Source organism: Streptomyces sp. NBC_00557 (assembly GCF_036345995.1).
Taxonomy (GTDB): domain Bacteria; phylum Actinomycetota; class Actinomycetes; order Streptomycetales; family Streptomycetaceae; genus Streptomyces.
This window is the reverse complement of the sequence record NZ_CP107796.1, coordinates 400,789-516,131: the sequence shown is the minus strand read 5'-3', so window position 1 is coordinate 516,131 and position 115,343 is coordinate 400,789. Positions and strand designations below refer to the sequence as shown.

General features: G+C 74.7%; 17 protein-coding genes and 1 pseudogene (2 of these 18 only partly in view). 14 read left to right on the top strand and 4 right to left on the bottom strand.

Features of this window, described 5'->3' with window-relative positions; translation table 11 throughout:
- On the bottom strand, positions 1 to 779 hold the 5' portion of the coding sequence (locus OG956_RS01800) for an ABC transporter ATP-binding protein (protein WP_330336131.1). The gene continues 142 nt to the left of window position 1, outside the view; only the first 779 of its 921 coding nucleotides appear in the window; its start codon is at positions 777 to 779; its stop codon lies off the left edge, out of view.
- 797 nt (positions 780 to 1,576) lie between these two features.
- Here OG956_RS01800 and OG956_RS01795 point away from each other — a divergent pair.
- The gene (locus tag OG956_RS01795) at positions 1,577 to 3,154 is read left to right on the top strand and encodes an ArnT family glycosyltransferase (RefSeq protein ID WP_330336130.1); all 1,578 of its coding nucleotides are present in this window, start codon (positions 1,577 to 1,579) and stop codon (positions 3,152 to 3,154) included.
- Between the two features lie 80 nt (positions 3,155 to 3,234).
- Here OG956_RS01795 and OG956_RS01790 read toward each other — a convergent pair whose 3' ends face one another.
- Positions 3,235 to 4,449 carry a cytochrome P450 gene (locus tag OG956_RS01790; protein WP_330336129.1) on the bottom strand — a complete coding sequence of 405 codons (1,215 nt, stop codon included), beginning with the start codon at positions 4,447 to 4,449 and terminating at the stop codon, positions 3,235 to 3,237.
- A gap of 46 nt (positions 4,450 to 4,495) precedes the next feature.
- Entirely contained in the window at positions 4,496 to 5,704 is a 1,209-nt protein-coding gene (locus OG956_RS01785) for a cytochrome P450 (RefSeq protein ID WP_330336128.1), read from the bottom strand.
- A gap of 361 nt (positions 5,705 to 6,065) precedes the next feature.
- Here OG956_RS01785 and OG956_RS01780 point away from each other — a divergent pair, with 361 nt between their 5' ends.
- The 10 genes and pseudogenes from OG956_RS01780 to OG956_RS01735 all read left to right on the top strand — a co-directional run bounded on the left by OG956_RS01780 (position 6,066) and on the right by OG956_RS01735 (position 88,422).
- Positions 6,066 to 17,933: an SDR family NAD(P)-dependent oxidoreductase gene (locus OG956_RS01780; protein ID WP_330336127.1), complete on the top strand. Its 11,868-nt coding sequence runs from the start codon at positions 6,066 to 6,068 to the stop codon at positions 17,931 to 17,933.
- An 82-nt stretch (positions 17,934 to 18,015) separates the two neighbouring features.
- A complete protein-coding gene (locus tag OG956_RS01775; protein ID WP_330336126.1) occupies positions 18,016 to 32,139 on the top strand; it encodes a type I polyketide synthase in 14,124 nt (4,707 codons plus the stop codon).
- 67 nt (positions 32,140 to 32,206) lie between these two features.
- Positions 32,207 to 56,755 (top strand): type I polyketide synthase, encoded by a 24,549-nt coding sequence (locus tag OG956_RS01770; RefSeq protein ID WP_330336125.1) that lies wholly within the window; start codon positions 32,207 to 32,209, stop codon positions 56,753 to 56,755.
- A gap of 45 nt (positions 56,756 to 56,800) precedes the next feature.
- Positions 56,801 to 72,538: a type I polyketide synthase gene (locus OG956_RS01765; protein ID WP_330336124.1), complete on the top strand. Its 15,738-nt coding sequence runs from the start codon at positions 56,801 to 56,803 to the stop codon at positions 72,536 to 72,538.
- A gap of 121 nt (positions 72,539 to 72,659) precedes the next feature.
- Positions 72,660 to 83,585: pseudogene (locus OG956_RS01760) on the top strand (type I polyketide synthase); the annotation flags it as partial.
- Positions 83,582 to 84,832: an activator-dependent family glycosyltransferase gene (locus OG956_RS01755; RefSeq protein WP_330336122.1), complete on the top strand. Its 1,251-nt coding sequence runs from the start codon at positions 83,582 to 83,584 to the stop codon at positions 84,830 to 84,832. The pseudogene OG956_RS01760 and the gene OG956_RS01755, both read left to right, overlap by 4 nt.
- Before the next feature lie 64 nt (positions 84,833 to 84,896).
- Positions 84,897 to 85,091 (top strand): ferredoxin, encoded by a 195-nt coding sequence (locus tag OG956_RS01750; protein WP_330336121.1) that lies wholly within the window; start codon positions 84,897 to 84,899, stop codon positions 85,089 to 85,091.
- A 42-nt stretch (positions 85,092 to 85,133) separates the two neighbouring features.
- Positions 85,134 to 86,201 carry a glucose-1-phosphate thymidylyltransferase gene (locus OG956_RS01745; RefSeq protein WP_330336120.1) on the top strand — a complete coding sequence of 356 codons (1,068 nt, stop codon included), beginning with the start codon at positions 85,134 to 85,136 and terminating at the stop codon, positions 86,199 to 86,201.
- Positions 86,198 to 87,187 carry a dTDP-glucose 4,6-dehydratase gene (rfbB, locus tag OG956_RS01740; protein ID WP_330336119.1) on the top strand — a complete coding sequence of 330 codons (990 nt, stop codon included), beginning with the start codon at positions 86,198 to 86,200 and terminating at the stop codon, positions 87,185 to 87,187. Before OG956_RS01745 ends, rfbB begins: the two co-directional genes overlap by 4 nt.
- Entirely contained in the window at positions 87,184 to 88,422 is a 1,239-nt protein-coding gene (locus OG956_RS01735) for an NAD(P)/FAD-dependent oxidoreductase (protein WP_330336118.1), read from the top strand. Before rfbB ends, OG956_RS01735 begins: the two co-directional genes overlap by 4 nt.
- A 319-nt stretch (positions 88,423 to 88,741) precedes the next feature.
- On the opposite strand, the gene OG956_RS01730 is transcribed toward OG956_RS01735, so the two are convergent.
- Positions 88,742 to 89,521, bottom strand: coding sequence for a VC0807 family protein (locus OG956_RS01730; protein WP_330336117.1), 780 nt, complete (start codon positions 89,519 to 89,521; stop codon positions 88,742 to 88,744).
- Between the two features lie 321 nt (positions 89,522 to 89,842).
- On the opposite strand from OG956_RS01730, the gene OG956_RS01725 reads away from it, so the two are divergent.
- The 3 genes from OG956_RS01725 to OG956_RS01715 all read left to right on the top strand — a co-directional run.
- Positions 89,843 to 91,294 (top strand): cytochrome P450, encoded by a 1,452-nt coding sequence (locus OG956_RS01725; protein ID WP_330336116.1) that lies wholly within the window; start codon positions 89,843 to 89,845, stop codon positions 91,292 to 91,294.
- 356 nt (positions 91,295 to 91,650) lie between these two features.
- Positions 91,651 to 113,961, top strand: coding sequence for an SDR family NAD(P)-dependent oxidoreductase (locus OG956_RS01720; RefSeq protein WP_443065660.1), 22,311 nt, complete (start codon positions 91,651 to 91,653; stop codon positions 113,959 to 113,961).
- A gap of 75 nt (positions 113,962 to 114,036) precedes the next feature.
- Positions 114,037 to 115,343 carry the start of a type I polyketide synthase gene (locus OG956_RS01715; protein ID WP_330336114.1) on the top strand. 15,325 nt of this gene lie beyond the right edge of the window, so the window shows 1,307 of its 16,632 coding nt (coding positions 1-1,307); it begins with the start codon at positions 114,037 to 114,039; its stop codon lies off the right edge, out of view.

Below are 115,343 nucleotides of genomic sequence, written 5' to 3'. Positions count from 1 at the left end.
ACCCCGTCGTCCTCCACCGTCGCGTCGGCCACCCCTGCGGTCTTCAGCAGATCCCGCAGCGCGTCCGGCGTGACGAGCCCGGATTCCACGCTCACCCGCACCATGTTGTCGAGTTCACGGACGAGCGCCGCCGGGGCGCCGGTCCGGAGCACCTTGCCGCGCTCCATCACGGACACGCGGTCGCACAGGACCTCCGCCTCGTCGAGGTAGTGCGTGGTGAGGACCACCGTGCGGCCCTCCTCGTTGACGTCCCGCAGCAGGTCCCACAGATTGCGGCGGGCCTGCGGGTCCAGGCCGGCGGTCGGCTCGTCCAGGAAGACGATCTCCGGGTCGTGCACCAGACCGCAGGCGATCGACAGACGCTGCGCCTGCCCGCCCGACAGCTTGTCCGCGGGCACCTTGCCGAACTCGGTCAGCCCGACCCGCTCCAGCATCGCGTCGGCCTGCCGCGCGCCGACCCGGTAGAACGACGCGAACAGCCGGATCGTCTCCCGCGTCGTCAGCTTGTCGAGGAACGACGACGCCTGGAACTGCACGCCGATCCGCGTCAGCAGATCCAGGTTGCGCGGCCAGGGGCTCTGCCCGAAGAGCTCGATCCGGCCCTCGTCGGGCTCGCGGACGCCCTCCAGGATCTCGAGCGTGGTCGTCTTGCCGGCTCCGTTGGGGCCGAGGATGCCGTAGAACTCGCCCGTCTCGATGCGCAGGGAGACCCCGTCGACGGCCTGGATGTCCCCGTACCGCTTGCGTACGCCGTCCGCGACGATCGCCGGCGCCGTCATGACGCGTCCTGCCTGGGCCGGCGAAGCCGCGTGCCGGCTCCGCCGCACATGAACTGATGGTCCATCACTCGACTGTCGTCTTTCCGTGATCGGGTTGGGGGGATCGGTTGTGGGGAGGCTGGGAGCCGGGCCGGGGGGCCGGGCCGGGAGGGTGTCGGCCCGGCCCTCGCGTCCGCCCCCGCCGGTTGCGCGAGGCGGCCGGGCAGGGACGGCGGCAGGTACCGCATCTCGGGCGGTGCGGTGCGCAGCCCAGCCCAGCACAGGCCGCGCCGGAGAGGCCATCGATGCCGCCGAAGACTAGGGAATCGCCCGTACTCCGGCCCGCGGAAACGGGAACGCTCCGTTCTCGCACCCGCCGCCTTCCGTACGTTCGTCCCGTGCACGCCCGCGACCGGCCTCCGGCGGTGAACGACGGGACTGCGGCCGGCCGGGACCGTCACGGTCACCGCGAGCGCCGGGGCCCGTGCGGCACCCGCCGTCACAGCGAACGCACGGGCTCCGTGCGGCTTGCGCCGTCACCCCGGCGCCGACCGCGAGCGTCGCCGTCACCGCGACGGCGTCGAGCGCGCCGGAGCCCGTGCGCTCGCGCCGCCACGCGACGGCGGCCGTCTCCCCGGCTTCGGCCGGAACGGCCGCTGTGCGGGGGCCCGGACCGCTGTCACGGTGGTTTCGGGCCGGGACGGCCGGCGCGCGAGGGCCGCTGATGCCGCGGCTCGGATCCCGGCCGTCGCGGCGCGTGGACGACAGCCCACCCCCCAAACCCCCCACAACCACCGCACAGGATCGAGGACTTCACGATGCCCCTCACCGACCGGGACCGGGCCGTTCCTCCCGACGGCGGGCCCGGCCGTTCCGGGACCGCCGCTCGGACTCCGGCCCCCCGCACCCCACCGGAACGCCTGCCCCCGTTCGCCCTGGCGCCGGTGAGCTGCGTCGCCGGCGTGACCGCCGCGCTGCTGCTGCTCACCGCGCGCCGGTTCGGGTACTTCAGCGACGAGCTGTACTTTCTCGCCGCCGGCCGGCACCCCGCCTGGGGGTACGCCGACCAGCCGCCGCTGCTGCCCCTGCTCGCCCACGCCATCGACAGCATCGCGCCGGGCTCGTTGCTGTGGCTGCGTGCGCCGGCCGCCGCCGCGACCGCGGGGGGCGTGGTGTTCACCGCCCTCCTCACCCGGGAACTGGGCGGCCGGCGGGCCGCCCAGACGGCCGCCGCGGGCGCGTACGCCGTCTCGCCGGTGATGCTGCAGATGGGCCACCTGCTCATCACCGCCACGCCGGACATCTTCCTGACGACCGTCAGCACCTGGCTGCTGGTGCGCTGGGTCCGCACCCGGCGCGACCGGCTGCTGCCGCTCCTCGGCCTGACCGCCGCCGTGTCCCTGCAGGTGAAGTTCCTCAGCGCCGGCTTCTGGGCGGTCCTCGCGGTGGCGCTGCTGCTCGCCGGCCCGCGCGCCCTGCTGCTACGGCCCCTGCTGTGGGCGTCGGCGGCCGGCGCGCTGCTCACCGCGGTGCCCGGGCTGCTGTGGCAGCACCGCCACGGCTGGCCGCAGCTGGCCATGGCCTCCGTGATCTCGCGGGAGGTCGCCGCCGACGAGGGCGGGCGGTCGCAGTTCCTGCCCACGGTCCTGTCGGCCGCCGGACTCGCCGGAGCCGTACTGCTCTGTGCGGGACTGCTGCGGCTGCTGTTCGCCCGGGAGGCCCGCCCCCACCGCTTCCTCGGGCTGACCTTCGCCGGCCTGTGCGCCTGCTACCTGTACGTCGACGGACGGCCGTACTACGTCGCCGGGCTCTTCCCCGTCCTGTGGGCGGCCGGCGCCACCGCCCTGCAAGGGCTGCGCGCCACCCGGCCGCGCCGGTGGGCGACCGGCCTCGCCTACGTGCTGTCCGCGGCGCTCGCCGTACAGGTCCTGCCGGTGTACCCGGTGCACCGCCTCACCGCGCCCTCCGCCGACCGGCTGGCCCGCGAGAGCGTCGGCTGGCCCGACCTCGCCGCCTCCGTGGCCCGCGTCCACCGCGCCCTGCCGCCCGATGTGCGCCGACGCGCCCTGATCATCACCGACCGCTACGACCAGGCGGGCGCCCTCGACCGGTACGGCCCCGCACTCGGCCTGCCCCGGCCCTACAGCGGCCACCGCGGCTACGCGGACCTGGGCCGCCCCACCGACGACTCCGCGCCCGTCGTGTTCGTCGGCGCCGACGCCCGCTACCTGCGCCGCTTCTTCACCCACGTGGCGCGGCGCGGCACCGTCACCAACGCCGAGGACGTCCACAACCTCAACTGGGGCGCCCCGATCTGGCTCTGCGAGGGCAAGCGCGCACCGTGGCGCACCCTGTGGCCCAGGCTCTCCCACCTGGACGACCACGCGGCCGGATAGCGCACCCTACGGGACCGGGGGCGGCCCCTTGCGGGACCGCCCCCGGGTGTGCACGGGGCCGGCGTGCCCGTGCACGCATGTCAGCCCCAGGTCACGGGCAGCGCGTACACGCCGTAGTGCATCGCCTTGTCGCGCAGCGGGATCTCGTGCGGCTCGACCGCCAGCCGCAGGTCCGGGAAGCGATCGAACAGCTTCTGGTAGCCCAGGCGCAGCGTCGCCCGCGCCAGGTGCTGGCCCAGGCACTGGTGGATGCCGAAACCGAACGCCAGGTGCCGGCGCGAGGGCCGGGTGACGTCGAAGACCTCCGGGTTCTCGAACTGCTCGGGGTCCCGGTTGGCGGCCGGCAGCGACAGCACCACCGTCTGCCCGGCCTCGATCTTCCTGCCGCCGATCTCCACGTCCTCCAACGCCACCCGGCTCGCACCCATGTGAGAGATCGTCAGGTAACGGAGCAGCTCCTCCACCGCCCGCTCCATCAGCTCGGGCCGCTTGCGGATCTTCTCCAGCTGCTCCGGGTGCTCCAGCAGCGCGAACGTGCCGAGGCCCAGCATGTTCGGGGTGGTGTCCAGGGCGCCGCCGATGGTGATCCAGGCGATGTTCGCCAGCTCCTCCTCGGTCAGCTCCCCGGTCTTCACCAGCTTGCCCAGCAGCTTGTCGTTGGGCTCGGCGAACAGCTCCTTCACGATCCGGGCCAGCGTCTGGTCCAGGGCCGTGTTGTGCTCGACGAACTCCTCCAGCGTGTAGTCGATCCGCATGATCGCCGAGAAGTGCCTGTCGAGCTCGGCGATGTCCTCCTCCGGGACGCCCATCACCGAGTGCACCGACCGGTACACGACCTTCTGCACGAACGCCGGCAGCAGGTCCACCGGCGGCTCCAGCCCGGCCATCTCGTCGAGCACGCCGTCGATGATCCCGGCGAGCGTCGGCTCGTACTCCTGGATCTTGCGGACCGTGAAGAAGCCCGTCAGCAGACGCCGGTACCGGGTGTGGTCGGGCGCGTCCATGCGGACGAAGGAACCCGGCGGCGACGGCTTCGGGTCGTAGTTCTCCACCTCGAACGGCGGCGACGCCACCAGCGCCAGCAGCTCGGCGCGGTGGCTGAACCGCGGGTCGGTCATGATGGCCCGCACATGTTCGTGCCGGGTCACGAGCCAGCCGTCCTTGCGGCCCGGCGCGATGTCGAACGTCAGCGGGCTGATCGGGTCTTCCTCGCGCAGCCGGCGGTACTCCGGGTCGGGGTCGAAGGGGCAGGTGCGGTCGGTCGGTATCACAGGGGGTTTCGGCTCGAAGGCCATGGGACTCCTCCGTCTGATGGGGGTTGCGTCCGCCCGGGTGCGCCGCTCAGGCCCGCCGGACCGTCAGCGGCAGCTGCCGAAGACCGAAGACGTTGACACGGTTGTCGAAGTAGGACAGCGGGCTGTCGCGGTCCACCCGGATGTCGGCGTACCGGTCGAGCATCAGATCGAGCGCGATCCGCCCCTCCATACGGGCCAGCGGGGCGCCCAGGCAGTAGTGGATGCCGTGCCCGAAGGCGAGCTGCTTGGCATTGGGCCGGTTCGGCACGAAACGGTCCGGCTCGGGGAAGACCCGCTCGTCGCGGTTGGCGGACAGCAGCCAGAGGTACACCATCGTGTTCTCCGGCACCTTCTCCCCGGCGATCTCCACGGGCGCCGTCGGCACCCGCTCGATCTTCAGGAACGGCGGCCGCAGCCGCAGCACCTCCTCGGTGAAGGGGGCGATCCGCGCCCGCTCCTCGCGCAGCCGGCCCAGCTCCCCCTCCTCCTGGTCGAGGGTCAGCAGCATGTTGCCCAGCAGCACCGCCGTGGTGACATGACCGGCGAGCAGCAGCAGCGCGGCGAAGCTCACCACGTCCTCGTCGTTCAGGCGCTCCCCGTCGACCTCCGCCCGCACCAGCAGGCTCATCAGGTCGTCGTGCTCGCGCGCCCGCCGCTCCGCGACGTGCCCGCGCAGATAGGCGTCCAGCTCCTGCACGGTCCTGCCGAGGACCTCCGCCCCCTCGGGCGTCTCCCAGTTCACCGTCAACAGGTTGTCCGCCCACACCTGGAACAGCGGCCGGTCCGCGGGCGGCACACCGAGCATCGACGAGATCACGATCACCGGCAGCGGATTGGCGAACGCCTCCACCAGGTCGAAGCGGTCCGCGCCGGCCAGCCCGTCGAGCAGCTCCGTGGCGACCTCGGTGATCCGCGGCGCCAGCTCGCTGATCATCTTCGCGGTGAACACCTTGCTCACCAGCCGGCGCAGCTTGCCGTGCCGCGGCGGGTCCAGCAGCAACAGCGTGCCGCCGGGCGGCTGGCGCTCGCCGTTCGACAGCCGGGTCACCGTGTCCGAGGAGAACATCGCCGGGTCGGCGGTGATCCGCTGCACGTCCTCGTGCCGGAACACGTGATAGCGGCCCTCCGGATCACACCACACCGGCTGCTCGTCACGCATCCGCCGCAGCCAGGCCAGCAGGCTCGCTCCGCCGTCCATGCCCACTTCGGGCGGCGCGGAGACCTCGGGGCCGGCGGGATCGGGCACGGCTGTCATCGGAAGAACCCCTCTCTTCAGGGCAGTCCGCACGGGCGGCGGGGGCGGAAGCGACCCCAGGGCAGCACGAGCCCCGAAGCCGGGGCCACAAACACCGCCGAACTCTAGGGATTTGCCGGTCCCGGCAGCCCGGGGGGACCGCCCCGGGCAACTAGGGGATTTTTCAGAGTCGGAGGTCAAGCGGCCGTCGACGCCCTGCCCGCCCCCAGACTTGACCGGGTTCGACGTGTTCGAAAAGCCATGCGGACCGCGTGGGTGTCCGAGCCTGAGGAGAGCCGGTGCTGTCTACCGTCCCGAGCGCAGCGGGCCTGCCGTCGGTCGGGTCCGCCGTGGTGCGCGACCCGAGCCTGGGGGGCGAGCTGTGAGCGAAGACCGCCTGCGCGAATACCTGAAGCGCGTCACCGCCGACCTGCACCGCACCACCAACCGGGTGCGCGAGCTGGAGGCCAGGGATCACGAGCCGATCGCCATCGTGTCCATGGCGTGCCGCTACCCCGGCGGGGTACGCACCCCCGAGGACCTGTGGCGCCTCGTCGCCGACGGCCGCGACGCCATCACCCCGTTCCCCGAGGACCGCGGCTGGGACGTCGACTCCCTCTACCATCCCGACCCCGAGCACCCGGGCACCTGCTACACCCGGGAAGGCGGCTTCCTGCACGACGCCGCCGACTTCGACCCGGACTTCTTCGGCATGTCCCCGCGCGAGGCCCTGGGCACCGACCCGCAGCAGCGCCTCCTGCTGGAGATCTCCTGGGAGGCCCTGGAACGCGCCGGACTCGCACCGGGCAGCCTGCGCGGCAGCCCCACCGGCGTGTTCGTCGGCGTCATGTACAACGACTACGGCTCCCGCTTCGACGCGCCGCCGCCCGGCCTCGAGGGATTCATCGGCAACGGCAGCGCCGGCAGCATCGCCTCCGGCCGCGTCGCCTACACCCTCGGCCTGGAAGGCCCCGCGGTCACCGTCGACACCGCCTGCTCGTCCTCCCTCGTCGCCCTGCACCTGGCCTGCCGGGCGCTGCGGGCGGGGGAGTGCTCCCTGGCCCTCGCCGGCGGCGTCGCCGTCATGTCCACCCCTGTCACCTTCACCGAGTTCAGCCGCCAGCGCGGACTCTCCCCCGACGGCCGCTGCAAGTCCTTCGCCGAGGCCGCCGACGGCACCGGCTGGGGCGAGGGCGCAGGACTCGTCCTCCTGGAGCGCCTGTCCGACGCCCGCCGCAACGGGCACCCGGTGCTCGCCGTGATCCGCGGCAGCGCCGTCAACCAGGACGGCGCGAGCAGCGGCCTGACCGCCCCCAACGGCCCCTCCCAGCAGCGGGTGATCCGGGCCGCCCTGGCGTCGGCCGGGCTGACCCCGGCGGACGTGGACGCGGTGGAGGCGCACGGCACGGGTACGACGCTGGGCGACCCGATCGAGGCGCAGGCGCTCCTCGCCACCTACGGCCAGGACCGCGAACGCCCCCTGTATCTGGGCTCGTTGAAGTCCAACATCGGGCACACCCAGGCCGCCGCCGGTGTCGGCGGCGTCATCAAGATGGTCATGGCGATGCGCCACGGGGTGCTGCCCCGCACCCTCCACGTGGACCGGCCGTCCTCGCACGTCGACTGGTCGACCGGCGCCGTCGAACTCCTCACCGAAGCCCGCGACTGGTCGGCCCCGGAGGACCGCCCGCGCCGCGCGGGCGTCTCCGCGTTCGGCGTCAGCGGCACGAATGCGCATGTGGTGTTGGAGGAGGTGCCGCAGGAGTCTGTCGGGTCCGGGTCCGGGTCTGGGGCCGATGGTGGCGGTGTGGTGGTGTGGCCGCTGTCGGCGCGGGGCGAGGGTGCGTTGCGGGCGCAGGCGGCGCGGCTGCTGGAGTCCGTGGCCGACGGGTCGGGGTCGGCGGCGGATGTGGGGTGGTCGCTGGCGGTGACGCGGTCGGTGTTCGAGGACCGTGCGGTGGTGGTGGGCTCGGACTGGGAGGAGTTGCGGTCCGGGCTGGCCGCGGTGGCGGCGGGTGAGTCGCATGCGCGGGTGGTGCGGGGTACGGCGGTGCGGGGGCGTACGGCGTTCCTGTTCGCCGGTCAGGGTTCCCAGCGCCTGGGCATGGGCCGGGAGTTGTACGGGCGCTTCCCGGTGTTCGCGGCGGCCTTCGACGCGGTGGATGCGGAACTGCCGTTCGATCTGAAGGCGGTCGTCTTCGGTGAGGACGCCGACGCGCTGAATCGCACGGAGTTCGCGCAGCCGGCGCTGTTCGCGCTGGAAGTGGCGTTGTTCCGGCTGCTGGAGTCGTGGGGTGTGCGCCCGGATGTGCTGGCGGGTCACTCCATCGGTGAGATCGCTGCCGCGCATGTGGCGGGTGTGTGGTCGCTGGCGGATGCGTGCCGTCTGGTGGCGGCGCGTGGCCGCCTGATGCAGGCGCTGCCGGCCGGTGGTGCGATGGCGGCGGTGCAGGCCTCGGAGGACGAGGTGCTGCCTCTGCTCGGTGAGCAGGTGGGCATCGCTGCGGTCAACGGGCCGCAGGCGGTGGTGATTTCGGGCGCCGCAGAGGCCGTGGAGGAGATCGCCTCCCGCTTCCGTGCCGAGGGCCGCAAGGTCACGTCTCTGCGCGTGAGCCACGCCTTCCACTCGCCGCTCATGGAGCCGATGCTCGCCGACTTCCGCAAGGTCGCGCGGAGCCTGTCGTACGACCGTCCCAAGTTCCCCATCGTGTCCACGGTGACCGGTGTGTCCGCGAGCGACGAGGAGATCACCTCCCCCGAGTACTGGGTGGACCACGTCCGCCGCACCGTCCGCTACGCCGACGCGCTCCAGGCGCTCGCCGAGCGCAAGGTGAGCCGGTTCCTGGAAGTCGGCCCGGACGGCACCCTCACCGCCCTCGCCCGGTCGGTCTTCGACGGCGGTACCCGGGTCGTGGTGCCCGCGCTGCGCAAGGAGGGGTCGGAGCAGGTCGCCCTGCTGAGCGCCGTCGGTGCGCTGCACGTACACGGGCTCAGCCCCGACTGGTCCACGCTCTTCCCGGGGGCGAGGAACGTCACGCTGCCCACCTATCCCTTCCAGCGGCGCCGGTACTGGCTCGACCCGCCGTCCGGCAGCGGGCGACGCGCCGGTGGGCATCCTCTGCTGGGGGCCGTGGTGACGCTGGCCGACTCGTCCGCCGTCGTGTCCACCACCGTGCTGTCCGCCCGCAGCCATCCCTGGCTGGCCGACCACACCGTCGCCGGCCGGGCCGTGCTGCCGACGGCCGCGTACCTCGACTTCGCCCTGCACCTCGGCGCCCGCGTCGGGTGCGACCACGTCGCCACGCTCGACCAGGAGCAGGCCCTCGTCCTGGACGACCGTACGTCCGTCGAGCTGCAGGTCGTGCTGGACGCCCCCGGCGACGACGGCACCAGGCCGTTCGCCTGCTACTCCCGCCCGGTCACCCCGACCGGCGCCGCGGCGGACGGTGACGCGGACACGGACCGGCCCTGGACCCGTCACGCGCACGGCGTCCTCGCGCCCGCCGAGGCACTGGCACCCGCGCCTTCCGAGCCGGTCGGCGACGCCGGCGCCTGGCCTCCGGCAGACGCCGAGGAGCTGGACCCCGCCGAGGTCGACGCCCTGTACGACGCCTCGCGGGACGGCGGACTCGACCACGGTTCCGCCTTCCGTGCGCTCACCGCCGTGTGGCGGGCCGGTGACGAGGTGTACGCCGAGGCCGTCGTACCCAAGGAACTGCAGGCGGACGCGCTGCGGGCCGCGCTGCACCCGGTGCTCCTGGACGCGGCCCTGCACACGGCCCCCGCGTTCGGCCGGGCCGGGTCGGTCGCCGTGGCATGGCGGGACTGCACCCTGTACGCCGCCTCCGCCGAGGCGCTGCGTATCCGGGTGCGCCCGCTGGCCGACGGCGCCCTGCGGCTGGACCTGACCGACGACACCGGCGCACCGGTCGCCACCGTGGGCGAGGTGACCGTCACACCGGCCGCCGAGTTGCCGCTTCCGGCCGTCGAAGACGCCCTCACCGACGATCTGTTCGCCGTGAAGTGGGTCGAACTCCCCAGGCGTGACGCTGAGCTGACGAACACGCATTCGGCCGTCCTCGGTGACGGGCCCGCCCCGGCGGACGCCGTGCGGTACGCGGACGCGGAGGCCATGTTCGCCGCCCTCGACGAAACCGGTGCCGCCGTCCCCGAGTTGGTGTTCCTGCCCGTGAGCACGGAGGGCGCCGAACTGCCCGCCTGCGTGCACGAGGCGACCGCCCGGACACTGGGCGTGCTGCGGCGCTGGACGGCCGACGAGCGGACCGCGGGCGCCCGTCTGGTCGTGGTCACCCGTCACGCCGCCGCTGTACGGGACGGCGAGCCCGTCGCCGACCTCGCGGCCTCCGCCGTGCGCGGTCTGCTGCGCTCCGCCCAGTCGGAGAACCCGGGACGCTTCCTGCTCCTCGACATCGACGGCGAGGCCCGGGCCGACGCCCTCCCGGCCGCCGCCGTGAACGCCCTCGACGACGGTGAGACCGAGATCGCCCTGCGCGCCGGACGCGTGTACGGCGCCCGCCTCACCCGCCACCGGGCCGGTACGACCGCCCCCGCCGCCTTCGATCCCGAGCGCACCGTCCTCGTCACCGGCGCGGGCGGCACCCTAGCGGCCGCCGTGGCCCGGCACCTGGTGGCGGCGCACGGCGTGCGGCATCTGCTGCTCGCCGGCCGGCGCGGCCCGGACGCGCCGGGCGCCGCCGCGCTGCGCGCCTCCCTCGAGGAGGCGGGCGCGGAGGTGACGATCGCGGCGTGCGACGTCGCCGACCCCGCAGCGCTGACCGAACTGCTCGCGGGCGTGCCCGAGGAGCACCCGCTCGGGGCCGTCTTCCACGCCGCCGGTGTCATCGACGACGGCGTGATCGGCACGCTCACCGACGAGCGGCTGTCTGCCGTGCTGCGCCCGAAGGCGGACGCCGCGGTGCACCTAGAGCGGCTCACCCGGAACCAGGACCTGTCGGCGTTCGTGCTGTTCTCGTCCGCCGCCGCCACCTTCGGCGGCCCCGGCCAGGGCAACTACGCGGCCGCCAACGCCTTCCTGGAGGCGCTGGCCACCACCCTGCGGGCGCAGGGCCGGCCGGCGTACGCCCTCGGCTGGGGGCTGTGGGCTGAGAACAGCGGCATGACCGCCGGGCTGGGCGACGCCGACCGCGGGCGCATGGCCCGCGCCGGCGTGGCCGCCCTGCCCACCGACGACGCCGTCGCCCTGCTCGACCGCGCCCTGGCGCAGGATCGCGCCGTGCTGCTGCCGGTCCGGCTGGACCTCGCCGCCGCCCGCGCCGCCACCACGCCCACCCCGGCCCTGCTGCGCGACCCGGCCGCCCCCGCGCGCCGTACCGGAACCGCCGGACGGGCGGGCGTACGGCTGGCCCGGACGCTCGCCGCGCTCCCGGAGACCGAACGGCCCACCGCCGTGCTGCGGCTGCTGCAGACGGAGATCGCCGCCGTCCTCGGCCACGCGCCCGGCGCCCCGGCCGCCGACCCCGAACGCGCCTTCCGCGACCTCGGCTTCGACTCGCTCACCGCGGTCGACCTGCGCAACGCGCTGGAGCGGCGCACCGGCCTCAAACTCGCCCCGACCGTCGCCTTCGACCACCCCACCCCGGCCGCGCTCGCCGCCCACCTGCTGCGCGCCCTGCCGGCCGACGACCGGCGCGGCCCGCAGGCCGCCGGCGCCCGGACCCGCACCACGCGCGCCGGCGCCGACGAGCCCATCGCCATCGTCGGCATGGCCTGCCGGCTCCCCGGCGGCGCCGACACCCCCGAACGGCTGTGGGAACTGCTCGCCTCCGGCGCCGACGGCCTCACCGACTTCCCCGCCGACCGGGGCTGGGACCTCGGCTCCCTCTACCACCCCGACCCCGACCACGAGGGCACCAGCTACACCCGCACCGGCGGGTTCCTCGACGGAGTCGACCGGTTCGACCCGGCGTTCTTCGGCATCTCGCCCCGCGAGGCGCTGGCGATGGACCCGCAGCAACGGCTGCTGCTGGAGGTGTGCTGGGAGGCGGTGGAGCGCGCCGGCGTCGACCCGCGCACCCTGCGCGGCTCCCGCACCGGCGTCTTCGCCGGCACCAACGGCCAGGACTACACCGCGCTGCTGCGCACTTCGGCGGAGGACGTCGACGGCTACCTCGGCACCGGCAACGCCGCCAGTGTCGTCTCCGGCCGCATCTCCTACACCCTCGGTCTGGAGGGCCCCGCCGTCACCGTCGACACGGCCTGCTCGTCGTCGCTGGTCGCCCTGCACTGGGCGGTGCGGGCGCTGCGCGCGGGGGAGTGCGACCTCGCGCTCGCCGGCGGTGTCACCGTGATGTCGACCCCGGCCGCCTTCCTGGAGTTCAGCCGCCAGCGCGGCCTCGCGCCCGACGGCCGCTGCAAGGCCTACTCCGACGACGCCGACGGCACCGGCTGGGGCGAGGGCGCCGGCATGCTGCTCGTCGAGCGGCTGTCCGACGCCCGCCGCAACGGACACCGGGTGCTGGCCGTCGTCCGCGGCAGCGCCGTCAACTCCGACGGCGCGTCCAACGGACTCACCGCGCCCAACGGCCCCTCCCAGGAGCGGGTCATCCGCGCCGCGCTCGCCGACGCCGGGCTCACCCCCGCCGACGTCGACGCCGTCGAGGGGCACGGCACCGGAACCGTCCTCGGCGACCCCATCGAGGCGCAGGCGCTGCTGGCCACCTACGGCCAGGACCGCGAACGCCCGCTGTGGCTCGGCTCGGTGAAGTCCAACCTCGGGCACACCCAGGCCGCCGCCGGTGTCGCCGGCGTCATCAAGACCGTCCTGGCGCTGCGCCACGCCGAACTGCCCCGCACCCTGCACGCCGACCGGCCCTCCACTCACGTCGACTGGGACTCCGGCGCGGTACGGCTGCTCACCGAGGCCCGGCCCTGGCCGCACGACCCGGCCCGGCCCCGGCGCGCCGGTGTGTCGTCCTTCGGGTTCAGCGGCACCAACGCCCATGTCATCCTCGAAGAGGCCCCGCCCGCCCCCGGGCAGGACGGGGACACGGCGATACCGGCCCGGCCCGCAGCCGGGGACCGCCCCGCCGTCCACGGCCTGCTCGCCTGGCCGCTGGCCGCCCGTTCCCCGCAGGCGCTGCGCGCGCAGGCCGCGCGGCTCGCCGACCACGTCACCCGGCACCCGGAGCTGTCCGCCGCCGACATCGGCCACTCGCTGGCCACCACCCGTACGCCGTTCGAGCACCGGGCGGTCCTGCTCGGCCGCGACCGCGACGACCTGCTCGCCGACCTCAGCCTGCTCGCCGCCGCCGAACCGGGCGCCGAGGAGGGCGGCGCCGCGCTGCGCTCCGCCCGCACCGCGTTCCTGTTCACCGGGCAGGGCTCCCAGCGCCCCGGCATGGGCGCCGGACTGCACGCCGCGTTCCCCGTGTTCGCCGACGCCTTCGACGAGGTGTGCGCCCACTTCGGGCCCGGCGTCCTCGACACGCCCCTGCGCGAGGCCGTCCTCGGCGACGCGGGACACCTGCTGGACCGCACCGGCTACGCCCAGCCCGCCCTGTTCGCGTTCGAGGTGGCCCTGTACCGCCTCGTGCGCTCCCTCGGGGTGACGCCCGACCACCTGCTGGGCCACTCCATCGGCTCGCTGGCCGCCGCGCACGCCGCCGGGGTGCTCTCCCTGCCCGACGCCTGCGCCCTTGTCGCCGCCCGCGCCCGGCTGATGGACGCCCTGCCCGACGGCGGCGCCATGGCCGCCCTGCAGGCCGCGGAGGAGGAGGTGCTGCCGCTCCTCGGCGACGGCGTGGGCATCGCCGCCGTCAACGGCCCCCGCTCGGTGGTGGTCTCCGGCGAGGAGACCGCCGTCCTCGACGTGGCCGCCCGTATCGAGGGCCTGGGCCGGCGCACCAGGCGGCTGCGCGTCAGCCACGCGTTCCACTCGCCGCTCATGGAGCCCATGCTGGACGCCTTCCGCGAGGTCGCCGCCGGCCTGGACTACCAGGAGCCGGTCATCCCGGTGATCTCCGACGTCACCGGCCGCCCGGCCACCCCCGCGGAACTCGCCTCGCCCGACTACTGGGTGCGCCACGTCCGCCAGGCCGTCCGCTTCCACGACGGCGTGCGCGCCCTGGAGGAGTCCGGCGTCGGCCGCTACCTGGAGATCGGCCCCGACGGCACGCTCACCGCGCTCGCCGCCGACGCCGTCACCGCCCCCGACCGGTGCGCGGCCGTCGCCCTGCTGCGCCCCGGCCGGGACGAGACCGGCAGCCTGCTCTCCGGGCTGGCTCAGGCGCACGTGTACGGCGTGGACGTCGACTGGACCGCCGCCGCACCCGGCTCCGGCCGCGTCGTCGACCTGCCCACCTACCCCTTCCAGCGGCAGCGCTACTGGCCCGGCACGCGCGGCCGCAACGCGGGCGACCTCGCCGCGGCCGGTCTCGCCGACGCCGGGCATCCGCTGCTCGGCGCCCGCGTCGACCTCGCCGACTCCGACGAGTACGTCTTCACCAGCCGGCTCTCCCTGGCGGACCAGCCGTGGCTCGCCGACCACGCCGTCGGCGGCACCGCCATCCTGCCCGGCACCGCCTACCTCGACCTCGCCCTGCTCGCCGGGGCCCGCGCCGGCTGCGACCGGGTCGTCGAACTGACCCTGCTGGAGCCGCTGGCGCCGGCCCCCGGCCAGGCCTTCGCCCTGCAGGTGCGGCTGGGCGTGCCCGACGCCGACGGCAACCGCCGGATCGGCGTGCACTCCCGCCCCGTCGACGCCGGCCCCGACCGGCCCTGGACCCGCCACGCCGACGGCATCCTCGGCGCCGACAGCGCCCCCGAGCCCGACGCGCCGCTCGCCGACTGGCCGCCCGCGGGCGCCGAGGAACTCGCCGTCGAGGACACCTACGACCGGCTCGCCGACGCCGGCTTCGGCTACGGCCCTGTCTTCCAGGGCCTGCGCGCCGCCTGGCGGTCGGGCACGGAGGTGTACGCCGAGATCGCGCTGCCGGAGCAGGCGCACCCCGACGCCCCCCGCTACGGCGTGCACCCCGCCCTCCTCGACGCCGCCCTGCACGCCACCGCGTTCCTGCCCATGGACGACTCCGCCCGGGGCCGGCTGCCGTTCTCCTGGCGGGACGTCACCCTGCACGCCACCGGCGCCACCTCCGTCCGCGTACGGCTCCGTCTGCGCGACGGCGACGCCGTCGCCCTGGACGTCGCCGACACCACCGGGCGGGCCGTCGCCTCCATCGGCGCCCTCACCCTGCGCGCCGTCGGCCCCGACGCGCTGCGCGCCCGCCCCGACCGCGGCGCCGGCGACCTCTACCGGCTCGACTGGCAGCCGCAGCCCACCGGCCTGGGCACCGAGGCAGCCCTGACGGTGCTCGGCGACGACGCGGGACGCGCGTTCGCCGCGGACCTCGCCGCGGCGGGCGTCGCCGCCGACGTCACCGACACCACCGACCTCACCGCCCTCGCCGCACGCGACGCCGTCCCCGGCACGCTCCTCGCCGTCCTGCCCCACGACGACGCGCCCCTGGACCGTGCCGGACACGCGGCGGCGCAGCGGGCCCTCGCCCTCGTACGGCACCTCCTCGACGAGCCCCGGCTCCAGTCCACCCGGCTCGTCCTGGTGACCCGCGACGCCGTCATGCCGGACGGGCCCGCCGGGCCCGGCGTCCGCCATCCGGCCGCCGCCACCGCCTGGGGCCTGGTGCGCTCCGCCCAGTCCGAACACCCCGGCCGGTTCGTCCTGCTGGACACCGACGCCGCCTCCCTCACCGCGCTGCCCGCCGCACTGGCAGGCCCGGACGACCAACTCGCCCTGCGCGAGGGCACCGTGCACACGCCGCGCCTCGCCCGCACCGACGACTCCGCCGCACTGCGCCCGCCGCACGGCACGACCGCGCCCGCCTGGCGGCTGGACATGGTCCGCAAGGGAACCCTCGACGGACTCGAACTCGTCCCCGCCCCCGATGCCGAACGCCCCCTGAACGAGGGCGAGATACGCATCGCCGTGCGCGCCGCGGGCGTCAACTTCCGCGACGTCCTCAACGCCCTCGGCATGTACCCCGGCCCGGCCCGCGACTTCGGCCTGGAAGGCGCCGGCGTCGTCACCGAGACCGGCCCCGGCGTGACCGGGCTGCGCGTCGGCGACCGCGTGCTCGGCATGTTCCCCTCCGCCTACGGGCCCGTCGCCGTCGCCGACGCCCGCACCGTGGCCCGCATCCCCGACGGCTGGTCGTTCGCCCAGGCGGCGACCGTGCCGATCGTGTTCCTCACCGCCTACTACGCCCTCGTCGACCTCGGCCGCGTCGAGCCGGGGCAGACGGTCCTCGTGCACGCCGCGGCCGGCGGCGTCGGCATGGCCGCGACCCAGCTCGCCCGCCACCTCGGCGCCGAGGTGTACGCCACCGCAGGCCCCGGCAAGTGGGACGCCCTGCGCGCCGCCGGACTCGACGACGCGCACATCGCCTCCTCCCGCGACCTCGCCTTCGAGGACGCCTTCCGCGAGGCGACCGGCGGCCGCGGCGTCGACCTCGTCCTGGACTCCCTCGCGGGCGAGTTCGTCGACGCCTCCCTGCGCCTGCTGCCGCGCGGCGGGCACTTCCTGGAGATGGGCAAGACCGACGTCCGCGACCCCGCCGACGTCGCCGCCCGCCACCCCGGCGTGCACTACCGCGCCTTCGACCTGATCGAGGCCGGCCCCGACCGGATCGGGGAGATGCTCACCGCGCTCGTCGACCTGTTCGAGGCCGGTGTCCTCGCCCCGCTGCCCGTCACCCCGTGGGACGTCCGCCACGCCCCCGCGGCGTTCCGCCACATGGCGCAGGCCCGCCATATCGGCAAGGTCGTCCTCACGATGCCCGTGCCGCTCGACCCGGACGGCACCGTCCTGATCACCGGCGGCACCGGCGGCCTCGGCGCGCTGCTCGCCCGCCACCTCGTCACCGAACACGGCGTACGCCACCTGCTGCTCGCCTCCCGCAGCGGCCCCGGCGCCCCCGGCGCCGGGCAGCTCGCCGACGAACTCCGCGCGCTCGGCGCCGACGTGCGCATCGAGGCGGCCGACGTCGCCGACCGGGACCGGGCCGCCGCCCTGCTCGGCGCCGTACCCGACGCCCACCCGCTGACCGCGGTGGTGCACGCGGCCGGCGTCCTCGACGACACGGTCGTGGACCGGCTCACCCCCGAGCGGCTGGACGCCGTGCTGCGGCCGAAGCTGGACGCCGCCGCACACCTGCACGACCTCACCCGCCACCTCGACCTCTCGGCGTTCGTGCTGTTCTCCTCCGTCGCCGGCACCCTCGGCGCACCCGGCCAGGGCAACTACGCCGCCGCCAACGCGTTCCTCGACGCCCTCGCCGAGCACCGCCGCGCCTCGGGCCTGCCCGCCCTGTCCCTGCCCTGGGGCCCCTGGTCCCAGATCGCCGGCATGACCGGCGGCCTCACCGACGCCGACATCCGCCGCATGGAACGCGCCGGACTGCCGCCGCTCAGCCCGAAGGAGGGCCTGGCCCTGTTCACCGAGGCACTGGACCGGCCGTACGCCGTCCAGGCCCCGCTGGCCGTGGACCCCGCCCGCCTCGGCGCCGACGGCCCGGTGCACCCGCTGCTGGCCGCCCTCGCCCGCGTCCGGCGGACCGTCCGCGACCTCACGGCGACGGCGACCACCGGTTCCGGCGACACCGCCGGCCTCGCCGCGGAACTCCGCCGCCTCGGCGCCGCCGAACGGCACCGCAGGCTCGTCGAGGAGGTCTGCCGCCAGGTCGCCGCCGTCCTCGGGCACGCCTCCGCGGCCCGCATCGACCCCGACCAGTCCTTCAAGGAGCTGGGCTTCGACTCGCTCACCGCGGTCGAGCTGCGCAACCGGATGAACGCCGCCACCGGCGTGCTGCTGCCCGCCACGCTCGTCTTCGACTACCCGACGCCCGCCGTGCTCGCCGACCACCTGTGCCGCGAGCACTTCGCGGACGGCGACGACGGCGGCACCGGCCCCGCGACGGGCAACGGCGCCGCCGGCGAGCCCGACGAGGCGGCCATCCGCAAGCTGCTCATGTCCATCCCGATCACCACCTTCCGCGAGTCGGGCCTGCTGGACGCCCTGATGGCCCTCGCCCCCGCGGCGCCCGCCGCCGTCCCCGGCCCCCGCACCGGGAACCGGCCCGCCACCGCGACCGGCCCCGCCGCGGGCGGCCCCGCCGCGTCCGAAGAGGCGGAGGTGGACGTCGACGACCTCGACGTCGACGACCTGGTCCGGATGGCCCTGGGCGCCGACGACTGAGCGCCCTCCTCCCTCCCTTGTCCGACCCACCACCCGCCCCTGGCCCCGTGACCGCATCGAAGTGCGAAGTGTGGAGCTGAGCATGTCCTCCGAAAAAGTCGTCGAAGCCCTGCGTGCCTCGCTGCGGGAGAACGAACGGCTGCGCAAGCACAACCAGCAGCTGGAGCAGGCGATGACCGAGCCGGTCGCCATCGTCGCGATGGCGTGCCGCTGGCCGGGCGGGGCCGACACCCCGGAGGACTTCTGGCGGCTCCTCGCCGACGGCACGGACGCCATGACCGGCTTCCCCGCCGACCGCGGCTGGGACCTCGACGGCCTGTTCCAGCACGACGGCGGCCGGGGCAGCGCCGCCACCGAGGGCGGCTTCGTCCACGACGCCGACCGCTTCGACGCCGCCTTCTTCGGCATCTCCCCCCGCGAGGCCCTCGCCATGGACCCGCAGCAGCGGCTCCTGCTGGAGGTCGCCTGGGAGACCGTCGAACGCGCCGGCATCGCCCCCGCCGCCCTGCGCGGCAGCAGCACCGGCGTGTTCGTCGGCGCCAGCAACCAGGAGTACGGCTCCGGACTCCGCGAGATCCCCGAAGAGGTCGAGGGACACATCCTCACCGGCAACACCGGCAGCGTGGTCTCCGGCCGCGTCGCCTACACCCTCGGCCTGGAGGGCCCCGCGGTCACCGTCGACACCGCCTGCTCGTCCTCCCTCGTCGCCCTCCACCTCGCGGTGCACGCCCTGCGTGCGGGGGAGTGCTCCCTCGCCCTCGCCGGCGGCGTCGCCGTCATGTCCACCCCCGGCGCCTTCGTCGAGTTCAGCCGCCAGGGAGGCATGGCCGCCGACGGCCGCTGCAAGCCGTTCGCCGAGGCCGCCGACGGCACCGGCTGGGGCGAGGGCGCCGGCCTGCTCCTCTTGGAGCGCCTGTCCGACGCCCGCCGCAACGGACACCGGATCCTGGCCGTGATCCGCGGCAGCGCCGTCAACCAGGACGGCGCCTCCAACGGCCTCACCGCGCCCAACGGCCCCTCCCAGCAGCGGGTGATCCGCGCCGCCCTGGCGTCGGCCGGGCTGACCCCGGCCGACGTGGACGCCGTCGAGGCGCACGGCACGGGTACGACGCTGGGCGACCCGATCGAGGCGCAGGCGCTCCTCGCCACGTACGGCCAGGACCGCGAACGCCCGCTCTTGCTGGGCTCGGTGAAGTCCAACATCGGCCACACGCAGGCCGCCGCCGGTGTCGCGGGCGTCATGAAGATGGTGCTCGCCATGCAGCACGGGGTGCTGCCGCGCACCCTGCACGTCGATGCGCCGTCCTCGCACGTCGACTGGTCCGCCGGTGCCGTCGAACTCCTCACCGAACCCCAGGAATGGCCGACGCACGACGACCGCCCGCGCCGCGCGGGAGTGTCCTCCTTCGGCATCTCCGGCACGAATGCGCATGTGGTGTTGGAGGAGGTGCCGCAGGAGTCTGTCGGGTCCGGGTCCGGGTCTGGGGCCGATGGTGACGGTGTGGTGGTGTGGCCGCTGTCGGCTCGGGGTGAGGAGGCGTTGCGGGCGCAGGCGGCGCGGCTGCTGGAGTCCGTGGCCGACGGGTCGGGGTCGGCGGCGGATGTGGGGTGGTCGCTGGCGGTGACGCGGTCGGTGTTCGAGGACCGTGCGGTGGTGGTGGGCTCGGACTGGGAGGAGTTGCGGTCCGGGCTGGCCGCGGTGGCGGCGGGTGAGTCGCATGCGCGGGTGGTGCGGGGTGCGGCGGTGCGGGGGCGTACGGCGTTCCTGTTCGCCGGTCAGGGTTCCCAGCGCCTGGGCATGGGCCGGGAGTTGTACGGGCGGTTCCCGGTGTTCGCTGCGGCGTTCGACGCGGTGGACGCGGAACTGCCGTTCGATCTGAAGGCGGTCGTCTTCGGTGAGGACGCCGACGCGCTGAATCGCACGGAGTTCGCGCAGCCTGCGTTGTTCGCGCTGGAAGTGGCGTTGTTCCGGTTGCTGGAGTCGTGGGGTGTGCGCCCGGATGTGCTGGCGGGGCATTCGATCGGTGAGATCGCTGCCGCGCATGTGGCTGGCGTGTGGTCGCTGGCGGATGCGTGCCGTCTGGTGGCGGCGCGCGGCCGGTTGATGCAGGCGCTGCCGGCCGGTGGTGCGATGGTGGCGGTGCAGGCCTCGGAGGAGGAGGTGCTGCCCCTGCTCGGTGAGCAGGTGGGTGTTGCCGCCGTCAACGGGCCGCAGGCAGTGGTGGTTTCCGGCGCGGCTACGGCCGTCGAGGAGATCGCCTCGCGCTTCCGTGCCGAGGGCCGCAAGGTCACCGCTCTCCGTGTGAGCCATGCCTTCCACTCGCCGCTGATGGAGCCGATGCTCGCGGACTTCCGGGAGGTCGTGCGGAGCCTGTCGTACGACCGTCCCAAGCTCCCCATCGTCTCGACCGTGACCGGTGTGTCCGCGAGTGACGAGGAGTTGACGTCGCCCGAGTACTGGGTCGACCACGTCCGCCGCACCGTCCGCTACGCCGACGCCGTCCGCACCCTCGCCGACGAGCACGCCACCGTGCGCTTCCTGGAGCTCGGCCCCGACGGCACCCTCACCGCCCTCGCCGGGGCCGTGCTGCCCGCTGCGGAGTACGACGCCGAGGCGGCCGTCGAGCCACACGTCGCGGTGCCCGCGCTGCGCAAGGAAGGGCCGGAGCAGGTCGCCCTGCTGAGCGCCGTCGGTGCGCTGCACGCGTACGGGCTCAGCCCCGACTGGTCCGCGCTGTTCCCCGGCGCGAAGGCTCTCGCCCTGCCCACGTACGCCTTCCAGCGGCAGCGGTACTGGCTTGCGGACGTGGCCTCGAGCGGGGACGACGGACGGGGAGGGGCGGTCGACTCGGCGTTCTGGGCGGCCGTCCGCAAGGGTGACGTCCAGGAGCTGGCCGGGCGGCTGGCGCTGGACCCCGATGTCCTCGCGCCCGTGCTGCCCGCTTTGACGGCCTGGCACCACAGCAGCGTGCGGCGGTCCACCGCCGCGTCCTGGCAGTACCGCGAGACGTGGACGCCCCTGGAGGTCCCGGCCGGTGCGCCCTCCGGGGTCTGGCTGGTGCCGTTCTGCGCCGACGACGCCGAGGCCGCCGAGACCGCGGCCACCGTCGCGGACGCGTTCACCGCCGGCGGAGCCAGGGGGATCCCCGTACCGGTCGCCCCCGACGCCGACCGCGCCCGGATCACCGCCGCTCTGGGCGAGGCCCGCCATGGCGGCTCCGCCCAACTGCTCTCGCTGCTCGCGCTGACCGAGACCCCGCACCCCGGCCACGACGACGTGCCCCTCGGCCTGCACCTGAACACCCTGCTGCTGCAGGCGCTGGCCGAGACCGGGACCGGGGCGCGGCTGTGGGCGGCCACCCGGTCCGCGGTGTCCGTCGGCGCCGCCGACCCGCTCACCCGGCCGGCGCAGGCCACCGCCTGGGGCCTGGGCCGCACCGCCGCCGTCGAACACTCCGACCTGTGGGCCGGCCTGGTCGACCTGCCGTCCCGGCTCGACGAACGCATCCTGACCCGGCTCATCGCGTGCGTGACCCGCCCCGGCGACGACAGCGAACTGGCGGTGCGCGACTCCGCCGTGTTCGCGCGCAGGCTCGTCCGGGTCGTCCGCGACGACGACGACCGTCCCGAGCCGCGGTTCACCGGAACGACCCTGATCACCGGCGGCACCGGCACCATCGGCGCCCACGTCGCACGCCACCTCGCCCGGCAGGGCGCCGAGCACCTGCTGCTCGTCAGCCGGCGCGGACCCGACGCCCCCGGCGCCGGCGAACTCCGCCGCGAACTCGAAGACTTGGGCGCCGAGGTCACCGTCGCCGCCTGCGACCCCGCCGACCGGGCGGACCTGGACGCCCTGCTCGCCACCGTGCCCGCCGACCGGCCCCTCACCGCGGTCCTGCACATGGCGGGCGCCCTCGACGACGCGCCGATCACCGCGATGGACCCCGAGCGGTACGCCACCGTCCTGCGCGTCAAGCTGCGCGCCGCCGCCAACCTCGACGAGGCGACCCGCGACCTGGAGCACCCCCTCACCGCGTTCGTGCTGTTCTCGTCGATCGCGGGCGCCCTCGGCTCCGCCGGCCAGGCCGGATACGCGGCCGGAAACGCCCACCTCGACGCCCTGGCCCGTGCCCGCCGCGCCGCCGGACTGACCGCCACCTCCGTCGCCTGGGGCCCGTGGGCCGGCGGCGGCATGGCCGACGACCCGGCCGTCCTGGCGCGGCTGCGGCGCGGCGGGCTGACCCCGATGGAGGCCGAACCGGCGCTCACCGCCCTCGGCCGGATCCTCGCCCACGACGACACCTGGGCGCTGGTCTCCGACATCGACTGGGGCCGTGTCGCCGACGGACGGCGCGGACTGCCGGGCGGCGCCCTGTTCAGCCGTATCCCCGAGGCCGCGCACGCCGCGGCGGCCGCCGCCGACCCGGCCGACGCACACGGCGGCCGGCTCCGCGCCGAACTCGCCCCGCTGGGGGCGGCCGAGCGCCGCAGGCTGCTGCTGACGCTGGTCCGGCGCAGCGCGGCCACCGCCCTCGGCCACCCGACACCGGAGAGCATCCAGCCCACCCGGGCGTTCCAGGACTGCGGCTTCGACTCGCTCACGGCCGTGGAACTGCGGAACCTGCTCGCCACCGCGACCGGCCTCCCCCTGCCCACCACCCTCGTCTTCGACCACCCCACCCCGGTGGCCCTCGCCGACCACCTGCTCCACGCGCTCGACGACGGCACCCTGCCCACCGTCCAGCACACCGCCGGCGCGCCCAGGAGCGCCGGCGGTGACGAGCCCATCGCGATCGTCGCCATGGCCTGCCGCTACCCCGGCCGGGTCGGCTCGCCCGAGGACCTGTGGGATCTCCTCACCCGCGGCGGCGACGCCATCTCCGCGTTCCCCGCGGACCGCGGCTGGGACCTTGACGCGCTCTACGACCCGGACGCGCGCCGCCCTGGCACCAGTTACGTCGGCGAGGGCGGCTTCCTCGACGGGGCCGCCGAGTTCGACGCCGCGTTCTTCGGGATCTCGCCGCGCGAGGCCGTCGCGATGGACCCGCAGCAGCGGCTGCTGCTGGAGGTGTCCTGGGAGGCCGTCGAGCGCGCCGGACTCGACCCGCGAGCTCTGCGCGGCAGCAGCACCGGCCTGTTCGTCGGCTGCGGCCACCAGGGCTACGGCGCCACCCTCACCGATGTCCCCGACGACGTGCGCGGCCACCTGCTCACCGGCAGCGCGGCCAGCCTCGCCTCCGGCCGCGTCGCCTACGCGCTCGGACTGGAGGGCCCCGCCGTCACCCTCGACACGGCCTGTTCGTCGTCGCTGGTGGCGTTGCATCTGGCGGTGCAGGCGCTGCGCAACGGTGAGTGCGATCTGGCGCTGGCCGGCGGTGTGACCGTGATGTCGACGCCGGGCGTCTTTGTGGAGTTCTCCCGCCAGCGCGGGCTCGCGGCGGATGGTCGGTGCAAGGCGTTCGCGGAGGGCGCGGACGGCACCGCCTGGTCCGAGGGCGTCGGCATGCTCCTCGTGGAACGGCTGTCGGACGCGCGCCGCAACGGGCACCGGGTGCTGGCGGTGGTCCGGGGCAGCGCGGTCAACCAGGACGGCGCTTCCAACGGTCTTACGGCGCCGAACGGTCCGTCGCAGCAGCGGGTGATCCGGCAGGCGCTCGCCGGGGCCGGGCTCACACCTGCCGACGTGGACGCGGTGGAGGCGCACGGCACGGGTACGACGCTGGGTGATCCGATCGAGGCGCAGGCTTTGATCGCGACGTATGGGCAGAACCGTGAACGGCCTTTGTGGCTGGGGTCGGTGAAGTCGAACATCGGGCACACGCAGGCCGCCGCCGGTGTGGCGGGCGTGATCAAGATGGTGCTGGCGTTGCAGCACGGGGTACTGCCGCGCACGTTGCATGTGGAGGAGCCGTCCTCGCACGTCGACTGGTCGGCCGGTGCGGTGGAACTCCTCACCGAGGCCCGGGAGTGGCCGTCGTACGACGGCCGGCCGCGCCGCGCCGCCGTGTCCGCCTTCGGGCTCAGCGGCACCAACGCGCACGTCGTCCTGGAGGAACCGCAGACCGACGACACCCCCGCCCTGCCGGACCTGCGACCCCCTGCCGACGTCGTACCGTGGACAGTCTCCGCACGCAGCGACGAAGCCCTGCGCGCCCAGGCCACCCGGCTCGCCGCCCACCTGCGCGCCCACCCCGGCACCACCCCCGCACAGGTCGGACACGCCCTCGCGACGTCCCGGTCCGTGTTCGAACACCGGGCCGTCGTCGTCGGCGACGACCGCACCGCCCTCCTCGCCGCCCTGGACGCCGTCGGCCGTGGCGAACCGGCCCCCGGCGCCGCCGTCGGCACCGCCGGCACGGAAGGCGGTGTCGCGTTCCTCTTCGCCGGACAGGGCTCCCAGCGCCTCGGCATGGGCCGCGAACTCCACGCGGCCTTCGACGTGTTCGCCGACGCCTTCGACGCAGCCTGCGCCCACCTGGACAACGAACTGGGCCGCTCCCTGCGCGACATCGTCTTCGGCCACGACCAAGCGGCCCTGGACCGCACCGAGTTCACCCAGCCCGCCCTGTTCGCCTTCGAAGTGGCCCTGTTCCGGCTGCTGGAGTCGTGGGGCGTACGGCCGGACGTGCTCGCCGGGCACTCCATCGGTCAGCTCGTCGCGGCCCACGTCGCCGGCGTGTGGTCCCTGGAGGACGCCTGCCGCCTCGTCGCCGCCCGCGGCCGGCTCATGCAGGCCCTGCCCGAAGGCGGCGCCATGGTCGCCGTCGAGGCGTCCGAGGACGAGGTGCTGCCGCTGCTCGCCGGACTGGAGGCCGAGGTCGGCATCGCCGCCGTCAACGCGCCCCGCTCCCTCGTCGTCTCGGGCACCGAGGACGGCGTCTCCCGCGTCGCCGGACACCTCGCCGGGCTCGGCCGCCGCACCACCCGGCTCCGCGTCAGCCACGCCTTCCACTCGCCGCTGATGGAGCCGATGCTGCGGGACTTCCTGCGCGTCGCCGAGAGCCTCACCTACCACCGGCCGCACATCCCGATCGTCTCCGACCTCACCGGCACCCTCGCCGACCCCGGCGAACTGTGCGCCGCCGGCTACTGGACCGCCCACGTCCGCCAGCCCGTCCGCTTCGCCGACGACATCCGCCGCCTGCGCGAACAGGGCGTCACCCGCTACCTCGAACTCGGCGCCGACGGCACCCTCACCGCCCTGGCCCGCGCCTGCCTCCCCGACGACCCGGCCACAGACCCCGCCACCGGCCCGGCCCCGCTGCTCGTGCCCGCGCTGCGCAAGGACCGCCCCGAGATCCCCAGCCTGTACGACGCCCTCGCCCGGCTCCACGTCCACGGCGTCGACGTCGACTGGACCCCGGCGTTCGGCGCCGCGCCCACCGCGCCGGCGGTCGACCTGCCGACGTACGCCTTCCGGCACGAGCGCTACTGGCTCGACCACGGCACCACCCCCGACAACGCCGGCGCCCCGTCCGCGCGGACCGCCGCCGACACCGTCGACGACCGGTTCTGGGAAGCCGTCGAGTGCGAGGACGTCGACGCCCTGACCCAGACCCTCGGCGTGCGGGCCGAACAGATCGGCGCGGTCGTCCCCGCCCTCGCGTCCTGGCGCAGGCGGCAGCGGCAGCAGACCGCCGTCGACGCCCTGCACTACCGGGTGACGTGGAAGCCCGCCGCCACCGAACCCCCCACTGCGGACTCCGAACCGGCGGACAGCCGCTGGCTGCTGCTCCTGCCCGGCAGCCCCGAGGGCGACGACCCGACCCCGGACGCCGTCGTCACCGCCCTCGGCGGCCCAGACCGGGTCACCGCCGTCGAAGTCACCGGCGACGACCGCACACACCGCGCCGCACTCGCCGGCCGGCTGCGCACGGCGACCGGGCAGCACCCCGTCCGGGGCGTACTCGCCCTCGCCCACCTCGCCGGCACCGACACCGAAGGACTGCCCCTCGGCCCCGCCGTCGTCGCCACGCTGCTGCAGGCGTGCGGGGACGCCGGTGTGGGTGGCCGGGTGTGGGTGGTGACGCGGGGTGCGGTGTCGGTGGGCCGTTCGGACGGTGCGCCGGATCCGGTGCAGGGTGCGGTGTGGGGTCTGGGCCGGGTGGCGGCGCTGGAGTACCCGGACCGGTGGGGCGGTTTGATCGACCTGCCCGACACCCTCGACCGGCGCGCCACGGCCCGCCTCACGGCAGTCCTCCTCGGCTCGGGCCCCGAGGACCAGCTTGCCGTCCGCCCCTCGGGCGTCTTCGGCCGCCGCCTCGAACGCGTCACCCCGGCCGGTGGCACCACCGCGTGGCAGCCGCGCGGGACGGTCCTCGTCACCGGCGGGACCGGCGCGCTGGGCGCCCGCGTGGCCCGCTGGGCCGCCGAGCAGGGTGCCGAGCACCTGGTGCTGGTCAGCCGGCGTGGCATCGACGCACCGGGCGCGGCCGATCTGCGGGACGAACTCCGGGCCACCGGTGCGCGCGTGACCGTCATCGCCTGCGACGTGGCCGACCGCGAGGCCCTGGCCGCACTCCTCGCCGAGCACCCGGTGGATGCCGTGGTCCACACGGCGGGCGTCCTGGACGACGGTGTGATCGACGCCCTGTCCCCGGAGCGGTTCGCGGGCGTCCTGCGGACCAAGGCGCTCGGCGCGCTGCACCTGGACCAGCTGACCCGCGACCGCGACCTCGACGCCTTCGTCCTCTTCTCCTCCATCGCCGGCACCCTCGGCACCTCCGGCCAGGGCAACTACGCGGCCGCCAACGCCTTCCTCGACGCACTCGCCGAGCGCCGCCGCGCGGCAGGACTCACCGCCACCTCCATCGCATGGGGCCCGTGGGCCGACGGCGGCATGGCCGACGAGGAGGTCGTCGCCTGGCGCATGCACCGCGGCGGCGTCCTGCCCCTGCAGCCCGCTCTCGGCATCCTGGCCCTGCAACGCGCCGTCGGCGCACCCCGGCCCGCCGTCATGGTCGCCGACATCCACTGGGGCGAGTACGCGCCCCCCTTCACCATGACCCGGCCGAGCCCCCTCATCGAGTCGCTCCCGGAGGCACGGGCCGCCGTCGAGGGCGCCGGCGCCGCCTCCGAGCGCTTCGGCCGCGGCGACGGCTCCGGCCTACGCCACCAGCTCACCGGACTGACCCCGGCCGAGCAGGAACGGGTCCTCCTCGAAATGGTCCGCCTGTGCGCCGCCGGCGTCCTCGGCTACTCCGGCGCCTCCGCCGTGCCCGCGGAGCGCGCCTTCCGCGACCTGGGCGTCGACTCCCTGACCGCGGTCGAACTCCGCGGCACCCTCGCCATGGCCACCGGCGTCCCCCTCGCCGCGACCGTGGTGTTCGACTATCCGACGCCGGTGGCGCTGGCGCGGTATCTGCGTGAGCAGCTGCTGGGTGAGCTGGCAGAGGCGGAGCCGTCGTCCACGGTGGCCGTGCCGGTGTCGGACGATCCGGTGGTGATCGTGGGGATGGCGTGCCGTTTCCCGGGTGGGGTGAGCGATCCGGAGGGGTTGTGGCGGCTGCTGTCGGAGGGCGGTGACGCGGTGGGTCCCTTCCCGGCCGACCGCGGCTGGGACCTGGCCGCCCTGTACGACCCGAACGCCGAACGCCCTGGCACGAGTTACGTGGACATGGGCGCCTTCCTGGACGGGGCTGACCTCTTCGATGCCGGGTTCTTCGGGATGAGTCCGCGGGAGGCGCTGGCGGCGGATCCGCAGCAGCGGCTCCTGCTGGAGACGTCGTGGGAGGCGTTGGAGCGGGCGGGTATCGCTCCGGGGGGGCTGCGGGGCAGTCGTACGGGTGTCTTCGCCGGTACGAACGGTCAGGACTACACGGGTGTGCTGCTGGCCTCGGGTGAGGACTTCGAGGGTCATGTGGGCACGGGGAACGCGGCGTCGGTGCTGTCGGGCCGGGTGTCGTACGTGCTGGGGCTCGAGGGGCCGGCGGTGACGGTGGACACGGCCTGCTCGTCGTCGCTGGTCGCGCTGCATCTGGCGGTGCAGGCGCTGCGCAACGGTGAGTGCGATCTGGCGTTGGCCGGTGGTGTGACGGTGATGTCGACGCCGGGCGCGTTCGTGGAGTTCTCCCGGCAGCGGGGGCTCGCGGCGGATGGTCGGTGCAAGGCGTTCGCGGAGGGCGCGGACGGCACGGGCTGGGGCGAGGGCGTCGGCGTCCTCGTCGTGGAGCGGCTCTCCGACGCGCGCCGCAACGGGCACCGGGTGCTGGCGGTGGTCCGGGGCAGCGCGGTCAACCAGGACGGCGCCTCCAACGGTCTCACCGCACCCAACGGCCCCTCTCAGCAGCGGGTGATCCGGGCGGCCCTCGCGAGCGCCGGACTGAAGCCGTCGGATGTGGACGCCGTGGAGGCGCACGGCACCGGCACCGCCCTCGGCGACCCCATCGAGGCGCAGGCGCTGCTGGCCACTTACGGCCAGGACCGCGAACGCCCGCTGTATCTGGGCTCGGTGAAGTCGAACATCGGGCACACGCAGGCCGCCGCCGGTGTCGCCGGTGTGATCAAGATGGTGCTGGCGATGCAGCACGGGGTGCTGCCACGCACCCTGCACGTGGAGGAGCCGTCCTCGCACGTCGACTGGTCCGCCGGCACCGTCGAACTCCTCACCGAAGAGCGGGACTGGCCCGACTCCGGGCGTGTCCGCCGGGTTGGCGTGTCAGCGTTCGGTGTCTCCGGGACGAATGCCCACATCATCCTTGAGCAGCCGGTCGAGGAGGACCGTAAGGTCGTGGAGACCGGTCCGGTGCCGCCGTTGGTGCCGTGGGTGGTGTCCGGGCGGAGCCGTGAGGCGCTGCGGGCGCAGGCCGGGCGGCTGGCGGAGTTCGTGTCCGAACGGGCCGGGGTGTCACCGGATGCGGTGGGTGCTGCGTTGGTGAGGTCGCGGTCGGTGTTCGAGCACCGGGCCGTGGTGTGGGGCACAGGCCGGGAGGAGTTGCTGAGGGGCCTGCGGTCCGTCGCCGCCGGTGAGCCGGCCGGTGCCGGTGCGATGGTCGGTAACGTCGGTGAGGGCGGTCGTACGGCTTTCCTGTTCGCCGGTCAGGGATCCCAACGCCTGGGCATGGGCCGGGAGCTGTACGACGAGTACCCCGTGTTCGCGGACGCCTTCGACGCCGTATGCGCTCACCTCGACACCGAACTGCCGCGTCCCCTGCGGGAGATCGTCTTCGGTGAGGACGCCGACGCGCTGAATCGCACCGAGTACGCCCAGCCGGCGCTGTTCGCCCTGGAAGTCGCCTTGTTCCGGCTGCTGGAGTCGTGGGGTGTGCGCCCGGATGTGCTGGCGGGTCACTCCATCGGTGAGATCGCCGCCGCGCACGTGGCTGGCGTGTGGTCGCTGGCGGATGCGTGCCGTCTGGTGGCGGCGCGCGGCCGGCTGATGCAGGCGCTTCCGGCCGGTGGTGCGATGGCGGCGGTGCAGGCCTCGGAGGACGAGGTGCTGCCCCTGCTCGGTGAGCAGGTGGGCATCGCTGCGGTCAACGGGCCGCAGGCGATGGTGGTTTCCGGCGCGGCTACGGCCGTGGAGGAGATCGCCTCGCGCTTCCGTGCCGAGGGCCGCAAGGTCACGGCCTTGCGCGTGAGCCACGCCTTCCACTCGCCGCTCATGGAGCCGATGCTCGGCGACTTCCGCAAGGTGGCCGAAAGTCTGTCGTACGAGCAGCCGCAGCTGCGGATCGTCTCCACGGTCACGGGCGAGGAGGTCACCGGCGACGAGCTGATCTCGCCGGACTACTGGGTGCAGCATGTGCGGGCCACGGTGCGCTTCGCCGATGCCGTACGGGCACTGGACGCGCACGGTGTCCGTCGTTACCTCGAACTGGGTCCCGACGGCACTCTGACCGCCCTCGGGCAGGCCGTGCTGGACGACAGCACCGGGCCGGATGCCGATGCCCCGGTGCTGGTGCCGGCCCTGCGCAAGGACCGCCCTGAGAACGGTTCGGTGGTGTCCGCGCTCGCCGCTCTCTTCGTGTCGGGCGGTGAGGTCGAGTGGTCGCGCGCGTTCCCGGCCGTGGAGCCGGTGGAGCTGCCGACGTACGCCTTCCAGCACCGGCGGTTCTGGCCGGCTCCCGCACGACCGGAGGCCGTCGCCGGTGCGGGTGGTGAGATCGACGCCCGGTTCTGGGAGGCGGTCGAGCGCGAGGATCTGGAGGCACTGGCCGGGGAGTTGGACCTGGAGCAGGATGTCATGGGCTCGGTGCTGCCCGCCCTGAGCTCCTGGCGTCGCCGGAGCCGTGAACAGGCCGAGCTGAACGGATCCCGGTACCGGGTGCGCTGGCAGCCGCTGACCAGTCTGCCGCGCGGGGCCGCGCTGTCGGGCCGCTGGCTGCTGGTCGTCCCCGACGGCCTCGCCGGGGACTCCTGGGCCGTGTCGGTCCGGGAAGCCCTGACGACCGCGGGCGCCGACGTCGAGCTGCTGGCGCACGAAACCGGCGCGGACCGCGCCGAACTCGCCCGGCGCCTGGAGGGCGTTGGATCGGTCACCGGTGTGGTGTCCCTGCTGTCGCTCGTCGGCCAAGTCCGGGACGACGGCGTGCCGTTCTTCGTCTCGGCCTCGTTGACACTGGCGCAGGCCCTGGGTGACGCGGGCGTGACGGCACCGCTGTGGGTGGTGACCCGTGGCGCGGTGTCGGTCGGCGGGGCGGACCCGGCGGTGGACGCGGTACAGGCCGCCGTCTGGGGTCTCGGACGCGTGGCCGCGCTGGAGATCCCCGGACGCTGGGGCGGTCTCGTCGACCTGCCGAACTCGTGGGACGCGGCCTCCCGTTCCGCACTAGCGGCGGTGTTGGCGGGCGTGGGTGATGAGGATCAGGTTGCGGTGCGGGCGTCGGGGGTGTTCGGGCGGCGGCTGGAGCGGGTGCCCGCTACCGGGGCGGACGCGGCGGTGTGGCGGCCGCGGGGCACGGTGCTGATCACCGGTGGTACGGGCGCGTTGGGCGCCCGTGTGGCCCGGTGGGCGGCCGGGAACGGTGCCGAGCACCTGCTGCTCGTCAGCCGCCGCGGCCTCGACGCGCCTGGCGCGGCCGAGCTGCGGGACGAGCTGGCGGCCACCGGCGTGCGGGTGACGGTCGCCGCCTGTGATGTGGCCGACCGTCAAGCGGTGGAGGCTCTTCTCGCCGAGCATCCGGTGGATGCGGTCGTGCATGCGGCCGGTGCGGTGGTGAACGTGCCGTTGGAGGAGATGTCGGGCGAGGAGCTTGCCGAGGTGTGGGCGGGCAAGGTGGCCGGTGCCGTGCATCTGGATGCGGTGTTGGGGGAGCGGGCGCTGGACGCGTTCGTGGTGTTCTCCTCCATCGCCGGGGTGTGGGGCAGTGGCGGTCAGGCCGGTTACGCGGCGGCCAACGCCTTCCTCGACGGCCTGATCGAAGCACGTCGTGCACGTGGGCTGGTCGGTACGTCGGTGGCGTGGGGGCCGTGGGCCGAGAGCGGCATGGCGGCCGGTGCGGAGGCCGTGGAGGCGTTGCGGCGTCGGGGTCTGGCGGCGCTGGAGCCGGTGCGTGCCGTACGGGCGCTGGCCCGGGCGGTCACCGGTGCGGAGCCGGTCGTGGTCGTCGCGGACGTGGACTGGGCCCGGTTCACCCCCGCCTACACCAGCGTGCGTCCCAGCGCCCTGCTGACCGGCCTACCCGAAGCCCAGGCGGCCACCGCCGAGATCGCGGGCACCGGTTCCGGCGACACGGCCGGTGCGGGCCTGCACGACCAGCTCGCCGCGCAGCCGCAGGAAGAGCGCCGGCAGGCCCTGCTCGACCTGGTGCGCCGGCGGGCGGCGGAGGTGCTGGGACACGGCGATCCCGGGGCCGTCGGGTCCGCCCAGGCCTTCCGGGAACTCGGCGTGGACTCCCTGACCGCCGTGGAGCTGCGCAACCGGCTCTCCGCCGACGCCGGGGTGAAGCTGCCCAGCACCCTCGTCTTCGACCACCCGACGCCGCGTCACCTGGCGGCGTTCCTCGACGAGGAGCTGTTCGGCGGGGAGGCGGCAGACGCGGAGAGTGCGCTGGTCGCCGAGCTGGACCGGCTGGCCGCCACGATTTCAAGGCTTTCCCCAGAGATGGCCGTCAGGGCTCTCGCCCAGGCGCGTTTGCGCAGCATGCTGGCGGAGCTGGGTGATCAGCACGAGGCCGATGCCAAGGCCACGGTCTCCCAGCAGCTCGAGGCGGCGTCGGACGACGAGATCTTCGACTTCATCAATCGGGAGCTCGGCCGGTCCTGAACGCCGGCGTCGCAGCCGCAGCAGGCCGAACCGTTCCTACCGCCAACAACGTATGGGGCAAGTTCCAATGGCGAATGAAGACAAGCTCCGGGACTACCTCAAGTGGGTCACCGCCGACCTCGCCGAGACGCGGCGCCGGCTTCAGGAGCTGGAGTCGCGTGGGGACGAGCCCATTGCGATCGTCGGAATGAGCTGCCGCTTCCCCGGCGGGGTGCGGTCCCCCGAGGACTACTGGCAGCTCCTGTCCGACGGGGTGGACGCCATCTCCGCATGGCCCACCGACCGCGGCTGGGACGTCGAGGCCCTGTACGACCCGGACTCCCGCCGCCAGGACGGGAGTTACGCCCGGGAGGGCGGCTTCCTGACCGGTGCCGGGGACTTCGACGCCGCCTTCTTCGGGATCTCGCCCCGCGAGGCGGTCGCCATGGACCCGCAGCAGCGGCTGCTGCTGGAGACGTCCTGGGAGGCGTTCGAACACGCGGGCATCGACCCCGAGTCGGCGCGGGGCGGCCGCGCCGGTGTGTTCGTCGGCGCCAGCAACCAGGAGTACGGCGCCGGGCTCACCGACGTCCCCGACGACGTGCGCGGCCACCTGCTCACCGGCAACTCCACGTCGGTGGTCTCCGGCCGTGTGTCATACGCGCTGGGGCTCGAGGGCCCCGCGGTGACGGTGGACACGGCCTGTTCGTCGTCGCTGGTGGCGTTGCATCTGGCGGTGCAGGCGCTGCGCAACGGTGAGTGCGATCTGGCGCTGGCCGGCGGTGTGACCGTGATGTCGACGCCGGGCGTCTTTGTGGAGTTCTCGCGGCAGCGGGGGCTTGCGGCGGATGGTCGGTGCAAGGCGTTCGCGGAGGGCGCGGACGGTACCGGCTGGTCCGAGGGCGTGGGCATGCTGCTGGTGGAGCGGCTGTCGGATGCGCGCCGTCATGGGCATCGGGTGCTGGCGGTGGTCCGGGGCAGCGCGGTCAATCAGGACGGCGCTTCCAACGGTCTTACGGCGCCCAATGGTCCGTCGCAGCAGCGGGTGATCCGGCAGGCGCTCGCCGGGGCCGGGCTCACTCCCGCCGACGTGGACGCGGTGGAGGCGCACGGTACCGGCACCACTCTCGGCGACCCCATCGAGGCGCAGGCGCTCATCGCGACGTATGGGCAGAACCGTGAACGGCCGTTGTGGCTGGGGTCGGTGAAGTCGAACATCGGGCACACGCAGGCCGCCGCCGGTGTGGCGGGTGTGATCAAGATGGTGCTGGCGTTGCAGCACGGGGTGCTGCCGCGCACGTTGCATGTGGAGGAGCCGTCCTCGCACGTGGACTGGTCGGCCGGTGCGGTGGAACTCCTCACCGAGGCCCGGGAGTGGCCGTCGTACGACGGCCGGCCGCGCCGCGCCGCCGTGTCCGCCTTCGGTGTGAGCGGAACCAACGCCCATGCCGTCCTGGAGGAAGCGCCACGCGAGGAAGGCCCCGAGGGCACCCGGTCCGACGAGGGCCGTGAGGCTGCCACGACGCCCGCCGGTGAGCGCGTACTGCCGTGGGTGCTGTCCGCCCGCACCCCGGACGCCCTGCCCGCCCAGGCCACCCGTCTCCTCGCCCGCCTGCGGGAACGTCCCGACATCAACCCGCTCGACCTCGCCTGGTCGCTCGCCGCCCACCGTTCCGCGCTGCCGTACCGCGCCGCCGTCATCGGCACCGGAAAAGCCGATCTCGTGGCAGGGCTCACTGCCCTCGCCGACGGGGAGCCCGCCGACGGGATCGTCACCGGCACCGCCCAGCCCGACGGCCGTACGGCCTTCCTGTTCGCCGGGCAGGGCTCCCAACGGCTCGGCATGGGCAAGGAGTTGTACGACACGTACCCCGTGTTCGCCGCCGCCTTCGACGCGGTGGACGCCGAACTGCCGTTCAGTCTGCGCGAGATCGTGTTCGGCGAGGACGCGGAGCTGCTCAACCGCACCGAGTACGCCCAGCCGGCCCTGTTCGCCCTCGAAGTGGCCCTGTTCCGGCTGCTGGAGTCCTGGGGCGTACGGCCGGACGTGCTCGCCGGTCACTCCATCGGTGAGATCGCCGCCGCGCACGTGGCCGGGGTGTGGTCGCTGGCTGATGCCACCCGCCTGGTCGCCGCGCGCGGCCGGCTCATGCAGGCGCTGCCCGAAGGCGGCGCCATGATCTCCCTTCAGGCTGCCGAGGACGAGGTGCTGCCGCTGCTGGATGAGCAGGTGGGCATCGCAGCGGTCAACGGCCCGCAGGCCGTGGTCGTCTCGGGAGCGGCGGACGTTGTGAAGCGCATCGCCGCGCACTTCCGCGACCAAGGTCGCAAGACGACCGCCCTGCGCGTGAGTCACGCCTTCCACTCGCCGCTGATGGAACCGATGCTGGCCGAGTTCCGGGCCGTCGCCGAGAGCCTCGACTACGCGGAACCCGTCCTCCCGGTCGTCTCCACCGTCACCGGCGCCACCGCCACCGCAGCGGAGCTGCGCTCGCCCGAGTACTGGGTGCGCCACGTCCGCGAGAGCGTCCGCTTCGCGGACGCCGTACGCGCCCTCGCCGCCCGCAGCGTCACCCGCTACCTGGAGCTGGGCCCCGACGGCACCCTCACCGCGCTCGCCCAGAACACCCCCGAGGCCGCGACGCAGACGGGCGGCGGTGACGCGACCCTGTTCACGGCGACCCTGCGCAAGGACCGCGACGAGCCCGCCTCCGTCGTCACGGCGCTGGCCCGCCTCCACACCCACGGCGCCCCCGTCGACTGGGCGGCCGTCGTGCCCGGCGGACAGCGGGTCGACCTGCCCACCTACGCCTTCCGGCACCGCCGCTACTGGCTCGCGGACCACAGCCGTCCCGCCACCGGCAGCGACACGCACGGCACACGAACGGCCGCCGGCAGCGCCGACGCCGAGTTCTGGGACGCCGTGGAGCGTGGTGACCTCGGCACCCTCGCCGCCTCGCTCGGCCTCACCCCGGAGTCCCTGGACGGAGTCGTCCCCGCCCTGTCGTCGTGGCGGCGCCGCCGCCAGGAGCGCGCACGCGCCGACGGGTGGCTGTACCGCCCGCACTGGCAACCGCTCGACCCGTCCTCCGACACCCCGCTCTCCGGCCGGTGGCTCCTCCTGGTCCCCGAAGGAACGACCGGCGACGACCGCACCGCCACCCTGCGGACGGCCCTCACCACGCGCGGAGCCGAAGCCACGGTTCTCGAACTCCCCGCCACCCCGGAACGCACCGCGCTCACCGCCGAGTTGACGAACCTGGCCGCCGACGGCGTCTCGGGCGTCGTCCTCGTCACGCCCACGACCGACGCCGACGCCGCCCAGGTCTGCGGAACCGTCGCCGCGCTGCTGCAGGCGTGCGGGGACGCCGGTGTGGGTGGCCGGGTGTGGGTGGTGACGCGGGGTGCGGTGTCGGTGGGCCGTTCGGACGGTGCGCCGGATCCGGTGCAGGGTGCGGTGTGGGGTCTGGGCCGGGTGGCGGCGCTGGAGTACCCGGACCGGTGGGGCGGTCTGATCGACCTGCCCGACACCCTCGACCGGCGCGCCGCACAGCGGCTCGTCTCCGTGCTGGCCGGCGGCGCCGCCGACGAGGACCAGGTCGCCGTGCGCCCGTCCGGGGCGTTCGGCCGCCGCCTCGAACGCGTCACCTCGGCTGGTGGCACCACCGCGTGGCAGCCGCGCGGGACGGTCCTCGTCACCGGCGGGACGGGTGCGCTGGGCGCGCGGGTGGCCCGCTGGGCCGCCGAGCAGGGTGCCGAGCATCTGGTGCTGGTCAGCCGGCGTGGCATCGACGCGCCGGGCGCGGCCGATCTGCGGGACGAACTCCGGGCTGCCGGTGCGCGGGTGAGCGTGATCGCGGGTGACGTGGCGGACCGTGCCACCGTGGAGAACGTCCTTGCCGAGCACCCGGTGGATGCCGTGGTGCACACGGCGGGTGTCCTGGACGACGGTGTGATCGACGCATTGTCCCCGGAGCGGTTCGCGGGCGTCCTGCGGACCAAGGCGCTCGGTGCGCTGCACCTGGACGAGCTGACCCGCGACCGTGAGCTGGACGCCTTCGTCCTCTTCTCCTCCTTCGCCGGCAGCATTGGCGCGGCCGGGCAGGGCAATTACGCTGCGGCGAACGCCTTCCTCGACACGCTCGCCGAGCGCCGCCGCGCGGCCGGACTGACCGCCACTTCCATCGCGTGGGGCCCGTGGGCCGACGGCGGCATGGCCGACGACAGCGCCTCCGTCGCCCGCATGCGGCGCGGCGGAGTCCTCCCGCTCACCGGCACCGCCGCCCTGGACGTCCTCGCCCGCGCGGTCGCCCGCCCTGCGCCCTCCGTCGTCGTCGCCGACCTCGACTGGGCCGACTTCGCCCCTGCCTTCACCGCGACACGCCCCAGCCCGCTCATCGCCTCTCTGCCGGAGGCACGGGCCGCCGTCGAGGGCGCGGGCGCCGCCGCCGCTGAGCGCACCGGGCCCGGCGACCGCGCCGGTCTCCTCGGCAGGCTGACCGGACTCACCTCCGCCGAACAGGACCGCGTCCTGCTGGAGACCGTCCAGTCCTGTGCCGCCGGCGTCCTCGGCTACCCGAACCCCGAGTCCGTCACCGCCGAGCGTGCCTTCCGCGACCTGGGCGTCGACTCCCTGACCGCCGTCGAGCTGCGCAACACCCTCGTCACCCTCACGGGCGTCTCCGGTCTCGCCGCGACCGTGGTGTTCGACTATCCGACGCCGGTGGCGCTGGCGCGGTATCTGCGTGAGCAGCTGCTGGGTGAGCTGGCAGAGGCGGAGCCGTCGTCCACGGTGGCCGTGCCGGTGTCGGACGATCCGGTGGTGATCGTGGGGATGGCGTGCCGTTTCCCGGGTCGGGTGAGCGATCCGGAGGGGTTGTGGCGGCTGCTGTCGGAGGGCGGTGACGCGGTGGGTCCCTTCCCGGCCGACCGCGGCTGGGACCTGTCCGCCCTGTACGACCCGGAGGGCACCCGACCCGGAACCACCATGGTCGACGTCGGCGCCTTCCTGGACGGTGCGGGTCGTTTCGATGCCGGGTTCTTCGGGATGAGTCCGCGGGAGGCGCTGGCGGCGGATCCGCAGCAGCGGCTCCTGCTGGAGACGTCGTGGGAGGCGTTGGAGCGGGCGGGTATCGCTCCGGGGGGGCTGCGGGGCAGTCGTACGGGTGTCTTCGCCGGTACGAACGGTCAGGACTACACGGGTGTGCTGCTGGCCTCGGGTGAGGACTTCGAGGGTCATGTGGGCACGGGGAACGCGGCGTCGGTGCTGTCGGGCCGGGTGTCGTACGTGCTGGGGCTCGAGGGGCCGGCGGTGACGGTGGACACGGCCTGCTCGTCGTCGCTGGTCGCGCTGCATCTGGCGGTGCAGGCGCTGCGCAACGGTGAGTGCGATCTGGCGTTGGCCGGTGGTGTGACGGTGATGTCGACGCCGGGCGCGTTCGTGGAGTTCTCGCGTCAGCGGGGGCTTGCGGTGGACGGGCGGTGCAAGGCGTTCGCGGAGGGCGCGGACGGCACGGGCTGGGGCGAGGGCGTCGGCGTCCTCGTCGTGGAGCGGCTCTCCGACGCGCGCCGCAACGGGCACCGGGTGCTGGCGGTGGTCCGGGGCAGCGCGGTCAACCAGGACGGCGCCTCCAACGGTCTCACCGCACCCAACGGCCCCTCTCAGCAGCGGGTGATCCGGGCGGCCCTCGCGAGCGCCGGACTGAAGCCGTCGGATGTGGACGCCGTGGAGGCGCACGGCACCGGCACCGCCCTCGGCGACCCCATCGAGGCGCAGGCGCTGCTGGCCACTTACGGCCAGGACCGCGAACGCCCGCTGTATCTGGGCTCGGTGAAGTCGAACATCGGGCACACGCAGGCCGCTGCCGGTGTCGCGGGTGTCATGAAGATGGTGCTGGCGATGCAGCATGGGGTGCTGCCGCGCACGCTGCATGTGGAGGAACCGTCCTCGCACGTCGACTGGTCCGCCGGAGCCGTCGAACTCCTCACCGAGGAGCGGGAATGGTCGCTCGACGGTGACCGACCGCGCCGCGCCGCCGTCTCGGCCTTCGGCGTGAGTGGCACCAACGCCCATGTCGTCCTCGAGCAGCCGGTCGAGCAGGAGCCTCGGGCCGGGGTCGAGGGCGGCCCGGTGCCGTCGTTGGTGCCGTGGGTGGTGTCCGGGCGGAGCCGTGAGGCGCTGCGGGCGCAGGCCGGGCGGCTGGCGGAGTTCGTCACCGAGCGGGCCGGGGTGTCACCGGTCGAGGTGGGTGCTGCGCTGGTGCGCTCGCGGTCGGTGTTCGAGCACCGGGCCGTGGTCTGGGGCGCAGGCCGGGACGAGCTGGTCAGCGGCCTGCGGTCCGTCGCCGCCGGTGAGCCGGCCGGTGCCGGTGCGATGGTCGGTAACGTCGGTGAGGGCGGTCGTACGGCTTTCCTGTTCGCCGGTCAGGGATCCCAACGCCTGGGCATGGGCCGGGAGCTGTACGACGAGTACCCCGTGTTCGCGGACGCCTTCGACGCCGTATGCGCTCACCTCGACACCGAACTGCCGCGTCCCCTGCGGGAGCTCGTCTTCGGTGAGGACGCCGACGCGCTGAATCGCACCGAGTACGCCCAGCCGGCGCTGTTCGCCCTGGAAGTCGCCTTGTTCCGGCTGCTGGAGTCCTGGGGCGTACGACCGGACGTGCTGGCGGGTCACTCCATCGGTGAGATCGCCGCCGCGCACGTGGCTGGCGTGTGGTCGCTGGCGGACGCGTGCCGTCTGGTGGCGGCACGCGGCCGGCTGATGCAGGCGCTGCCGGCCGGTGGCGCGATGGCGGCGGTGCAGGCCTCGGAGGACGAGGTGCTGCCCCTGCTCGGTGAGCAGGTGGGCATCGCTGCGGTCAACGGGCCGCAGGCGGTGGTGATTTCGGGAGCCGCAGAGGCCGTGGAGGAGATCGCCTCGCGCTTCCGTGCCGAGGGCCGCAAGGTCACCGCTCTCCGTGTGAGCCACGCCTTCCACTCGCCGCTCATGGAGCCGATGCTCGCCGAGTTCCGCAAGGTCGCGCGGAGCCTGTCGTACGACCGTCCCAAGTTCCCCATCGTGTCCACGGTGACCGGTGTCTCAGCGAGCGACGAGGAGATCACCTCCCCCGAGTACTGGGTGGACCACGTCCGCCGCACCGTCCGCTACGCCGACGCCGTCCGCACCCTCGCCGACGAGCACGCCACCGTGCGCTTCCTGGAACTCGGTCCGGACGGCACCCTCACGGCGCTCGGTCAGGACTGTGTGGCGGACGGGGACGGAAAGCTGTTCGTCCCGGTACTGCGCAAGGACCGTCCGGAAGCCGTGTCCGTCGTGTCCGCCGTGGCCTCCGCGTTCACTCGTGGCGCCGAGGCCGACTGGTCGCGAATGTTCCCGGCCGTGGAGCCGGTGGAGCTGCCGACGTACGCCTTCCAGCACGAGACGTACTGGCCGGCTCCCGCGCAGCCGAAGGCCGCCGTCGGAACGGGCGGTGAGATCGACGCCCGGTTCTGGGAGGCGGTCGAGCGGGAGGACCTGGAGTCGCTGGCCGGGGAGTTGGACCTGGACCAGGACGTCGTGGGCACGGTGCTGCCCGCCCTGACCTCCTGGCGCCGCCGGACGCGCGAACAGGCCGATGTGGACGCCCTGCGCTACCACGTCGGCTGGCGGCCCCTCGCGGACGTTCCCGCCTCCGCAGCCCTCTCCGGGCGCTGGCTGGTGGTGGAGCCGGCCGCGCACGTCGACGACGCCTGGGCGCGGTCGGTGATCGACGTGCTCACCGCGCGTGGCGCCGAGGTGGAGCGGCTGACCCACGAGACCGGCCGCGCCGAACTGGCCGCGCGTCTCGAAACCGTCCGGCCCGTCGCGGGCGTGGTCTCCCTGCTCGCCCTCGCCGACGAAGCCCCGAGCGACGCGGTCCCGTCGGCCGTCTCCGCCACCCTCGAGCTCGTCCAGGCTCTCGGTGACGCGGGCGTGACCGCACCTCTCTGGGCCGTCACCCGAGGCGCGGTGTCGGTCGGCCGGTCCGACGGCACCGGGGATGCCCTCCAGGCCGCCGTCTGGGGCCTCGGCCGCGTGGCCGCGCTGGAGGCGTCCGGCCGCTGGGGCGGCCTGATCGACCTGCCCGCGGTGATCGACAGCCGTACGGCCGGCCGTCTCGCCTCCGTGCTGGCCGGTGCGGGTGATGAGGATCAGGTTGCGGTGCGGGCGTCGGGGGTGTTCGGGCGGCGGCTGGAGCGGGTGCCCGCTACCGGGGCGGACGCGGCGGTGTGGCGGCCGCGGGGCACGGTGCTGATCACCGGTGGTACGGGCGCGTTGGGCGCCCGTGTGGCCCGGTGGGCGGCCGGGAACGGTGCCGAGCACCTGCTGCTCGTCAGCCGCCGCGGCCTCGACGCGCCTGGCGCGGCCGAGCTGCGGGACGAGCTGGCGGCCACCGGCGTGCGGGTGACGGTCGCCGCCTGTGATGTGGCCGACCGTCAAGCGGTGGAGGCTCTTCTCGCCGAGCATCCGGTGGATGCGGTCGTGCATGCGGCCGGTGCGGTGGTGAACGTGCCGTTGGAGGAGATGTCGGGCGAGGAGCTTGCCGAGGTGTGGGCGGGCAAGGTGGCCGGTGCCGTGCATCTGGATGCGGTGCTGGGGGAGCGGGCGCTGGACGCGTTCGTGGTGTTCTCCTCCATCGCCGGGGTGTGGGGCAGTGGCGGTCAGGCCGGTTACGCGGCGGCCAACGCCTTCCTCGACGGCCTGATCGAAGCACGTCGTGCACGTGGGCTGGTCGGTACGTCGGTGGCGTGGGGGCCGTGGGCCGACGGCGGCATGGCGGCCGGCGCCGAGGCCACGGCGGCGCTGCGTCGCCGGGGACTGATGGCACTCGAACCCCGGCGGGCGGTCCACGCCCTGGCCCGGGCGGTCACCGGCGCGGAGCCGGTCGTGGTCGTCGCGGACGTGGACTGGGCCCGGTTCACCCCCGCCTACACCAGCGTGCGTCCCAGCGCCCTGCTGACCGGCCTACCCGAAGCCCAGGCGGCCACCATCGAGATCGCGGGCACCGGTTCCGGCGACACGGCCGGTGCGGGCCTGCGCGACCGGCTCGCCGGTCTGTCGGGCGCCGAACGCGAGCGTGAGCTGCTGGAGTTGGTGCGCGGCGGTGCCGCCGCCGTACTCGGGCACACCGGGGTCGGCGCGGTGGAGGCCACCCGGTCCTTCCGCGACCTCGGCTTCGACTCCCTGACCGCAGTCGAGCTGCGCAACCGGCTCTCCGCCGAGACCGGTCTGAAGCTGCCCAGCACCCTCGTCTTCGACCACCCCACGCCGGCCGCACTGGCCCGCCTGCTGCACCAAGAGCTGTTCGCCGACGACCACGGCACGCAGGACGCCGGACGACTGCCCGTCCCGGTCACCTCGACCACGGACGACCCGGTGGTCGTCGTCGGCATGGCATGCCGCCTGCCCGGCGGCGTGACCGGCCCGGACGACCTGTGGCGTCTGGTCGTCGAAGGGACGGACGCGATCTCGGAGTTCCCCACCGACCGCGGCTGGGACCTCGACGCGCTCCACGGCTCGACCGACGGTGGAAGCGACGGCGACGGTGCCCGCCGGGGCCGCAGTCACACCCGCGCCGGCGGTTTCCTCGCCGACGCCGCGCAGTTCGACCCCGGCTTCTTCGGCATCTCGCCCCGCGAGGCCCTCGCCGTCGACCCGCAGCAGCGGCTGCTGCTGGAGGCGTCCTGGGAGGCGCTGGAGCACGCTGCGATCCGGCCGGACTCGCTGCACGGCAGCCGTACCGGCGTGTTCGTCGGCGCCGGCAGCTCCGGCTACGGCGCCGGACTGCGCGAAGTGCCCGAGGGACTCGACGGACAGCTGCTGACCGGCGTCGCCGGCAGCGTGGTCTCCGGACGTGTCGCCTACACCTTCGGCTTCGAGGGGCCGGCCGTCACCGTCGACACCGCCTGCTCCTCCTCCCTCGTCGCGCTGCACCTGGCCGCGCAGTCCCTGCGGTCCGGCGAGTGCGACCTCGCCCTGGTGGGCGGCGTCACCGTGCTCGCCGACCCGGGCGCGTTCGTCGAGTTCAGCGCCCAGGGCGGACTGGCGGCGGACGGCCGGTGCAAGGCGTTCTCCGACGACGCCGACGGCACCGGCTGGGCTGAGGGCGTCGGCGTCCTCGTCGTCGAACGGCTCTCCGACGCCCGCCGCAACGGGCACGACGTGCTCGCGGTGATCGCCGGTTCGGCCGTCAACCAGGACGGCGCGTCCAACGGCCTCACCGCGCCCAACGGGCCCGCCCAGCAGCGCGTCATCCGTGCCGCCCTGGCGTCGGCCGGGCTGACCCCGGCCGACGTGGACGCGGTGGAGGCCCACGGCACGGGTACGACGCTCGGCGACCCGATCGAGGCGCAGGCCCTCCTCGCCACGTACGGCCAGGACCGCGAACACCCTCTGTACCTGGGCTCGTTGAAGTCGAACATCGGGCACACCCAGGCCGCCGCCGGTGTCGCCGGTGTCATCAAGATGGTGCTCGCCATGCGGCACGGCGTGCTGCCGCGCACTCTGCACGTCGACGAGCCCTCCTCGCACGTCGACTGGTCGGCCGGTGACGTCGCCCTGTTGACGGAGAACACCGCCTGGCCGCAGCTCGAGGGCCGTCCCCGCCGCGCCGGTGTGTCCGCGTTCGGCGTGTCCGGCACCAACGCCCACGTGATCCTGGAGCAGCCGGAACCCGCCCCGGCCGGCGCGGACGACGAGTCCCCCGCTCTCACCCCCGAGCCGCCCCTGCTGCCCTGGCTCGTGTCCGGCCGCACCCGTGCCGCGCTGCGCGCCCAGGCCGAGCGGCTGGCCGGCTTCGTCGAGGCGCGCCCCGGTGCCGCCGGGATCGAGGTCGCCGCGTCCCTCGTCCGCACCCGCTCGGTGTTCGAACACCGAGCCGTCGTCCTCGGCGCCGACCGCGACGAACTGCTGCGCGGACTGCGCGCGGTCGCCCAGGACGAGGCGGCGGCCGGCGCCGTCGTCGGCTCGGCGCTCACCGACGGCCGCACCGCGTTCCTGTTCGCGGGTCAGGGCTCGCAACGCATCGGCATGGGACGCGAGTTGTACGACACCTACCCGGCCTTCGCCGACGCCTTCGACGCGGCCTGCGCTCACCTGGACCCCGAACTGCCGTGCCCACTGCGGGAGATCGCGTTCGGTGACGACCAGGAGGCCCTGAACCGGACCGAGTTCGCGCAGCCCGCGCTGTTCGCGCTGGAAGTGGCGTTGTTCCGGCTGCTGGAGTCGTGGGGTGTGCGTCCGGACGTGCTGCTCGGGCACTCGATCGGCGAGCTGGCCGCCGCGCACGTGGCCGGGGTGTGGTCGCTGTCGGACGCCTGCCGGCTCGTCGCGGCGCGTGGCCGGCTGATGCAGGCCCTTCCCGAGGGCGGGGCGATGGTGTCGCTGCAGGCGTCGGAGGAGGAGGTGCTGCCGCTGCTCGCCGGCCGCGAGGCCGAGGCCGGCATCGCCGCCGTCAACGGGCCGCTGTCCCTCGTGGTGTCCGGCACCGAGGACGCGGTGCGGGAGATCACCGCCGCCGTCGAGGCGCTCGGCCGGCGCACCCGGCGGCTGCGCGTCAGCCACGCCTTCCACTCCCCGCTGATGGAACCGGTCCTCGCCGACTTCCGTGCCGTCGCCGAGACCCTCTCCTACGCCGCGCCCCGCATCCCCGTCGTCTCCGACGTCACCGGGGAGCCCGCCACCGCCGAGGAGCTGACCTCCCCCGAGTACTGGGTGCGGCACGTCCGGGACGCGGTGCGCTTCGCCGACGGCGTGAGCGCGCTCGGCGCCCAGCACGTCACCCGCTGCCTGGAACTCGGCCCCGACTCCACCCTGACCACCCTGGCCGCGTCCTGCCCGGCCCTGGCGGACGCCCTGCACGTGCCCGCGCTGCGCGACGACCGTCCCGAGCCTCGCGCCCTGCTGGAGGCCGTCTCCGCGCTGTTCACGCGTGGTGCGGACGTCGACTGGACGAGCGTCCTGCCCGTCCTGGCCCGGGCGCCGCGGACCGCGCTGCCCACCTACGCCTTCCAGCGCCGCCGCTACTGGCTCGAGGTCCCCGCCGGTTCCGGTGACGCCTCGGCGCTGGGGCTCGACGCCACCGGCCACCCGCTGCTCGCCGCCGCGGTGCGGGCCGCGGACAGCGACACGGTCGTCCTCACCGGACGGCTGTCGCTGCGCTCCCAGCCGTGGCTGGCGGACCACCGGCTCGGCGGCCACGCCGTCGTGCCCAGCACCGCCTTCCTCGAACTCGCCGTCCAGGCGGGCGACCACGTCGGCTGCGACGAGGTCCGCGACCTCACCCTGCAGACGCCGCTGACCGTGCCCGAACGCGGCGCGGTCCGCCTCCAGGTCCGCGTCGGCGAACCCGACGCGCGCGGCACCCGGCCCGTCGCCGTCTACTCCGGCGCCGACGGCACGCCGTACGACGAGACCGTGTGGACCCGCCACGCCGAGGGGCTGCTCGCGCCCGCCGACACCACCGCCGTTCCGCCCCGGACGCCGCTCGCCGACTGGCCCCCGGCAGGTGCCGAACCCGTCGACGTCGGCGGCCTGTACGACCGTCTCGCCGCCGGCGCCGGCCCGGTGTACGGTCCGGCGTTCCGTGCGCTGAGCGCCGTATGGCGGCACGGCGACGACGTGTACGCCGAGGTCGCCCTGCCCGACGGGGAGCGGGACGCCGCACGGCGGTTCGGCCTGCATCCGGCACTGCTCGACGCGGCCCTGCAGCCCCTCGGGCTCGGCGTGCCCGCCGGACTCGACGACGGGCTGCTGCTGTTCGCGTGGCAGCGCGCCACCCTCCACGCCGACGGCGCCGGCACCCTGCGCGTGCGGCTCACCCGGACCGGCGAGAACACGCTCACCCTGCTCGCCGCCGACACCTCCGGCCGGCCCGTCCTCACCGTCGACTCCCTGCGGCTGCGCCCCGTCGCCGCCGAGCAGGCCCCGGCGGACAGCGCCCACCGTCCGGACTCGGCGCCCGCCCAGACCCGTACGGACTCGGCGCCCGCTCCCGCCCGTGCGCGGCGCCGCCGCGCCGCCGACGACTCCGGCGACGCGGCTCAGGGCGGGGGGCTCGTGGACCGGCTCGACGGCCGCTCCCCGGCCGAACGGCAGCGCGTCCTGCTGGACCTCGTCCGCCGCACCGCGGCCGCCGTCCTGAACTACGCCGACGTCGACGAGGTGGAGCCCGGCCGGGTCTTCAAGGACCTCGGGTTCGCCTCCCTCACCGCCGTCGAACTGCGCAACCGGCTCAGCGCCGACCTCGGCGTCCTGCTGCCCGCCACCCTCGTCTTCGACCACCCCACCCCGCTCGCGCTCGCCGCGCACCTCGACACCGAACTCTTCGGCGCGGCAACGGATTCGGCGGCGCCCGTCACGGCCCGCGCCCGCCTCGACGACGACCCGATCGTCGTGGTCGGCATGGCCTGCCGCTACCCGGGCGGCATCACCAGCCCGGAGGAGCTGTGGGAGCTGGTGGCCAACCGGGGCGACGGCATCTCGCCGTTCCCCACCGACCGCGGCTGGGACCTGGCGAAGCTGTACCACCCGGACCCCGACAACCCGGGCACCTGCTACGCCCGCGAAGGCGGCTTCCTGCACAACGCGAGCCACTTCGACCCCGGCTTCTTCGGCATCTCCCCGCGCGAGGCCCTCGCGATGGACCCGCAGCAGCGGCTGCTGCTGGAGACGTCCTGGGAGGCGCTGGAGCGGGCCGGCATCGACCCGGCGTCCCGGCGCGGCAGCCTCACCGGTGTCTTCGCCGGTGTCACCTACCAGGACTACGTCGGCATCCTCGGCGCCGCGAAGGACAGCTTCGAGGGCTACATCGGCACCGGCAACTCGCCGAGCGTCCTGTCCGGCCGCATCGCCTACGCCCTCGGCCTCGAGGGCCCGGCGCTCTCCGTCGACACCGCCTGCTCCTCCTCCCTCGTCGCCCTGCACCTCGCCGTGCAGTCCCTGCGCCAGGGCGAGTGCGACCTGGCGCTCGCGGGCGGTGTCACCGTGATGTCGACGCCGGGCTCGCTCATCGAGTTCAGCCGGCAGCGCGCGCTCGCCGAGGACGGCCGCTGCAAGCCGTTCTCCGCGGACGCCGACGGCGCCAGCTGGGCCGAGGGCGCCGGCATGGTCGTCCTCGAACGGCTGTCCGACGCACGCCGCCACGGCCACCCGGTCCTCGCCGTCGTCCAGGGCAGCGCCCTCAACCAGGACGGCGCCTCCAACGGCCTCACCGCGCCCAACGGCCCCTCCCAGCAGCGCGTCATCCGCGCAGCCCTGGCCGCGGGCGGCCTCACCCCGGCCGACGTCGACGCCGTCGAAGCGCACGGCACCGGCACCACCCTCGGCGACCCCATCGAGGCGCAGGCCCTGATCGCCGTCTACGGCCAGGACCGGCCCGCGGACCGGCCGCTGTGGCTCGGCTCCCTGAAGTCGAACATCGGCCACGCGCAGGCGGCGGCCGGTGTCGGCGGCGTCATCAAGATGGTCATGGCCCTGCGCCACGGCGTCCTCCCGGCCACGCTGCACGCCGAGACACCGACCCGCGAGGTCGACTGGTCAGCGGGCACCGTACGGCTGCTGGAGGAGGCCGTGCCGTGGCCCGAGACGGGCCGCCCGCGCCGGGCCGGCGTCTCCTCGTTCGGCATGAGCGGCACCAACGCGCACGTCATCCTCCAGCAGGCCCCCGACGCGCCGGCCGAGGACACCGCCCGGGAGACCGGCGGCGACCACACCGCCGCCGCGCTGCCCCTCGTCCCCGCGCCGCTGTCCGCCCGCACCCCCGACGGGCTGCGCGCCCAGGCCGGCCGGCTCCTCGCCCACCTGCGCGAGCACCCCGGCGCCCACCTCGCCGACCTCGGGCTGTCCCTCGCCACCACCCGCACCGCGTTCGAGCACCGCGCCGTCGTCCTCGCCGCCGACCTCGACGGCCTCGAGCGCGGCCTGCGCGACCTCGCCGAGGACCGCATGGTCAGCGACGTCGTCCGCGGCACCGACCGGCGCGGCACCGGACCCGTCCTCGTCTTCCCCGGCCAGGGCGCCCAGTGGCCCGGCATGGGCCGCGAACTCCTCGACACCGCACCGGAGTTCGCCCGCCGCATCGCCGAGTGCGAGGAAGCCCTCGCGCCATGGGTGGACTGGTCGCTGACCGCCGCCCTGCGCGGCGGGCCGGACGCGCCCGACCTGGACCGGGTGGACGTCGTCCAGCCCGTCCTGTGGGCCGTCATGGTCTCCCTCGCCCACCTGTGGCGCGCGCACGGCGTCGAACCCGCCGCGGTCGTCGGACACAGCCAGGGCGAGATCGCCGCGGCCGTCGTCGCCGGCGCGCTGTCCCTGCAGGACGGCGCCCGCGTGGCCGCCCTGCGCAGCAAGGCCATCACCGCGATCGCCGGCGACGGCGGCATGATGTCCGTGCCGCTCCCCGCCGGCCAGGTGCGCCCGCGGCTGGAGCGCTTCGGCGACCGGCTCGCCGTGGCCGCCGTCAACGGCCCCGGCTCGGTCGTCGTCTCCGGCGCCGCCGACGCCCTGGACGAGCTGTTCGCCGAACTGACCGGCGAAGGCGTCCAGGCCCGCAAGGTCGCCGTCGACTACGGCAGCCACTCCGCGCACGTCGAACCCCTGCGCGGCCCCGTCCTCGACGCGCTCACCGGGCTGGAGCCCCGCCCCGCCGAGATCCCCTTCCGCTCCTCGGTGACCGGCGACTGGCTCGACGACGACACCGTCCTCGACGCCGCCTACTGGTACACCAACCTGCGCGAGACCGTCCGCTTCGAGGACGCCGTGCGCGGCCTCCTCGCGGCCGGCCACCGCACCTTCATCGAGGTCTCCCCGCACCCCGTCGTCGCGTTCGGGCTGCGCGAGACCATCGAGGACGCCGCCGCCGACGCCGTCGTCCTCGGCACCCTGCGCCGCGACCAGGGCGGCCACGAGAGGTTCCTGACCTCCCTCGCCGAGGCCCACGCGCACGGCGTGCACGTCGACTGGCACACCGTCTTCGCCGGCACCGGCGCCCGCCGCGTCGACCTGCCCACCTACGCCTTCCAGCGGACGCGGTTCTGGCCCGAACTGCGCGACGACCTCGCCGACACCGCCGCCGGCCCCGGCGCCGACGTCTCCGACGAGGTCGAGAGCCGCTTCTGGCGGACCGTGGAGGAAGAGGACCTCGACGCCCTCACCGCCACCCTCGACCTCGGCGGCGACACGCCGCTGCGCGAGGTGCTGCCCGCGCTGTCCTCCTGGCGGCGCAGCAGCAGGGAGCAGTCCACCGTCGACGGCTGGCGCTACACCGTCGGCTGGACCCCGCTCACCCAGGACACCGCGGGCGCACCCCCGGCCGGCACCTGGCTCCTCGCCGTGCCCGCCGCCGGTCACCCGCTGGCCGACGCCACCCGACAGGCCCTCACCGGCCACGGCGTGCCCGTACGCGTCGTCACCGTCGACGGCGCCGCCCCCGGCAGCGACCGCACGGGCCTGGCCGCCCTGCTCACCGACGCCCTCACCGGCACCGGCGACCAACACGCCCTCACCGCGGACGACCTGGGCGGCATCCTCTCCCTGCTCGCGCTCGACGAGACCCCGCACCGCGACCACCCCTCCGTGCCCGCCGGCCTCGCCGGCACCCTCGCCCTGCTCCAGGCGCTCGGCGACCTCGGGATCGCCGCACCCCTGTGGTGCGCCACCCGCGGCGCCGTCGCCGTCACCGGCGCGGAGCACGTCCTCAGCGCACCCCAGGCACTCGTCTGGGGCCTCGGCCGGGTCGCCGCACTCGAACACTCCGACCGCTGGGGCGGCCTCATCGACCTGCCCGCCGACCTCGACCGGCGCGCCGGCGACCGGCTGTGCGCGCTGCTCGCCCGCCCCGACGGCGAGGACCAGACCGCCGTACGCGCCTCCGGCACCTACGGCCGACGACTGCACCGCGCCCCGCTCGCCGGCGCCACCCCGCCCGGCGAGCCCTGGCGCCCGCGCGGCACCGTCCTCGTCACCGGCGGCACCGGCGCGGTCGGCGGACACGTCTCCCGCTGGCTCGCCTCCCTCGGCGCCGACCACCTGCTGCTCACCAGCCGCCGCGGCGCCGACGCGCCCGGCGCCGCCGAGCTGCGCGACGAGCTGACCGCCCTCGGCGCCGGCCGCGTCACCATCGCCGCCTGCGACGTCACCGACCGGGACGCGCTGCGCGACCTGCTCGACACGATCCCCGACGACCAGCCGCTCGACGCGGTGCTGCACGTCGCCGGCCACCTCGACGACGGCGTCATCGACGCCCTCGACGCCGGCCGCATGGACCCGGTGCTGCGCACCAAGGCCACCGCCGCCGTCCACCTGCACGAACTCACCGCAGGGATGGACCTGTCCGCGTTCGTGCTGTTCTCCTCGACGTCCGGCACCATCAGCGGCCCCGGCCTCGGCAACTACGCCCCCGGCAACGCCTTCCTCGACGCGCTCGCCGCCCGGCGCCGCGCCGAGGGCCTGCCCGCCACCGCGGTCGCCTGGGGCCACTGGGCCGACGGCGGCATGGGCGAGGGCGCCGTCGGCGAACGCCTGCGCCGCTACGGCGTCTACGACATGCAGCCCGAACTCGCCTGCCAGGCACTGCAGCAGGCACTCGACCACGACGAGACCTACCTCGCGGTCACCGACATCGGCTGGGAACGCTTCGCGCCCGCCTTCACCGGCTCCCGCCCCAGCGCCCTGCTGCGCGACCTGCCCGACGCCCAGCGCGCCCTCGCCCCCGCGCACGGCACAACGTCCGGGCAGAACGCGGCGGACGCCTTCGGCGCCGACGCCGCCGACGGCCCCGCGCTGGTGCGCCACCTGGCTGGCTTGAGCGGCGCCGAACGCGCCGACGCCGTCCTCGACGTCGTCCGCGGCTACGTCGCCACCGTCCTCGGCTACCCCGGACCGGAGGCCGTCGAGCCGACCCGCGCCTTCAGCGACCTCGGCTTCGACTCGCTGAGCGCCGTCGAACTCCGCAACGGCATGAACAGGATCACCGGGCTTCGCCTGCCGGCCACCCTGGTCTTCGACCACCCCAACTGCGCCGAACTGGCCCGCATGCTGCTCGCCGAGCTCGGCGACACCACGGGCGACGACGACCGGCTGCCCGCCCCGGCGGGCCCCGCCGCCTCGGCGGCGAACGGCGACGACCCGATCGTCATCACCGCGATGAGCTGCCGCTTCCCCGGCGGCGCCGACTCCCCGGAGGAGTTCTGGCGGCTGCTCGCCGACGGCGCCGACGCCATCGCCCCGTTCCCGGCGGACCGCGGCTGGGACGTCGACAACCTCTACCACCCCGACCCCGACCACCCCGGCACCTGCACCGCCCGCGAAGGCGGCTTCCTGCGGGACATGGCCGGCTTCGACCCCGCCTTCTTCGGCGTCTCACCGCGTGAGGCCCTCGCGATGGACCCGCAGCAGCGGCTGCTGCTGGAACTGGCGTGGGAGGCCTTCGAACGCGCCGGGATCGACCCGACAACCCTGCGCGGCTCCCGCACGGGCGTCTTCGCCGGCACCAACGGCAACGACTACACTCCGCTCCTCGTCGCCTCCGGCGAGGACGTCGGCGGCCACCTCGGCACCGGCAACGCCGCGAGCATCGTCTCCGGCCGCGTCTCCTACGTGCTCGGCCTGGAGGGCCCCGCGGTCACCGTCGACACCGCCTGCTCCGCCGCCCTGGTCGCCCTGCACCTCGCCGTGCAGGCGCTGCGGGCGGGGGAGTGCGACCTGGCGCTGGCCGGTGGTGTGACGGTGATGTCGACGCCGGGGCTGTTCCTGGACTTCTCCCGTCAGCGGGGCCTGGCCTCCGACGGCCGGTGCAAGGCGTTCTCGGACGCGGCCGACGGTGCCGGGTTCTCCGAGGGCGCGGGTCTGGTGCTGGTGGAACGGTTGTCGGACGCCCGTGCGGCCGGTCGCCGGGTGCTCGCGGTGGTGGCCGGCAGCGCGGTCAACCAGGACGGCGCGTCCAACGGTCTCACGGCGCCGAACGGGCCGTCGCAGCAGCGGGTGATCCGGCAGGCCCTGGCGTCGGCGGGACTGAAGCCGGCTGACGTGGACGCGGTGGAGGCGCACGGCACCGGCACCTCGCTGGGGGACCCGATCGAGGCGCAGGCGATCCTCGCGACCTACGGGCAGGACCGTGACCGGCCGGTGTGGCTGGGTTCGGTGAAGTCGAACATCGGCCACACGCAGGCCGCGGCCGGTATCGCCGGCGTCATCAAGATGGTGCTGGCCCTGCAGCACGGGATGCTGCCGCGCACCCTGCACGCCGAGCAGCCGTCCTCCCACGTCGATTGGTCCGCCGGCGCCGTGGAACTCCTCGGCGACCACGTCGCGTGGCCCCGCACCGACGGACGGGCCCGCCGAGCGGGCGTGTCCTCCTTCGGGCTCAGCGGCACCAACGCGCACGTGGTGCTGGCCGAGCCGCCGGCCGAGGAGGCGCCCGAGGAGGTCACGAGCGACACCGGTGGCCTGATCCCGTGGGTGGTGTCGGGTCGTACGGCTGCCGCGCTGCGGGACCAGGCCGGGCGGCTCGCGGAATGCGTCACCGGAGACGAGAACCTGGCGGTCGCCGGGGTGGCGTCGTCGCTGGTGCGGTCGCGGTCGCTGTTCGAGCACCGGGCCGTGGTGTGGGGTACGGGCCGGGAGGATCTGGTGCGGGCCCTGGAGGCGGTCGCTTCCGGTGAGGAGGCGGTGAACGCGGTGACGGGCTCGGCGCGGCGCGATGTGCGCACCGCGTTCCTCTTCGCGGGTCAGGGCTCCCAACGCCTGGGGATGGGCAGGGAGTTGTACGAGGCGTACCCGGTGTTCGCGGACGCCTTCGACGCGGCGTGTGCCCACCTCGACACCGAACTGCCGCGCCCGCTGCGGGAGATCGTGTTCGGCGAGGACCAGGAGACCCTGAACCGCACCGAATACGCCCAGCCGGCGCTGTTCGCTCTCGAGGTGGCCCTGTTCCGGCTGCTGGAGTCGTGGGGCGTACGGGCCGACGTCCTCGCGGGTCACTCGATCGGTGAGATCGCCGCCGCGCACGTGGCCGGTGTGTGGTCGCTGGCGGACGCCTGCCGTCTCGTCGCGGCGCGGGGCCGGCTGATGCAGGCCCTCCCGGCGGGCGGCGCGATGGTCGCCGTACAGGCGTCGGAGGACGAGGTGCTGCCGCTGCTCGAAGACGACGAGCGGGTGGGCATCGCCGCCGTCAACGGCCCTCGCGCGGTGGTCGTCGCGGGCGCGGCAGAGGCCGTGGAGCAGGTGGCCGCGCACTTCCGGGCGCAGGACCGCAAGGTCACCGCCCTGCGCGTGAGCCACGCGTTCCACTCGCCGCTGATGGAGCCGATGCTCGCCGACTTCCGCAAGGTCGCGGAGAGCCTTGCCTACGAGCGGCCGAAGCTGTCGTTCGTCTCCACCGTGACCGGTGGGGCGGTCACGGTGGAGGAGTTGACCTCCCCGGACTACTGGGTGCGGCATGTGCGGCAGGCGGTGCGTTACGCCGACGCCGTACAGGTGCTCGCGGAGCAGGGCGTGGGACGGTTCGTGGAGCTGGGCCCCGACGGCACGCTCACCGCGCTCGCGCAGGGCTGCCTGGACGAGCCTGAGGCGTCGGTGCTCGTACCGGTGCTGCGCAAGGACCGTTCCGAAGCCGACACTCTGGTGGGGGCGTTGGCGCGGCTGCACGTCGACGGGGCCGGTGTGGACTGGGCGGCGCGGCTTCCCGCGACCGCGCCGGTGCCGCTGCCGACGTACGCCTTCCAGCGCCGCCGCTACTGGCCCAACCTCACCGGCGTCACCCTCGGCGACCTCGGCTCGGCGGGCCTCGGCTCGGCCGAACACCCGCTGCTCGGGGCCGCCGTACGGGTGGCCGGCAGCGAGGAGGCGCTGTTCACCGGGCGGCTGTCGCTGCGCACGCACCCCTGGCTGCGCGACCACGCCGTCACCGGCACCGTCCTGTTCCCGGGCACCGGCTTCCTCGAACTCGCCCTGTGCGCTGCCGGACAGCTCGGTTACGACCGGGTGGAGGAGCTGACGATCGCCGCCCCGCTGGTCGTGCCCGAGCGCACCGGACGACTGGTGCAGGTCCGGGTCGGCGCACCGGACGACGCCGACACCCGCACCCTGGAGATCTACTCGCGGGCCGAGGACGCCCTCGACACCGACCCGTGGACCCTGAACGCCAGCGGTTCCCTCGTCACCGGCCCGTCTCCCGCGGACCCCGGGGCGGCCGACCTGACCGCCTGGCCTCCGCCGAACGCCGAACCCGTCTCCGTGGCCGACTTCTACGACCGCTTCGCCGAGGCCGGATTCGCCTACGGGCCGGTCTTCCGCGGACTGCGCGCCGTCTGGCGGCGCGGCGAGGAGGTCTTCGCCGAGGTCGGCCTGCCCGACGAGCACGAGCGGCTCGCGGGTGACTTCGGCATCCACCCGGCGCTGCTGGACTCCGCCCTGCACGCGATGATGTTCGTGTCGCTGGCGGAAGCCGGACGGGGACGGCTGCCGTTCTCCTGGAGCGGCGTGTCGCTGCGGGCGTCCGGCGCCCGGGCCCTGCGCGTGCGCATGGTGCAGGCCGGACCGGAGGCCGTCGCCCTGGAGCTGGCCGACCCGGCGGGCGGCAACGTCGCCTCCGTCGAGTCGCTGCTGCTGCGCCAGGTCTCCGGCGACCTCGCCGCCCGCGCCGGGTCCGACGGCCACCGCGAGAGCCTCTTCCAGGTCGACTGGACCAGGCTCACCGCGCCCGAGACCACGGCCGTCGCGGCAGCGGTGATCGGTGACGCGGACCTCCTGCCCGGCGCGGCCGTCCACCCGGCGCTGGAGGAGCTGCCCGCCCAGGTCCCGGCGACGGTGCTGTTCCCCGTGCCGGTGGCGCGGGCAGCCGCCGGCGTGCCGGACGCGGTCCGTGCCGTGACCAGCCGCGTCCTGGACGCCGTACGCGCATGGCTCGACGACGACCGCTTCGAGGGCTCCCGCCTGGTCGTGGTCACCGAAGGCGGCGTCGCGCTCGACGCCGGCGCGCCCGACCCCGCGCTCGCCGCGGTGTGGGGCCTGGTCCGGGCCGCACGGGCCGAAGCGCCGGACCGGTTCGCGCTGGTCGACACCGACGGCACCGACGCCTCCCGTACCGCGCTCGCAGCCGCGCTCGCCTGCGGCGAGCCGGAAGTCGCCCTGCGCGACGGCGACCTGTACGCCCCGCGTCTGGGCCGGGTCCCGGCGGACGACGGGCTCACGGTCCCGGCGGGCGAGTCGGCCTGGCATCTCGACAGCACTGAGAAGGGCACCCTGGACAACCTCGCCCTGCTTCCGTTCCCCGAGGCCGCCGCCGATTTGACGGAGGGTCAGGTGCGGATCGCCGTGCGTGCGGCGGGCCTCAACTTCCGTGACGTCCTCAACGCGCTCGGCATGTATCCCGGAGAGGCGGGGCTGCTCGGCGGGGAGGGCGCCGGTGTGGTGACGGAGGTCGGTCCGGGCGTCACCGGGCTGGCCGTGGGCGACCGCGTGATGGGCATGTTCCCGGGCTCGTTCGGCCCGGTCGCCGTCGCGGACGCCCGGACGGTGATCCGGATTCCGGCGGGGTGGTCCTTCGCGCAGGCGGCGTCCGTGCCGATCGTGTTCCTCACGGCGTACTACGCGCTCACGGACCTCGGCTCGCTGCAGGCCGGCGAGCGGGTGCTCGTGCATGCGGCGGCCGGTGGTGTCGGCATGGCCGCCACCCAACTCGCCCGGCACTTCGGCGCCGAGGTGTTCGGTACGGCGAGCGCCGGCAAGTGGGGCACCCTGCGGGAACTCGGTCTGGACGACGAGCACATCGCGTCGTCCCGCGACACCGGGTACGAGGCGGCGTTCCTCGCGGCCACCGACGGTGAGGGCATGGACGTCGTACTCGACTCGCTGGCCGGTGAGTTCGTGGACGCTTCGCTGCGGCTGCTGCCGCGTGGTGGGCGTTTCCTGGAGATGGGCAAGACGGACGTCCGCGACCCCGAGGCGGTGGCCTGCGAGCACGCCGGGGTGCTGTACCGGGCGTTCGACCTGTGGGAGGCCGGCCCGGAGCGGATCGGGCAGATGCTCGCGGACCTCGTCGAGCTGTTCGAGGCGGGTGTGCTCAAGCCGCTCCCGGTCACCTGCTGGGACGTGCGCCGGGCCCCGGACGCCTTCCGTCACCTCTCCCAGGCCCGCCATGTCGGCAAGGTCGTCCTCACCGTGCCCGCCCCGCTCGACCCGGAGGGCACGGTCCTGGTGACCGGCGGCACCGGTGGTCTCGGCGCGCTGGTCGCCCGGCACCTGGTCACCGAGCACGGCGTACGGCACCTGCTGCTGGCCAGCCGTCGCGGCGCCGAAGCGCCCGGCGCGGCCGAACTCGTCTCGCAGCTCGGCGAATGGGGCGCTCAGGTCGAGGTGGCCGCCGTAGACGTGGCCGACCGCGACCAGCTGGCCGCCATGCTGGCCACGGTCCCCGCCGCGCACCCCCTCACGGCGGTCGTCCACACCGCGGGCGTCGTCGACGACGGCGTGGTCTCCGCGCTCACCTCGGACCGGCTGGCCCGGGTCCTGCGGCCGAAGGCCGACGCGGTGGCCCACCTGCACGAGCTGACCTGTGACGCGGACCTGGCCGCGTTCGTCGTCTTCTCGTCCGTCGCCGGCACGTTCGGCAGCGCCGGTCAGGCCAACTACGCGGCGGCGAACGCCTTCCTCGACGCCTTCGCCGCCGGCCGCCGCGCCGCCGGACTGCCCGCCGTCTCCCTCGCGTGGGGCGCCTGGGCGCCCGGCACCGGCATGACGGCCGAGCTGTCCGAAGCCGATCTGCGGCGCATGGCACGCGGCGGCATGCGGCCGCTCAGCGCCGAACAGGGGCTGCGGCTGCTGGACGAGGCGGGCCTGGCGACCATGGCGGCCCCCGCCCACCGGGCGCTGCTGCTGCCGGTGGACCTCGACCTGAAGGCGCTGCGCGCCCACGCCGAGGCCGTACCGCCGCTGCTGCGCGGCCTGGTCCGCGCGCCCGCGCGGAAGGCGGCCGGCACGGCGGCCGGCGCGCACACCGAGCCGCAGGACCTCGGCGCCCGGCTGGCCGCGCTCGCCCCGGCCGACCGGGAGCAGTACCTGGTCGACCTGGTGTGCGCGCAGGCGGCGGCCACGCTCGGCCACGCCTCGGCCGACGAGATCGAACCGGACCAGGCGTTCAAGGAACTCGGCTTCGACTCGCTCACCGCGGTGGAACTGCGCAACCGGCTGGCCGCGGCCACCCGGCTGCGGCTCCCGGCCACGCTGGTGTTCGACCACCCGACACCCACGGTGCTGGCCGGTCATCTGCTGGAGCAGATCACCCTGCCGGAGGAGACGCCCGGCACGCGGCAGGCGGACGGCCCGGCCACCGGGACCACCGCGGCACCGCTGCTGGCCGAACTCGACCGGCTGGAGGCCGCGTTCGCCGCCGCGACGATCGGCGGCGACGACCACGCGACGATCACTTCCCGGCTGCAGCGGCTGACGGCGAAGTGGCAGGAACTGGCAACGAAGGGCAGCGGTGCCGGACACGACAACGGCACCGGCTCCGGGCGGTCCGGAGCGGCACTCGCCGACGTCGACGACGGAGAACTCGACTCCGTCGAGACGGCGGACGAGCTGTTCGACCTCATCGACAAAGAACTCGGGATGTCGTGATCAGCCGCGGGAAACCGTTGGCATCGGCTCAGGGATGTGGCGTTGGTGGCTGAAGACGACAAGATGGACGAAAAGTACGTCGACTACCTCAAGCGGCTGACCGCGGAGCTGCGGCAGACCCGCCGGCAGCTGCGCGAGGTGGAGACACGGGACCGGGAACCGATCGCGATCGTCGCGATGAGCTGCCGTTACCCCGGCGGCGTGGACAGCCCGGAGGAGCTGTGGCGGCTCGTCGCGGAGGGCGGCGACGCCATCTCCGGCTTCCCCGCCGACCGCGGCTGGGACGTGGAGACGGGCTACGATCCCGACCCCGACAACCCGGGCACCTTCTACGCGCTCGGCGGCGGCTTCCTGCACGAGGCGGCGCAGTTCGACGCCGACTTCTTCGGGATCTCCCCGCGCGAGGCCCTGGCGATGGACCCGCAGCAGCGGCTGCTGCTGGAGATCTCCTGGGAGGCGTTCGAACGGGCCGGGATCGACCCCGGCTCGGTGCGCGGCAGCAGCACCGGCGTCTTCGTCGGCGCCGCGACCTCCGGGTACGGCGCCGGGGTGAGCGAGTTCCCCGAAGGCGTGCAGGGCCTGCTGCTGGCCGGCAACGCCACCTCGGTCGCCTCCGGCCGCATCGCCTACACCCTCGGCCTGGAGGGCCCCACCGTCACCGTCGACACCGCGTGCTCGTCCTCACTGGTCGCGCTGCACTGGGCGTGCCAGGCCCTGCGCCGCGGCGAGTGCGACATGGCCCTCGCGGGCGGTGTCGCGGTGATGGCGACCCCCGCGATGTTCTACGAGTTCAGCCGGCAGCGCGGCCTCGCCCCCGACGGCCGCTGCAAGGCGTTCTCCGACGACGCCGACGGCACCGGCTGGGCCGAGGGCGCCGGCATGCTCCTGGTGGAGCGGCTGTCCGACGCCCGCCGGCTCGGCCACCCCGTGCTGGCCGTCGTGCGCGGCACCGCCATCAACTCCGACGGCGCCTCCAACGGCCTCACCGCGCCCAACGGCCCTGCCCAGCAGCGCGTGATCCGGGCCGCGCTGTCCGCCGCCGGCCTCGCGCCCGCCGACGTCGACGCCGTCGACGCGCACGGCACCGGCACCTCCCTCGGCGACCCCATCGAGGCGCAGGCCCTGCTCGCCACCTACGGCCAGGACCGCGAACAGCCCCTGTGGCTCGGCTCGTTGAAGTCGAACATCGGGCACACCCAGTCCGCGGCCGGCGTCGGCAGCATCATCAAGATGGTCCAGGCGATGCGGCACGGCATGCTGCCGCGCACGCTGCACGTGTCCGAGCCGTCCCGGCACGTCGACTGGTCGGCGGGAGCGGTCCGCCTGCTCACCGAACCGGTCGACTGGCCGCGCTCGGACCGGCCGCGCCGCGCCGGTGTGTCCTCGTTCGGCATCAGCGGCACCAACGCCCACGCCGTCATCGAGGAGGCCCCGGCCCCCGCCGACGACACCGCCCCGGCCGCCGACGGCGCCGGACCGGAAGAGGCGCCGTGCGAGCTGCCCGTCGTGCCCTGGCCGCTGTCCGCGCGCAGCGAGGACGCCCTGCGCGCCCAGGCCGCCCGGCTGCTCGAACGGCTGCGCCAGGATCCCGAACCGCCACGCCCGCTGGACGTCGGCCACGCCCTCGCCACCACCCGCGCCGCCCTGGAACACCGGGCGGTCGTCCTCGCCACCGGCCACGACGACGGCGTACGCGAACTGACGGCGCTCGCCGCGGGGGAGCCCGGCACCGCGACCGTGCGCGGCCGGACCGCGCGCGGCGCGACCGCGTTCCTCTTCGCCGGGCAGGGTTCGCAGCGCCTGGGCATGGGCCGCGAACTGTACGCCACGCACCCCGTGTTCGCCGCCGCGTTCGACGCGGTGGACGCCGAACTCCCCTTCGACCTCAAGGCGGTCGTCTTCGGTGACGACGCGGAGCCGTTGCGCCGCACCGAGTACGCCCAGCCGGCCCTCTTCGCCCTCGAAGTCGCCCTGTTCCGCCAGTTGGAGGCGTGGGGCCTCACCCCGAAGTTCCTGCTCGGGCACTCCGTCGGCGAGCTGGCCGCCGCCCATGTCGCGGGCGTGTGGTCCCTCGCCGACGCCTGCAAGCTGGTCGCCGCCCGCGGCCGGCTCATGCAGGCCCTCCCCGAGGGCGGCGCGATGGCCGCGCTGCAGGCCGCCGAGGAGGAGGTCCTGCCGCTCCTCGACGCGGAGCGGGTGGGCATCGCCGCCGTCAACGGCCCGCGCGCCGTGGTGGTCTCCGGCGCCGCCGACGCCGTCGAGGGGATCGCCGCGCACTTCCGCGCCCAAGGCCGCAAGGTCACCCCCCTGCGGGTCGGCCACGCCTTCCACTCGCCGCTCATGGAGCCGATACTCGCCGCGTTCCGCGAGGTCGCCGAGAGCGTCACCTACCACCCGCCGCGGCTGACGATCGTCTCCGACATGACAGGCGAGACCGCCCGCCCGGCCGACCTGTGCACCCCCGAGTACTGGGTGCGTCACGTCCGCGAGGCGGTCCGGTTCGCCGACGGTGTACGGCTGCTGGAGAAGCGCCGCGTCACCCGGTTCGTGGAGCTGGGCCCCGACGGCACGCTCACCGCGCTGACCCGGGCCTGCCTGGAGGGCGAGGACCTGACGGCCGTACCCGCCCTGCGCAGGGAACGGCCCGAGCCGGTCGCGCTCATGGCCGCCGTCGCCGACGCCTTCGCCCACGGCCAGCCGGTCGACTGGCAGGCCGTCTTCGCGGGCACCGGCGCGCAGGCCGTGGACCTGCCGACGTACGCGTTCCGCCGCGCCCGCTACTGGCTGGAGCCCACCCCGCACACCGCCGGCACCGAGGACGGCGCCTCCGGCCAGGACGCCGGCTTCTGGTCGGCCGTCGAACAGGACGACGTCGCCGCCCTCGCCGACACCCTGGAGGTGGACGAGGGGCTCCTGCGGCCGCTCCTGCCCGCCCTGTCGACGTGGTGGCGCGGACGCCGCGAACGCGGACGCGTCGACCGGCTGCGCTACCGCACAGCGTGGCAGCCCCTCGACCCCGCCCCGGACACCCCGCTCACCGGCCGCTGGCTGCTCGTGGTGCCCGGCGACGCGGCCGACGACGACCTGACCCGCACCGTCCGCGACGCCCTCACGGCCCGCGGCGCCGAACCGGTGCCCTTCACCGTCGCGGCGGTGGAGGAGCGCGCGGCGCTCGCCGCCCGCCTCGCGGACACCGGCACCGTCGACGGCGTCCTCGCGCTGCCCGCCGGCGGTGACGACCCGGCCGCCCTCGCCCTGCGCGCCGTACGGCTCGTGCAGGCGCTCGGCGACGCCCGGGTGGGCGCCCCGCTGTGGCTGGCCACCCGCGGCGCCGTCGCCACCGCCCGCTCCGACGCCGCGCCCGACCCGGCGCAGGCCGCCCTGTGGGGCCTGGGCCGGGTCGCCGCCCTGGAACTCGGCGACCGCTTCGGCGGCCTCGTCGACCTGCCGCCCAGCGTCGACCGGCGCGCCACCGCACGCCTCGCCTCCGTCCTGGCCGGCGCGGACGAGGACCAGGTCGCCGTGCGCGCCTCCGGAGTCCTCGCACGCCGCCTGCGCCACGCCGACGACGCCGACGCGCCCCGCACCGGCGCCGGCTGGCAGCCGCGCGGCACCGTGCTGATCACCGGTGGCACCGGAGCGCTCGGCGCCCGGATCGCCCAGTGGGCCGCCGAACAGGGCGCCGAGCACCTCGTCCTGACCGGACGCCGGGGCCCCGACGCGCCCGGCGCCGCCGACCTGGCCGCCCGGCTCACCGCGCTCGGCGCCCGCGTCACCGTCGAGGCGTGCGACGTCTCCGACCGCGCCGCCGTCGAACAGCTGCTGGACCGCCACACCGTCGACGCCGTCGTCCACGCGGCCGGCGTCACCGACAGCGTGCCGCTCACCGACGTCGACGACGACCGGTTCCGCGGCGTGCTCGCCGCGAAGGCCCACGGCGCCGCCCACATCGACGCCGTGCTGCGCGAGCAGGGCGACCGGCAGCTCGACGCGTTCGTACTGTTCTCCTCCATCGCCGGCGTGTGGGGCAGCGGCGGGCAGAGCGCCTACGCCGCCGCCAACGCCTTCCTCGACGCGCTCGCCGAGCAGCGGCGGGCCCGCGGCGCCACCGCTGTCTCCGTGGCCTGGGGTCCCTGGGGCGGAGGCGGCATGGCCGCCGAGGACGGCGCCGAGGAGTACCTGCGCCGGCGCGGCCTCACCGCCCTCGACCCCGGCACCGCGCTCGCCGCGCTGCGCCGCGTCCTAGAGCAGGACGCCACCGGACAGGTCGTCGCCGACGTCGACTGGGCCCGGTTCGCCCCCGGCTTCACCAGCACCCGCCCCAGCCCCCTGCTCACCGGCGTCCCCGAGGCCGTCGACGCCCTGCGCGCCACACCGGCCGCCACCGGCCACGCCGAGGCGGGCACCGCCCTGCGCGAGCGCCTGGCCGGCCGCACGCCCGCCGAACGCACCCGCGCCCTGCTGGAGCTGGTCCGCACCCACGCCGCCGCCGTCCTCGGCCACGCCGACGCCGCGCTGCTGGAGACCCGGCGCGCCTTCCGCGACGCGGGCTTCGACTCGCTGACCGCCGTCGAACTGCGCAACCGCCTCACCACCGAAACGGGCCTCGCGCTGCCCGCCACGCTCGTCTTCGACCACCCCACGCCCGTCGACCTCGCCGCATACCTGCACGCCGAACTGTTCGGCGACGGCACCGGCCTGGCCCGCGACCACCTGCCCGCCGCCGCACCGGACCGGACCGACGCCGACCCGGTCGTCATCGTCGGCATGGGCTGCCGCCTCCCCGGCGGCGTCACCGGCCCCGACGAGCTGTGGGACCTGGTCGCCGGCGCCGGGGACGCCATCACCGAGTTCCCCACCGACCGCGGCTGGGACCTCGACGCCCTCTACCACCCCGAGCCCGGGCACCCCGGCACCAGCTACTGCCGGCACGGCGGATTCCTCACCGGCGTCGGCGACTTCGACCCCGCCTTCTTCGGCATCTCCCCGCGCGAGGCCCTGGCGATGGACCCGCAGCAGCGGCTGCTGCTGGAGATCTCCTGGGAGGCCCTCGAACGCGCCGCCATCGCCCCCGGGGCCCTGCGCGGCTCCCGCACCGGCGTGTTCATGGGCTCCAACGGCCAGGACTATCCCGCGCTGCTGCTGAGCACCCCCGACGCCGGCGACGGCTTCCTCGGCACCGGCAACGCCGCCGCCGTGGTCTCCGGCCGCATCGCCTACGTCCTCGGCCTCGAAGGCCCCACCCTCACCGTCGACACGGCCTGCTCGTCCTCCCTCGTCGCGCTGCACCTCGCCGTCCGGGCCCTGCGCGCCGGCGAGTGCGACCTCGCCCTCGCGGGCGGCGTCACCGTGATGTCCACCCCGGGCGCCTTCATCGAGTTCAGCCGTCAGCGCGGCCTCGCCGCCGACGGCCGCTGCAAGGCGTTCTCCGACGACGCCGACGGCACCGGCTGGGCCGAGGGCGCGGGCGTCCTCGTCGTCGAGCGCCTGTCCGACGCCCGCCGCAACGGACACCCGGTGCTCGCCGTCGTCGCCGGCTCCGCCGTCAACCAGGACGGCGCCTCCAACGGCCTCACCGCGCCCAACGGCCCCGCCCAGCAGCGCGTCATCCGCGAAGCGCTGGCCGACGCCGGACTCACCCCGGCCGACGTGGACGCCGTCGAAGCCCACGGCACCGGCACGGCCCTCGGCGACCCCATCGAGGCGCAGGCCCTCCTCGCGGCCTACGGCCAGGACCGCGAACGACCGCTCTACCTGGGCTCGTTGAAGTCGAACATCGGGCACACCCAGGCCGCCGCGGGTGTCGCCGGCGTCATCAAGACGGTCGAGGCGATGCGGCACGGCGTCCTGCCGCCCACCCTGCACGCCGAGCAGCCGTCCTCCCACGTCGACTGGTCCGCCGGCGCCGTGGAACTGCTCACCGAGAGCCGACCGTGGACCGCAGGCGACCGGCCGCGCCGCGCCGGCGTCTCCGCCTTCGGCGTCTCCGGCACCAACGCCCACGTCATCGTGGAGGAGCCGCCCACGGCCGAACAACCGCAGGACTCCGGACAGCCGCAGGGCGCCGAGCCGGCAACGGCGCCCGTGAAGGCCGGCACCGGCCCGCTTCCCTGGGTGATCTCCGGCGCCTCCGCCGACGCCCTGCGCGACCAGGCCGCACGCCTGCTCGCGCACACCGAGGCACGGCCCGGCCTCGCCGCCGCCGACCTCGCCCTGTCCCTCGCCACCACCCGCACCGCGCTCGAACACCGCGCCGTCGTCCTCGGCGCCGACCGCGCCGCACTCCGCGCGGCCCTCGCCTCCCTGATCGCCGGCGAGCCCACCACGGACGCCGTCACCGGCCGCGTGCATCCCGAGGGCCGCACCGCGTTCCTCTTCGCCGGTCAGGGCTCCCAACGCCTGGGGATGGGCAGGGAGTTGTACGAGGCGTACCCGGTGTTCGCGGACGCCTTCGACGCGGCCTGCGCCCACCTCGACACAGAACTGCCGCGGCCGCTGCGGGAGATCGTGTTCGGCGAGGACCAGGAGACCCTGAACCGCACCGAATACGCCCAGCCGGCGCTGTTCGCTCTCGAGGTGGCCCTGTTCCGGCTGCTGGAGTCGTGGGGCGTGCGGCCCGATGCGCTCGCGGGTCACTCGATCGGTGAGATCGCCGCCGCGCACGTGGCCGGTGTGTGGTCCCTGGCGGACGCCTGCCGTCTCGTCGCGGCGCGGGGCCGGCTGATGCAGGCCCTCCCGGCGGGCGGCGCCATGGTCGCCGTACAGGCGTCGGAGGACGAGGTGCTGCCGCTCCTCGAAGACGACGAGCGGGTGGGCATCGCCGCCGTCAACGGCCCACGCGCGGTCGTCGTCGCGGGCGCCGCGCAGGCCGTGGAGGAGATCGCGGCGCACTTCCGGGCGCAGGACCGCAAGGTCACCGCCCTGCGGGTCAGCCATGCCTTCCACTCGCCGCTGATGGAGCCGATGCTCGCCGACTTCCGGGCGGTCGCCGAGGAACTGTCGTACGACCGGCCACAGGTGGAGATCGTCTCCACGCTGACCGGCGAGAGCGCCGACCCCGAGGACCTGATGTCCCCGGACCACTGGGTGCGGCACGTGCGGCAGGCGGTCCGCTTCGCCGACGCCGTGCACACCCTGCACACCGACGGAGTCACCCGGTTCCTCGAACTGGGCCCCGACGGCACGCTCACCGCCCTCGTCCACGCCTCGCTCGCCGACGGCGAGCCGGTGGCGGTCCCCGCCCTGCGCGCCGACCGCCCCGAGGCCCACGCGCTGCTCACCGCGACCGCCACCCTCCACACCCACGGCGCCGACGTCGACTGGGCCGCGCTGCTGCCCGCCGCACGCACCGTCGAACTGCCCACCTACGCCTTCCAGCACAGCCGCTACTGGCCGCGCCCAGGCGGCGCCCACCCGGGCGATCTGCGCTCCGCCGGCCTGTCCGCCGCAGGGCACCCGCTGCTCGGCGCCGCCGTCACCCTCGCGGACAGCGGTACGGCCGTCCTCACCGGGCGGCTCTCCACCCGGCTCCAGCCCTGGCTGGCCGAACACGTCGTCTCCGGGTCGGTCCTGCTGCCCGGCACCGCCTTCCTGGAACTCGCCCTCCACGCCGCCGACCGCGTCGGCTGCGCCACGGTCGAGGAACTCACCCTGCACACCCCGCTGGTGCTGCCCGAGCAGGGAGCCGCCCAGCTCCAGGTCACCGTCGGCGCCCCCGACGCCACCGGCCGACGCGACATCGGCGTCTACTCACGCCCCGCCGACGACGCCGACGACGCCGACGACGAGACGTGGACGCAGCACGCCACCGGCACCCTGCGGCCCGAACCCGCCGACCCGGCCCCCGCCGCCGACACCCGCCCGCCCGCAGACGCCACCGGCATCCCCACCGAGGGCCTTTACGACCAACTGGCCGCCACCGGACTGGTGTACGGCCCGCTGTTCCGCGGACTCGCCGCCGTACGGCAGCACGGCGACGACCTGTACGCCGAGGCTGCCCTGCCCGCCGAGGCGGCCGGCGACGCACGCCGCTACGGCATCCACCCCGCCCTGCTGGACTCGCTCCTGCACGCCCTCGGCACCGCCCCCGCGACCGCCGACGGCACGGGCGAGGCGGCCGGGCCGGGCCTGCCGTTCTCCTGGGAGGGCGTCACCCTGCACGCCACCGGCGCGGCCGGCCTGCACGCCCGGCTGCGCCGCACCGGCGCGCGATCGGTCGCCCTCGACCTCACCGACCCGACCGGCGCGCCCGTCGCCACCATCACCTCCCTCACCCTGCGCCCGCTCACGGCAACCCCCAGTGCCCCGGCCGGCACCGGCCACGCGGACCTGCTGCACCGCGTCGACTGGACCCCGCTGCGCGCCGAGCAGACTGCCGCGGGCGACGGGGCCGGCTTCCCGGCCACGCCGGCGGACGTGCCCACCCGGCTCCCCGAGCACACCGTCGCGGCCGGTGAGGACGTCCTGGTCCGTGTCGTACGACCGGAAGGGGACCCGGCGTCGGCGGCCCACGCCGCCACGGCGACCACCCTGGAGCTGATCCGCACCTGGCTGGCGGAGGAGCGTTTCGAGGGCGCCCGGCTGGTGGTCGTCACCGAGGGCGCCGTCGCGCTCGACGCCGGCGCGCCCGACCCCGCGCTCGCCGCGGTGTGGGGCCTGGTGCGGGCCGCCCGCGCCGAGAACCCCGGACGGTTCGCACTGGCCGACGTGGACGCCGCCACCGAGTCGTGGACCTCGCTCGCGGCTGCCCTCGCCTCCGACGAGACGGAGCTCGCCCTGCGCGCGGGAGTCGCCTACGCCCCGCGCCTCGCCCGCGCCACCAGCGACCAGGAACTCCCCGTCCCTGCGGGCGGGTCGGCCTGGCGGCTGGACATCGTCGACAAGGGCACGCTGGAGGGACTCGCCCTCACGCCGGTCGCGCAGACGGAGCTGGAGGAGGGGCAGGTACGGATCGCCGTGCGTGCGGCGGGCGTCAACTTCCGCGACGTCCTCAACGCGCTCGGCATGTACCCGGGGGACGCGAAGGACTTCGGCCTCGAAGGCGCCGGTATGGTGACCGAGGTGGGGCCGGGCGTCACCGGCCTGGCCGTGGGCGACCGCGTGATGGGTCTCTTCCCGGGCTCCTTCGGCCCGGTCGCCGTCGCGGACGCCCGGACCATCGCCCCCATCCCGGCGGGCTGGAGCTTCGCGCAGGCGGCGTCCGTGCCGATCGTGTTCCTGACCGCGTACTACGCGCTGACCGACCTCGGCTCGCTGCAGGCCGGCGAGCGGGTGCTCGTGCACGCGGCGGCCGGTGGTGTCGGCATGGCCGCCACCCAACTCGCCCGGCACTTCGGCGCCGAGGTGTTCGGTACGGCGAGCGCCGGCAAGTGGGGCACCCTGCGTGAACTCGGCCTGGACGACGAGCACATCGCGTCCTCCCGCGACACCGCGTACGAGCCGGCGTTCCTCGCGGCCACCGACGGTGAGGGCATGGACGTCGTCCTCGACTCGCTGGCCGGTGAGTTCGTGGACGCCTCGCTGCGGCTGCTGCCGCGGGGCGGACGTTTCCTGGAGATGGGCAAGACCGACATCCGCGATGCGGCAGTGGTCGGGAACGACCATCCGGGCGTGACGTACCGGGCGTTCGACCTCTGGGACGCGGGCCCCGAGCGGATCGGGCAGATGCTCGCCGATCTGGTGGAGCTGTTCGAGGCCGGTGCTCTGAAGCCGCTCCCGGTCACGTGCTGGGATGTGCGGCGCGCCCCGGACGCCTTCCGCTACCTGTCGCAGGCGCGCCATGTCGGCAAGGTGGTGCTGACGGTTCCGGCGCCGCTGGACCTCGAGGGCACGGTCCTCGTGACGGGGGGCACGGGCGGTCTGGGCGCACTGGTCGCCCGGCACCTGGTCACTGAGCACGGCGTACGGCACCTGCTGCTGGTCAGCCGTCGCGGTGCCGATGCGCCCGGCGCAAGGGAACTCACAGCGGAGCTGGGCGAGTTGGGCGCTCAGGTCGAGGTGGCCGCCGTAGACGTGGCCGACCGGGACCAGTTGGCCGCCACCCTCGGTGCGATTCCGGCCGAGCATCCGCTGACGGCCGTCGTCCACACGGCCGGTGTCCTGGACGACGGCGTGGTCTCCGCCCTCACTCCCGACCGGCTGGCCCGCGTCCTGCGGCCGAAGGCCGACGCGGTGACCCATCTGCACGAGCTGACCGCCGACGCGGACCTGGCGGCGTTCGTCGTCTTCTCGTCCATCGCGGGTACCTTCGGTGGCGCCGGTCAGGCCAACTACGCGGCGGCCAACGCCTTCCTGGACGCCTTCGCTGCCACCCGCCGCTCGGCAGGCCTGCCCGCCACGTCCCTGGCCTGGGGTCCCTGGGCTCCCGGCGCCGGCATGACGGCGGAACTCTCCGACGCCGACCTGCGCCGCATGGCCCGCGGTGGCATGCGGCCGCTCAGCGCCGAGCAGGGCCTCGGCGCCCTCGACGCGGCCTGGCGGCGCACCGAGGCGGCGCTGGTGCCGGTCGCGCTGGACCGGCGCGTGCTGCGGGACCGGCAGGCCGTCGCGGCGCTGCCCGCCATGCTGCGGGGGCTCGCCGTCGCCCCCGCCCGCCGCACGGCGTCCGCCGCGGGCGATGGCGACGCGGCCCGGAGCTTCCGGGCGCGGCTCGCCGACCTGGCGGAGGCGGACCGCGCGGCGGCCGTGCTGGACCTCGTCCGCACGCAGACCGCGGTGGTGCTCGGGCACGCGAGCGCGGACACGGTGGAGCCCGGCCGGGACTTCCGCGGCCTCGGCATCGACTCGCTGACCGCCGTCGAGCTGCGCAACCGGCTGGGCGCCGCGACCGGGCTGCGCCTGCCGGCCACGCTGGTGTTCGACTACCCGTCGCCGCAGGCCCTCGCCCGCCATATCGGCGGCGAACTCCTCGGCGACGCCGCACCCGCCACCGGGACCGCCCAGGGCGCTGTGTCGCGGACCGTTGGTGACGCGGCCGAGGACGACGCACGCATCGCCGTCGTCGGCATCGGCTGCCGCTTCCCCGGTGGTGTGCGCAGCCCCGAGGAGTTCTGGCAGCTCCTCGCCGACGGGGTCGACGCGATCGGCGCGCCCCCCGCGGACCGCGGCTGGCAGGTGGACGGCATCGAGGGCGGATTCCTGTACGACGCCGCCGAGTTCGACCCGGACTTCTTCGGGATCTCCCCGCGCGAGGCCCTGGCGATGGACCCGCAGCAGCGGCTGCTGCTGGAGATCTCGTGGGAGGCGCTGGAGCGGGCCGCGATCGACCCGCGGTCGCTGCACGGATCGCGCACCGGTGTGTTCGTCGGCACCAACTACCAGGGCTACGGGTCGGCCGCGCACGCCGTCCCGGAGGACGCCCAGGGCCAGCTGCTCACCGGGCACGCCGCGAGCGTTGCCTCCGGCCGGGTCGCCTACGTGCTCGGCCTGGAGGGTCCCGCGGTGACCGTGGACACCGCCTGCTCGTCCTCCCTGGTGGCGCTGCACTGGGCCGCGCAGTCCCTGCGGTCCGGCGAGTGCGACCTCGCGCTGGCCGGCGGTGTCACCGTGATGGCGACGCCGGGCGCGTTCGCCGACTTCGACCGGCAGGGCGGCCTCGCCGGGGACCACCGCTGCAAGGCGTTCTCCGACGACGCCGACGGCACCGGCTGGGCCGAGGGCGCCGGCATCCTGCTGCTGGAGCGGCTGTCCGACGCCCGCCGCAACGGGCACCCGGTGCTCGCGGTGGTCCGCGGCAGCGCCGTCAACTCCGACGGCGCGTCCAACGGCCTGACCGCCCCCAACGGGCCCTCGCAGCAGCGGGTCATCCGGGCCGCGCTCGAGGCGGGCGGCCTCACCCCGGCCGACGTGGACGCGGTGGAGGCGCACGGCACCGGCACCAAGCTCGGCGACCCCATCGAGGCACAGGCCCTGCTCGCGACGTACGGGCAGGACCGCGAACACCCGCTGTGGCTCGGCTCGGTGAAGTCCAACATCGGTCACACGCAGGCCGCCGCCGGTGTCGCCGGCGTCATCAAGACGGTCCTGGCGATGCGGCACGGGACGCTCCCGCGCACCCTGCACCTGTCCCGGCCGACCACCCACGTCGACTGGACGGCCGGCCGCATCGAACTGCTCGCCGAGGCACAGCCCTGGCCGCGCGCCGGCCGTCCGCGCCGGGCCGCCGTGTCGTCGTTCGGCATCAGCGGCACCAACGCCCACGTCGTCCTCGAAGAGGGCCTCCCCGAAAGCCTCTCCGAGCGCGCGCCGCAAGACGCCGGCACACCCGGTGTCCTCGCCTGGCCGCTCAGCGGCCGTACCCCCGCCGCCCTGCGCGGACAGGCCGAACGGCTGCGCGCCCACGTCATCGCCCGCCCCGGCCTGGACCCCGCGGACGTCGCCCACTCGCTCGCCACCGGCCGCGCCGTGTTCGAGCACCGGGCCGTCGTGGTCGGCGCCGACCGGGAGGAACTGCTGGCCGGGCTCGCCGCCGTCGCCCGCGGCGACGACCCCGCGGGCGTCGTCCGCGGCCGTACCGGCGCGTCGGGCCGTACCGCGTTCCTGTTCAGCGGGCAGGGCTCGCAGCGCCCCGGCATGGGCCGCGAACTCCTCGACCGCTTCCCGGTCTACGCCGACGCCTTCCACCGGGTCTGCGAGGCGTTCGGACCGCACCTGGCGGTGCCGCTGGCCGACGTGGTCCTCGCCGAGGAGGGCACCAGGCTCGCCCGGCTGCTCGACCGCACCGCCTACACCCAGCCCGCCCTGTTCGCCGTGCACGTGGCCCTGTACGAGCTGGTCCGCTCCTGGGGCGTCACCCCGGACGCGCTCATGGGCCACTCCATCGGCGAACTGTCCGCCGCGCACGTGGCCGGTGTGCTGTCCCTGCCGGACGCCTGCGCACTCGTCGCCGCCCGCGGACGGCTCATGGACGCGCTGCCCGAGGGCGGCGCCATGGCCGCCGTCGAGGCCACCGAGGACGAGGTGCGGGAACTGCTCGGCGAGAGCGCCGGCATCGCGGCCGTCAACGGGCCTCGCGCGGTCGTCGTGTCCGGCGACGAGGACGCCGTGTCGGACATCTCCGGCCATTTCGCCGGACTGGGCCGAAAGACTAGGCGTTTGCGGGTCAGCCATGCGTTTCACTCAGCGCATATGGACGCGATGCTTGCGGAGTTCGAGGAGGTCGCGCGGGGCGTGCGCTACGCCGCGCCCGCGATCCCGATCGTCTCCAACGTGACGGGCGAACGGGCCGGCGAGGCCGAACTCACCTCGCCGGACCACTGGGTGCGGCACGTACGGGAGACCGTGCGGTTCGCCGACGGGGTGCGCACCCTGCGGCAGGACGGCGTCGGCGCCTTCGTCGAACTCGGCCCCGACGGCTCGCTGACCGCGCTCACCCTCGACACCCTCCAGGACACCGGCGAGGACGACCCCGAGCGCCGGACCCTCACCGTGCCCGTGCTGCGCCGCGGCCGGCCCGAACCGGTCGCCGCGCTGCTGGCGGCCGGCGCCCTGCACGTACGCGGCCTCGCCGCCGCGCCGACCGGCCTGACCGGCCCGGCCCGTACGGTCGAGCTGCCGACGTACGCCTTCCAGCGCAGCCACTTCTGGCCGGACGCCGCCACCCCGGCGACCGCCCCGGCGAGCGGCGGCGCGGACCGGGCGGACGAGGAGTTCTGGGCCGCCGTCGAACGCGGTGACCTCGGCGAACTCACCGACCGGCCCGGCCTCGGCGCCGACACCCCGATCGGCGAGCTGCTGCCCGCGCTCGCGTCCTGGCGGCGCCGCCGCCGCGAACGCTCCGCCCTCGACACCGGCACCTACACGGTGGCCTGGCGTCCCGTACCGGACGGCGCCCCACCGGTCCTGTCCGGCACGTGGCTGCTCGCGGTGCCCGCGTCCCGCGCCGCCGACCCGTGGACCGACGCGCTCGCCGAAGCCCTCACCGCGCACGGCGCGCACCCCGTGCCGCTCGTCGTGGACTGCGCCCTCACCGACCGCGCCGCGCTCACCGAACAGCTGCGCAAGCTCCCCGAACGGGACACCCTCCAGGGCGTGCTGTCGCTGCTGGTCCTCGACGAGACCCGGCCGGCGACCGACGAGGACACCGCCACCCCGGCCGGCCTCGGCGCGCTGCTCGCCCTCACCCAGGCACTCGGCGACCTGGAGATCGGCGCACCCCTGTGGTGCGCCACCTCCGGCGCCGTCGCCGCCACCGACCGCGAACGCCCGGCCTCGCCGGCGCAGGCCGCCGCCTGGGGACTGGGCCGGGTCGCCGCGCTGGAGACCCCGCAGCGCTGGGGCGGCCTCGTCGACCTGCCCGCCGAACCCGACGGCCGCACCGCCGAACGGCTCGCCGCGGTGCTGTCCGGCGCCACCGGCGAGGACCAGGTCGCCGTACGCGCCACCGGCATCCTCGCCCGGCGCCTCGTCCACGCGCGCCCCTCCGCCACCGGCGAGGGAACGTGGGACTGCGCCGGACAGACCGTGCTCGTCACCGGCGGCACCGGCGCCCTCGGCGCCCGCGTCGCCCGCCGGCTCGCCGAGCGCGGCGCACGGCACCTGCTGCTCGTCGGCCGCCGCGGACCCGACGCCGAGGGCGCGCAGGAGCTGCGCGCCGAACTCGCCGCCAGCGGCGCCGAGGTGACCCTCGCCGCCTGCGACACCGCCGACGCCGACGCGCTCGCCGCCCTGCTGGCCGAGCACCCGGTCGACGCCGTGGTGCACGCCGCAGGAGTCCTGGACGACGGGCTGCTGCAGTCGCTCACCCCCGAGCGCCTCGAGGCCGTGCTGCGGCCCAAGCTCGCCGCCGCCCGCAACCTCGACCGGCTCACCCGCGACCGCGAACTGTCCGCGTTCGTGCTGTTCTCGTCGTTCGCCGGCACCGTCGGCTCGGCCGGCCAGGCCAACTACGCCGCCGCCAACGCCTTCCTCGACGCGCTCGCCGCCCGGCGCCGCGCCGAGGGCCTGCCGGCCACCTCCGTCGCCTGGGGCCCGTGGGCCGGCGGCGGCATGGCGGCCGGCGGTCCGGACGCCGAGGCCCGGCTGCGCGCCGGGGGAGTCGTCCCGCTCGACCCGGACCTCGCGCTCGCCGCCCTGGACCGGGCCGTCACCGGCGCCGAGGCCGCCCTGACCGTCGCCGACCTCGACTGGGAGCGCTTCGTCCCCGGCTTCACCGCCGTACGGCCCGCCCCGCTGCTCGCCGAACTGCCCGAGGCCCAGGCGCTGCTGCGGCAGTCGCCGCAAGCGGCCGGCGCCGACGACCCGACGGGCGGGGAACTGCGCGCCCGGCTCGCCGGACTGCCCGAGACCGAACAGGAGCGGCTGCTGCTGCAGCTGGTCCGCGGACACGTCGCCACCGTCCTCGGACACGGCTCGGCCGACGCCGTCGACCCCGACCGCGCCTTCACCGAGCTGGGCTTCGACTCGCTGATGGCGGTCGAGCTGCGCAACCGGCTCGGCGTCGCCGCCGGGCTGCAGCTGCCCGCCACGCTCCTGTTCGACCAGCCCACGCCCCGCGTCCTCGCCCGCCACCTGCGGTCCCTGACCGGCGCCGAGGACAGTGGCGCGCCCGCCCTGGACGCCCTCGACCAGCTGGAGGCCGCCCTCGGCCGGCTCGCCGAGGACGACGCGCAGCGCGGCCGGATCGCCTCCCGTCTGCTCGCCCTCGCCGCCCGCTGGAACGGCGAGGGCGACACCGGGACCGCCGAGCGGACCGCGGACGGCGCGGGCGACATGCAGGAGCGGATCGAGTCCGCGGACGCGGAGGAGATCTTCGCCCTCATCGACAACGACCTCGGCATCTCATGAGCGCACCCTTCAGGCGGCCCGGCGCCGTGACCGGCAGCGCCCCCGGCACCCCACCGCGCCGCACGTCCACCACCACGACCGACACGACCTTCCAGGTGGGTGAGCACGCGTGAACGAGCAGGAAAAGCTCCTCAGCTACCTCAAGAAGGTCACCGGTGACCTGCACGAGACGCGCAGGCGGCTGCGGGAGGCGGAGTCCGCGTCGCGGGAGCCCGTCGCCATCGTCGCGATGAGCTGCCGCTTCCCCGGTGGCGCCGACTCGCCCGAGGAGCTGTGGCGGCTGCTGGAATCCGGTACGGACGCGGTCGCCGAGTGGCCCACCGACCGCGGCTGGAACCTCGCCGACCACTACGACCCCGAGCCCGGCCGCCCCGGCAGGACGTACAGCACCCGGGGCGGTGCCCTCGCCGGGGCGGGCGCCTTCGACGCGTCCTTCTTCGGGATCTCGCCGCGCGAGGCGCTGGCGATGGACCCGCAGCAGCGGCTGCTGCTGGAGATCTCCTGGGAGGCGTTCGAGCGGGCCGGGATCGACCCGACGAGCCTGCGCGGCTCCCGCACGGGTGTCTTCGCCGGCACCAACGGCCAGGACTACCCGGCGTTGCTGCTCGCCTCGCAGGAGAGCCTGGAAGGACACGTCGGCACCGGCAACGCCGCGAGCGTCGTCTCCGGCCGCATCTCCTACACCCTCGGCCTGGAGGGCCCCGCCGTCACCGTCGACACGGCCTGCTCCTCCTCCCTGGTCGCCCTGCACCTGGCCGTGCGGGCGCTGCGCGCGCGGGAGTGCGACCTGGCGCTGGCCGGCGGCGTCACCGTGATGTCGACGCCCGGCCTGTTCCTGGAGTTCAGCAGGCAGCGGGGCCTCGCCCCGGACGGCCGCTGCAAGGCGTTCGCCGACGCGGCCGACGGCACCGGCTGGGCCGAGGGCGCGGGCATGCTGCTCGTGGAGCGGCTCGCCGACGCCCGCCGCCTCGGCCACCCCGTGCTCGCCGTGGTCCGCGGCAGCGCCGTCAACCAGGACGGCGCGTCCAACGGCCTGACGGCGCCCAACGGCCCCTCCCAGCAGCGCGTCATCTGGCAGGCCCTCGCCGACGCGCGGCTGTCCGCCGCCGACGTCGACGCCGTCGAGGCGCACGGCACCGGGACGACGCTCGGCGACCCGATCGAGGCGCAGGCCCTGCTCGCCACCTACGGGCAGGACCGCGAACAGCCGCTGTGGCTCGGCTCCGTGAAGTCGAACATCGGCCACACCCAGGCCGCCGCCGGTGTCGCCGGCGTCATGAAGATGGTGCTCGCGATGCAGCACGGCACGCTGCCCCGCACCCTCCACGTCGACCGGCCCACCCGCCACGTCGACTGGAGCGCGGGCCGGGTCGAACTGCTCACCGAGCCCCGCCCCTGGCCCACCGCCGGCCGCCCCCGCACCGCGGGCGTCTCCTCCTTCGGCGTCAGCGGCACCAACGCCCACGTCATCCTCGAACAAGCCGAAGAGGCCGAGCCGCCCTCGCCCGCCCCCGACGCCGGCGCCGACGGCTCCCGCCTCCCGCGGCCCACCCTCCCGTACGTCGTCTCCGCCCGCAGCGCCGCCGCGCTGCGCGCCCAGGCCGCCGCCCTGCACGCCCGGCTGCGCGCCGACGCCGATGCCCCCGCGCACGACGTGGCCTGGTCGCTGGCCGCCACCCGCGCCGCCTTCGAACACCGCGCGGTGGTCCTCGCCGACGACCGCACGGAACTGCTGCGCGGCCTGGAGTCCCTGGCCTCCGGCGCCCCCGCGAACGGCCTGGTGCGCGGCGTCGCCGACGTCGACGGCCGCACCGTGTTCGTCTTCCCCGGCCAGGGCCCCCAGTGGCCCGGCATGGCCACCGAACTCCTCGACGCAGACCCCGAGTTCCGCGCGCACTTCACCGCCTGCGCGAGCGCCGTCGAGGCCTACGTCGACTGGTCCGCGGAAGCCGTCCTGCGCGGCGCGGACGGCGCCCCCACCCTGGACCGCGTCGACGTCGTCCAGCCCCTGCTGTTCGTGACGATGGTCTCGCTGGCCCGGCTGTGGCAGTCCCGCGGAGTGCACCCCGACGCGGTCGTCGGGCACAGCCAGGGCGAGATCGCCGCCGCCTGCGTCGCCGGGGCCCTCACCCTGGACGACGCCGCCCGCGTCGTCGTCCTGCGCAGCCGTGCCATCACCGCGCTCGCCGGACGCGGCGGCATGGCCTCCGTGCTGCTGCCCGTCGCCGACGTCGAGGCCCACCTGGCCCGCTGGAACGGCCGGATCTCGGTCGCCGCCGTCAACGGACCCGCCTCCGTCGTCGTCTCCGGCGACGCCGACGCCGTACGCGACCTGGTCGCCCACCTCACCGCCGCCGGCGCGCAGGCCCGGCAGATCCCCGTCGACTACGCCTCCCACTCCGCGCAGGTCGAGGAGATCCGCGAGCGGCTGCTGACCGACCTGGCCCCCGTGCGCCCGCAGGCCGCGCAGGTGCCGTTCTTCTCCACCGTCACCTGCGACTGGCTCGACACCGAACGCCTCGACGCCGCCTACTGGTACGAGAACCTGCGCCGCACCGTCCGCTTCGCCGACGCCGTGCGCGCCCTCGCCGCCCAGGACGTGCGGGCGTTCGTCGAGTCCAGCCCGCACCCCGTGCTCACCGCGGCCGTCCGCGACACGCTCGACGACGACGGCCGCACCGGTACCGTCGTCACCGGCACCCTGCGCCGCGGCGAGGGCGGCCCGCGGCGCTTCCTCACCTCCCTCGCCGAGCTGACCGTACGCGGCGGCGCACGCGTCGACTGGCCCGCCCTCATCGGCGCCGGCACCCGCGTCGACCTGCCCACCTACGCCTTCCAGCACCGCACCTACTGGCCCACCCCGGCCGCACCCGCCGCCACCGCCGCTCCCGGCACCGACCTCGACGCGCGGTTCTGGCAGACGGTCGAGAACGGCGAGACCGCACCGCTGGCCGCCGCCCTCCACCTCGACGAGGACACCCTCGCCACGGTCCTGCCCGCCCTGAGCGACTACCGCCGGCGCAGCCGCGAGACCGCAACCGTCGACGCCTGGCGCTACCGCGTCACCTGGAAGCCCCTGCCCGCGCCCCCGGCACCCGTCCTCACCGGCACCTGGCTCGTCGCCGTACCCGCCGCCCACCAGGACCCCGCCCACCCCGGCCACGCCCGTACGACCGCCGTCACCGAAGCGCTCGCCCGCGCCGGCGCCACCCCCGTCACCGTCCCCGTCGCGGCCGGCGACGACCGCGCCCGCATCGCCGACCTGCTGCGCGCCACCGGCGAGGACCGGCCGCACGCCGTGCTGTCGCTGCTCGCCCTCGACGACAGCGAGCACGACGGCCTGCCCGGCCTGCCCCGCGGCTTCTCCGCCACCGTCGCCCTCGTGCAGGCCCTCGACGACCTCGGCCAGGAGGCACCCGTCTGGTTCGCCACCCGCGGCGCCGTCGCCACCGGCGCCACGGAAACCGTGGACGCCCCCGAGCAGGCCCTCGTGTGGGGCTTCGGCCGGGTCGTCGCCCTCGAACAGCCCCAGCGCTGGGGCGGGTTGATCGACCTGCCCGCCGACCTCGACACCCCCGCCGCCGACCGGTTCACGGCCGCCCTCGCCGGCCTCGGCCACGAGGACCAGCTCGCCGTCCGCGCCACCGGCCTGCTCGCCCGCCGCCTCACCCGCGCCGCCACCGGCGGCCTCGGCGCGAAGCGCGAATGGACCCCCACCGGAACCGTCCTCGTCACCGGAGGCACCGGCGCCCTCGGCCGCCAGGTCGCCCGCCACCTCGCCCGCCAGGGCGCCCCCGGACTGCTGCTGCTCAGCCGCACCGGCCCCGACGCCCCCGGCGCGGCCGAACTGCGCGCCGAACTCACCGCACTCGGCGCCGGACACGTCGACATCGTCGCCTGCGACATCGCGGACCGCGACCAGCTCGCCGCCGCCCTCGCCACCGTGCCCGCCGAACGGCCCCTCACCGCCGTCTTCCACACCGCCGCCGTCCTGCGCGACGGCGTCGTCACCACCCTCACCCCCGAACGGCTCGCCGAGGTCCTGCGGGTCAAGGTGGGCGGCGCCCGCAACCTCGACGCCCTCACCGCCCATCTCGACCTGACCGCGTTCGTCCTGTTCTCCTCCACCGCCGGCACCATCGGCGCCCCCGGCCACGCCAACTACGCCCCCGGCAACGCCCTCCTCGACGCCCTCGCCCAGCGGCGCCGCGCCCGCGGCCTGCCCGCCACCGCCATCGCCTGGGGTCCCTGGGCCGACGGCGGCATGGCCGAGGGGTCCGTCGGCGAACGCCTGCAACGGCACGGCGTACGCCCCATGGACCCCGAACCGGCGCTCATTGCCCTCCAGTCGGCGCTGGACCAGGACGACACCACGGTCGCCGTCACCGACATCGACTGGGACCTGTTCGCCCACGCCTACACCACCTCCCGCCCCCGTCCCTTCATCGACGACCTGCCCGACGCCCGGCGCGCCCTCACCGCCCGGCCCACCGCCCCCGAGCCGCACGCGGCCGACACCGACACGCCCGGCGCCGACGACCTCGCCCGGCAACTCGCCGCGCTCCCCGAACCCGAACAGCGCGCCGCCTTCGAGGAACTCGTCCGCGCCCACGTCGCCGTCGTCCTGAACCACACCGGCCCCCAGGACGTCGAACCCACCCGCTCCTTCCGCGAACTCGGCTTCGACTCCCTCACCGCCGTCGAACTGCGCAACGCCCTCAGCGGCTCCCTCGGCCGCCCCCTGCCCGCCACCCTCGTCTTCGACTACCCGACCCCCGCCGCCCTCGCCGACCACCTGCGCGCCGCCGTCGCCCCAGCCGGCGCCACCGGCGACGCCACCGCGCTGCCCGCACCCCGCGCCACCGACGACGACCCCGTCGTCATCACCGCGATGAGCTGCCGCTTCCCCGGCGGCGCCGACTCGCCGGAGGAGTTCTGGCGGCTGCTCGCCGACGGCACCGACGCCATCACCGCATGGCCCGACGACCGCGGCTGGGACCTCGGCCACCTCGGCGACCCCGAGCACGGCGTCGGCGGCACCGCCCGCGAGGGCGGCTTCCTGCGGGATATGGCCGGCTTCGACCCCGGCTTCTTCGGCATTTCGCCGCGCGAGGCGCTGGCGATGGACCCGCAGCAGCGGCTGCTGCTGGAGCTGGCCTGGGAAGCCTTCGAGCGGGCCGGGATCGACCCGACGACTCTGCGCGGCTCCCGCACGGGTGTCTTCGCCGGCACCAACTACCAGGACTACGCGTCCCGCCCGCTCGACCCGACCGACGCCGAGGAGGTCGCCGGCCACCTCGGCACCGGCAACTCCGCCAGCGTCATGTCCGGCCGCCTCTCCTACACCCTCGGCCTGGAAGGGCCCGCGGTCACCGTCGACACGGCCTGCTCCTCGGCCCTCGTCGCCCTGCACCTCGCCGTGCAGGCCCTGCGGGCGGGGGAGTGCGACCTGGCCCTGGCCGGCGGCGTGACCGTGATGTCCACACCGGGCCTGTTCATCGACTTCTCCCGCCAGGGCGGCCTCGCCTCGGACGGCCGGTGCAAGGCGTTCTCGGACGCGGCCGACGGCGCCGGGTTCTCCGAGGGCGCGGGTCTGGTGCTGGTGGAACGGCTGTCGGACGCCCGTGCGGCGGGCCGCAAGGTCCTTGCCGTGGTGGCGGGTTCGGCGGTCAACCAGGACGGCGCCTCGAACGGCCTGACGGCGCCGAACGGGCCGTCGCAGCAGCGGGTGATCCGGCAGGCCCTGGCGTCGGCGGGTCTCAAGCCCGCCGATGTGGACGCGGTGGAGGCGCACGGCACCGGTACCTCGCTGGGCGACCCGATCGAGGCGCAGGCGCTGATCGCGACCTACGGCCAAGACCGGGAACAGCCCGCTCTGCTGGGCGCGGTGAAGTCCAACATCGGCCACACGCAGGCCGCGGCCGGTATCGCCGGCGTCATCAAGATGGTGCTGGCCATGCAGCACGGGATGCTGCCGCGCACCCTGCACGCCGAGGAGCCGTCCTCCCACGTGGACTGGTCCGACGGCGCGGTGGAACTCGTGAACGCCAACACCGCCTGGCCGCGGCGCGACGGGCACGTACGGCGCGCCGGTGTCTCGTCGTTCGGCATCAGCGGCACGAACGCGCACGTGGTGCTGGCCGAGCCGCCGGTCGAGGAGACGCCGGGCGAGGCCACGGGTGACTGCGGCTGCCTGATCCCCTGGGTCGTCTCGGGCCGTACGGCTGCCGCGTTGCGGGCGCAGGCCGGGCGGCTGGCGGAGTTCGTCGCCAGGGACGACGGTGTGTCCCTCACGGGGGTGGCGGGATCGCTGGTGCGGTCGCGGTCGCTGTTCGAAGACCGGGCCGTGGTGTGGGGTGCGGGCCGGGAGGATCTGGTGCGTGCGCTGCGGGCGGTCGCTGCCGGTGAGGAGGCGGTGAACGCGGTGACGGGCACGGCCCGGCGCGACGTGCGCACCGCGTTCCTGTTCGCGGGTCAGGGCTCCCAACGCCTGGGGATGGGCCGGGAGTTGTACGACGCCTACCCCGTCTTCGCCGAGGCCTTCGACGCGGTCGACGCGGAACTGCCTTTCGACCTGAAGGCGGTCGTCTTCGGTGAGGACGAAGAGGTACTGAACCGCACGGAATTCACCCAGCCGGCGTTGTTCGCTCTCGAGGTGGCCCTGTTCCGGCTGCTGGAGTCGTGGGGCGTGCGGCCCGATGTGCTCGCGGGTCACTCGATCGGTGAGATCGCCGCCGCGCACGTGGCCGGTGTGTGGTCGCTGGCGGACGCCTGCCGTCTCGTCGCGGCGCGGGGCCGGCTGATGCAGGCCCTGCCGGTGGGCGGTGCCATGGTCGCCGTACAGGCGTCGGAGGACGAGGTGCTGCCGCTGCTCGAAGACGACGAGCGGGTGGGCATCGCCGCCGTCAACGGCCCTCGCGCGGTGGTCGTCGCGGGCGCGGCAGAGGCCGTGGAGCAGGTGGCCGCGCACTTCCGGGCGCAGGACCGCAAGGTCACCGCCCTGCGCGTGAGCCACGCGTTCCACTCGCCGCTGATGGAGCCGATGCTCGCCGACTTCCGCAAGGTCGCGGAGAGCCTTGCCTACGAGCGGCCGAAGCTGTCGTTCGTGTCCACCGTGACCGGTGGGGCGGTCACGGTGGAGGAGTTGACGTCCCCCGACTACTGGGTGCGTCACGTCCGGCAGGCGGTGCGTTACGCCGACGCGGTGCGGGTGCTCGCGGAGCAGAAAAGCGTGGGACGGTTCGTGGAGCTGGGCCCGGACGGCACGCTGACCGCGCTCGCGCAGGGCTGTCTGGACGAGCCTGAGGCGTCGGTGCTTGTACCGGTGCTGCGCAGGGACCGTCCCGAAGCCGACACCCTGGTGGGGGCGTTGGCGCGGCTGCACGTCGACGGGGCCGGTGTGGACTGGGCGGCGCAGCTTCCCGCGACCGCGCCGGTTCCGCTGCCGACGTACGCCTTCCAGCGCCGCCGCTACTGGCTGCCCGCCTCCACGCAGGCGGGTGACGTCACCACCGCCGGGCTGGAGCGGACCGGACATCCGCTGCTGTCCGCTGCCGTACGGGTCGCCGACACCGGCGGACTGGTCTTCAGTGGACTGATGTCGCCCCGTGCGACCCCCTGGCTCGCCGATCACCGGGTGCTGGAGCGGACCATCCTGCCCGCCACGGCCTACCTCGACATGGCCGTCCACGCCGGCGACCAGGTGGGCCTCGGGCAGGTCGCCGAACTCACCCTGGAAGCCCCGCTGGTGCTGCCCGAGCGCGGTGCCGTCCAGTTCCAGTTGGCCCTCGCCGCCCCGGACGAGGACGGCAGACGGCCGTTCACCGTCCACTCGCGCCCCGCAGGCGCCGGACCCGACGAGCCCTGGACCCGGCACGCGCAGGGCCTGCTCGCCGAGGACCCGGACACCGAGCCGACGGCCGGCCCCGACCTCTCCGGCGCCTGGCCGCCCCCGGACGCCCAGCCGGTCGAGCCGGGCGCATCGAGGGACGACGGCGGCTGGTACGAGCGGTTCACCGCCGCAGGGTTCACCTACGGGCCCGCCTTCCGGGGACTCGGCAACGTCTGGCGGCGTGACGGCGAACTCTTCGCCGAGGTCGCCCTGCCCGAGACGCACCGCGCCGAAGCAGCCCGGTACACCATCCACCCCGCGCTGCTCGACGCGGCCGTGCAGACCCTGCTCGTCCGCGCGCTGGACAGCACCGGGGAACAGGCGGCGGCCACCCTGCCGTTCGCCTGGCACGGCGTCCGCCTCCACGCGACCGGTGCGAGCGCGCTCCGCGTCCACCTGGTCCCCGGCGAACGCCCCGACACGTACACGGTGTCGGTCGCCGGACCCGACGGCCGGCCCGTCGTCACCGCCGACGGGCTCGTGCTGCGCCGGATCACCGCCGGCCAGATCCCCGGCACACCCGCCCCCGCCGCGGCCGGTACGACCCCGCCGCTGCTGGTGCAGCGCTGGCGGCCCGCCGATCCACAGCCCGCAGCCCCGGCACCGCAGAGCGTGCGCTGGGCTCTGCTCGGCGAGGGCGACGGCGGCCTCGCCGAGACGCTGGACGCGTCCGGGGTGCACCTGGAGTCCTACGCCGACCTCGCCTCCCTCGCCGCGGCCGTCGACACGGGCACCGCGGCGCCGGGCGTCGTCCTGGCCACCTTCACGGCCGCCCCCGGTACGCCCGCACCGCAGGCCGCACGGGACGTGCTGACCTCGGCCGCCGGTCTGCTGCGCGCCTGGGTGGACGACGACCGGTTCGCCGGCTCCCGCCTCGTCCTCGTCACCCGTGGCGCGCTCGGCACCGCACCCGGCGAAGACGTCACGGACCTGCCCGCCGCCGCCCTCTGGGGGCTCGTGCGGTCCGCCCAGCTGGAACACCCCGGCCGGCTGCACCTGCTGGACCTGGACGCGGCCGACGCGCCCGGCACCCGGAACGCCGTCACGGCCGCCATCGCCGCCACCCATGCCCAGGCCGCCGTCCGCGCCGGGACACTGCTGCTGCCCGAGCTCCTTCCGCTCGACCAGGCAGCGGAAGCAGACGAGCCGGCGGCCCCCACCCCCTTCCCGGCGCACGGCACCGTCCTCGTCACCGGCGCCACCGGCGCCCTCGGCGGCCTCGTGGCCCGGCACCTCGTGACCGCCCACGGCGTGCGCAGCCTGCTGCTGGCATCACGGCGCGGCACCGACGCACCCGGCGCCGACGCCCTGCTCGCCGACCTCGCCGCGCACGGGGCGGACGCCACCCTGGTCGCCTGTGATGTCGCCGACCGGGCCGCCCTGGAGGCGCTGCTCGCCAAGGTCCCCGAGGACCGGCCCCTCACCGCGGTCGTGCACGTCGCCGGGGTCGTCGACGACGCCACGCTGACCTCACTGACCGACGCCCAGCTGGACGCCGTACTGCGGCCGAAGGCGGATGCCGCCTGGCTGCTGCACGAACTGACGAAGCATCAGGAACTGTCTGCGTTCGTGCTGTTCTCCTCCGCCGCGGGCACGTTCGGCGCGGCCGGGCAGGGCGCCTACGCCGCCGCGAACACGTTCCTCGACGGGCTCGCCCGGCACCGCCGGGCCCGGGGCCTGGCCGCAACGTCCGTCGCGTGGGGGCTGTGGGCCGCCGACAGCGGGATGACCGCGGGCCTGGCCGCCGCCGACCGGGAGCGCATGGCCCGCAACGGCATGCTGCCCCTGAGCACCCAGGACGGCCTCGCCCTCCTCGACCGGGCACTCGGCGCACCCGACCCCGCCGTGGTCGCCGTGGCACGGCAGTCGCCCGCCTCCCGCACCCGGACCCGCCGGTCCGCGGCCGCCGGGACACCGGCCGACGGCGGCCGGACACTGGCCGCCCGGCTGGCCGGCCTCGACGCCGCGCAGCGGCTCGCCGTGCTGGTGGACGCGGTCCGCGAACAGGTCGCCGTGGTCCTCGGGCACGACACCACCGACGAGGTGCCGCCCGACCGGCACTTCGCTGAACTCGGCTTCGACTCGCTCACCGCGGTCGAACTGCGCAACCGTCTCTCCTCGCTGACCGGCTTCCGCCTGCCGCCCACGCTCGTCTTCGACGTCGACACCCCGCAGGCGCTCGCCGCGGACCTCGCCGAACGGTTCGCCTCGGCCGGCGCCCCGGCCCCGTCGTCCACCGGCGCCCGCACCGGCGACGCGGAGCCCCAGCGCTCCGGCGCGCGCCCCGAGGACACCGTCGGTGCCCTGTTCCGCACCGCGTGCCGGCAGGGCCGCGTCGACGAGGGTTTCGCCCTGCTCCAGGCGGTCGCCGAACTGCGGCCCACGTTCGACACGCCTGAAGGGCTCACCGGTGCCGGACTGCGGCTGGCCGCCGGCGACGAGGGCGCCCCGCTCGTCTGCTTCAGCTCCTACGTGGCACTGGCCGGCGTGCACCAGTACGCGCGCTTCGCCTCGGCGTTCCGCGGACGCCGCGACGTGTGGGCACTGCCCACCCCCGGCTTCGGCCGCGGGGAACCCCTGCCCGCCTCGCTGGACGTCGTCGCCCGCACCCAGGCCGCATGGGCCCTGCGCTGCGCCGACGGCAGGCCCTTCGTCCTCACCGGCTCCTCCTCCGGCGGTGTGCTGGCCCTGGCCGCCGCCCGCCACCTTCAGCAGGCGGGCCGGCCCCCGCTCGGTGTGGCGCTGCTCGACACCTACATGCCGCGCGCCGACTCGCCGTTCACCCGCTTCTCGGCCGAGATGCTCGCCGGGATGTTCGACCGGGAGTCGATGTTCGCGGCCATGGACGCCGACCGGCTGTCCGCGATGAGCTGGTACATCAACATGATCGGCGAGTGGGACCCGGGCGCCCTGTCCGTGCCGGTGCTGCTGGTGCGGCCGAGCGAGCCCCCGGTCACCGTCGCCGAGGGCGAGCCGGGGGAGTGGCAGAGCTCCTGGGACGGCGCCGACCGCGTGGTGGACGTGCCCGGCAACCACTTCACGATGATGGAGTCCCACGCCGCCACCACCGCGGGCGCCCTCACCACCTGGATCGACACGGTCCTGCCGCCGTACACCGCCGGCCGGGAACCGGCCCACCGAACCGAGGGAGCATGATGCGGGTCCTGTTCGTCAGCCTGTCCGAGAAGTCCCACATCTATCTGATGGCGCCCCTGGCGTGGGCGCTCGCCGCCGCCGGCCACGAGGTCCGCGTGGCCAGCCAGCCCATGGCCACCGACACCATCACCCGCGCCGGACTCACCGCCGTGCCCGTGGGCAGCGACCACGCCATCCACCGCGACATGGCCGCCTACCGCGAGTCGCAGGACTACCGCACCGCCAACTGGAGCCGCTGCGAACGCGCCGACGTCGACTGGGCCGAGCTGAAGGAACGCTACGAACTCAGCGTCCCCTACGCCTTCGCCGTCTACAACGACTCCATGATCGACGACCTCGCGGCCTTCGCGCAGGGCTGGCGGCCCGACCTCGTCGTGCGCGACCCGCTCGCCTACGCCGGCGCCGTCGCCGCCCGCATCAGCGGCGCGGCCCACGTGCGGCTGATGTGGTGCGCCGACGTGTGGGGCCGCACCCGGCAGACCTACCTGGAACTCATGGCGGAGCAGCCCGAGTCCGAGCACGTCGACCCGCTCGCCGACTGGCTCGCCGCCCGCTCCGAGCCGTTCGGGTTCTCCTGCGACGAGGAGATGCTGCACGGGCAGGCCACCATCAGCACCCTGCCGCCCGCCCTGTCCGTCCCGACGGCCTCCCCCGAACTGCCCATGCGGCACGTCCCGTACAACGGGCGCGCCGTGGTGTGGGACTGGCTGCGCGACGCCCCGAAGAAGCCACGGGTCTGCCTGAGCCTCGGCGCCTCCAACACCGAGGACTACGGCGGCGACTACGTGTCCGTGCCCGAGATCCTCGACGCCCTGGCCGACGAGGACGTGGAGGTCGTCGCCGCACTGCTGCCCGCCCAGCGCGAGCAGCTCACCTCGGTCCCCGACAACGCCCGCGCCGTCGACTCGGTCGCCCTGCACACCCTGCTGCCGAGCTGCTCGGCCCTCATCCACCACGGCGGCTACGGCAGCTTCGCCGCCGCCATGGTCGCCGGGGTGCCCCAGCTGATGCTCTCCACCCTCGTCTCCGACCACGAACTGCGCGGACGCGCCCTCGAGCGCGCCGGCGCCGGCGTCTACCTGCACCACCGCGACGCCACCGCCCAGAACGTCCGCGACCACATCCGCCGGCTCACCGCACAGCCCGACGCGGCGGCCGCGGCCCGGCGGGTGCGCGCCCAGTGCGAGGCCATGCCGAGCCCCGCCGAGGTGGTGGCGTCCCTCGAACGGCTGGCGGAGGTCAGCTGACCGGCCCGCCGCATCCCCTCAACTCCCTTGCCCCTGCCGAGAACACAGGAACAGGACAGACACCATGAAGATCACCGTGGACCGTGAGCGCTGTGTCGGAGCCGGTCAGTGCGTGCTCGCCGCCGCAGGCGTCTTCGACCAGAGCCGTGAGGACGGCCTGGTGGAACTGCTGCAGCCCGAGCCGGCGCAGGATCTGCACGCCGCCGTGACCGAGGCGGAGCTGATCTGCCCCTCCGGCGCCATCGAGATCCAGCCCTGACGGCCGGCCCTCACCGACGACACGTAAGGCGGGACGGAAACCGTGAAGGCTCTCGTGCTGTCGGGAGGTGCGGGAACCCGGCTGCGGCCCCTCACCCACACCTCCGCGAAACAGTTGGTGCCGGTCGCCAACAAGCCCATCCTCTTCTACGGACTGGAGGCGATCGCCGACGCCGGGATCACCGACGTCGCCATCGTCGTCGGCGACACCGAGGCCGAGATCCGGCAGGCCGTCGGCGACGGCTCCGACTTCGGCATCGACGTCACCTACCTGCGGCAGGAGGCCCCGCTGGGCCTCGCCCACGCCGTGCTCATCGCCCGGGACTTCCTCGGCGACGACGACTTCGTGATGTTCCTCGGCGACAACTTCGTCTTCGGCGGCATCAACGACGCCGTCGAGGAGTTCCGCAAGACGCGTCCCGACGCCCAGCTGCTGCTCACCCGCGTCCCCGACCCGTCCGCCTTCGGCGTCGCCGAACTCGACGAGCAGGGACGCCTGGTGCGGCTGGAGGAGAAGCCGAGCCGGCCCCGCAGCGACCTGGCGCTCGTCGGCGTGTACCTGTTCGGCCCGGTCATCCACGACGCCGTACGCGCCATCGAGCCCTCGCCCCGCGGCGAACTGGAGATCACCGACGCCCTCCAGTGGCTGCTGGACCGCGAACGCGACGTGCGCACCACGGTCATCACCGGCTACTGGAAGGACACCGGGAACGCCGCCGACATCCTCGACGTCAACCGCCGCCTCCTCGACCTGCTGGAGTACCGGGTCGACGGCGACGTCGACGACGCCAGCGAGATCGTCGGCCGGGTCCGCGTCGAGGCCGGCGCGACCGTGCGGGGCTCCCGGATCGTGGGCCCGGCGATCATCGGCTCCGGCACCCTCGTCCAGGACTCCTACATCGGCCCGTCGACGTCCATCGCCGAGGACTGCGTCATCCGCAACAGCGAGATCGAGTTCTCCATCATCCTGCGGGAGTCCAGCTTCGACAGCATCCGCCGGGTGGAGGGCTCCCTCGTGGGCCGCAACGTGCACGTCTCCCTCGGCCGGCGGGTGCCCGCCGCCCACCGGCTCGTCATCGGCGACCACGGGCGGGTGCAGATATCGTCATGACCACACGCATCCTGGTGACCGGCGGCGCCGGATTCATCGGCTCCCACCACGTGAGGACCGTGCTCGGCCCCACCGGGCCGGCCGACGTCGCCGTCACCGTCCTCGACAAGCTCACCTACGCGGGCAACCCCGCCAACCTGGACGCGGTCCGCGACCACCCCGCGTTCGCCTTCGTCAAGGGCGACATCTGCGACCGGGAACTCGTCGACGACCTCATGGCCCGCCACGACGAGGTCGTGCACTTCGCCGCCGAGTCCCACGTCGACCGCTCCATCGCCGACTCCGCCGCGTTCGTCCGCACCAACGTGCTGGGCACCCAGACCCTCCTCGACGCGGCCCTGCGGCACGGCGTGCGCACCTTCGTACACGTCTCCACCGACGAGGTCTACGGCTCCCTCGACACCGGCGCCTGGACCGAGCAGAGCCCGCTGCTGCCCAACTCGCCCTACTCCGCCTCCAAGGCCTCCTCCGACCTCCTCGCCCTCGCCTACCACCGCACCCACGGCCTGGACGTGCGGGTCACCCGCTGCTCCAACAACTACGGCCCCCACCAGTACCCCGAGAAGGTCGTCCCGCTGTTCGTGACGAACCTCCTCGACGGCCTGAAAGTCCCGCTGTACGGCGACGGCGGGAACGTCCGCGACTGGCTGTACGTCGACGACCACGTCCACGGCATCGAGCTGGTCCGCACCCGCGGCCGGGCCGGCGAGGTCTACAACATCGGCGGCGGCACGGAGCTGACGAACAGAGAACTCACCGGCCTGCTCCTCGACGCCTGCGGCGCGGGCCCCGACCGTATCGAGCACGTCCCCGACCGCAAGGGCCACGACCGCCGCTACTGCGTCGACTGGACGAAGATCCGCGACGAACTCGGCTACCGGCCCCGCACCGACTTCACCACCGGCCTCGCCCGGACCGTCGACTGGTACCGCACCCACCGCTCCTGGTGGGAACCGCTGAAGACGACCCCCGGGGTGACGGCGTGAGCGCACTGAACGAGATCGTAGTCGTCGGCGCCGGAGCCGCCGGCGCCACCACCGCCGAGAGCCTGCGCCGCCAGGGCTACGAGGGCCGCCTCACCCTCGTCGGCGCCGAACCCCACCCGCCCTACGACCGGCCGCCGCTGTCCAAGCAGATCCTCACCGGCCGCTGGGAACCGGACCGGGTCCGGCTGCGCGCCCCCGAGGCGTACGAGCGGCTCGCCATCGAGCTGCGCCTGGGCAGCGCGGTCACCGGCCTGGACCGCACCGGCCGCACCGTGCACCTCGCCGACGGCTCCCGGCTGCACGCCGACGCCGTCGTCGTCGCCACCGGCGTACGACCCCGGCGGCTGCCCCGCACCGACGACCCCGACCGGTCCGGCGCACCCTCCGGCGTGCACGTGCTGCGCACCCTCGACGACGCCCTCGGCCTGCGCGAGGCCCTCCTCACCGGCCCGCGCCTGGTGGTGGCCGGCGCCGGGCTGCTCGGCACCGAGGCCGCCGTCGCGGCCCGCGCCCTCGGCGCCGACGTCACCCTGGTCGGCCCGGCACCCGTGCCGCTGCTCGACCTGCTCGGCCCGCAGGCCGCCGGCCTGGTCGCCGCCACCCACCGGGACCTCGGGCTGCGCGTCCACCGGGGCCGGGTGACCGCCGTGACCGCCGACCGCGGCACCGTCACCGGCGTCCGGCTGGGCGACGGCGACGAGCTCCCCGCCGACGTGGTGCTCGTCGCCACCGGCTCCGTGCCCAACACCGAGTGGCTGCACGGCAGCGGCGTCCCCGTCGACGACGGTGTCCGCTGCGACGTGCTGTGCGCGGCCGAGCCCGGCGTGTGGGCCGCGGGCGACGTGGCCAACCGGCCCGACCCGCGCACCCGCCGGCACCGGCGGCTGGAACACCGTACGCACGCCACCGAACAGGCCATGGCCGTCGCCCGCAACATCCTCGCCGGAACGGGAGCACGCCCGTTCACCCCGCTGCGGTCCTTCTGGACCGACCAGCACGACCTGAAGATCCAGGTGTTCGGGGACCTCGCCGGGACCGACCGCTGCCACATCCTCGAAGGCGACCCCGCCGAACGGAAGTTCACCGCCGTGTACTGCGCCGCGGACCGCGTCCTGGGCGCCGTCGCGGTCAACATGCCCCGCGAGGCGCTGCGGCTGCGCACGGCCGTGGAGACCGGGGAACTCCCGGCGGACCGCCCGCCCGAGCCGGCACCGGCGGGCGCGACGGAGGCGTGAGGCGCCGACGGCCGGCATCGGCCCCGCCAGGCCGGGGCCACGGCCGGCCCCCGGGCTTCACAGCGGTCACCCGGACGCGCCTCCCACGGGCCCGCAGCCGCGGTCGGATCTGCGATCGGATCGCTGACACGGCCGTGCCCGCTCACGGAGTCCGCTCACGCGGCCGGGCCCGTCGGAAGCCGGCGCCACGGGGACACTACGGCGGGCGCGTCGACGCCGGGCCGCCCGCGGGCGAGGCAGGACGGCACACGCGCTCGGCGCGGCCCAGGACGGACGGGGGAGACGGGGGCGGACGCGGAAGGGAGGCGGACCGCCCGGGTCAGTGCTGGTCGTGTCCGGCGCCGGGCGCCGACGACGTCCCGCGACCGCCGCCCCGCGCCGGGGAGCCGGCGTCGGGAGACAGGATGAACCACAGCCCGGCCCGCGCGTGGTAGATGTTCACGATCACCAGCATCAGCAGCGTGAACACGCCGTACTGGGCGCCGTTGAGCGCCGGCACCATGTGCACGGGCAGGGTGTACGCCATCAGCGTGCGGACGCCCGAGTCGACGAGCAGCCCGATGCCCCAGATCACCGTGGTGACCCGCCAGATCCGCCGGAACTGCGGCTCCTCGTCCCACAGTTCGTCCCAGTCCCGGCCGCCCCAGGCCCGCCGCTCCAGCAGCCGCCGGGAGAAACCGAACGCCAGCGGCCGTCTGCCGCGCAGCGACACCAGGAAACCCACTCCGGCCACACCGGTCAGCCATCCGTCGCGGAGCAGCAGCAGACGCGGGCCGCCGCCGACCACCGACGCGATGATGCTGAGCACCAGCATGACCGTCACGAACACGCCCAGCACATCCACCCGCCGGGTCTTCGCGAACCGCAGCAGCGTCGCCGCCGCGGGCACCACCGTGCCCGCCGTCAGCGCGATCACGTCGCCCACCCCGGCCGCCGTCAGGCCGTAGTAAAGGCCGATCGGCACACCGAAGTCCACGAGGACGGTCAGCAGCACCGGCGGTCCGGACGAGGAGCCGGACGCCGCACGGGAGGTGTCGCCGTCGCGGGCGGGGCGGTCGGGGGTCGGCTGGTCCGGCAGGGTGCTTCCGCCGCTGGTCATGCGCTCTCCGTCCGACGGGACCGTACACGAACGATTGCCGGGGCGGCCCGCGCCTCCGGCCCCGGACGGCGGAAGCGGCCACCAGGCGTCAGCCTACGTGCGGACCCCGTCGGCGGCCCACGGCGACCGACCGCATCGGGCCAACCCTTTGGAATTCCCTAGACCTCGACGGCGACCGGCCGGCCCGCAGCACGCCGGTGCTAGCGTCGGGCGCCAGGTCGACCCCCGTGCACACGTCCCGCCGCGGCCGCAGAAGACCGAACTCTGCCCAGCTGGCTCGGCGTTGAGACCCGTCACCCTCCGCTGATCCAGGAGACATCCGTGACCGACGTTCAAACAACTCCCGAGTCGCCTGCGCCGACGGAAGCCATTCCCACGCCCGGCCCCATGCGGCTGAAGGACATGCGCGAGGTCGTACGGAACGTGCCGCGCTATCTCACCGGCCTGCGCGACAAGCACGGCCCGCTGGTCCGCGTCCCGATGGGAAAGACCGACGCCTTCCTCGTCAGCGACTTCGACGTCGTCCAGGACGTCATCATCGCCTCCAGCCGGCGCTTCGACAAGGACGCCCAGAAGACCGGCCCCGGCCCCGACGACTGGGGCTCCAGCCTCGAACGCGTCCTCGGCAAGGGCCTGGTGACCAGCGTCGGCACCTACCACCGCCGGCAGCGCCGGCTCATCCAGCCCGTCTTCCACCGCCAGCGCATCGCCGGCTACGGCACCGCGTTCGCCACCATCGCCGACGAGGCCGCCTCCCGGTTCACCGACGGGGAGCGGTTCAACTTCCACGAGGCGATGTACGAACTCGCCCTCGGCATGGTGACCCGCACCCTCTTCGACGTCTCCCTCGACAGCGAGGCCGCCGACCGCATCCGCACCGCCTTCCCCCGCGAGGGCGGCCCGCTGCGCTGGGAACTGAGCCCCTTCGGCAAGATCCTGCTGCGCCTGCCGCTGCCCGCCAACCGGCAGTTCAAGCGCGGCCTGAAGGCCGTCGACGACATCGTCTACGGCATGATCGAGGAACGCCGCAAGGGCCCCGGCGACGGCGAGGACCTGCTGTCCGTGCTGCTCACCGTCACCGACGCCGACACCGGCGAACACCTCACCGACCTCGAGCTGCGCGACGAGGCCATCACCCTGCTGATGGCCGGCCACGAAACCTCCTCGGGCGCCCTCACCTGGGCCTACTACCTGCTCGGCACCCACCCGGAGATCCGCGAGAAGCTGCACGCCGAGATCGACGAGGTCCTCGGCGACCGCCTGCCCACCGTGGCCGACCTGCCGAGGCTGCAGTTCACCGACGCCGTCTACTCCGAGGCGCTGCGCCTGTACCCGCCGGCCTGGGTCCTCGTACGGCGCGCCCTGGAGGACTACACGGCCAACGGCTACCACATCCCGCGCAACAGCGTCCTGATGGTCAGCCCGTACGTCCTGCACCGCGACGCCACCTGGTGGCCGGAACCCGAGCGGTTCGCGCCCCAGCGGTTCCTGCCCGAGCCCGACCCCGACGACCCGCTCACCGGGCACGCCAAGGCCCCAGGCCGCCCCAAGCTGGCCTACCTGCCCTTCGGCGCCGGACCCCGCCAGTGCATCGGCAACGTCTTCGCCCAGATGGAGGGCGTCATGGCGCTGGCCACCCTCAGCAGGCACTGGGAGTTCGAGCCCGTCGGCAACCCGCCGGACCGGGTCACGAGCGACTTCACCCTCCAGCCCCGCGGAGGCCTGGAGATGGTCGCCCACCGCAGGCGCCGAGGGACGGCGAACGGCCGCTGACCAGCGCCGAACTAGTAGAAGTCTCCCTAGATCACCGGCTGCCTGCGGGACTCCCTCGCAGGCAGCCGCCAGTATGACAAGCATCGCAACCACCGATTGTCCCGCGGATGGCGCGGCAGTCGGATCCGGCCGGAATGCGCGGCCAGAAAATGAGCTGGGTCCGTAGGGCGGAGGCAGTGGCCGTGGTGCCAGAAGACGCACACGCACGGGAAAACGTGTCGGTACCCCGTCGGGGAGCCGCATCCGTCGAGGGTGCCGCGTCCGTCGAGGGCGCCGCGTCCGTTCGGGAATCCGCGGAATTCTCCGGCACGCGTTCCGCCCCGGAAAACGCGGCGGCCTTGCGGGACGCGATCGCCGTGGTCGGCATTTCCTGCCGTTTTCCCCAGGCCCCCGACCCGGCCGCGTTCTGGCGTCTGCTCATCGAGGGCGAGAGCGCCGTCACGGAAACCCCCGCGGACCGCCTCGGCTCGCTCGCCGCCTCCGACCCCGACACGCCCCTGCCCCCCCGCCGTGGCGGCTGGCTCGACCACGTCGACCGCTTCGACGCCGGCTTCTTCGGCATCTCGCCGCGCGAGGCAGCGGCGATGGACCCCCAGCAGCGCCTGGTCCTCGAACTCGGCTGGGAGGCTCTGGAAGAGGCGGCCGTCGTCCCCGGCCGGCTGCGCGGCAGCCGCACCGGCGTCTTCGTCGGCGCCATCTGGGACGACTACGCGGCCCTCGCCCGGCGCCTCGGCCCCGAGGCAGTCGGCCGCCACACCCTCAGCGGCCTGAACCGCGGCATCATCGCCAACCGCCTCTCCTACGTCCTCGGTCTGCGCGGCCCCAGCCTCACCGTCGACGCCGGCCAGTCCTCCTCGCTCGTCGCCGTGCACCTCGCCTGCGAGAGCCTGCGCAGCGGAGAGAGCGAACTCGCCCTGGCGGGCGGCGTCAACCTCACCCTCGCCCCCGACAGCGACCTCGCCTGCGCCGGCTTCGGCGCGCTCTCCCCGGACGGCGCCTGCTTCACCTTCGACGCCCGCGCCAACGGCTATGTGCGCGGCGAGGGCGGCGCACTCGTCCTCCTCAAGCCCCTCGCCCGCGCCCTGGCCGACGGCGACCGCATCCACTGCGTCATCCGGGGCAGCGCCACCAACAACGACGGCGGCGGCGACGGCCTCACCGCCCCCCTGCGGGAGGCCCAGGAGGAAGTCCTGCGCCTCGCCTACCGCGACGCCGGCCTCGACCCGTCCGAGGTCCAGTACGTCGAACTCCACGGCACCGGCACCCGGCTCGGCGACCCCGTCGAGGCCGCCGCCCTCGGCACTGTCGTCGGACGCGCCCGCACGGACGGCCGCCCCCTGCTCGTCGGCTCGGTGAAGACGAACATCGGTCACCTGGAGGGCGCGGCCGGCATCGCCGGACTGGTGAAGACCGTGCTGTCGCTCCGCCACGGCCGCATCCCCGCCAGCCTCAACCACGAGCAGCCCAACCCCGCGATCCCCCTCGACGACCTCAACCTGCGTGTCGCGACCGCGTCCCTGCCGTGGCCGGGCGGGACCACGCCACGCCGGGCGGGCGTCAGCTCGTTCGGCATGGGCGGCACCAACTGCCACGTGGTGCTGGAGGAATGGCCCCACACCGAGACGGCCGGCACGGCCGGCGGGCGGCCACGGGGGCGTCGTAGCGCTCCGGTGGCCGAGACCGACGGCACGGACACGACCCGGAGCCACGCGACCGGCGCGGCCCTGCCCGGCACCGGCCGTGCGCCCCTGCCCTGGATCGTCTCCGGCCGCACGGACAAGGCGCTGCGCGCCCAGGCCACGCGGCTGCTCGCCCATCTGGAGGCCCACCCCGCCGCCGGCGCGGCCGACGTCGCCTACTCCCTGGCCGAGACGAGGACCCGCTTCGAGCACCGCGCCGTCGTCCTCGGCACGGACCGCGAGGACCTGCTGCGCGGCCTCACCGCCCTGGCCTCCGGCGCCCCGACCCCTGACGTCGTCACCGGAGTGTTCGAACCGGCCGCCACGACCACATCCCAGGGCGCCACCGCCTTCCTCTTCGCGGGCCAGGGCTCGCAGCGCCCCGGCATGGGCCGCGAGCTGTACGAGACGTACCCGGTGTTCGCGGACGCCTTCGACGCGGTCGACGCCGAACTTCCCTTCGCCCTGCGGGAGATCGTGTTCGGCGAGGACGCCGACCGCCTCAACCGCACCGAGTACGCCCAGCCCGCGCTCTTCGCCCTCGAAGTCGCCCTGTTCCGCCTCGCCGAGTCCTTCGGAGTGCGTCCCGACGTGCTCTTCGGACACTCCGTCGGCGAGATCGCCGCCGCGCACGTGGCCGGCCTGTGGTCCCTGGCCGACGCCTGCCGCGTCGTCGTCGCGCGCGGCCGGCTGATGCAGGCGCTCCCCGGCGGCGGCGCCATGGTCTCCGTCCAGGCTTCCGAGGACGAGGTGCTGCCCCTGCTCGCCGGACGGGAGGACCGGCTCGGCATCGCGGCGGTCAACGGCCCCGCCGCGATCGTCGTCTCCGGTACCGCCGACGCCGTCGAGGAGGTGGCGGCCCACTTCCGCGCCCTCGACCGCAAGGTGACGGCCCTGCGCGTCAGCCACGCCTTCCACTCGCCGCTCATGGAGCCCATGCTCGACGAGTTCCGCACGGTGCTCGCCGACGTCACCTACGGCCGGCCGGACCTGCCCGTCGTCTCCGACGTCACCGGCCGCACCGCCACCCTCGACGAACTGACCTCCCCGGACTACTGGACCCGCCACGTCCGCCACACCGTGCGGTACGCCGACGGCATCCGCACCCTGCGGGACCAGGGCGTCCGGCACCTCGTCGAACTCGGCCCCGACGGCACACTGACCGCCCTCGCCGAACAGACCCTGGACACCGACGACGTCCTCGCCGTCCCGACCCTGCGCAAGGACCGCCCCGGCGCCCGCTCCTTCCTCGGAGCGCTCGCCGCCCTCCACACCACGGGCCTGCCCGTCGACTGGACCCCCGTCCTCACCGCGCACGGCGCCCGCCGCACGGACCTGCCCACGTACGCCTTCTGCCGCCGCCGCTACTGGCTGGCCGACACGGTCACGGTTCCGCAGCCCGGGATGACCTCCGCCGAGCCGCGAACGGCCGCCGCCGACACCCAAGGCACGGACGCTGTCGAGGATGTCGACGGCATCGACAACGTCGAGGACGTCGAGGGCATCGAGGGGATCGAGGACGCGGCCTCGACGCTGCGCGCCCGTCTCGACCGGCTGTCTCCGCGCGAGCGCCGCACGACCCTGCTGGACCTGGTCCGCACCCACGCCGCCGCCATCCTCAGCCACGACTCCGCGGACGAGGTCGAACCCCGGCGCACCTTCAAGGATCTGGGCTTCGACTCCCTCACCTCCGTCGACCTGCGCAACCGTCTCAGGGCCGCGACCGGACTGCGCCTGCCGGCCTCCCTGCTCTTCGACCACCCCACACCGGAAGCGGTGGCGGGCCACCTGGAGGAGCAGCTCTCCCCGGCCACCGACCGCAAGGAACTCGCACTCCGGACCCCGGCGGGCACGGACGGCGACCCGGTGGTCATCGTCGGTATGGCGTGCCGTTTCCCGGGTGGGGTGGGTTCGCCGGAGGATCTGTGGCGGTTGGTGCGCGAGGGCGGTGACGCCATCGGCGCGTTCCCGGCCGACCGCGGCTGGGACCTGGACGCCCTGTACGACCCTGAGCCGGGCCGGGCCGGACACACGTATGTCCGCGAGGGCGGATTCCTTGACGACGCGGCCGAGTTCGATGCCGGTCTGTTCGGGATCTCTCCGCGTGAGGCGCTGGCGATGGATCCGCAGCAGCGGTTGCTGCTGGAGACGTCGTGGGAGGTGTTCGAGCGGGCCGGGATCGACCCGGCGAGCCTGCGCGGCTCCCGCACCGGCGTCTTCGCCGGCCTCGTGGAACAGGGATACGGAGCCCGTCTGCGTGACGCCGTCGAGCAGTCCGACGGTTACCTCCTCACCGGTACGACCCTGAGCGTGGCCTCGGGTCGTATCGCGTACACCTTCGGGTTCGAGGGGCCGGCGGTGACGGTGGACACGGCGTGCTCGTCCTCGCTGGTCGCCCTGCATCTGGCTGTGCAGGCGCTGCGGGCGGGGGAGTGCGACCTCGCTCTGGCCGGTGGTGTGACGGTGATGGCGGGCCCGGAGATGTTCGTGGAGTTCTCGCGGCAGCGGGGGCTGGCGTCGGACGGGCGGTGCAAGGCGTTCTCGGACAGTGCGGACGGCACGGCGTGGTCGGAGGGCGTGGGCCTGCTGCTGGTGGAGCGGCTGTCGGACGCGCGCCGTAACGGGCATCGTGTGCTGGCCGTGGTCGCCGGGTCTGCGGTGAATCAGGATGGTGCCTCGAACGGTCTCACCGCGCCGAACGGTCCCTCCCAGCAGCGGGTCATCCGGCAGGCGCTCGCCGGCGCCGGACTCAAGCCGGGTGATGTGGATGCGGTGGAGGCGCACGGTACCGGCACGCCGCTCGGTGACCCGATCGAGGCGCAGGCGCTCCTCGCGACTTACGGGCAGGACCGCGAAGAGCCGCTGTGGCTGGGGTCGTTGAAGTCGAACATCGGTCACACGCAGGCTGCTGCCGGTGTGGGTGGTGTGATCAAGATGGTGATGGCGATGCGGCACGGTCTGCTGCCTCGCACGCTGCATGTGGACGAGCCGTCGTCGCATGTGGACTGGACGGCCGGTGACATCGCGCTGCTCACGGAGGAGCGGGAGTGGCCGCGGGTGGAGGACCGTCCGCGTCGGGCGGGTGTGTCGTCGTTCGGTATCAGCGGCACCAACGCCCACGTCATCCTGGAGGAGGCGACGGAGGAAGCGGCGTTCCAGGACGCGGCCCCCGAACGGGACGCCTTCGACACCGGCGGACGCACGTTCCCGCTGGTGCTGTCCGCGGCCGACCCCGACGCCCTGCGCGCCCAGGCCGCGCGTCTCGACGCGTTCCTCTCGGCGCACGCACAGCTGACGCCTGCGGACCTCGGCCTGTCGCTCGCCACCACGCGCAGCACGCTGGACCACCGCGCCGTGCTGCTGGCCGCAGACCGGGACGAACTCGAACGCGGCCTCGCCGCCCTGGCAGCCGGTGACACCGACCCCCACCTGATCACCGGTGCCGACGACCGCGCGGGCCGCCGAGTCGCGTTCCTCTTCGCCGGTCAGGGCTCGCAGCGGCTGGGTATGGGCCGCGAGCTGTACGAGACGTACCCGGTGTTCGCGGAGGCCTTCGACGCGGTGGACGCCGAACTCCCCTTCGACTTGAAGGCGGTCGTCTTCGGCGAGGACGAAGAGGCACTGAGCCGCACCGAGTTCACCCAGCCCGCCCTGTTCGCCCTCGAAGTGGCGCTGTTCCGGTTGCTGGAGTCCTGGGGGGTGCGCCCGGACGTGCTGGCCGGGCACTCGATCGGTGAGATCGCGGCCGTACATGTGGCGGGCATGTGGTCCCTGGCGGACGCGTGCCGCCTGGTGGTGGCGCGCGGCCGGCTGATGCAGGCCCTCCCGGCGGGTGGGGCGATGGTGGCGCTGCAGGCGGCGGAGGAGGAGGTGCTGCCGTTCGTCGATGACGTGCGGGTGGGCCTGGCGGCGGTCAACGGTCCGCAGGCGGTGGTGATCGCCGGCACCGCCGAGGCCGTCGAAGAGGTGGCGGCGCACTTCCGGACGCAGGAGCGCAAGGTCACCGCTCTGAGGGTGAGCCACGCCTTCCATTCGCCGCTGATGGAGCCGATGCTCGCCGACTTCCGCAAGGTTACCGAGAGCCTGACGTACGAGCGGCCGGGACTGCCCCTCGTCTCCACCCTCACCGGCGCCCCCGCGGACCCGGCCGAGCTGATGACCCCGGAGTACTGGGTGCGGCATGTCCGCCGGACCGTCCGTTACGCCGACGCGGTGAGCGCGCTCGCCGAGCAGGGCATCACCCGGTTCGTCGAACTGGGCCCCGACGGCACCCTCACCGCGCTCGCCCAGGCGTCCCTGGACGCCGACGGCACCGGGCGCCTGATCCTGCCCTCCCTGCGCAAGGACCGCCCGGAGACCGAGGCCCTGCTCGCCACGGTGGCCACACTGTTCACCCGCGGCGGCGAAGTCGACTGGGCCGCCTTCTTCACGGGCAGCGGCGCCCGCACCGTCCCGCTGCCGACGTACGCCTTCCAGCGCAGGACCTACTGGCCGACCCCTGCCCCCGAACGCCACACCGGAGACATCGCCGGACTCGGCCTCACCTCCGCGGACCACCCGCTGCTCGGCGCGGCCGTCACCCCGGCCGACTCGGACGGCGTGGTCGTCACCGGACGGCTGTCGCTGCGCTCGCACCCGTGGCTGCGCGACCACGTCGTCGCCGGCGCCGTCCTGTTCCCCGGGACGGGCTTCCTGGAACTCGTCCTCCACGGTGCCGAACAGGTCGGCTGCGACCGCGTGGAGGAACTGACCATCGCCGTGCCGCTCGTCCTCCCCGAGGACGGCGCCGTACAGATCCAGGTGCTGGTCGACGGTCCCGACGACGCGGGCAGCCGCAGCGTCAGCGTCTTCTCCCGGCCCGACCACGCTTCTGCGGACGAGGCGTGGACCCTCAACGCCAGCGGTGTCGTCGGCACCGACCCGCCTGGTCCGGCCGAGTCGTTCGACTTCGGCGTGTGGCCCCCGCGCGGCGCGGTGGCCGAACCCGTCGAGGGCGCGTACGACCGTTTCGCGGGCCTGGGCCTGTCGTACGGCCCGGTGTTCCGCGGGCTGCGCGCACTGTGGCGGCGCGGTGAGGAGGTGTTCGCCGAGGTCGCACTGTCCGAGGCCCACCAGGAACTCGCCGACCGCTTCGGCGTGCACCCCGCACTGCTGGACTCCGTCCTGCACGCCGTCCTGCACGGCGCCTTCGGCGGCGACACCTCGCTGCGGCTGCCGTTCTCATGGAGCGGTGTGTCGCTGTGGGCCACCGGCGCCCGTGAGCTGCGCGTCCGCGTGGCTCCCGCCGGAGCGGACACGGTCGCCCTGGACCTCGCCGACTCGGCCGGCGGAGCCGTGGCCGCCGTCGACGCGCTGGTGCTGCGACAGGTCACCGGCGAGCTCGACACGGCCGACGGCGGCCGGCAGCAGGACGGCCTCTTCCAGGTCGACTGGACGCGGGTGCCGACGGCCGCCGGACCCGTTCCCGAGGTGCGTGCCGGCCTGCCCTCCGCGGGCGAGGCCCTCCCCCGGGACGTGCTCGTGCGCATCGAGCGCCCCGCCGACACCACTCCGGCCGCCGCCCACGCCGTGGCCACCGACACCCTCGCGCTGGTGCGTGAGTGGCTGGCGGAGGAGCGGTTCGAGGGTGCTCGGTTGGTGGTCGTGACGGAGGGTGCGGTCGCTGCCGAGGCGACGGGCGCCGATCCGGTTCTGGCTGCGGTGTGGGGTCTGGTGCGTGCGGCGCGGGCGGAGGCGCCGGGGCGGTTCGTGCTGCTGGACGTGGACGGTGCTGAGGAGTCCTGGGCGGTTGTCGCGGGGGCGTTGGCTTCGGGTGAGCCGGAGTTGGCGGTGCGCGGCGGGGCCGTGTACGTGCCGCGGCTGGGGCGTGCGTCGAGTAGCGGTGTGCTGACGGCTCCGGTGGGGGAGTCGTGGCGGCTGGACATTGCTGAGAAGGGCACGCTGGAGGGGCTGGCCCTCGTCCCCGTCGACGTTCGGTCGGAGCTGGGGGAGGGGCAGGTCCGGATCGCCGTCCGCGCGGCGGGTGTGAACTTCCGCGACGTTCTCAACGCGCTCGGCATGTATCCGGGTGACGCGAGGGACTTCGGTCTCGAAGGCGCCGGTGTGGTGACCGAGGTCGGCCCCGGTGTGACCGGACTGGCGGTCGGCGACCGGGTGTTCGGCATGTTCTCGGGTGCGTTCGGGCCGGTCGCGGTTGCGGATGTGCGGACGATCGCCCGGATTCCGTCGGGGTGGACGTTCGCGCAGGCGGCTTCCACTCCGATCGTGTTCCTGACGGCGTACTACGCGCTGAACGACCTCGGGGCGCTGCGCGAGGGCGAGCGGGTCCTGGTGCATGCGGCTGCCGGTGGTGTGGGTATGGCGGCGACGCAGTTGGCCCGGCATCGTGGCGCCGAGGTGTTCGGTACGGCGAGCACGGGCAAGTGGGATCACCTTCGCGCACTGGGCTTGGACGACCGGCACATTGCCTCCTCACGTGACACGGACTTCGAGGCGGCTTTCCTGGCGGTGACAGGCGGCCAGGGTGTGGACGTCGTACTCGACTCGCTGGCCGGTGAGTTCGTGGACGCCTCGCTTCGGCTGCTGCCGCGGGGCGGACGGTTCCTGGAGATGGGCAAGACGGATGTCCGCGACCCCGAGGTGGTTGCCGCCGCGCATCCGGGTGTGAGGTATCAGGCGTTCGATCTGATGGACGTGGCGCCCGAGCGGATCGGGCAGATGCTCGCCGACCTGGTGGAGCTGTTCGAGGCGGGTGTCCTGAAGCCGCTTCCGGTTACGTGCTGGGATGTGCGGCGCGCCCCGGAGGCGTTCCGCTACCTGTCGCAGGCGCGCCATGTCGGCAAGGTGGTGCTGACGGTTCCGGTGCCGCTGGACCCTGAGGGCACGGTGTTGGTGACGGGTGGCACGGGGGGTCTGGGTGCGCTGGTCGCCCGGCACCTGGTCACCGAGCACGGCGTACGGCACCTGCTCCTCGCCAGCCGCCGCGGCCTCGACGCGCCCGGTGCCGCAGAACTCGCCGCTCAGCTGGGCGAGTTGGGTGCTCGTGCTGAGGTGGTCGCCGTAGACGTCGCCGACCGCGACCAGGTGTCCGCCATGCTGGGCACGATTCCGGCCGAGCATCCGCTGACGGCCGTCGTCCACGCCGCCGGCATGGTCGATGACGGTGTCGTGGCGTCGCTGACGCCGGAGCGTGTGTCCCGGGTGCTGCGGCCGAAGGCCGACGCGGTGACTCATCTGCACGAGCTGACCGCCGACGCGGACCTGGCCGCGTTCGTCGTCTTCTCGTCCGTCATGGGCACCTTCGGCGGTGCCGGTCAGGCCAACTACGCGGCGGCGAACGCCTTCCTGGACGCCTTCGCCGGCGTACGCCGCTCGGCCGGTCTGCCCGCGACGTCCCTGGCGTGGGGCCCGTGGGCTCCGGGAGCGGGTATGACGGCGGAGCTGTCCGAGGCCGACCTGCGCCGCATGGCCCGCGAGGGCATGCAGCCGCTCGCGCCTGAGCGCGGACTCGCGCTCCTGGATGTCGCACTGGAGCGGGGCGCTGCGCTGGAGCGGGCCGCCGTCGTGCCGATGGAGCTCGACCTCGCCGGCATGCGTCGGCGCGCGGCCGACGAAGTGCCCGCGCTGCTGCGGGCCCTGGTCCGGGTCCGTACCCGCCGCAAGGCCGAAGTGGGCGCCGGAACCCACGCCCAGGATCTCAAGGCCCAGCTCATGGCGGCGCTGCCGGCCGACCGGCACCGGCTCGTCTCGGAGCTGGTCCGTGGCACGGCAGCCGCCGTCCTCGGCCACGGTTCGGCAGCCGACATCGAGCCGGAGCACACCTTCAAGGAACTCGGTTTCGACTCCCTGACCTCGGTCGAACTGCGCAACCGAGTCAACGCGGCCACCGGGATGCGGCTCCCCGCCACTCTGATCTTCGACTACCCCACGCCGGCCGCCCTGGTCCAGCACATCACGACCGAACTGGTCGGCGGCGCCGAGCCCGCGAGCGAGGCACTGCTCCCGGCCCCGGTCGGCGTGGGCGACGACCCGGTGGTCATCGTCGGTATGGCGTGCCGTTTCCCGGGTGGGGTCGGTTCGCCGGAGGACTTGTGGCGGTTGGTGCGCGAGGGCGGTGACGCCATCGGTGCGTTCCCGGCCGACCGCGGCTGGGACCTGGACGCCCTGTACGACCCCGAGCCGGGCCGGGCCGGACACACGTACGTCCGCAAGGGCGGCTTTCTCTACGACGCTCCGCTCTTTGACGCCGCCCTGTTCGGTATCTCTCCGCGTGAGGCGCTGGCGATGGATCCGCAGCAGCGGTTGCTGCTGGAGACGTCGTGGGAGGTGTTCGAGCGGGCCGGGATCGACCCGGCGAGCCTGCGCGGCTCCCGCACCGGCGTCTTCGCCGGCGCCATGGCCCAGGACTACGGTACGTCGCTGCGCGGCACCTCCGAGGGCACGGACGGCTACCTCCTGACCGGCAACACCGGCAGCGTGGCGTCTGGTCGTATCGCGTACACCTTCGGGTTCGAGGGTCCGGCGGTGACGGTGGACACGGCGTGCTCGTCCTCGCTGGTCGCCCTGCACCTGGCCGTGCAGGCCCTGCGCTCCGGGGAATGCGACCTGGCGCTGGCCGGCGGTGTGACCGTCATGTCCACCCCGGACACCTTCCTGGAGTTCTCGCGGCAGCGGGGGCTGGCGTCGGACGGCCGGTGCAAGGCGTTCTCGGACGGCGCGGACGGCACGGCCTGGTCGGAGGGTGTGGGCCTGCTGCTGGTGGAGCGGCTGTCGGACGCACGCCGTAACGGTCACCGTGTGCTGGCCGTGGTCGCCGGGTCGGCGGTGAACCAGGACGGTGCCTCGAACGGTCTCACCGCGCCGAACGGTCCCTCCCAGCAGCGGGTCATCCGGCAGGCGCTCGCCGGCGCCGGCCTCAGGCCCGCCGACGTCGACGCCGTTGAGGCGCACGGCACCGGCACCCCGCTCGGCGACCCCATCGAGGCGCAGGCGCTCCTCGCCACCTACGGGCAGGACCGTGAACAGCCGCTGTTCCTCGGATCGTTGAAGTCCAACATCGGCCATGCCCAGGCCGCCGCCGGTGTCGGTGGTGTGATCAAGATGGTGATGGCGATGCGGCACGGCATCCTGCCTCGCACGCTCCACGTGGGGGAGCCGTCCTCGCATGTGGACTGGACGGCCGGTGACATCGCGCTCCTCACGGAGGAGCGGGAGTGGCCGCGAGCGGCGGACCGTCCGCGGCGGGCGGGTGTGTCCTCGTTCGGCATCAGCGGCACCAACGCCCACGTCATCCTCGAAGAAGCCCCCTTGGACGCCAGTCAGGGTGCCGCCGAGACTCCGGCCGAAGCGGACGGGACCGCGCCGGCGCAGGACTCGACGTTCCCGCGGGTCCTGCCCTGGGTGCTGTCCGCGGCGGGCGGTGCGCTGCCCGCGCAGGCGCAGCAGCTGGCTCGCTTCATAGAAGCCCGCCCGGACCTCGCCCTCGCCGACACCGCCCTCGCCCTGGCCACCACCCGGACCATGCTGGAGCACCGCGCCGTAGTCCTCGCTGGCGACCGCGACGAGCTGCTGAGCGCGCTCCATTCCCTGGCGGAGGGCGGGACTGAACCCGGCACCGTCCAGAGCACGGTCCAGACCAGCGGTCGTACGGCATTCCTCTTCGCCGGCCAGGGCTCGCAACGTCTCGGTATGGGCCGGGAGTTGTACGAGACGTTCTCCGTCTTCGCGGAGGCCTTCGACGCGGTGGACGCGGAACTACCGTTCGATCTGAAGGCGGTCGTCTTCGGTGAGGACGAGGACGTTCTGAGCCGCACCGAGTACGCCCAGCCCGCGCTGTTCGCCCTGGAAGTGGCGCTGTTCCGGTTGCTGGAGTCGTGGGGTGTGCGCCCGGACGTGCTGGCCGGGCATTCGATCGGTGAGATCGCGGCGGCACACGTCGCCGGGGTGTGGTCGCTTGCGGACGCGTGTCGTCTGGTGGTGGCGCGCGGCCGGCTGATGCAGGCGTTGCCGGCGGGTGGGGCGATGGTGGCGCTGCAGGCGGCGGAGGAGGAGGTGCTGCCGTTCGTCGATGACGTGCGTGTGGGCTTGGCCGCGGTCAACGGTCCGCAGGCCGTGGTGGTCTCGGGTGAGGCGGACGCGGTGGAGAAGGTCGCGGCGCACTTCCGCGCCCAGCAGCGCAAGGTGACGGCGCTGCGGGTCAGCCACGCCTTCCACTCGCCGTTGATGGAGCCGATGCTCGCCGGCTTCCGGGCCGTGGCCGAAAGCCTGACCCCGGCGGAGCCGCGCATTCCGATCGTCTCCACCCTGACCGGCGAGTCCGCTACCGCCGCAGAGCTGATGTCGGCCGAGCACTGGGTCGAGCACGTACGGCGCCCGGTGCGCTTCGCCGACGGAGTGCGGCGCCTGGAGGGGCAGGGCGTCACCCGGTACGTGGAGCTGGGCCCCGACGGCACCCTGACCGCTCTCGCCCAGTCGGCCACCCACGACGCCGAGAACCGCCTGCTCGTTCCCGCACTCCGCAAGAACCGCCCCGAGGCCCGCTCCGTCCTGTCGGCGGCAGCCGAACTCTTCACCCTGGGCACGGCACTCGACTGGAGCGCCCTGTTCGCCGGCACGTCCGCGGACGCCCGGTCCGCTGCGGAGCTGCCGACGTACGCCTTCCAGCGCCGCCGCTTCTGGCCCTCGGCCGCCGCGCTGCGGGCCAAGGACCTCGGCGCCGTGGGTCTGGGTTCGGCGGAGCACCCGTTGCTGGGTGCGGCGGTGGAGCTGGCCGGTGGTGATGGTGAGGTACTGCTGACCGGCCGTCTGGCGCCGGCGGCGCAGGAGTGGCTGCGAGACCATGTGGTGGCCGGTTCGGTGGTGTTCCCGGGCACCGGTTTCCTCGAATTGGCGTTGCGGGCCGGTGAGTCGGCGGGCTGCGACCGGGTGGAGGAGCTGACGATCGCGGCGCCGCTGGTGCTGCCCGAGCGTGGTGGTGTGCGGGTCCAGGTGCGGGTCGGTGCGGCGGACGACTCCGGTCGGCGCCCCCTGGAGATCCACTCCCGCAACGAGGACCTGACGGATGACCGGCCGTGGACCCTCCACGCCACCGGCACCCTGGCCGAACTCACGGACCCCGCTCCCCGGACCGCCTTCGACTTCGCGGTGTGGCCGCCGCAGGAGGCGGTCGCGGAGCCCGTCGAGGACGTGTACGACCGTTTCGCGGCCCTGGGGCTGTCGTACGGGCCGGTGTTCCGCGGCCTGCGCAGCGTCTGGCGCCGGGGCGAGGAGGTCTTCGCCGAGGTCGCCCTGCCCGAGGAGGAGCGGGAGACGGCTGCTGGGCGGTTCGGTCTGCATCCGGCGCTGCTGGACGCCTCGTTGCATGCGGTGTTGTTCTCGTCGGTGTTCGGTGACGGCCGGGCCCGGTTGCCGTTCTCGTGGGCCGGGGTGTCGCTGTGGGCGTCGGGGGCGCGGGAGCTGCGCGTGCGGTTGGCCCCGGTCGGCGCCGACACCGTCACCCTCGAACTTGCCGATGCAGCCGGTGAGTTGGTCGCAGGTGTCGAGTCGCTGACCCTGCGCGAGGCGACCGGCGCGCTCACCGCGACCGACGCCGGCAGGCCCGACAGCCTCTTCCAGCTGGACTGGACGCCGATGCCCGTACCGGTCGCCCCGGAGGGACCGGCGTACGCAGCCCACCTCTCCGACGAGCTGCCTGGTGGCGCGGTCGAACCCGGCACGGACGTCCTGATCCGGGTGAAGCGGCCGGCCGGCGATGCGGCCGACGCCGCTCACGAGGTCACCCGCACGGTGCTCGCCCATGTGCAGACCTGGCTGGCGGAAGAGCGGTACGAGGACGCTCGGTTGGTGGTCGTGACCCAGGGCGCCGTGGCCGTAGGCGAGGACGACCCCGACCCGGCTCAGGCTGCGGTGTGGGGTCTGGTGCGTGCGGCGCGGACGGAGGCGCCGGGGCGGTTCGTGCTGCTGGACGTGGACGGTGCTGAGGAGTCCAGGGCGGTTGTCGCGGGGGCGTTGGCTTCGGGTGAGCCGGAGTTGGCGGTGCGCGGCGGAACTGTGTACGTGCCTCGGCTGGGCCGCGCGTCGACCACCGTTCTCCCGGCGCCGGTGGGCGAGACGTCATGGCGGCTGGACATCGTGGAGAAGGGCACCCTGGAGGGGCTCGCCCTCACGTCTGTCACCCCACCTGAGCCGGCGGAGGGGCAGGTCCGCATCGCCGTACGCGCGGCGGGCCTCAACTTCCGTGATGTGCTCAACGCCCTGGGCATGTATCCCGGCGACGCCAGGGACTTCGGCCTCGAGGGCGCCGGTGTGGTGACCGAGGTCGGCCCCGGTGTGACCGAACTGGCCGTCGGCGACCGGGTGATGGGCCTGTTCTCCGGCTCCTTCGGCCCGGTTGCCATCGCCGACGCACGCAGGGTCGCGCGGATCCCACGGGGATGGTCGTTCACGCAGGCGGCCTCGGTGCCGGTGGTCTTCCTGACGGCGTACTACGCGCTGAACGACCTCGGTGGGGTGCGTGCGGGCGAGCGCGTGTTGGTGCATGCGGCTGCCGGTGGTGTGGGCATGGCGGCGACGCAGTTGGCCCGGCATCGTGGCGCTGAGGTGTTCGGTACGGCGAGCGCCGGCAAGTGGGGCACCCTGCGTGCACTGGGCTTGGACGACCGGCACATCGCTTCGTCGCGTGACACGGACTTCGAGGCGGCTTTCCTGGCGGTGACGGACGGCCAGGGTGTGGATGTGGTGCTGGACTCGCTGGCCGGTGAGTTCGTGGACGCCTCGCTTCGGCTGCTGCCGCGGGGCGGACGGTTCCTGGAGATGGGCAAGACGGATGTCCGTGACCCCGAGGTGGTTGCCGCCGCGCATCCGGGTGTGAGGTATCAGGCGTTCGATCTGATGGACGTGGCGCCCGAGCGGATCGGGCAGATGCTCGCCGACCTGGTGGAACTGTTCGAGGCGGGTGTCCTGAAGCCACTGCCTGTCACGTGCTGGGATGTGCGGCGCGCCCCCGAGGCGTTCCGGTTCCTGTCGCAGGCGCGCCATGTCGGCAAGGTGGTGCTGACGGTTCCGGCGCCGCTGGACCCCGAGGGCACGGTGTTGGTGACGGGGGGCACGGGCGGTCTGGGCGCGCTGGTCGCCCGGCACCTGGTCACTGAGCACGGCGTACGGCACCTGCTGCTGGTCAGCCGTCGCGGTGCCGATGCGCCCGGCGCAAGGGAACTCACAGCGGAGCTGGGCGAGTTGGGCGCTCAGGTCGAGGTGGCCGCCGTAGACGTGGCCGACCGGGACCAGCTGTCCGCCGCCCTCGGTGCGATTCCGGCCGAGCATCCGCTGACGGCCGTCGTCCACACCGCCGGTGTCCTGGACGACGGCGTGGTCTCCGCCCTCACCCCCGACCGGCTGGCCCGCGTCCTGCGGCCGAAGGCCGACGCGGTGACCCATCTGCACGAGCTGACCGCCGACGCGGACCTGGCGGCGTTCGTCGTCTTCTCCTCCGTCGCGGGTACCTTCGGTGGCGCCGGTCAGGCCAACTACGCGGCGGCCAACGCCTTCCTGGACGCCTTCGCTGCCACCCGCCGCTCGGCAGGCCTGCCCGCCACATCCCTGGCCTGGGGTCCCTGGGCTCCCGGCTCCGGCATGACGGCGGAGCTGTCCGAGGCCGACCTGCGGCGTCTCGCGCGGGCCGGCATGCTCCCGCTCGCCCCCGAACAGGGCCTCGGGCTCCTGGACACGGCGCTGGCACTGGGCGGCGGTCTGGAGCGGGCCGTCGTCTTGCCGGTCGACCTGGACGTCGCGGCGCTCAGCCGCCGTACCCCACAGGACGTCCCTGCCCTGCTGCGCGGGCTCGTCCGCACGCGGGGCCGCCGCAAGGCCGAGCACGTGGAAGGACGGGGCGGCACCGACCTGCGGGAGCGGCTGCTGGCCCTGCCCGCCGTCGACCGGGAGCGGTTCCTGCGGGACTTCGTGTCGACGCAGGCCGCCGCCGTTCTGGGCCACGGCTCCACGCATCGTGTGGAGGCGGAGCAGACCTTCAAGGACCTCGGCTTCGACTCCCTCACCTCGGTCGAACTGCGCAACCGCCTCAACACCGCCACTGGTATGCGGCTGCCCGCCACGCTGGTCTTCGACCACCCCACCCCGGCCGAAGTGGCCCGCCTCATCCTGTCCGAGCTGGTGGACGACGGCTCCACCGAGACCGGCTCCGCTGCCGCGCTGCCCGCCGCGGTCGGCGTGGGCGACGACCCGGTGGTCATCGTCGGTATGGCGTGCCGGTTCCCGGGTGGGGTGGGTTCGCCGGAGGATCTGTGGCGGTTGGTGCGCGAGGGCGGTGACGCCATCGGTGCGTTCCCGGCCGACCGCGGCTGGGACCTGGACGCCCTCTACGACCCCGAGCCGGGCACACCGGGCCGCACCTACGTCCGCCAGGGCGGCTTCCTCTACGACGCCGCGTCCTTTGACGCCACGCTGTTCGGGATCTCTCCGCGTGAGGCGCTGGCGATGGATCCGCAGCAGCGGTTGCTGCTGGAGACGTCGTGGGAGGTGTTCGAGCGGGCCGGGATCGACCCGGCGAGCCTGCGCGGCTCCCGTACCGGCGTCTTCGCCGGCGCCATGGCCCAGGACTACGGCTCCTTCCTCCGCACCGGAGAACACGATTCCGGCGGCTATCTCATGACCGGCAACACCGGCAGCGTGGCCTCTGGTCGTATCGCGTACACCTTCGGGTTCGAGGGTCCGGCGGTGACGGTGGACACGGCATGCTCGTCCTCACTGGTCGCCCTGCACCTGGCGGTGCAGGCCCTGCGCTCCGGCGAGTGCGACCTGGCGCTGGCCGGCGGTGTGACCGTCATGGCGACACCGGAGACCTTCCTGGAGTTCTCGCGGCAGCGGGGGCTGGCGTCGGACGGGCGGTGCAAGGCGTTCTCGGACGATGCGGACGGCACGGCCTGGTCGGAGGGTGTGGGCCTGCTGCTGGTGGAGCGGCTGTCGGACGCACGCCGTAACGGTCACCGTGTGCTGGCCGTGGTCGCCGGGTCGGCGGTGAACCAGGACGGTGCCTCGAACGGTCTCACCGCGCCGAACGGTCCCTCCCAGCAGCGGGTCATCCGGCAGGCGCTCGCCGGCGCCGGCCTCAGGCCCGCCGACGTCGACGCCGTCGAGGCGCACGGCACCGGCACCCCGCTCGGCGACCCCATTGAGGCGCAGGCGCTTCTCGCCACCTACGGGCAGGACCGTGAACAGCCGCTGTTCCTCGGATCGTTGAAGTCGAACATCGGTCACACGCAGGCCGCCGCCGGTGTCGGTGGTGTGATCAAGATGGTGATGGCGATGCGGCACGGCGTCCTGCCTCGCACGCTGCACGTGGGGGAGCCGTCGTCGCATGTGGACTGGGCGGCCGGTGACATCGCGCTCCTCACGGAGGAGCGGGCATGGCCCAAGAGTGACCGTCCGCGCCGGGCCGGTGTGTCCTCGTTCGGCATCAGCGGCACCAACGCCCACGTCATCCTCGAAGAAGCCCCCCGGACGGCCCTGCGGACGGCCTCCCGGGCGACGACGGGCGACGGCGACCTGCCCGTCCAGACCGACGGCCGTGGCCGGACCGTCCTGCTGCCTCTCTCCGCCGCCGAACCCGCGGCGCTGCGCGCACAGGCGGAGCGGCTGGCGGAGTTCCTGTCGTCCGACCCGGCGCTGTCTCCGCAGGACGTCGGGCTCTCTCTGGCGACGACCCGGTCCGCGCTGGAGCACCGTGCGGTCGTGCTCGCCGCGGACCGGGAGCAGGCCCTGAGCGGCCTCCGGGCCGTCGCCCAGCAGGAGACGCCAGGGCATGTCGTCACCGGCACGGCGGCGGCCGGCAGCGGCCGTACGGCGTTCCTCTTCGCGGGCCAGGGCTCGCAGCGGCTCGGTATGGGCCGCGAGCTGTACGAGACGTTCCCCGCCTTCGCCGAGGCCTTCGACGCGGTCGACGCCGAACTCCCCTTCGATCTCAAGGCGGTCGTCTTCGGTGAGGACGCGGACGTACTGAACCGCACCGAGTACGCCCAGCCCGCGCTCTTCGCGCTCGAAGTGGCCCTGTTCCGGCTGCTGGAGTCGTGGGGTGTGCGTCCGGACGTGCTGCTCGGGCACTCGATCGGCGAGCTGGCCGCCGCGCACGTGGCCGGGGTGTGGTCGCTGGCGGACGCCTGCCGGCTCGTCGCGGCACGCGGCCGGCTGATGCAGGCCCTTCCCCAGGGCGGGGCGATGGTGTCGCTGCAGGCGTCGGAGGAGGAGGTGCTGCCGCTGCTCGCCGGCCGCGAGGCCGAGGCCGGCATGGCCGCCGTCAACGGTGCCGAGGCGACGGTCGTCGCCGGCACCGCGGAGGCCGTGGAGGAGATCGCCGCGCACTTCCGCGCCCAGGACCGCAAGGTGACGGCGCTGCGTGTCAGCCACGCCTTCCACTCGCCGCTGATGGAGCCGATGCTCGCCGACTTCCGGGCTGTGGCCGAGAGCCTCGCCTACGACCGGCCGCGGCTGACGATCGTCTCCGCGCTCACCGGCGATCCCGCCGACCCGGACGACCTGATGTCGCCCGAGTACTGGGTGCGGCACGTCCGGCACACCGTGCGCTTCGCCGACGGCGCCCGCCGGATCGCGGCCGAAGGCGCTGACGCCTGGCTGGAGTTGGGCCCCGACGGCACGCTCACCGCGCTGGTGCGCGCCGAGACGGTCGCCGACCCGGCCGCGCAGGCGCTGCACGTGCCCGCGCTGCGCAAGGACCGCGACGAGACCGGCGCCCTGCTCACGGCCGTCGCCGCCCTCCACACCCGCGGCACCGTACTGCGCTGGCCCGCCCTGTTCGCCGGGACCGGCGCCCGCCCGACCGCGCTGCCCACCTATCCCTTCCAGCGGCAGCACTTCTGGCCCCCGGCCCCCGCCGCCGCGGCCGGTGACGCGACCGGACTCGGACTCACCGCGTCCGGGCACCCGCTGCTCGGCGCGGAGGTCACGCTCGCCGAGGGCACGGGCGCCCTGCTCACCGGGCGGCTGTCGCTCGCGGCCCAGCCGTGGCTGCGCGACCACGCCGTCGCGGGCGCGGTCCTCTTCCCCGGCACGGGCTTCCTCGAACTCGCCCTGCACGCCGCCCGCCATGTCGGCTGCGCACGCGTCGCCGACCTCACCCTCGAAGCGCCGTTGGTCCTCCCGGAGGACGGCGGTGTCCGCGTCCAGGTCTCCGTCGGAGCGGCCGAGGAGTCGGGACGGCGGACCGTGTCGATCCACTCCCAGGCCGACACGCCGGACGCGACCGCCGACAGCTGGGTGCGACACGCCACGGGCCTCCTCGACGACGCCACGGACGCCACGAACGACCCGCAGGCGAAGGCCGATTGGGCCGACGGCCCCTCCACCGACGGCGACCGCATCCCGCTGGACGGCTTCTACGAGCGTCTCGCGGACGACGGTTACACCTACGGCCCCGTCTTCCAGGGCCTGCGCGCCGTCTGGCGGAACGGCGACGACATCCACGCCGACGTCCGGCTGCCCGCCGACCAGCAGGCCGAGGCCGCACGGCACGGACTGCACCCCGCCCTGCTGGACGCCGCCCTGCACGCCTGGCTCGCCGCCGGGCGGACCGGCGCCGACGGCACGGGTGCGGTACGGCTGCCGTTCGCGTGGAGCGGGGTCACCCTGGCCGCCGTGGGCGCCACCGCCGTACGGGTCCGGCTCACGCCCGTCGACGAGGACACGCTCGCGCTGACCGTCGTCGACACCGAGGGCCGGCTCGTCGCCCGCGTCGAGGCGCTCACCCTGCGGGAGCTGAGCCCCGAGGCCCTGGCCCCGGCGCGGGGCACCCGCACCGGAGTCGAGGAGGCGCTGTTCCGCCTCGACTGGAGCGAGCTGCCCGTTCCGTCCGAGGCACAGGCGGACCGCGACGCCCGCTGGGCCGTCGTCGGCCCGCGCATCGACTGGCTCACGGACACCGCGGCCGGCCACTACCCCGACCTCGCGGCGCTCGCCTCGGCCGTGGACGCGGGCACCGCCCTGCCGGAGTCGGTGCTCGTCGCGTGCGGGGGAGAGAACCGGCCTGCGGACACGTTGACGCCCGGCACCGAGGGCACCGGCGTTCCGGCCCACAGCTCAGACACCGCGGAAGCCACCACCGTGGAGACCGCCCGCACCGCCCTGCACGACACCCTCGCCCTGGTGCAGAACTGGCTCGCCGACGACCGCTTCGCCGCCGCCCGGCTCGTGCTCGTGACGCGCGGTGCCGTACCCGCCGAGGGCGACCGCGCCGCCGTGGACCCGGTCGCCGCCTCCCTGTGGGGACTGCTGCGCTCGGCCCAGTCGGAGCACCCCGGCCGCCTCACCCTGCTCGACCTGCCGCTGACCGGCCCCGGCTCCGGGAGCGCCGGTTCCGCCGAAGCGGCCCCGTTCGACCCCGCCGGGGACCACAGCACGCCGGGCGCGGTGGCGGCCGACCCGGCCGGGATCGTCACCGCCGCCCTCGCCACCGGCGAACCGCAGCTCGCCGTGCGCGGTGCGACCGTGTACGCGCCGCGGCTGGCCCCGGCCGGTACCGGAGGCAGCCTGCTGCCGCCGCCCGGCGAGCCGCTGTGGCGGCTGGACGTCACCACGCCCGGCACCCTCGACAGCCTGGCGCTCGTCGCCTGCCCCGAGGTCGGCGGGCCGCTCGCTCCGGGCCAGGTGCGGGTGGCGATGCGCGCCACCGGTGTGAACTTCCGTGACGTCCTGGTCTGCCTGGGCATGCTCGACCGCGAGGTGCCCGGCCGTGAGGGCGCCGGTGTGGTCCTGGAGACCGGACCGGGCGTCACCGGACTCGCCGCGGGCGACCGGGTGCTCGGACTGTTCTCCGGCGGGTACGGCCCCGTCGCCGTCACCGACCACCGGCTGCTGGCCCGCGTGCCCGGCGACTGGTCCTTCACCCAGGCCGCGGCGGCGCCCATCGTCTTCCTCAGCGCCTACCACGGCCTGGTCGACCTCGCCGGCCTGCGACCCGGCGAGTCCGTGCTGATCCACGCCGGCACCGGCGGCGTCGGCATGGCCGCCGTACAGCTCGCCCGGCACCTGGGCGCCGAGGTCTTCGCGACCGCGGCGCCCGCCAAGTGGCCGACGCTGCGCGCGATGGGGCTGGACGACGACCACATCGCCTCCTCGCGCGACACCGGGTTCGAGGAGAAGTTCCTCGCGGTCACCGGCGGCCGTGGCGTGGACGTCGTCCTCAACTCCCTCGCCCGGGAACTGGTCGACGCCTCACTGCGGCTGCTGCCACGCGGCGGACGGTTCGTCGAGATGGGCAAGACCGACCTGCGCGACCCGGCCGCGGTCGCCGCCGACCACCCCGGCGTGCTGTACCAGGCGTTCGACCTGCGCGACGTCGACCCCGGGCACACCGCGGAGATGCTCGCCGCCGTACTCGGCCTGTTCGAACAGCGGGCGCTGCGTCCGCTCCCGGTGACCACCTGGGACGTGCGCCGGGCCCCGGAGGCGTTCCGGTACCTCAGCCAGGCCCGGCACACCGGCAAGATCGTGCTCACCGTGCCCGACGTACCCGTGGACCTCACCCGCCCGGCCCACCCGGACGGCGTACCCGCCGCACCGGGGACGGAGCGCGCCGGCACCGTCCTGATCACCGGCGGCACCGGTACGCTCGGCGCGCTCCTCGCCCGGCACCTGGTGACCGGACACGGCGTACGGCACCTGCTGCTGACCAGCCGCAGCGGCCCCGACGCCCCCGGCGCCCGGGAACTCGCCGACGAACTGACCGGGCTCGGCGCCGAGGTCACCGTCGCCGCCTGCGACATCGCCGACCGCGACGCCCTGGCCCGGCTGCTCGCCGTGATCCCCGAACGGCACCCGCTCACCGCGGTCGTCCACGCGGCCGGCGTCCTCGACGACGGCATCCTCGACGGAATGACCCCCGAGCGCGTCGACCGGGTGCTGCGGCCCAAGGCGCAGGCCGCGTGGAACCTGCACGAACTCACCCGCCACAGCGACCTGTCGGCGTTCGTCCTGTTCTCCTCCGTGGCCGCCACCTTCGGCAGCCAGGGCCAGGCGAACTACGCCGCCGCCAACGCCTTCCTCGACGGCCTCGCCCACCACCGCAGGGCGCAGGGCCTGCCCGCGCTGTCCCTCGCCTGGGGCCTGTGGGACACCGACGCCGGCATGGCCGGCACGCTCGGCGCGGCCGACGTCCGCCGCATCGGCCGTATGGGTCTGGCGCCGCTGCCCGCCGACGAGGGCCTCGCCCTGTTCGACGCGGCGCTCGCCGCGGACCAGGCACTGCTGCTGCCCACCCGGCTCGACCTCGCGGGCCTCGCCCGCCGCGGCACCGAACCGCCCGCACTGCTCAGGGCTTTGGCCCGCACCCCCGTCCGGCGGGCCGCCGCGCCCGCCGCGACGGCGGCCGGCAGCCAGGACGCCGCCGACGGCGACGCGCCCACCGTGTCGTTCACGGAACAGCTGCGGCAACTGCCCGCGGAGGAACGCGAACGCGCCGCACTGGACCTGGTGCGCACCCACACCGCGGCGGTCCTCGGCCACTCCGACCCCGACGCGGTCGACGCCGACCGGCCGTTCAAGTCGCTCGGCTTCGACTCGCTCACCGCGGTCGAGATGCGCAACCGGCTCGGTACGGCCACCGGACTCACCCTGCGGGCCACGCTGATCTTCAGCTACCCGACCCCCGCGGTGCTCGCCCGGTACCTGCTGCAGCAGTGCGCCCCGAAGGACGAGCCCGAGCGGCGGCCGGCGGACCTCCTGCTCGCCGAACTGGACCGGTTGGAGTCGGCCATGGACGCCGTGGACGCCCCTGACAGCGCCTCCGCCGACGGCACCCCGGCCGACGACGGACTGAACGAGAAGGTGACCGCACGCCTCCGGGAGCTGCTGGCCCGGTGGACCGGCGGCACCGGTGGCACGACCCCCACGGCCGGCACCGGACTCGAGTCCGCGACGGACGACGAGATGTTCGACCTCATCAACAAAGAGCTGGGCATTTCCTGACCCCGACCGACCCCGGACCGCTCAGGACCCGACGTCTGTGGACCCCTCGGGGCTCCTCCTAGGAAGTGGCAACGAATGGCGAGCAACGAAGAGAAGCTGCGGGACTACCTCAAGCTGGTCACGGCCGACCTTCGTCAGACACGCAAGCGTCTGCAGGACATCGAGGACCAGCGGCACGAGCCCGTGGCCATCGTGGCGATGGGCTGCCGCTTCCCCGACGGCGCCGACACCCCCGAGGCGATGTGGCGGCTCCTCGCGTCCGGCGCCGACGCCGTCACCCCGTTCCCCACCGACCGCGGCTGGGACCTGGAGGCCCTGTACGACCCGGACCCCGACCGGCCCGGCACCTCCTACGTCCGCGAGGGCGGGTTCCTCCACGAAGCGCCCCTGTTCGACGCCGAGTTCTTCGAGATCTCCCCGCGCGAGGCCCAGGCCATGGACCCGCAGCAGCGGCTCCTCCTGGAGACCTCGTGGGAGACCGTCGAACGCGCCGGGATCGTCCCCGCCTCCCTGCGCGGCTCCCGCACCGGTGTGTTCATCGGCGCCATCGCCCAGGACTACCTGCCCCGCTCCCGCAGCGCCCAGGCCGAACTCGGCGGGCACCTCCTGACCGGCAGTACCATCAGCGTCGCCTCCGGCCGCATCGCCTACTCCTTCGGCCTGGAGGGCCCCGCGGTCACCGTCGACACCGCCTGCTCCTCCTCCCTCGTCGCGCTCCACCTCGCCGTACGGTCCCTGCGCGCCGGCGAGTGCGACCTCGCCCTCGGCGGCGGCGTGACCGTCATGTCCGGCCCCGAGATGTTCGTCGACTTCGGCCGGCAACGGGCCCTCGCCGCCGACGGCCGCTGCAAGGCGTTCTCCGCCGGCGCCAACGGCTTCGGTCCCGCCGAGGGTGTCGGTATGCTCCTGCTGGAGCGTCTCTCCGACGCCCGCCGCCACGGCCACCCCGTCCTCGCCGTGATCCGCGGCAGCGCAGTCAACCAGGACGGCGCCTCCAACGGCCTCACGGCGCCCAACGGCCCCGCCCAGGAACGCGTCATCCGCGCCGCCCTCGCCGACGCCGCGCTCACCCCCGGCGACGTCGACGCCATCGAGGCCCACGGCACCGGCACCCCGCTCGGCGACCCCATCGAGGCCGAAGCCCTGCTCGCCACCTACGGCCAGGACCGCGAACGCCCCCTCTGGCTCGGCTCGGTGAAGTCCAACATCGGCCACACCCAGGCCGCCGCCGGAGTCGCCGGCATCATCAAGATGGTCCTGGCCATGCGCCACGGCCTGCTGCCCCGCACCCTGCACGCCGACGAGCCGTCCCCGCACATCGACTGGACCGCCGCCGACCTGCGCCTGCTCACCACGGCCCAGCCCTGGCCCCGCCAGGACGA

What these genes read in the sequence shown, in the direction of transcription:
- OG956_RS01795 (WP_330336130.1), top strand. Translation starts at nt 1,577, where the DNA reads ATGCCCCTCACCGACCGGGACCGGGCCGTTCCTCCCGACGGCGGGCCC.
- OG956_RS01790 (WP_330336129.1), bottom strand. Translation starts at nt 4,449, where the DNA reads ATGGCCTTCGAGCCGAAACCCCCTGTGATACCGACCGACCGCACCTGC.
- OG956_RS01785 (WP_330336128.1), bottom strand. Translation starts at nt 5,704, where the DNA reads ATGACAGCCGTGCCCGATCCCGCCGGCCCCGAGGTCTCCGCGCCGCCC.
- OG956_RS01775 (WP_330336126.1), top strand. Translation starts at nt 18,016, where the DNA reads ATGTCCTCCGAAAAAGTCGTCGAAGCCCTGCGTGCCTCGCTGCGGGAG.
- OG956_RS01770 (WP_330336125.1), top strand. Translation starts at nt 32,207, where the DNA reads ATGGCGAATGAAGACAAGCTCCGGGACTACCTCAAGTGGGTCACCGCC.
- OG956_RS01755 (WP_330336122.1), top strand. Translation starts at nt 83,582, where the DNA reads ATGATGCGGGTCCTGTTCGTCAGCCTGTCCGAGAAGTCCCACATCTAT.
- OG956_RS01750 (WP_330336121.1), top strand. Translation starts at nt 84,897, where the DNA reads ATGAAGATCACCGTGGACCGTGAGCGCTGTGTCGGAGCCGGTCAGTGC.
- rfbB (WP_330336119.1), top strand. Translation starts at nt 86,198, where the DNA reads ATGACCACACGCATCCTGGTGACCGGCGGCGCCGGATTCATCGGCTCC.
- OG956_RS01730 (WP_330336117.1), bottom strand. Translation starts at nt 89,521, where the DNA reads ATGACCAGCGGCGGAAGCACCCTGCCGGACCAGCCGACCCCCGACCGC.